115 protein-coding genes and 2 pseudogenes (2 of these 117 running past the window's edge) are annotated in these 115,343 nt (G+C 32.7%); 57 read left to right on the forward strand and 60 right to left on the reverse strand.

The annotated features are described in order from the left end of the window. Positions 1-1,486: the 5' portion of a Na+/H+ antiporter NhaC family protein gene (locus EW093_RS06040; protein WP_149567526.1), read on the reverse strand. 80 nt of this gene lie to the left of the window's left edge; the window shows 1,486 of its 1,566 coding nt (coding positions 1-1,486); its start codon is at positions 1,484-1,486; its stop codon lies off the left edge, out of view. Positions 1,487-1,685: 199 nt separating this feature from the next. Here EW093_RS06040 and EW093_RS06045 point away from each other — a divergent pair, with 199 nt between their 5' ends. Further along, the gene (locus EW093_RS06045) at positions 1,686-2,021 is read left to right on the forward strand and encodes a hypothetical protein (RefSeq protein ID WP_149567527.1); all 336 of its coding nucleotides are present in this window, start codon (positions 1,686-1,688) and stop codon (positions 2,019-2,021) included. Here EW093_RS06045 and EW093_RS06050 read toward each other — a convergent pair. From EW093_RS06050 to EW093_RS06070, 5 genes are all read right to left on the reverse strand, one after another. After that, on the reverse strand, positions 2,018-3,073 hold the full coding sequence (locus EW093_RS06050) for an endonuclease/exonuclease/phosphatase family protein (RefSeq protein WP_149567528.1): 1,056 nt from the start codon (positions 3,071-3,073) through the stop codon (positions 2,018-2,020). The two genes, EW093_RS06045 and EW093_RS06050, sit on opposite strands and share 4 nt — an antisense overlap. Before the next feature lie 106 nt (positions 3,074-3,179). Continuing rightward, positions 3,180-3,659 (reverse strand): MarR family winged helix-turn-helix transcriptional regulator, encoded by a 480-nt coding sequence (locus EW093_RS06055; protein WP_149567529.1) that lies wholly within the window; start codon positions 3,657-3,659, stop codon positions 3,180-3,182. Continuing rightward, a complete protein-coding gene (gene metH, locus EW093_RS06060) occupies positions 3,660-7,247 on the reverse strand; it encodes a methionine synthase (RefSeq protein ID WP_149567530.1) in 3,588 nt (1,195 codons plus the stop codon). Positions 7,248-7,290: 43 nt separating this feature from the next. Then, a complete protein-coding gene (locus EW093_RS06065) occupies positions 7,291-8,577 on the reverse strand; it encodes an anti-phage deoxyguanosine triphosphatase (protein ID WP_149567531.1) in 1,287 nt (428 codons plus the stop codon). A 31-nt stretch (positions 8,578-8,608) separates the two neighbouring features. Continuing rightward, a complete protein-coding gene (locus tag EW093_RS06070; protein WP_149567532.1) occupies positions 8,609-10,264 on the reverse strand; it encodes a GGDEF domain-containing protein in 1,656 nt (551 codons plus the stop codon). Between the two features lie 67 nt (positions 10,265-10,331). Between EW093_RS06070 and EW093_RS06075 the strand changes: the two genes are divergently transcribed. Further along, entirely contained in the window at positions 10,332-10,928 is a 597-nt protein-coding gene (locus tag EW093_RS06075; RefSeq protein WP_149567533.1) for an HAD family hydrolase, read from the forward strand. 44 nt (positions 10,929-10,972) lie between these two features. Here EW093_RS06075 and EW093_RS06080 read toward each other — a convergent pair whose 3' ends face one another. Further along, positions 10,973-12,298 (reverse strand): uracil-xanthine permease family protein, encoded by a 1,326-nt coding sequence (locus EW093_RS06080; protein WP_149567534.1) that lies wholly within the window; start codon positions 12,296-12,298, stop codon positions 10,973-10,975. A gap of 77 nt (positions 12,299-12,375) precedes the next feature. On the opposite strand from EW093_RS06080, the gene EW093_RS06085 reads away from it, so the two are divergent. Both EW093_RS06085 and EW093_RS06090 read left to right on the forward strand, forming a co-directional pair. Beyond that, entirely contained in the window at positions 12,376-12,933 is a 558-nt protein-coding gene (locus EW093_RS06085; protein ID WP_149567535.1) for a manganese efflux pump MntP, read from the forward strand. Positions 12,934-13,196: 263 nt separating this feature from the next. After that, complete coding sequence (locus tag EW093_RS06090) at positions 13,197-13,709, forward strand: MarR family winged helix-turn-helix transcriptional regulator (RefSeq protein WP_149567536.1); 513 nt, start codon at positions 13,197-13,199, stop codon at positions 13,707-13,709. 151 nt (positions 13,710-13,860) lie between these two features. Here EW093_RS06090 and EW093_RS06095 read toward each other — a convergent pair whose 3' ends face one another. Further along, a complete protein-coding gene (locus EW093_RS06095; protein ID WP_149567537.1) occupies positions 13,861-14,886 on the reverse strand; it encodes a threonine aldolase family protein in 1,026 nt (341 codons plus the stop codon). 199 nt (positions 14,887-15,085) lie between these two features. On the opposite strand from EW093_RS06095, the gene EW093_RS06100 reads away from it, so the two are divergent. The 6 genes from EW093_RS06100 to EW093_RS06125 all read left to right on the forward strand — a co-directional run bounded on the left by EW093_RS06100 (position 15,086) and on the right by EW093_RS06125 (position 23,134). After that, entirely contained in the window at positions 15,086-16,192 is a 1,107-nt protein-coding gene (locus tag EW093_RS06100; protein WP_149567538.1) for a GntR family transcriptional regulator, read from the forward strand. 122 nt (positions 16,193-16,314) lie between these two features. Continuing rightward, positions 16,315-18,285, forward strand: a complete 1,971-nt coding sequence (locus tag EW093_RS06105) for a DUF2264 domain-containing protein (RefSeq protein ID WP_149567539.1) — start codon at positions 16,315-16,317, stop codon at positions 18,283-18,285. Between the two features lie 291 nt (positions 18,286-18,576). Then, complete coding sequence (locus tag EW093_RS06110) at positions 18,577-19,515, forward strand: carbohydrate ABC transporter permease (RefSeq protein WP_149567540.1); 939 nt, start codon at positions 18,577-18,579, stop codon at positions 19,513-19,515. Positions 19,516-19,526: 11 nt separating this feature from the next. Next, entirely contained in the window at positions 19,527-20,366 is an 840-nt protein-coding gene (locus tag EW093_RS06115; protein ID WP_149567541.1) for a carbohydrate ABC transporter permease, read from the forward strand. 60 nt (positions 20,367-20,426) lie between these two features. After that, positions 20,427-21,866 carry an ABC transporter substrate-binding protein gene (locus EW093_RS06120; RefSeq protein ID WP_149567542.1) on the forward strand — a complete coding sequence of 480 codons (1,440 nt, stop codon included), beginning with the start codon at positions 20,427-20,429 and terminating at the stop codon, positions 21,864-21,866. 125 nt (positions 21,867-21,991) lie between these two features. Beyond that, entirely contained in the window at positions 21,992-23,134 is a 1,143-nt protein-coding gene (locus tag EW093_RS06125; protein ID WP_149567543.1) for a glycoside hydrolase family 88 protein, read from the forward strand. 68 nt (positions 23,135-23,202) lie between these two features. Here EW093_RS06125 and EW093_RS06130 read toward each other — a convergent pair whose 3' ends face one another. Together EW093_RS06130 and EW093_RS06135 are read right to left on the reverse strand one after the other, a co-directional pair. Next, the gene (locus EW093_RS06130) at positions 23,203-23,985 is read right to left on the reverse strand and encodes a DUF7402 domain-containing protein (RefSeq protein WP_149567544.1); all 783 of its coding nucleotides are present in this window, start codon (positions 23,983-23,985) and stop codon (positions 23,203-23,205) included. 154 nt (positions 23,986-24,139) lie between these two features. After that, positions 24,140-24,676 (reverse strand): hypothetical protein, encoded by a 537-nt coding sequence (locus tag EW093_RS06135; RefSeq protein ID WP_149567545.1) that lies wholly within the window; start codon positions 24,674-24,676, stop codon positions 24,140-24,142. 115 nt (positions 24,677-24,791) lie between these two features. On the opposite strand from EW093_RS06135, the gene EW093_RS06140 reads away from it, so the two are divergent. Then, positions 24,792-26,189, forward strand: coding sequence for a sensor histidine kinase (locus EW093_RS06140; RefSeq protein WP_149567546.1), 1,398 nt, complete (start codon positions 24,792-24,794; stop codon positions 26,187-26,189). On the opposite strand, the gene EW093_RS06145 is transcribed toward EW093_RS06140, so the two are convergent. The 3 genes from EW093_RS06145 to EW093_RS06155 are packed head-to-tail and all read right to left on the reverse strand — an operon-like array spanning position 26,164 to position 30,245. After that, positions 26,164-27,708, reverse strand: a complete 1,545-nt coding sequence (locus EW093_RS06145) for an alpha-amylase family protein (protein WP_149567547.1) — start codon at positions 27,706-27,708, stop codon at positions 26,164-26,166. The two genes, EW093_RS06140 and EW093_RS06145, sit on opposite strands and share 26 nt — an antisense overlap. Positions 27,709-27,711: 3 nt before the next feature. Next, positions 27,712-28,572 (reverse strand): adenylyl-sulfate kinase, encoded by an 861-nt coding sequence (locus EW093_RS06150; RefSeq protein ID WP_223111655.1) that lies wholly within the window; start codon positions 28,570-28,572, stop codon positions 27,712-27,714. A 14-nt stretch (positions 28,573-28,586) separates the two neighbouring features. Beyond that, positions 28,587-30,245 carry an alpha-glucosidase gene (locus EW093_RS06155; protein ID WP_149567548.1) on the reverse strand — a complete coding sequence of 553 codons (1,659 nt, stop codon included), beginning with the start codon at positions 30,243-30,245 and terminating at the stop codon, positions 28,587-28,589. 103 nt (positions 30,246-30,348) lie between these two features. On the opposite strand from EW093_RS06155, the gene EW093_RS06160 reads away from it, so the two are divergent. Beyond that, positions 30,349-31,305, forward strand: a complete 957-nt coding sequence (locus EW093_RS06160) for a LacI family DNA-binding transcriptional regulator (protein ID WP_149567549.1) — start codon at positions 30,349-30,351, stop codon at positions 31,303-31,305. Between the two features lie 130 nt (positions 31,306-31,435). Here the strand turns inward: EW093_RS06160 and EW093_RS06165 are convergent, their stop codons facing one another. From EW093_RS06165 to EW093_RS06185, 5 genes are all read right to left on the reverse strand, one after another. Beyond that, positions 31,436-31,582, reverse strand: coding sequence for a FeoB-associated Cys-rich membrane protein (locus tag EW093_RS06165; RefSeq protein WP_149567550.1), 147 nt, complete (start codon positions 31,580-31,582; stop codon positions 31,436-31,438). A 9-nt stretch (positions 31,583-31,591) separates the two neighbouring features. Continuing rightward, entirely contained in the window at positions 31,592-33,592 is a 2,001-nt protein-coding gene (gene feoB, locus EW093_RS06170) for a ferrous iron transport protein B (RefSeq protein WP_149567551.1), read from the reverse strand. 55 nt (positions 33,593-33,647) lie between these two features. Continuing rightward, positions 33,648-33,887 (reverse strand): FeoA family protein, encoded by a 240-nt coding sequence (locus tag EW093_RS06175; protein WP_149567552.1) that lies wholly within the window; start codon positions 33,885-33,887, stop codon positions 33,648-33,650. A gap of 17 nt (positions 33,888-33,904) precedes the next feature. Next, complete coding sequence (locus EW093_RS06180; RefSeq protein ID WP_223111656.1) at positions 33,905-34,291, reverse strand: metal-dependent transcriptional regulator; 387 nt, start codon at positions 34,289-34,291, stop codon at positions 33,905-33,907. 93 nt (positions 34,292-34,384) lie between these two features. Beyond that, entirely contained in the window at positions 34,385-36,103 is a 1,719-nt protein-coding gene (locus EW093_RS06185; protein ID WP_149567553.1) for an HD-GYP domain-containing protein, read from the reverse strand. Between the two features lie 105 nt (positions 36,104-36,208). Between EW093_RS06185 and EW093_RS06190 the strand changes: the two genes are divergently transcribed. The 3 genes from EW093_RS06190 to EW093_RS06200 are packed head-to-tail and all read left to right on the forward strand — an operon-like array spanning position 36,209 to position 39,344. Beyond that, on the forward strand, positions 36,209-38,251 hold the full coding sequence (locus EW093_RS06190) for a diguanylate cyclase (RefSeq protein ID WP_149567554.1): 2,043 nt from the start codon (positions 36,209-36,211) through the stop codon (positions 38,249-38,251). A gap of 5 nt (positions 38,252-38,256) precedes the next feature. Continuing rightward, the gene (locus EW093_RS06195) at positions 38,257-38,820 is read left to right on the forward strand and encodes a chromate transporter (protein WP_149567555.1); all 564 of its coding nucleotides are present in this window, start codon (positions 38,257-38,259) and stop codon (positions 38,818-38,820) included. Beyond that, positions 38,814-39,344: a chromate transporter gene (locus tag EW093_RS06200; RefSeq protein ID WP_149567556.1), complete on the forward strand. Its 531-nt coding sequence runs from the start codon at positions 38,814-38,816 to the stop codon at positions 39,342-39,344. Before EW093_RS06195 ends, EW093_RS06200 begins: the two co-directional genes overlap by 7 nt. Here the strand turns inward: EW093_RS06200 and EW093_RS06205 are convergent. From EW093_RS06205 to EW093_RS06220, 4 genes are read right to left on the reverse strand one after another with little or no spacing between them, the layout of a single operon-like run. Then, positions 39,331-40,320: a LacI family DNA-binding transcriptional regulator gene (locus EW093_RS06205; RefSeq protein ID WP_149567557.1), complete on the reverse strand. Its 990-nt coding sequence runs from the start codon at positions 40,318-40,320 to the stop codon at positions 39,331-39,333. The genes EW093_RS06200 and EW093_RS06205 overlap by 14 nt on opposite strands. Before the next feature lie 2 nt (positions 40,321-40,322). Continuing rightward, on the reverse strand, positions 40,323-41,735 hold the full coding sequence (gene uxaC, locus EW093_RS06210) for a glucuronate isomerase (RefSeq protein WP_149567558.1): 1,413 nt from the start codon (positions 41,733-41,735) through the stop codon (positions 40,323-40,325). A 16-nt stretch (positions 41,736-41,751) separates the two neighbouring features. Further along, positions 41,752-43,215 carry a UxaA family hydrolase gene (locus tag EW093_RS06215; protein WP_149567559.1) on the reverse strand — a complete coding sequence of 488 codons (1,464 nt, stop codon included), beginning with the start codon at positions 43,213-43,215 and terminating at the stop codon, positions 41,752-41,754. After that, positions 43,215-44,657, reverse strand: coding sequence for a tagaturonate reductase (locus EW093_RS06220; protein WP_187759856.1), 1,443 nt, complete (start codon positions 44,655-44,657; stop codon positions 43,215-43,217). The genes EW093_RS06215 and EW093_RS06220 overlap by 1 nt, the downstream gene beginning before the upstream one ends. A gap of 169 nt (positions 44,658-44,826) precedes the next feature. On the opposite strand from EW093_RS06220, the gene EW093_RS06225 reads away from it, so the two are divergent. Continuing rightward, a complete protein-coding gene (locus EW093_RS06225) occupies positions 44,827-45,570 on the forward strand; it encodes an SGNH/GDSL hydrolase family protein (protein ID WP_149567561.1) in 744 nt (247 codons plus the stop codon). Continuing rightward, positions 45,545-46,510, forward strand: coding sequence for an alpha/beta hydrolase (locus EW093_RS06230; protein ID WP_149567562.1), 966 nt, complete (start codon positions 45,545-45,547; stop codon positions 46,508-46,510). The genes EW093_RS06225 and EW093_RS06230 overlap by 26 nt, the downstream gene beginning before the upstream one ends. Here EW093_RS06230 and EW093_RS06235 read toward each other — a convergent pair. The 7 genes from EW093_RS06235 to EW093_RS06265 are packed head-to-tail and all read right to left on the reverse strand — an operon-like array spanning position 46,465 to position 53,885. Next, positions 46,465-47,289, reverse strand: coding sequence for an alpha/beta hydrolase (locus EW093_RS06235; RefSeq protein WP_149567563.1), 825 nt, complete (start codon positions 47,287-47,289; stop codon positions 46,465-46,467). The genes EW093_RS06230 and EW093_RS06235 overlap by 46 nt on opposite strands. A 3-nt stretch (positions 47,290-47,292) precedes the next feature. Continuing rightward, positions 47,293-48,396: a glycoside hydrolase family 88/105 protein gene (locus EW093_RS06240; protein ID WP_149567564.1), complete on the reverse strand. Its 1,104-nt coding sequence runs from the start codon at positions 48,394-48,396 to the stop codon at positions 47,293-47,295. After that, positions 48,393-49,238, reverse strand: coding sequence for a sugar phosphate isomerase/epimerase family protein (locus EW093_RS06245; RefSeq protein ID WP_149567565.1), 846 nt, complete (start codon positions 49,236-49,238; stop codon positions 48,393-48,395). Before EW093_RS06245 ends, EW093_RS06240 begins: the two co-directional genes overlap by 4 nt. After that, a complete protein-coding gene (locus tag EW093_RS06250; protein WP_149567566.1) occupies positions 49,232-50,560 on the reverse strand; it encodes a glycoside hydrolase family 28 protein in 1,329 nt (442 codons plus the stop codon). The genes EW093_RS06245 and EW093_RS06250 overlap by 7 nt, the downstream gene beginning before the upstream one ends. A gap of 43 nt (positions 50,561-50,603) precedes the next feature. After that, entirely contained in the window at positions 50,604-52,034 is a 1,431-nt protein-coding gene (locus EW093_RS06255; RefSeq protein ID WP_246745076.1) for a type 2 periplasmic-binding domain-containing protein, read from the reverse strand. A gap of 52 nt (positions 52,035-52,086) precedes the next feature. Beyond that, complete coding sequence (locus EW093_RS06260) at positions 52,087-52,944, reverse strand: carbohydrate ABC transporter permease (RefSeq protein ID WP_149567568.1); 858 nt, start codon at positions 52,942-52,944, stop codon at positions 52,087-52,089. Positions 52,945-52,967: 23 nt separating this feature from the next. Further along, positions 52,968-53,885: an ABC transporter permease gene (locus EW093_RS06265; protein WP_149567569.1), complete on the reverse strand. Its 918-nt coding sequence runs from the start codon at positions 53,883-53,885 to the stop codon at positions 52,968-52,970. A gap of 189 nt (positions 53,886-54,074) precedes the next feature. Here EW093_RS06265 and EW093_RS06270 point away from each other — a divergent pair, with 189 nt between their 5' ends. Beyond that, the gene (locus tag EW093_RS06270; protein WP_149567570.1) at positions 54,075-56,363 is read left to right on the forward strand and encodes a helix-turn-helix domain-containing protein; all 2,289 of its coding nucleotides are present in this window, start codon (positions 54,075-54,077) and stop codon (positions 56,361-56,363) included. On the opposite strand, the gene EW093_RS06275 is transcribed toward EW093_RS06270, so the two are convergent. From EW093_RS06275 to EW093_RS06285, 3 genes are read right to left on the reverse strand one after another with little or no spacing between them, the layout of a single operon-like run. After that, a complete protein-coding gene (locus EW093_RS06275) occupies positions 56,353-57,369 on the reverse strand; it encodes an extracellular solute-binding protein (protein WP_149567571.1) in 1,017 nt (338 codons plus the stop codon). The two genes, EW093_RS06270 and EW093_RS06275, sit on opposite strands and share 11 nt — an antisense overlap. Continuing rightward, positions 57,309-57,776, reverse strand: coding sequence for an extracellular solute-binding protein (locus tag EW093_RS17825; RefSeq protein WP_149567572.1), 468 nt, complete (start codon positions 57,774-57,776; stop codon positions 57,309-57,311). Before EW093_RS17825 ends, EW093_RS06275 begins: the two co-directional genes overlap by 61 nt. Positions 57,777-57,821: 45 nt before the next feature. After that, positions 57,822-59,156 (reverse strand): MATE family efflux transporter, encoded by a 1,335-nt coding sequence (locus EW093_RS06285; RefSeq protein WP_149567573.1) that lies wholly within the window; start codon positions 59,154-59,156, stop codon positions 57,822-57,824. A 73-nt stretch (positions 59,157-59,229) separates the two neighbouring features. Here EW093_RS06285 and EW093_RS06290 point away from each other — a divergent pair, with 73 nt between their 5' ends. From EW093_RS06290 to kduD, 4 genes are read left to right on the forward strand one after another with little or no spacing between them, the layout of a single operon-like run. After that, positions 59,230-60,015: a helix-turn-helix domain-containing protein gene (locus EW093_RS06290; protein ID WP_149567574.1), complete on the forward strand. Its 786-nt coding sequence runs from the start codon at positions 59,230-59,232 to the stop codon at positions 60,013-60,015. A gap of 50 nt (positions 60,016-60,065) precedes the next feature. Then, a complete protein-coding gene (locus EW093_RS06295; RefSeq protein ID WP_149567575.1) occupies positions 60,066-60,839 on the forward strand; it encodes an IclR family transcriptional regulator in 774 nt (257 codons plus the stop codon). After that, complete coding sequence (kduI, locus tag EW093_RS06300; protein WP_149567576.1) at positions 60,836-61,672, forward strand: 5-dehydro-4-deoxy-D-glucuronate isomerase; 837 nt, start codon at positions 60,836-60,838, stop codon at positions 61,670-61,672. The genes EW093_RS06295 and kduI overlap by 4 nt, the downstream gene beginning before the upstream one ends. Before the next feature lies 1 nt (position 61,673). Continuing rightward, entirely contained in the window at positions 61,674-62,435 is a 762-nt protein-coding gene (gene kduD, locus EW093_RS06305) for a 2-dehydro-3-deoxy-D-gluconate 5-dehydrogenase KduD (RefSeq protein WP_149567577.1), read from the forward strand. 41 nt (positions 62,436-62,476) lie between these two features. On the opposite strand, the gene EW093_RS06310 is transcribed toward kduD, so the two are convergent. The 4 genes from EW093_RS06310 to EW093_RS06325 form a co-directional block, all read right to left on the reverse strand. Next, complete coding sequence (locus EW093_RS06310; protein WP_149567578.1) at positions 62,477-63,145, reverse strand: DUF6320 domain-containing protein; 669 nt, start codon at positions 63,143-63,145, stop codon at positions 62,477-62,479. Continuing rightward, positions 63,138-64,418 (reverse strand): alcohol acetyltransferase, encoded by a 1,281-nt coding sequence (locus EW093_RS06315; RefSeq protein ID WP_149567579.1) that lies wholly within the window; start codon positions 64,416-64,418, stop codon positions 63,138-63,140. Before EW093_RS06315 ends, EW093_RS06310 begins: the two co-directional genes overlap by 8 nt. A 63-nt stretch (positions 64,419-64,481) precedes the next feature. After that, complete coding sequence (locus EW093_RS06320) at positions 64,482-67,022, reverse strand: sensor domain-containing protein (RefSeq protein WP_149567580.1); 2,541 nt, start codon at positions 67,020-67,022, stop codon at positions 64,482-64,484. Positions 67,023-67,053: 31 nt separating this feature from the next. Next, positions 67,054-67,524, reverse strand: a complete 471-nt coding sequence (locus EW093_RS06325) for a DUF2798 domain-containing protein (RefSeq protein WP_149567581.1) — start codon at positions 67,522-67,524, stop codon at positions 67,054-67,056. Positions 67,525-67,617: 93 nt separating this feature from the next. Here EW093_RS06325 and EW093_RS06330 point away from each other — a divergent pair, with 93 nt between their 5' ends. After that, positions 67,618-68,049, forward strand: a complete 432-nt coding sequence (locus EW093_RS06330; RefSeq protein ID WP_149567582.1) for a MarR family winged helix-turn-helix transcriptional regulator — start codon at positions 67,618-67,620, stop codon at positions 68,047-68,049. A 1-nt stretch (position 68,050) separates the two neighbouring features. Here EW093_RS06330 and EW093_RS18070 read toward each other — a convergent pair whose 3' ends face one another. Continuing rightward, entirely contained in the window at positions 68,051-68,248 is a 198-nt protein-coding gene (locus EW093_RS18070) for a transporter substrate-binding domain-containing protein (protein WP_149567583.1), read from the reverse strand. A 33-nt stretch (positions 68,249-68,281) separates the two neighbouring features. Next, the gene (locus EW093_RS06340; RefSeq protein WP_149567584.1) at positions 68,282-68,770 is read right to left on the reverse strand and encodes a transporter substrate-binding domain-containing protein; all 489 of its coding nucleotides are present in this window, start codon (positions 68,768-68,770) and stop codon (positions 68,282-68,284) included. Between the two features lie 124 nt (positions 68,771-68,894). Here EW093_RS06340 and EW093_RS06345 point away from each other — a divergent pair, with 124 nt between their 5' ends. Next, positions 68,895-70,577 carry a glycoside hydrolase family 13 protein gene (locus EW093_RS06345; RefSeq protein WP_149567585.1) on the forward strand — a complete coding sequence of 561 codons (1,683 nt, stop codon included), beginning with the start codon at positions 68,895-68,897 and terminating at the stop codon, positions 70,575-70,577. A gap of 46 nt (positions 70,578-70,623) precedes the next feature. On the opposite strand, the gene EW093_RS06350 is transcribed toward EW093_RS06345, so the two are convergent. The 6 genes from EW093_RS06350 to EW093_RS06375 form a co-directional block, all read right to left on the reverse strand. Next, positions 70,624-72,279: an AMP-binding protein gene (locus EW093_RS06350; protein WP_149567586.1), complete on the reverse strand. Its 1,656-nt coding sequence runs from the start codon at positions 72,277-72,279 to the stop codon at positions 70,624-70,626. Between the two features lie 63 nt (positions 72,280-72,342). After that, positions 72,343-73,098, reverse strand: a complete 756-nt coding sequence (locus EW093_RS06355; RefSeq protein ID WP_149567587.1) for an MBL fold metallo-hydrolase — start codon at positions 73,096-73,098, stop codon at positions 72,343-72,345. A 48-nt stretch (positions 73,099-73,146) separates the two neighbouring features. Then, entirely contained in the window at positions 73,147-73,527 is a 381-nt protein-coding gene (locus EW093_RS06360; protein WP_149567588.1) for a MerR family transcriptional regulator, read from the reverse strand. Positions 73,528-73,594: 67 nt separating this feature from the next. After that, complete coding sequence (locus EW093_RS06365) at positions 73,595-74,257, reverse strand: helix-turn-helix transcriptional regulator (RefSeq protein ID WP_149567589.1); 663 nt, start codon at positions 74,255-74,257, stop codon at positions 73,595-73,597. A gap of 2 nt (positions 74,258-74,259) precedes the next feature. Further along, a complete protein-coding gene (locus EW093_RS06370; protein ID WP_149567590.1) occupies positions 74,260-74,610 on the reverse strand; it encodes a hypothetical protein in 351 nt (116 codons plus the stop codon). A 196-nt stretch (positions 74,611-74,806) separates the two neighbouring features. Beyond that, positions 74,807-76,036 carry an MFS transporter gene (locus EW093_RS06375; RefSeq protein WP_149567591.1) on the reverse strand — a complete coding sequence of 410 codons (1,230 nt, stop codon included), beginning with the start codon at positions 76,034-76,036 and terminating at the stop codon, positions 74,807-74,809. Positions 76,037-76,599: 563 nt separating this feature from the next. On the opposite strand from EW093_RS06375, the gene EW093_RS06380 reads away from it, so the two are divergent. The 13 genes and pseudogenes from EW093_RS06380 (at position 76,600) to EW093_RS06430 (ending at position 81,973) form a co-directional block, all read left to right on the forward strand. After that, on the forward strand, positions 76,600-77,439 hold the full coding sequence (locus tag EW093_RS06380; RefSeq protein WP_149567592.1) for a tyrosine-type recombinase/integrase: 840 nt from the start codon (positions 76,600-76,602) through the stop codon (positions 77,437-77,439). Further along, positions 77,423-77,656, forward strand: coding sequence for a transposase zinc-binding domain-containing protein (locus EW093_RS18075; protein ID WP_425473399.1), 234 nt, complete (start codon positions 77,423-77,425; stop codon positions 77,654-77,656). The genes EW093_RS06380 and EW093_RS18075 overlap by 17 nt, the downstream gene beginning before the upstream one ends. Continuing rightward, positions 77,626-78,591: an IS91 family transposase gene (locus EW093_RS06390; RefSeq protein WP_187759857.1), complete on the forward strand. Its 966-nt coding sequence runs from the start codon at positions 77,626-77,628 to the stop codon at positions 78,589-78,591. The genes EW093_RS18075 and EW093_RS06390 overlap by 31 nt, the downstream gene beginning before the upstream one ends. Before the next feature lie 333 nt (positions 78,592-78,924). Next, a complete protein-coding gene (locus tag EW093_RS17280; protein ID WP_187759858.1) occupies positions 78,925-79,164 on the forward strand; it encodes a hypothetical protein in 240 nt (79 codons plus the stop codon). A 217-nt stretch (positions 79,165-79,381) separates the two neighbouring features. Beyond that, complete coding sequence (locus EW093_RS06395; RefSeq protein ID WP_342781925.1) at positions 79,382-79,564, forward strand: BrnT family toxin; 183 nt, start codon at positions 79,382-79,384, stop codon at positions 79,562-79,564. Further along, the gene (locus EW093_RS17940; protein ID WP_342781926.1) at positions 79,531-79,659 is read left to right on the forward strand and encodes a BrnT family toxin; all 129 of its coding nucleotides are present in this window, start codon (positions 79,531-79,533) and stop codon (positions 79,657-79,659) included. Before EW093_RS06395 ends, EW093_RS17940 begins: the two co-directional genes overlap by 34 nt. 4 nt (positions 79,660-79,663) lie before the next feature. Further along, positions 79,664-79,879 (forward strand): CopG family antitoxin, encoded by a 216-nt coding sequence (locus EW093_RS06400; protein ID WP_149567595.1) that lies wholly within the window; start codon positions 79,664-79,666, stop codon positions 79,877-79,879. A gap of 130 nt (positions 79,880-80,009) precedes the next feature. After that, positions 80,010-80,195 carry a hypothetical protein gene (locus tag EW093_RS06405; RefSeq protein WP_149567596.1) on the forward strand — a complete coding sequence of 62 codons (186 nt, stop codon included), beginning with the start codon at positions 80,010-80,012 and terminating at the stop codon, positions 80,193-80,195. Then, on the forward strand, positions 80,183-80,473 hold the full coding sequence (locus tag EW093_RS06410; protein ID WP_149567597.1) for a type II toxin-antitoxin system RelE/ParE family toxin: 291 nt from the start codon (positions 80,183-80,185) through the stop codon (positions 80,471-80,473). The genes EW093_RS06405 and EW093_RS06410 overlap by 13 nt, the downstream gene beginning before the upstream one ends. Positions 80,474-80,623: 150 nt before the next feature. Next, the gene (locus tag EW093_RS06415) at positions 80,624-80,872 is read left to right on the forward strand and encodes an AbrB/MazE/SpoVT family DNA-binding domain-containing protein (RefSeq protein ID WP_149567598.1); all 249 of its coding nucleotides are present in this window, start codon (positions 80,624-80,626) and stop codon (positions 80,870-80,872) included. Then, positions 80,860-81,189, forward strand: a complete 330-nt coding sequence (locus EW093_RS06420; RefSeq protein ID WP_223111657.1) for a type II toxin-antitoxin system PemK/MazF family toxin — start codon at positions 80,860-80,862, stop codon at positions 81,187-81,189. The genes EW093_RS06415 and EW093_RS06420 overlap by 13 nt, the downstream gene beginning before the upstream one ends. 292 nt (positions 81,190-81,481) lie before the next feature. Further along, positions 81,482-81,664 (forward strand): annotated as a pseudogene (locus EW093_RS17945) (type II toxin-antitoxin system RelE/ParE family toxin); the annotation flags it as partial. A 9-nt stretch (positions 81,665-81,673) separates the two neighbouring features. After that, positions 81,674-81,973, forward strand: coding sequence for a HigA family addiction module antitoxin (locus EW093_RS06430; protein WP_149567599.1), 300 nt, complete (start codon positions 81,674-81,676; stop codon positions 81,971-81,973). Between the two features lie 148 nt (positions 81,974-82,121). Here EW093_RS06430 and EW093_RS06435 read toward each other — a convergent pair whose 3' ends face one another. Next, positions 82,122-83,279: an IS4 family transposase gene (locus tag EW093_RS06435; protein WP_149567600.1), complete on the reverse strand. Its 1,158-nt coding sequence runs from the start codon at positions 83,277-83,279 to the stop codon at positions 82,122-82,124. A gap of 132 nt (positions 83,280-83,411) precedes the next feature. On the opposite strand from EW093_RS06435, the gene EW093_RS06440 reads away from it, so the two are divergent. From EW093_RS06440 to EW093_RS06480, 11 genes and pseudogenes are all read left to right on the forward strand, one after another. After that, positions 83,412-83,729 (forward strand): outer membrane protein assembly factor BamE, encoded by a 318-nt coding sequence (locus tag EW093_RS06440; protein ID WP_149567601.1) that lies wholly within the window; start codon positions 83,412-83,414, stop codon positions 83,727-83,729. A 218-nt stretch (positions 83,730-83,947) separates the two neighbouring features. Further along, positions 83,948-84,202 carry a type II toxin-antitoxin system Phd/YefM family antitoxin gene (locus EW093_RS06445; protein ID WP_149567602.1) on the forward strand — a complete coding sequence of 85 codons (255 nt, stop codon included), beginning with the start codon at positions 83,948-83,950 and terminating at the stop codon, positions 84,200-84,202. Then, positions 84,199-84,453, forward strand: coding sequence for a Txe/YoeB family addiction module toxin (locus tag EW093_RS06450; RefSeq protein ID WP_149567603.1), 255 nt, complete (start codon positions 84,199-84,201; stop codon positions 84,451-84,453). Before EW093_RS06445 ends, EW093_RS06450 begins: the two co-directional genes overlap by 4 nt. 209 nt (positions 84,454-84,662) lie before the next feature. Next, entirely contained in the window at positions 84,663-84,836 is a 174-nt protein-coding gene (locus EW093_RS17285) for a hypothetical protein (protein WP_187759859.1), read from the forward strand. 38 nt (positions 84,837-84,874) lie between these two features. Continuing rightward, positions 84,875-85,126: pseudogene (locus EW093_RS06455) on the forward strand (type II toxin-antitoxin system RelE/ParE family toxin); the annotation flags it as partial. Between the two features lie 124 nt (positions 85,127-85,250). Further along, complete coding sequence (locus EW093_RS17290; RefSeq protein ID WP_187759860.1) at positions 85,251-85,427, forward strand: hypothetical protein; 177 nt, start codon at positions 85,251-85,253, stop codon at positions 85,425-85,427. Continuing rightward, on the forward strand, positions 85,421-85,702 hold the full coding sequence (locus EW093_RS06460) for a type II toxin-antitoxin system RelE/ParE family toxin (RefSeq protein WP_149567604.1): 282 nt from the start codon (positions 85,421-85,423) through the stop codon (positions 85,700-85,702). The genes EW093_RS17290 and EW093_RS06460 overlap by 7 nt, the downstream gene beginning before the upstream one ends. 137 nt (positions 85,703-85,839) lie before the next feature. Continuing rightward, a complete protein-coding gene (locus tag EW093_RS06465) occupies positions 85,840-86,688 on the forward strand; it encodes a DUF6544 family protein (protein WP_149567605.1) in 849 nt (282 codons plus the stop codon). 352 nt (positions 86,689-87,040) lie between these two features. Further along, entirely contained in the window at positions 87,041-87,334 is a 294-nt protein-coding gene (locus tag EW093_RS06470; protein ID WP_149567606.1) for a hypothetical protein, read from the forward strand. Positions 87,335-87,369: 35 nt separating this feature from the next. Next, the gene (locus tag EW093_RS06475) at positions 87,370-87,699 is read left to right on the forward strand and encodes a type II toxin-antitoxin system PemK/MazF family toxin (RefSeq protein ID WP_149567607.1); all 330 of its coding nucleotides are present in this window, start codon (positions 87,370-87,372) and stop codon (positions 87,697-87,699) included. 427 nt (positions 87,700-88,126) lie between these two features. After that, positions 88,127-89,650 carry a TrkH family potassium uptake protein gene (locus tag EW093_RS06480; protein WP_149567608.1) on the forward strand — a complete coding sequence of 508 codons (1,524 nt, stop codon included), beginning with the start codon at positions 88,127-88,129 and terminating at the stop codon, positions 89,648-89,650. A gap of 214 nt (positions 89,651-89,864) precedes the next feature. Here EW093_RS06480 and EW093_RS06485 read toward each other — a convergent pair whose 3' ends face one another. The 3 genes from EW093_RS06485 to EW093_RS06495 form a co-directional block, all read right to left on the reverse strand. Further along, positions 89,865-90,221: an Hsp20/alpha crystallin family protein gene (locus tag EW093_RS06485; RefSeq protein ID WP_149567609.1), complete on the reverse strand. Its 357-nt coding sequence runs from the start codon at positions 90,219-90,221 to the stop codon at positions 89,865-89,867. A gap of 12 nt (positions 90,222-90,233) precedes the next feature. Then, on the reverse strand, positions 90,234-90,692 hold the full coding sequence (locus tag EW093_RS06490; protein WP_149567610.1) for an Hsp20/alpha crystallin family protein: 459 nt from the start codon (positions 90,690-90,692) through the stop codon (positions 90,234-90,236). A gap of 199 nt (positions 90,693-90,891) precedes the next feature. Beyond that, entirely contained in the window at positions 90,892-91,572 is a 681-nt protein-coding gene (locus EW093_RS06495) for a hypothetical protein (RefSeq protein WP_149567611.1), read from the reverse strand. Positions 91,573-91,644: 72 nt separating this feature from the next. Here EW093_RS06495 and EW093_RS06500 point away from each other — a divergent pair, with 72 nt between their 5' ends. The 4 genes from EW093_RS06500 to EW093_RS06515 all read left to right on the forward strand — a co-directional run bounded on the left by EW093_RS06500 (position 91,645) and on the right by EW093_RS06515 (position 93,877). Then, positions 91,645-92,046, forward strand: coding sequence for a hypothetical protein (locus tag EW093_RS06500; protein ID WP_149567612.1), 402 nt, complete (start codon positions 91,645-91,647; stop codon positions 92,044-92,046). A gap of 80 nt (positions 92,047-92,126) precedes the next feature. After that, complete coding sequence (locus EW093_RS06505; RefSeq protein ID WP_149567613.1) at positions 92,127-92,378, forward strand: hypothetical protein; 252 nt, start codon at positions 92,127-92,129, stop codon at positions 92,376-92,378. Between the two features lie 15 nt (positions 92,379-92,393). Continuing rightward, the gene (locus EW093_RS06510) at positions 92,394-92,867 is read left to right on the forward strand and encodes a flavodoxin family protein (RefSeq protein ID WP_149567614.1); all 474 of its coding nucleotides are present in this window, start codon (positions 92,394-92,396) and stop codon (positions 92,865-92,867) included. Positions 92,868-92,929: 62 nt separating this feature from the next. Further along, on the forward strand, positions 92,930-93,877 hold the full coding sequence (locus tag EW093_RS06515; protein ID WP_149567615.1) for a ribose-phosphate diphosphokinase: 948 nt from the start codon (positions 92,930-92,932) through the stop codon (positions 93,875-93,877). Here the strand turns inward: EW093_RS06515 and EW093_RS06520 are convergent. The 11 genes from EW093_RS06520 to EW093_RS06570 form a co-directional block, all read right to left on the reverse strand. Next, on the reverse strand, positions 93,860-96,097 hold the full coding sequence (locus EW093_RS06520) for a glycoside hydrolase family 95 protein (protein ID WP_149567616.1): 2,238 nt from the start codon (positions 96,095-96,097) through the stop codon (positions 93,860-93,862). The two genes, EW093_RS06515 and EW093_RS06520, sit on opposite strands and share 18 nt — an antisense overlap. Further along, positions 96,087-98,108, reverse strand: coding sequence for a beta-galactosidase (locus EW093_RS06525; protein ID WP_223111658.1), 2,022 nt, complete (start codon positions 98,106-98,108; stop codon positions 96,087-96,089). Before EW093_RS06525 ends, EW093_RS06520 begins: the two co-directional genes overlap by 11 nt. Positions 98,109-98,166: 58 nt before the next feature. Continuing rightward, complete coding sequence (locus EW093_RS06530) at positions 98,167-99,822, reverse strand: ABC transporter substrate-binding protein (RefSeq protein WP_149567617.1); 1,656 nt, start codon at positions 99,820-99,822, stop codon at positions 98,167-98,169. Between the two features lie 41 nt (positions 99,823-99,863). Beyond that, on the reverse strand, positions 99,864-100,526 hold the full coding sequence (locus tag EW093_RS06535) for a carbohydrate ABC transporter permease (protein ID WP_246745078.1): 663 nt from the start codon (positions 100,524-100,526) through the stop codon (positions 99,864-99,866). 77 nt (positions 100,527-100,603) lie between these two features. Next, positions 100,604-100,753 (reverse strand): hypothetical protein, encoded by a 150-nt coding sequence (locus tag EW093_RS17640; RefSeq protein WP_246745079.1) that lies wholly within the window; start codon positions 100,751-100,753, stop codon positions 100,604-100,606. Positions 100,754-100,767: 14 nt separating this feature from the next. After that, the gene (locus EW093_RS06540; protein ID WP_223111659.1) at positions 100,768-101,691 is read right to left on the reverse strand and encodes an ABC transporter permease; all 924 of its coding nucleotides are present in this window, start codon (positions 101,689-101,691) and stop codon (positions 100,768-100,770) included. Between the two features lie 97 nt (positions 101,692-101,788). Beyond that, positions 101,789-102,766: a helix-turn-helix transcriptional regulator gene (locus EW093_RS06545; RefSeq protein ID WP_149567618.1), complete on the reverse strand. Its 978-nt coding sequence runs from the start codon at positions 102,764-102,766 to the stop codon at positions 101,789-101,791. 459 nt (positions 102,767-103,225) lie between these two features. Continuing rightward, positions 103,226-104,809 (reverse strand): IS1182 family transposase, encoded by a 1,584-nt coding sequence (locus EW093_RS06555; protein WP_149567619.1) that lies wholly within the window; start codon positions 104,807-104,809, stop codon positions 103,226-103,228. A gap of 120 nt (positions 104,810-104,929) precedes the next feature. Then, positions 104,930-105,172: a response regulator gene (locus EW093_RS06560; protein ID WP_149567620.1), complete on the reverse strand. Its 243-nt coding sequence runs from the start codon at positions 105,170-105,172 to the stop codon at positions 104,930-104,932. After that, the gene (locus tag EW093_RS06565) at positions 105,169-105,402 is read right to left on the reverse strand and encodes a sensor histidine kinase (RefSeq protein ID WP_149567621.1); all 234 of its coding nucleotides are present in this window, start codon (positions 105,400-105,402) and stop codon (positions 105,169-105,171) included. Before EW093_RS06565 ends, EW093_RS06560 begins: the two co-directional genes overlap by 4 nt. Before the next feature lie 14 nt (positions 105,403-105,416). Beyond that, positions 105,417-106,979 (reverse strand): sensor histidine kinase, encoded by a 1,563-nt coding sequence (locus tag EW093_RS06570; protein ID WP_149567622.1) that lies wholly within the window; start codon positions 106,977-106,979, stop codon positions 105,417-105,419. A gap of 97 nt (positions 106,980-107,076) precedes the next feature. Here EW093_RS06570 and EW093_RS06575 point away from each other — a divergent pair, with 97 nt between their 5' ends. Further along, positions 107,077-109,473, forward strand: coding sequence for a beta-glucosidase (locus EW093_RS06575; protein ID WP_149567623.1), 2,397 nt, complete (start codon positions 107,077-107,079; stop codon positions 109,471-109,473). Positions 109,474-109,487: 14 nt separating this feature from the next. Here EW093_RS06575 and EW093_RS06580 read toward each other — a convergent pair whose 3' ends face one another. Next, positions 109,488-110,369 carry an AraC family transcriptional regulator gene (locus tag EW093_RS06580; RefSeq protein WP_149567624.1) on the reverse strand — a complete coding sequence of 294 codons (882 nt, stop codon included), beginning with the start codon at positions 110,367-110,369 and terminating at the stop codon, positions 109,488-109,490. Between the two features lie 172 nt (positions 110,370-110,541). Between EW093_RS06580 and EW093_RS06585 the strand changes: the two genes are divergently transcribed. From EW093_RS06585 to EW093_RS06600, 4 genes are all read left to right on the forward strand, one after another. After that, positions 110,542-112,944: a WD40/YVTN/BNR-like repeat-containing protein gene (locus tag EW093_RS06585; RefSeq protein WP_149567625.1), complete on the forward strand. Its 2,403-nt coding sequence runs from the start codon at positions 110,542-110,544 to the stop codon at positions 112,942-112,944. Positions 112,945-112,990: 46 nt separating this feature from the next. Next, entirely contained in the window at positions 112,991-113,608 is a 618-nt protein-coding gene (locus EW093_RS06590; protein WP_149567626.1) for a hypothetical protein, read from the forward strand. Between the two features lie 79 nt (positions 113,609-113,687). Then, entirely contained in the window at positions 113,688-115,094 is a 1,407-nt protein-coding gene (locus tag EW093_RS06595; protein WP_149567627.1) for a hypothetical protein, read from the forward strand. A 9-nt stretch (positions 115,095-115,103) separates the two neighbouring features. Next, positions 115,104-115,343: the 5' end (the start) of a hypothetical protein gene (locus EW093_RS06600; protein WP_149567628.1), read on the forward strand. It continues 1,221 nt past the right edge of the window; 240 of the gene's 1,461 nt are visible here — the first part of the coding sequence; its start codon is at positions 115,104-115,106; its stop codon lies off the right edge, out of view.

Below are 115,343 nucleotides of genomic sequence, written 5' to 3' on the forward strand. Positions count from 1 at the left end.
TTAAGGATATCCAAGGAGATAAACCAAAACCTGCTGGTATAAAACCAAAAATTATCGCAAATACTGCTGCTGTTATAGCATAAGGCATCTGAGTTCTAACATGGTCAATATGGTCTGAACCAGAAGCAGAGGATGATAAAATAGTTGTATCAGAAATTGGAGAACAGTGGTCACCAAAAACAGCTCCTGTTAAAACACTACCCATACACGCTAACATTAAAGGTGTTACTGCTCCAGTTGCATTAGAAACCTGTGCAGCTATAGGAATTACAATTGGCATTAAAATACCATTAGTACCCCAGGAAGAACCTATGGCAAATGCCATAAACATAGATGCAGCAAAAACAATTAAGGGAAGGAAACCCTCATTTAAACTATCCTTAGCAATCTCCCCAAGCCATACATCTAAGCCCATCTCGGAAATTACGCCCTTTAGAGCAAAGGCTAAAGTTAGAATAATTACCGCTGTGAACATAGATTTAGCTCCAGAGACCCATGAATCCATAGCTCCAGAGAGGTTAAATCTCTTCTTTATTACACCTATAGAACCTGCAACAATAGATCCAATAAATGCAGCCCATGTTAATACAACTGATGCATCAGAGTTTCCAATACTATCCTTAAAGTTTTTTCCTTCCTCATATCCGTTATACCAAAGACCAAAAACAGTAACTAATAAAAAAATAGTTATTGGAATGATAACATCCCATATAGAACCATCTACACCATCATCCGGTAGTAAGTTCTTATCTTCAGCAATTAACGGATTAGCACCATCGGCATAAACTTTCCCTGTTTTTCTAGCTCTAATCTCAGCCTTCAACATAGTCGAATAATCTTTTCTCTGAATTATAAGGTTAAATAGTAATACTAGAGCAAATAGGGAGTAGAATCTATACGGAATAGTCTGGAAGAATACTGTCATTGCATCTCCAGAGAGACCAACATCAGCTAAACCTGCAGCAATTAATCCTAGCTCCATTGCTATCCAAGTTGATATTGGGGCCATAGATGACACAGGGGCAGCAGAAGAGTCAACAATATATGCTAGCTTCTCCCTTGAAATATTTTGTGCATCTGTAATTGGTCTCATAGTATTACCAACAACTATTGAGTTTGCATAGTCGTCAAAAAATATAGCTATACCCATTAATGCGGTTGCTAACTGAGTAGATCTAACATCTGTAGCTTTTTTAGCAATTGCTGTAGCTATCGCCTTTGTTCCACCCATTTTTCCAATAACACCAATCATACCACCTACTGCAAGTAAGAAAACTATAATCCCAATATTCCAAGAGTCTGCTAAGGATTTTTCTACAATATAAACTGAAAATGTATCTAAAAGACCCTTTAATGGGTTCCATCCAGCAATTATTGTAGCTCCAGTAAAAACCCCAACTAGAAGGGATAAAATAACCTGTCTTTTCCATAATGCAAAACCTATTGCTATTATAGGTGGCAGCAGTGCTAACCATTCATAATCCATCTTTTTCTCCAAAAAAAATAATATTTTCAAAACAATTTAAAATTTGCTATATAATACAAAGTATAGGCTGAATATTCTGATAAATTTCTACTATATATATCAAAAAATGTGTAGGCATAAAATATATCATATTAATACAATGTTGTAAATTTTCTTGTGACAGTTGATTATTCATGTTAAATAAACTTATAATACAAGTATGATAGTAAATGAATTAGCAAAGTTTATAGGTGGACAGGTATTAACTGGAGATGGAGAACATAGGGTAAAAACCGCATTTGCCTCGGATCTTATGAGTGATGTATTAACCATGGATGAAGAGGATTTAGTATTAATTACCGGTTTATGTACTCAACAAGTTATCCGTACAGCCGAGATGTCAGACATTGAGACAGTAATTTTTGCTAGGGGAAAAAGTGTGACCCAGGATATAATTGATCTTGCAGTTGAACATGAGATCACTCTAATTTCAAGTGACCTCTCGGTTTTTAAACTGTGTGGATTACTATATGGTAAACTAGAATCAGTTTACTAATTTAATATAAGTGATAATTTTATAGGATTGTGATCTGAGAATTTAAATCCTAGATCTTCTGTTTTTATACTTTTTATCCCAATATTAGGAGATAGAAGGAATCCATCAATAACACACTCAAAATTCTCTCCCTTTACATATGGGGTTTTTAAAGATCTACTTGATGGAGTCTTTCTATCAACAGCCCAATTCCAGCCTTTCATTTTCCACTCTTTAGGTAAACCCTGATTATAAATACTAGGACCCTCTTCCGATTTGAAAGTTTCACCATCTGTACCAGGCATATAGCTGTTCCAGTCTCCTCCAATAACTACATAGTTTCCTTTATCATACTCTGTTTCTGCAAAACTCTTTATAAATTCAAGTTGCATTTTTTTAATAAACCCTCCCTGATCATAGGCTGAATTATGGGTATTTATTAAAACTATAGAGTTTTTATCCCCTCTATTAATGCGACTTACTATCATGCATCTATCTAAAAAAAGTGTACTTCTAGGCCAAGAGTACCCCCCAGGAAGTGAAAGCCGACTTGATTCATCCATTCTGTATTTAGAAAACATAACAAGACCAGCCTCAACCCTTCCATAGGATTCTTTAAAAAGAGCTGGTGGAGGAATATACCCTACCTTATAATTGGTTCCAAATACACTTCCATAGTCTGGTAATATATTAGATATAATATCTAATTGATTATCATAATATGAACGCTTACTATCTATATCAACTTCTTGGAAAAAGAGTATATCAGCTTCACTATCCTTAATAGTATCCAATATTCCATTCATATAACCTCTATACTCAGATTCTGGGGTTATTATAGTTTCACCACCATCAAAAAAGAAGTCTGTCCCCTGGCCTAATGCTCCATATCCAATATTCCAATTAAAGATAGTTATTTCATCTGGTAACTGGGTATTACGATTATTTTCCACAGTTAGTTTTTCTACATCATTTGGCTTATAATCTGTAATAGTTAACCAAGTTAAGAGACCTACAGTTAAAAGAACTACAAAACCAATCAAAGCTAATGCTACTTTTATTCCGATTTTCATAGAATTTATTCCTCCATATACTGTTTATAAGAGTAAAACAAACTCCAACATTATTAACAGTACACAATATAATAAACCAGGTATACTAAATCGGCAATAAATATATTTACTCTTTATCAATCTTATCCTTAGAAATATCCGTAATGGATCTGTCTGCGGCTCTAAAAAAGGATAAAAAATCATCTACATATTTCTCATCTCTATCATCAAACATTGTATAGATATCCTTAAAAAGGTTTTCATATATATATTGTTGATAGTTATTATACACCACCTCTCCAAGCTCTGTTACCAGGACTAATATCTCCTTATTATTAGAAAGGAGTTTATACCTGCTAATATATTTTTTACTCTCAAGTTTTTTCATAGTCTTGGTAATTGCAGCTTTTGTTACTCCTAACTCCTTAGAAAGCTTGGTCATATTAGCATCCTTATGTCTTAGAATCTCTTCAATAACCTGTGCTTCGGAAAAGGATAAGGTGTGATCTTTATAAAAACATAACTGTTTTTTATGTATAGATGAGTATTTATTCATGACCTTTATAACAAGCTCACTAATCTCTTTATACTGTCTCATCCACTCCATTTAATTAATATTTCCAGATAACCACTTATACTGTTCATCTTCCTTCTCTTCCCTCTCTTTTGCATAGAGAGAAGTTTGATCTTGTCCAATAGTCCCAATTGAAAAATATTCACTTTCAGGGTGGGAAAAGTAGTACCCACATGTAGATGATACAGGTTTCATCATATAACTCTCAGTTAACTCAATATCATCTATTCCTAGAATCTCAAATATGAGTTTTTTCTCCCTGTGATCAGGACAACAACCATAACCCGGTGCTGGTCGTATAGTGTCATAACGCCCTTTAAGGAGATCTTTAATAGGTATATTTTCCTTTGGACTATAACCCCATGTCTGGGTTCTAACAACCCGATGTAGATACTCACTTAAAGCTTCAGCAAGCCTGTAGGATAGGGTTTTTATTAACATCAAATTGTAATCATCATCCCTATACTCATCTAAAATATCATCTAAACCAATGCCTGGAGTTCCAGCAAATAGACCTATATAGTCCTGTTTATCAATCTCATCTGTTAAAATATAGTCACTAAGACTAAGACAGTGACCGTTTCTATTTTTTTCTTGTTGTCTTAAAGTTGGATACTTTGCCACAGTTCCATCATTAAGGGTTATGTAGATAGTATTACCCTTAGTAACTGCTGGGAAAAAACCTACATAAGCTGATACAGAGAGTCGATGCAACATCTTATCCAGCATAGCTTTACCCTCTGCTAATAACTTTTTAGACTCTGGATTACTCTTTTTCATCCCCCAGGCATAATAGAAGAAGGTCCAATCTATAAAATCCACAAGGCTTTCTGGTTTTATATCCGTATAGTGCTTAACTCCTATATAAGATGGTTTTATAGGTGTATAATTGGGTTCTATTTTAAATTTTGCCCTGTTTGCCTCTTCTAGGGATAGGATTTCTCGTTTTTTATTTCTTATCTCCCGCTGTTCCCTTAAAACCTGATACTCTAAGGAGATTTTTTCCCCATAGGCACGACCAGTATCCTTGTTTAAAATGGAGTTTAAAACTCCTATAGTTCTAGATGCATCTGGAACATAGACTACAGGGTTAGTAGTAGCTGGTGCTATTTTAACAGCAGTATGAATCTTACTTGTTGTAGCTCCACCAATAAATACTGGAATCTTCATACCACTTTTTTCAAGTTCTGTAGCAACGTATACCATTTCATCTAATGATGGGGTAATTAGTCCACTTAAACCTATTAAATCAACATTTTCTTCTTTTGCTACATCTAATATTTTTTTACAGGGAACCATAACACCAAGATCAATAACCTCATAGTTATTACACTGTAAAACAACACCAACAATATTTTTCCCAATATCATGAACATCACCCTTAACTGTAGCCATTAAAACCTTGCCCTTAGAAGTAGATGTTCCAACTTTTTCAGCCTCAATAAATGGCATCAAGATGGCCACCGCCTGCTTCATAACCCTTGCGCTTTTAACTACCTGGGGCAGAAACATCTTCCCGGAACCAAAAAGATCCCCAACTCGATCCATTCCAGCCATTAAAGGTCCCTCTATAACATCGATGGCCTTATCCATCTTAAGCCGAACTTCTTCTACATCTGTATCAAGAAAGTTTGTAATTCCCTTTACTAGGGAGTGAATAAGTCTACTCTCAACTGGTTCTTCTCGCCAGGATAAATCCTCTACTACAGCCTTACCTGATGACTGGAAGTTTGCTGCAGCATCTATTAATCTATCTGTAGCCTCACTATTTCTATTTAAAACAACGTCTTCTACAAGGGTTAGAAGATGTTTAGGGATTTCATCATACACACCTAACTGTCCAGCGTTAACAATTCCCATATCCATTCCATTTTTTATGGCATGATATAAAAAGACAGTATGGATAGCCTCTCTAACTGGATTATTTCCTCTAAAGGAGAAGGATACATTACTAACTCCTCCACTAATTCGAGTATATGGGAGGCTCTTTTTTATTCTGCCTACTGCGTTAATAAAGTCTACTGCGTAGTTATTATGCTCTTCGATACCTGTGGCAATAGCTAATATATTTGGATCAAATATAATATCCTCTGGGGGGAAGTTTAGTTTCTCCCTTAAAAGGTTATAACTTCTAGTACATATCTCAACTTTTCTATCAGCTGTATCAGCTTGTCCAACCTCATCAAAGGCCATAACAATTGTAGCAGCACCGTAATTTCTTATTTTTTTTGCAAGTTCAAGGAATCTCTCTTCCCCTTCCTTTAAACTTATAGAGTTTACAATAGCCTTACCCTGGACACATTTAAGCCCCTGCTCTATAACTTCCCATTTAGATGAATCTATCATTAGTGGAACCCTTGAGATATCAGGTTCAGATGCGATAAGATTTAAAAAGATCTTCATCTCCTCCTTGGAGTCTAACATCGCTTCATCTAGATTTATATCAATTATATCAGCACCGTTTTCAACCTGACTTCTGGATATCTCAAGTGCCTCTTCATATTTTTTCTCTCTAATAAGCCGTGCGAATTTTCTAGAACCTGTTACATTATTCCGCTCCCCTACATTTTGAAATAGGGAATTTTCATTTAAAACTAAGGGTTCTAACCCTGTATAAAAACTATTATGAGGGTTCTCTTTAATAACTCTTGGTTTATATTTTTTTACGGATTTAGCTATTGCTTCAATATGTATAGGAGTAGTTCCACAACAACCTCCTACAATATTTACTAAGCCTTCCTTAGCAAAATCCTCTAAAATATTTGCCATAAATTCAGGACTTTGATCATACTCCCCAAACTCATTTGGTAGTCCTGCGTTAGGGTGGGTGGAAATTCCTGTCCAAGCTATGTTACTTACATCCTCTAGGTGAGGTTTTAGATCTTCGGCACCTAGGGCACAGTTAAAACCAACAGAAACAGGATTAATATGGGTGACTGAGTAGAAAAAAGCCTTTGCTGTTTGCCCGGATAGGGTTCTACCACTTGCATCTGTTATTGTTCCAGAGATCATAACAGGGATATCTTTTCCACACTCATCAAAATAAGAAGCTACAGCGTACATACAAGCCTTAGCATTTAATGTATCAAAAACTGTTTCAAGCAGGATTATATCAGCCCCTCCCTCAACAAGAGCCTTAACTGCAACAAAATAGTCATCCTTTAAGGTATCAAAATCCATGTTTCTATATCCTGGATTGTTTACATCAGGACTTAGGGATAAGGTTCTACTTGTAGGGCCTATAGAACCTGCTACAAATCGTGGTTTATCACTAAACTCGTTACAAACCTCTTTTGCAATTTTTGCTCCATTATAATTAAGCTCATATACTAAGTCCTGGGTTCCATAATCCTCCTGGGATACCTTAGTTGAGTTAAAAGTATTAGTAGAAACTATATCTGCACCTGCATTAAGGAAATCCCTATGGATCTCCTTAATAATATCTGGTTGGGTTAATATTAGAAGGTCATTATTCCCCTGTAACGGGCTTGGATGATTTTTAAATCTTTCCGATCTAAAATCATCTTCACTTAGCTTCCTCTCCTGGATCATAGTACCCATAGCACCATCTAAAATAAGGATTCTTTCCTTCATTAGTTTAATAAACTCTTCTTTATTCATATACTCTCCAGGTTATTCTTGTAGGGTTATTTTACATATTTTATTATAGCAAGTCAAAAGCTGTTCCACTTCCTGGAATAAATAGACGACTATAAATTTTACCTGCGTAGGCATCGGACATACCAGAAATATAATCACATATAACCCGCATACTATCACTTTTAGTCTCTTGGTTTTTATAAACAGTTACAAAGTCCTTAGGCATTAACATCTCTGGATCAGAAGAGAACGCTTCGAATAACTTTGTTACAACGTGTCTCCCCTTAAACTCAATGGTCTGCCCCGCCTGGGACTTTATTATATACATAGTAGTTATCTCTTTTAAAACATCAAGTAGCTTCTTTGCATTAGGAGTTAATGTTGCTTTATATGAGAAGATTGGGGATTCAAATCCAGGAACATCCTCAATATAAGAGGATATTATTAAAGCGTGCACAAGACCTCCAATTGCACTCTTTCTTAAGTGGTGGGCATTTATATCCCTACTAAACAGATCATTTTTAATATTGTCTAACCCCATCTTTTTCATCCAAGTAGTGTCAACCCTATCTTCAACGTCCTTCCAGACATCAGAATGTATCAATTTTAAGGCTACTCCATCCTCAAAGTCATGGACCGCGTAGGATATATCATCGGCTAACTCCATAATAGATGTATCTAAAGAGTGGTATATAGTTTTCCCAACCTTACTCTCTGTTGGGTGAATATAGGTAGTAAATAGATCAATATCACTTTTAGGTAGAGGGGAGAAGATCCAATCTGTAACATCTAATTCCGAGTCATGATAACATTTAGGGGGGTGAATTTTATTTGATGAATACCCCTTTGTATCTTTTTTTAATAACAAGGAGTAGTTTACAGGATACTTTATAACCCCTAATAGGGTTCTTCTTGTTAAGTTTAGTCCAAACCCTGGAGTGTGTGCTTCAAGTTTAGACAGAAGTCTTAACGTCTGACCATTACCTTCAAATCCACCCCACTCTTCCATCATTGTATTTAAAGCCAACTCTCCACCATGGCCAAAGGGAGGGTGTCCAATATCATGGGCTAAACTAATAGCCTCAATTAAATCAACTGGAGGTAAATATCTGTTTTTTCCCTCTAAGTGAGTTACAATTCCTTTACCAATTTGGGCAACTTCCATGGAGTGGGTTAACCTTGTCCTGTGGAAATCTCCATCAGAGACACCTAGAACCTGTGTTTTAGACTGGAGTCTTCTAAAAGCTGCAGAATGAATAATTCTTGCCCGATCTCGTTCGTAGGAGTCCCTATTATTTTCTGGTCTATCTACTAGACCTCCACTTCTTCTATCTTGCCAAAACTTTTTCATAAAATCCTTCCTTCTTTTAGATTAAGGTTTACTAGGAAAATTTGAAAGTTCCTTTTGATTTATTTTTGACTTTATATAGGTTCACGTCAGCTCTTTTTAGAGATGTTTCAAAATCCTCACCACTTGGAGATAGAATACCACCAGCACTTACACTGTATTTGAAACTTTTATCTTCCACACAGACCAAATTATTACTTATCTCATTCCATATGTTTTTCATAAGGATCTCTCCTCTTGTTATAGAACAACCAATAAGCATAATTATAAATTCGTCACCTCCTAGCCGGATAATGTAGTCTGTCTCTCTTACATATTTTTTTACTAATAGAGTAAAACGGATTAAAACCTCATCACCTGCAGCATGTCCATATATATCATTTATATCTTTAAAATCATCTAAATCACAAATAATAATTAAATAGTCATTACTTTCAAATTGTACATAACTTAAGATGTTTCTATTATTCACATTAGTTAAAGGGTCAATTACAGATTTATTGTAATAGTGATCAGCCCTTCGTTTCTCGCTAACAATACTGTTATTTTTATCTACATAATCACAAATAAAATATATGAAAATAAAAAGCAGATATATAAATAGACCAAGATGAATCATACTAGTATAAGGCTTGCCTATAAGACTAAAAACAAAGTATCTAATTCCAAAGAATGAAGTAGACACAATACCAATGGAGATAATATCAAATCTACTACTGTTACTATTTAAAATTTTTGGACTTAAAAGCACAAAAAATAAGAATACAAAATTTATAAAGTTGACAATTATCCTGCCCTGAGTAAAGCCATTATATGTTGATGGAAAAATTAAAAAAAACAGAGAAATAGAGGTAGATAGGAATATCAATACTCTATGTTTCTTTGAAATATAACCATTTATAGCATGCATAACAACCCCGTAATTGAGATAGAACCCAAGGATAAAACAGGAAATAAGTATTTTTCTGTAAAGTAAGCTAGATATCATTAATCTTTCTATGGATATAAAATCTAGGAAAAATATACCCCATAGAATAAATGCAATCCCTAAAAAGAAATGTTTTTTATCTGTTCCCTTGTTAATAAATCCTAGTGATATAAAAAGAACTCCAATAGTTACCGTTAACCCCATCATAAAAAAAATAATATTCTCATTAAGCAGTTTAATAAGCATAAATTTTTTAAGGTGTTTAGTTAAGTTAATAATATAAGGAGAATTTGCTAGAGATACTTCATCCATGGCATAGAGTTCAATTGTTATATTATGAGTCCCCTTATTTAGTGTATAAGGAATAGGGAAGATTCCTGACTCCTTCCAAATATTAGCCAAACCATGTTCAAGATCCCCCTTTTGAATTATATATTTTTTATCTATCCATACTCTAAAACCGTAATTGGGTTGTTGGGTTATTACTAAGTATCCATTAGAAATCTCCTTATCTACATAGAATTTGCTACTTATTCTATATAAGCCTTCACTATAGTTAGGACTCTTTTCAATATTCAAAACAAATGTATTAGTAATCTCTTCAGATGCTGTAAATCCTGGAGTTACTAACTGCCATGGGTCATTAATTACAATTGCATCTGATGGAATTGAAAAGACATATTCCACCCCTATAGATATTAAATATGATGCTAGTAAGATAGTAAATAATAGAAATACTCTTCTTATAACTGAAAACTTCATAAATTAATTATAGTCAATTTTAACAAGTTTATACAAAAGATTTCTTTTTTACGGTAGAGTATTATCTATGAATATAATTTTTGATCTAGGTGGGGTTGTTTTTAACTGGGACCCAAATAACTTAATAAAACGTCTAAATTTTGAAAAAGAAGAGGAAAAATTATTAAAACAATTTCTTTTTAATAGTGAGGATTGGATAAAACTAGATCAAGGTATTATCTATAGAGATGAAGTAGTAAAAAAATGCTCAATAATGTCGGGTCTAAGTGCTACTACAATTAATAGGGTTTTTGATGCCGTTCCAACTGAATTAACAGTAAAAAAAGAGATGGTTCAGTTAATACAGGAGTTAAAGAGCAAAAATTACAGCCTCTATGTCCTCTCTAATATGCATAAAGAGTTTGCTGAATACTTAATAAAAAACTACTCATTTTGGGATAATTTTACTCAAATAACATTTTCCTGTGATGTAAAAATGGTAAAACCTAATATAGATATCTATAAGAGCCTATTGGAAGTTAACAAAATAAATGCTTCTGACTCAATTTTTATTGATGATACGGTTGTTAATATTGAAGCGGCCAACTCTCTTGGTTTAGATGGAATACTTTTTTCATCTGTTGATCAGATTAGAGATGAGTTAAAAATAAGAGGAGTGAAGTAGTTCACCCCTCTATATAAATGCATGCATGCATGCATGCAACCACACTATTTATCGATCTCGTGTTGGATCATTTCCTCTGCTGTCTCCTCTTCAATATCATTTAAAGATTTTGGAAGAATCAGATTTAGAATAATACCAATAAATGCAGCAAGAGCAACTCCACCTAACTCAAAGGAGACACTCTCTGATATTGGCGCGATAATAGTTCCTCCACCAATACCAACAACAAGAATTACAGAACTAATAGTTAAGTTCCGCTTCTCTCCATAATTAACACCACTTTCAGATATAGTTCTAATACCTGCTGAAGCAATTATTCCAAACAACATAGCAGAAACTCCCCCCATAACAGGTGCTGGGATTGTTTGGATAAATGCCCCTACTGGTGGGATAAAAGATAAAAGAATAGCAACAACAGCAGCACCACCAGTTACCCAAACAGAATGAACTCCAGTAATAGCCATAACCCCAACATTCTCACCGTAAGTTGTATTTGGAGGTCCACCAAATAGAGCAGCAATAGATGTAGCAATACCGTCACCTGCTAAAGTTCTATGTATACCTGGATCTTTATAAAAATCCTTTTTACAAACCTTTCCTAATACCATAGTATCACCTAAGTGTTCAGCTATAGTTGCTAAAGCTACCAACATAAAAGTAATAATTGGAATTATTGCAAATTTAGGAAAAACAAACGTAGGAACTGAGAATGGTGCAGCGTTGGAGATAACTGTAAAATCAATTAAATGGTAAGCTGGAATAAAACTTCCCATAATAAAAGTAAAAAGATACCCACCAACAATACCAACTAAAATAGGTATAACGTTAAAGAAACCCTTTAATACAATGGATGAAATTACAGCGATAGCTAGTGTAACTCCAGCAATAGATAGGTGAACTAGACTATATCCGTCGGCACCACCTGAAGTATTCATGGCCATACCCATTGCAACTGGGGCTAAAGTTAGACCAATAACTATAATTATAGAACCTACAACAACAGGAGGTAGTAATCTATCAACCCATCCCTTACCAAATTGTCTAATAATAAGTGCTATTAATGTATAGAAGATACCTACACAAAAAGCAGCACCAAAAGCATATGCTACCCCAAATTTACCTGAAACAAGTATGATTGGAGCTATAAAAGCAAAGGATGATCCTAAATATGCAGGAACCCTTCCCTTGGTTATTAGGATATAGATTAATGTACCTATTCCAGATGTAAATAGTGCTGTAGTTGGACTTAGTCCAGTTAATGCAGGAACTAAAACTGTCGAACCAAACATAGCAAATACATGTTGGATACTAAGAGGTATCCACTTGCCTATAGGTGGGCGTTCATTAGTTCCAATAATTTTTTCACTCATTATTGCTCCTTAAAAATAAAATTTAATATATAATATTACTATATAGTAATTATTAAAAGGAGTATTTGAAATCTTATATGAGTTCATTAGAGATAATTTTAATTGGTATAATATTAGCACTAGATGCCTTTGCGGTATCAATATCCTGTGGTTTAAGTAAAAAAGAGGTTACTTTAAAAGAGAAATTAAAGGTTAGTTTTTTCTTTGGGGGCTTTCAAGCAATAATGCCTATTATTGGTTATTATGTAGGAAACATCCTACCTTTTAATATTGACTCCCTTGATCACTGGATAGCATTTAGTCTTCTAACTTTAATAGGAATACACATGATAAAAGAGTCCGTAGACTCAACAAAACAGTGTAAGATAAATATGTTTAGAACCAAAACACTACTTTTAGCAGCAATAGCAACTAGTATTGATGCTCTTGCTGCAGGGTTCTCAATATATCTTTTAGATGCAAATATAGAACTTCTTATAATATCTACAGGGTTAATAACCTTTGTTTTAAGTTATTTAGGAGTACAGTTAGGTAAAAGGTTAGGACATATATCAGGTATAAAGGTTGATCTATATAGTGGTGTAATTTTAATATTAATTGGTATAAAAATTGTTATTGAACACTCTTTTGGGTAAAAAAAAGATACCCACTTTGGGTATCTTTGAATATTGTCAGGAATACACTGGCTTAATGTATAACTTAATATCTCATATATTATTTTTTATGTCAATAATTAGGCAGTCCTAATTTAATAAGTCTTATATTTATAGGTATAAATAATTAAAGATTTCTATCTAGTTTGATCTAAGTCATTAAATAACATTTAGTACTATAAATATGTGTATACAAAACAATATTATCCCTTACTTTATTTTTTTTTTTAATGTATCTTAAAAATATGGGAAGTACAGAAAACACAGATCTTGTCGTTTCTACATTACGGCAAATAATAAGAGTTATTGATCTACAATCGAAAAAATTAGTGAAATCCTACGGTTTAACTGGTCCTCAGCTATTAGTGTTAAAAGAGATCAAGAAGAATAAAAACCAGCAAATCTCAGTAATTGCTAAAAATGTAAGCCTATCCCAGGCTACAGTTACAAGCATACTAGACAGATTAGAGCAACAGAATTTTGCTAAAAGAGTAAGATCCTTAGATGATAAAAGAAAGGTAAATATCGTTTTAACAGATAAGAGTTATGAAGTATTAAAAGAGAATCCATCATTACTACAAGAGGAGTTTACAAGTAAACTAGAACAACTTGAAGAGTGGGAAAGAAATATGATTCTATCAAATTTACAAAGATTAGCATCTATGATGAATGCAAACGAGATAAACTCGCCACCAGTACTAGTTAGTGGTTCAATAGATGCAACCTCTAATGTTGTAAATGCCTATCTAAAGGATTAAACCTATTTAGTCTATTAGTAATAAAATAGACTAATAATATAAAGATAGAATAGCCTAACAGGGAGATATATACTAGATTGCTAAGTTCCAATTAATCTCCCTGTAGAATCCAATATATTAGAAATTTAGACTACAGAGGGGGGGAGTTCACTTAGATAATAGCCCTTAAATCCTTTAAAAATGAATCAACGTATTTCTCTTCTGTATTCCAGGAGCAGACAAGTCTTATTACTGTTAAATCATCATCTAAAGTCTCCCACCTATAGAACTGATACTTCTCTTCTAATATTAGTAAAACTTTTTCTGGTAAAATTGGAAAAATCTGGTTTGTATAGGATTCGAACTGTAGAAAATAACCATGTTCTACAATTCCATCCTGTAATTTTTTTGCCATTTCATTCCCATGTCTACTAAGTTCATAGAAAAGACCCTCTTCGAATAGGGTTAAAAACTGTAAGCCAAGGACTCTCCCCTTTGCTAACATAGCTCCCCTCTGCTTTATATAGTATCTAAAGTCTTCTTTTAATGATGAGTTACAAATTACTAATGCTTCCCCTAACATTGCCCCATTTTTAGTTCCTCCAATATAAAAAGCATCAGAGTATGTTGCTATATCACAAAGTGTTAGATCGTTTAATGAAGATGTTAGTGCAGAACCAAGCCTAGCACCATCTATATATAGTAGAAGGTTTTTACTATCGCAAACTGCCCTTAACTCTTTTATCTCTTTTTTGCTGTATATGGTTCCTATCTCGGTAGATTGGGATATATATATTAACTTAGGTTTTACCATGTGTTCAAAGTGGTGATCTTCTAAAACCCGAAGAATACTCTTTGGATCTAATTTTCCATTTTTAGACTCTATTGGAATAACTTTATGCCCGGTAGCCTCTATAGCACCTGTTTCATGTACATAAATATGTCCTGAAAAAGCAGATATAACCGCCTCATGAGGTTTTAAGAAGGATGATATTGCTAATAAGTTGGTTAAAGTTCCACCAGAAATAAAGTGGATATCAATATTATGATAACCTATCACACTTTTTAGTAACTCTTTAGCTTTTTGGCTATAAATATCCTCTCCATAACCATCTTCCTGGCTATTATAGGTATCTAAAAGATTTTTTAATATTTGAGGATGCCCCCCATCTAGATAGTCATTTTTAAAGCTATACATATATACTCCTAGTGTAAGTATATAAATTTATAATTGGAAAATCTATATACATTGTTGTACCCTGGCCCTTTTAGAATTTTATCATCTAAACTATAGTAATATCTCTCTATAGAAACTTCTTTCGAGATTTCTTATTTTACTATACAGTTGACAATTGTATACTTCTTAGATGATAATTAACCCATTGTAAGGAGGTGACATGGAATTTAAGAGTTACCAGAAAATATCCGAACACATTCAACAGGAAATTATAAGTGGAAAATATGTATTAGGGGCTTCGTTGCCTTCTGTAAGGGATTTAGCCATAGTTTATGGAGTAAGTCCACAAACAATTTCTAAATCAATAGCCCTTCTAGCTGAAAAAGGGTATGTAAAGACAAGAAGAGGTTCAGGAAGTATTGTAATTTTTGAGAAAATACCAAAAGCAGAGAAATCAGTCTGTATGCTTGTTGATAATGAAAGAAATCTAGTTCTAAATGACAATGAAAATATAGCAGCTTACCATAGTAAGGATATATACCTTTCCTTTCTGCTTCAAATGAACAATCTCTCTTTAAAGAGTCAAATCCTCATGTATGAAAAGGATACACAAAAATGTAATCCAGAATTATGCCTAGAGCTTGAAGCTGCAGGGGCTGTTTTTGTTCAAGGGACTCTACCTGAATGCTACTTTCTCTTTCTAGAAAATATTAAAAAACCTGTAGTTCTTATAAATAGAGAAATCCCCAATTATATTAAAAGTGGTTATTGGGGCTCTGTTCGAATTGGTAACAAAGGCTTAGTAGAGGGAATTAATTATTTGAAAAGTTTAGGACATATAAACATTCTGTTTCCTTGTCCTAGTTATGTAAGTGATATGACCGTTTTTAAAGAGAGATATGATAAGACCCATAAAGCTATTCAATCTACCTTTGGGAAAAAGCCCTTTTCTTTAGAGATTTTTAATTTTACTGACAGTCTACATAAAAACATAGAAAAGCTAGAGAGTTATATAAAACAAGGATATACTGCCTCCTTCGGTTTTAATGATATAGCAGCTCTTGAGATGTCTCAGTTATTAGATATGTTAGGATTAAAAATTCCTGAGGACTTCAGTTTAGTTGGATTTGATGATATTTTTGCTGCACAACTAAGTACCCCACCCCTAACGACTATAAAAGTTCCTAGAAGTAGTATGATAGGAGAGGCTTTTAAAATTCTTGATAAGTTACATGAGGCTCAAAAAGAGAATTATGATATCTTAAGAATTACAGAGAAAATAGAGAGTACTTTTGTTATCCGTGGTTCATCATTTATGAGAAGTTAATGCACAAACAAAGCTTACCTTGACAATTGTCATCACTATGCTATTATTGTAAATAAACAAGTAATATTTATATATAAACTAATACTTAAAAGTTGCCTGTTATATAGTAGGGAGGATTTGTCATGAAGCAAATGGAATTCACAACACCGCTGGATCATTCTAATTCCAGGTATACAGGTTGGACTAGAGGACATTGGGAAGAAGCTTTTAAACAGATGTTCACCTCTATTTACGATAGTGCATCCCTACACGGTGCTAGACAAAGGATACCGGGGCCTCGTAGTCATCATGGTCTACTAGCAGATGAACTTGAAGGTTTTACTCGTTCGTTTATATTAGCTGGTCCCTGGTTAATGAATCACTCCACGGGTGTTTTTAAACTTAATGAAACCACCTACGACGTAGGAGCATTTTATAAAAAAGGAATTCTAAACGGAACCAATCCAAAACATCCAGAATACTGGGGAGATATCTATGACTATGCTCAGCACCTTGTGGAAATGGCCTCCTTAGCATGGAGTCTATATCAAGGGAAACAGCATATATGGGACAACTATAGTGACTTAGAAAAAAAACAGGTCGCCAGTTATCTCAACTCAGTTAATAATGTTAAATATCACCAGAACAACTGGTTATTATTCAATGTAATTACAAACACTGTGCTAAAGAAACTCAAGATGCCATATTCAGAAGAGAATCTACAAAAAAACCTAACAGCTTGTGAATCTATGTATATAGGGGAAGGCTGGTATAGGGATGGGAATATAAATCGGATTGATTATTATAATTCCTGGGCTTTTCACTACTACTATTTGATATGGGTCTATCTAGATGGGGATTCAAACCCAGAACTTGCTGAAAAACACAAGTCCCGGGCTAATGAGTTTATAAATGACTTCAGATATTTTTTTGATAAAGACGGCTCTGTTCCATGCTTTGGAAGATCTATGATTTATCGATTTTCCTATTTGTCATCTGTAGCACTAGCAGTAAAACTTGGAGCATGGAAAGGGTCGTTAGGAGAGGTAAAAAGTATGCTGAATCTGGGGATAAAATTTTATATAGATCAGCCTATTTTTTCTGATTCCGGACATCTGAGTTTGGGATTTATTAAACCTTCAAATACAATTCTAGAGCACTACAATTGTGGAGGATCACCCTATTGGGCAGCAAAAGCTTTTAATGTTCTAATGATACCGGAAGATCACGAACTATGGAGATGTAAAGAGGAACCTTTACCTATACATAAAAGTGATTTCAATTGTAATCTTGGGAAAGCTGGGCTTATTCTACTTGGGGATAGTCGATCTGGACATATACAACTTATCAATCAAAAATCCTATCATGATAAATGGGAATACAACCGCAAGTATACTAACTTTGCCTATTCAAGCCGATTCTCCTATGAATCAGGACTTTCATGGGGAAATACAAGTTGTGATAACTCACTTCAATATAGTGAAGACGGTATTAATTATTATCAGAGATGGAAGTTTAGCTCTCTTTATATTGGAGAACGTTTCTCCGTTAGCCATGCTCCCACCAGGGTTAATATTGGGAACAATAATTATTATGGTGTTGAATCAGAAGGTGGTATAACAACAGTAATTTTAGTTAAAGATAACCAGTATTTTACATTTCATCAAATAGACTCACCTATTAAACTCACCTTTCGTGAGGGAGGGTATCCCTTAGGTTATGATTACGGTTGTGCTAGTTTATTTTGTGGAAGTGATTATTCATCAGCTAGAATAGGAGCATCCCATTCATTTATACGAATACTATATGGTTGGGAAAAAGCTTGTTTACCTGAGTCGTTAAATAATGATATACAGGGTAGTAATAGTCGATATTCCTTTTCTAAAGTTCCTCGCCTCGAAATGTCATCAGGTAGTTCTAAAAAGCTGTTTCTTGCTGCTCAAATATCAGCTTCAATAAACCAGGTTTCTGATAAGCAATTAATTAATTTTGTAAAATCTTTTAATAAATCAGGTGACGAATACATTCTAGAATTTTATGATGGAGAGACTTTTATTCTGAATTTAAATGGAACTAAACCTTCTCTCTATTGCAAAAAGGCTATTCTTACATAGCGATTATATATAATAACAATATTATTACCTCCCGCCACCAATCTAAACTACTAGGTCTATTAATTAAATATCTAAAAAACAATTTAAATAATTTTTTTATAAACTTCTTAAAATAAAGATTGACAATTGTACATTTGGCTTTACAATTGTATTAGAAGTTCTTAACTAACTGTTTTAGGATTAAGGAACAGAGCGCATCTAATGCAAAGAAAATATATTACTGATAATTGTGTCTTATCTTTGCGATGTAGGCAGTAGTTTAGGTAATTTAATTAATAACGAGGTGTATAAATGAAGAAACAGTATTTAGCTAAACGCTTATCTGTAAGAAGAAGTAATGATGAAAAAGTGTGGATTTTACTTTTTCTATTACCTACTCTAGTTTTTTACGGACTATTTGTTGTCTGGCCACTTTTAGCCAGCCTATATTATTCCTTTTTTCAATGGGATGGATTTACTCCTAAACCGAGCTATTTTATAGGCTTTAGGAATTATATTGATGTACTACAAGATGAGTATTTCTGGAATGCTGGGAAAAACACCCTTGTCTTTGTTTTAGGAAACAATCTTGTAAAACTTCCTTTAACTTTAGTTATAGCTTTTGTGCTAAACAACGTTTTAAAGAGGGGTTCTAACGTATATCGTGCACTATTTTTCCTACCTGTTGTATCTTCTACAGCAATAATCGGAGTAGTAATGCAGTTTATCTTAAACCCTACCTTCGGACCAGTTAATAATATTCTATCAATGTTGAACATAACATCTTCACCAATAGATTTTCTAGGACTAAAAAAGGTTGTACTACCAGCAATTATGTCAGTTGAGATTTGGCATTATACTGGACAATACATTGTTTATTGGATGGCCGGACTACAGACTGTTCCTGCATCCTTGTATGAAGCTGCTGATATAGATGGTGCCAGTGGTTTTCAAAAGTTTACAAAAATCACAGTTCCTGTAATGAAACCATTTATTGTAATTATATCCTTTATTGGTATCGTTATGTCACTACGTGTTTTTGATATTGTCAAAACAATGACCAATGGAGGTCCAAACTTCGCGTCAGAAGTTATAGGTACATTTATATACAAAAATTCTTTTGGTGCAATTACACCAAAATATGGTTATTCATCAGCAGTAGCTATTATATTTGGGATACTTTTGATTGTAGTAGGAATGCTACAGGCTAAAGCTTATAGCAAGTCTAGCGATGAACGAAAAAGCTATTAGGAGAAAATATAATGATTAAAATTAAAGGAAAAAGCATTCATCAAATAATTATACATATAGTATTACTTATTATCTGTGCTGTTCATCTATATCCCATGTTATGGATCGGAGGAGCTTCATTAAAAACCAATACGGAGATTTGGGATAATAGCGCAGGAATATTACCAGAAGTTCCCCAGTTTAATAACTATGTTCGTGCATTTCAACAGGCGAATTTTGTATCATATTTTGGTAATACAATTCTATTTGCAGCTGGTGTAGTTATCATTATGTTAATTTTAGCCTCAACTAGTGGTTATGTATTATCCAGATTCGAGTTCCCACTTAAAAAGTTTCTTATGGGAATTATTATGTTTACAATGCTAATTCCAAGGGCAACGACTATTATACCTCTCTTTACTTTAGTTAGAGATTTAGGGCTAATGAATACCAGACTAGGTTACATTTTAGCTTTTACAAGTAAAAGTATAACACTAGCAGTTATTCTTTTTATGGGATTTTATACAGGGATCCCTAAGGAGATGGAAGAGTCAGGGAAGATTAATGGTTGCTCCTTTATTCAGCAGTTTGTATATATTATTTTCCCTTTAACAAAACCTATTATTGCATCTGTAGCTATATTAAATACAATCGGGGCATGGAAAGAGTTTTTCATTCCCTTAGTTTTCACACTAACAAAGCCTGAATTACGAACACTATCCGTTGGGATGTATGCCTTTGTTGGAGAACATAGTACAGATTGGGCAGGAATGACTGCTGCTGCATCTATATCAATTTTACCAATGGTTGTGGTATTTCTAGCTTTTCAACGTTATTTCATTGATGGTTTAGCCGGTTCTGTAAAGGGTTAAATATTTATTATTAGTTAATAAAACCATAGATTGGTTTTATATATATTATGGAGGAAAAAGATGAACAAAAAAAATGTAATTTTATTACTGTTGTCTGTTTTTATGTGTGGAGCAATTTTTGCAAATGGTCAAAATGAATCTTCAGAATCTACAGGTAAATCAACTGTTACTATTTGGCATTGGGATGGTGCAGGAATTGAAAAATTTTACAAACCTATGGCTGAGAAATTTGAAATGGCAAATCCTGACATTGATGTTGAGTTTGTAGCAGTAGCTCAAGATCAGTATGGACAAAGTTTAGCTCTATCTATTACAAGTGGTGCTGGACCAGACCTTTTTTGGTATCAACCGGAGAATGACCCTAGAGTTTTAGTTGATCAAAATCAGGTTCTTCCAATAGATGACTATGTGGATGCCGACTTTTTAAGCCAGTTTGATCAACGATTATTAGTTGAAGGAGCTATGAAGTATGACGGTAAGTTATATTCACTACCTTATGAAAACAGATTTCTTAAACTTCATGGAATGATGTTCTATAACAAAGCAGTATTAGCAAAAGCTGGATACAGCGAAGATGATATACCTAAAACTTTCTCAGAACTTCTAGAAGTAGCTACGGACATTAGTAAAAAAGGAAATGGTGAATACTATGGTATAGCTATGCCAGGAAACCCTTCTGCTGATTTCCACCGTATCCTTAATGGTCTACTTACTACAGCAGCACCAGCTTCTGGAGATATTCGTTATGGAACAGTTGGTTTTGATGAGAAAAGTGGTAAATTCAAGCTTGATAGTGAAGGCCATAAAATGGTAGCACAGTTATTAATTGACTTATCTAAAAATGGTGCACTTGCTCCAGGTTGGGCTTCAATGAAGACAACTGCTGCTAGAGCTCTATTTGGTCAGGACCAAGCTGCTTTCTACTTTGGAGGAACATGGATTCCACGTGTAGTTGGTGGAGAGTATCCAAGCTTAGACTTAGGTGTTGCAGAAGCTCCAGTTCCTGATTCAGGAAGAAAAGCATATAGATATATGAGTCTTTATAATGGATCAGTATATATGAATGCAAATACTAAAAATGCAGCAGCTTCTGCAAAAGTATTTAAATGGCTTCACTCAAAAGAATTTGCAACAGCATATTTTAATGAAGTTGGAGAATTCCCTGGAAATCAAGCTGCAGAATTAACTTCTGCAACTAAGTTACAGAAAGATTTTATGCAGATAGCAAAAGATTATGTTAAAACTTACCCTGATCCGAAGGTTGAAAATCCAGCAGTTGGTCTTGTTGCATGGCCTGAAGTTAACCCTACAAGATGGGACGTTTTTGCAGGGGCTTTAATAGAAGAAGATATTAATGCTTTTGATAAATTAGCAAAACAATGGAATGAAAAAATGCAAGAAGCATTAGAAAGAAATATCGAGAAAGCTAATTCCGAAGGAGATAATGTAACTTTAGATGACTACAAGTTCCCTTCTTGGGATTATATGAGTGATTATTAAACCTATTTAGCTTTAGAAAATAGAGTTTATATGTCCTTCCTTATACTATTAGGAAGGACTTTCTTAATTAAAACAATACTTAAAACAAGATACCCGGTAGTTTTTGTATGCAAAGGAGTACTTAGATGAAACTAAAACAAGAAGATATTCATTGGATAGATGATGTCTATAGCCGTATAGAGAAAAAGGTAGAGTGGTCAAGTAATAGTATTGACTGCACCTTTCCTTTTGTCTCTGTAAATGGGAAATATCAAGACTTTAATGGTGATAGATTTCTTCCTGCATGGTGGACAAACTCTTTTTGGACTGGTCTTTTATGGCAAATGTATCGTAAAACAGATAATAAAAATTACCGAGAATTAGCAGAAATACAAGAGGAGAAACTAGACCCTGCATTTCAGGAGTATGACACTCTACACCACGATGTAGGTTTTTTATGGACATTATCTAGTGTAGCATCCTATAAAATTACAGGAAATGAACAATCTAGACGAAGAGCAATGTTAGCTGCGAGTACATTATTCTCTCGTTTTAATTTAAAAGGTAATTTTATTCGAGCATGGAATGGAAATAAAAATGGTTGGGTAATAATTGACAGCTTAATGAATCTTTCACTTCTTTATTGGGCATCAGAACAGGCAAAAGATCCTAGGTTTAAAGAAATTGCTATGGCCCATGCTGATACTGCAATTAATTATTTACAAAGACCTGATGGTTCTGTTAATCATATAATTTCATTTAATGATAAAACCGGTGAATTTATAGAAGCTGTTGACGGGCAAGGTTTTTCTCCAGACTCATCATGGTCTAGAGGCCAGGGCTGGGCAGTATATGGCTTTGCTCTTAGTTACCGTCATACAGGCGAAACTAGATACTTACATGCTGCTAAAAATGCTGCTAATTATGTTATAGCAAATATATGTGATGATTGGATTCCGCGAGTAGATTTTAGATCACCAATCTTAGAAGGGAATGACAAGGATAGTAGTGCCGGAGCTATAATTGCTGCTGGTTTATTAGAGATAGCTTCCCATCTACCTGAGTATGAAAAAGATATATACAATAATGCTGCAGTTAAAATTCTTAAAGCCTTAGACAAAAATGTTAGCTCTTGGGGAACTGAAGAAGAGGGAATCCTATTACACGGAACCCAAGCATATCATCATAAACCGACACTTTATCCAAATGATACACCAATAATTTATGGAGATTACTTTTTTATAGAGGCAATCTTACGTTTAAAAGGCGAAGAAGAGCTTTTCTGGTAAATCAAACAGTTACCAGTCACAAATATTATAAGCATTTATGATATTTGTGACTGGTAAGTAAATCAAATTTATACTTCGTTACCAAATACTTCAATTTGAGTTAAGGCTGAAAAAGCAGCAGAAATTTCACGTTTTAAGTGATGTAGTTTAATCCAAGTAACTTTTCTAGGCTCAAAAGTTATACAGTCAGCTTCTTTTGTACCAGTCATTTTAACACTCATTTCATGGCCGTCAGAAAATTCTAACACTCCAGATTCCCAGTGGATATCATGATTATCTTTAAAGTCAGCTCTAAGGTAGAGCCTAATTTCATCAATTACCACTGTACGTCCAAACTCTAGTGTAAATTCTAAGTCCTCCCTTAAACCTCCTCCCCATGAGTGGTAAGGATAAACTCCATGTCCATCTTGATTGATAACACCATCAATAGCATTTTTTGCTTCAAACCAAGGTTCGTCTCTAGTAACAACATTTGCACTAGCATGGGGGAAATATCCTGTATCCCACCTCTTATCCAGACTATTAAAAGCCAAATTCCTTCTTGAGTTTATGAAATTATTTGAAGGTATTGAAACCTTAATAGCGATATCTTCTTGAGTAAATGCATCAGGATGGTAGGCTTTTAGCTTCCAGTTAACAGGAATCACATATTTAATGTTACCTGATATAGTATATATGGTTGCAGGTTTAATATACTTATCTAACTCTATAGTAACAAAAGATTTTGGTGTTGTTTTTATATGGATCTCATCCTCAAACCCAAAAGGGCTGTTTAATGTTAATAAAGCCTCAGTATTACCTGATACTTCTTTCCTAAGCATTCCAAGTCGGTCTGTTAATTTTATGTTCAAAATATTATTCCTTTATTGTTAATAAAATATAAAGATATTATATCAGAACTATTATTTATTTACAATTTTTTTTAGACAATTGTATTGTACAATTGTAGCACACAGTTAAACAATTACTATGTTGTGACAGGGGGAAGGGGAAGGAGAATAATAATTATTCGATTATTTTTCTTTTATTGTTCGCTAATTTATATGCCTTCGAATAAGCTTTAATAATAGAATTAAAGATTATAACAGTATTTATAATTAAAATGATTGAAAATATGAAACTTGTCCAGAATTCTGAGAAAATTAGTTTTATGCCATTCATATCTCCTCCACCAACAAACCTATATCCAAAACCTAAATATAATGGATCGATTATTAAAAAGGCGATTGTAGTATAAAAGCTTATTGCTCGTAACCAATTACTTTTAATTTTCAAAAATATGTTTTTTGCATATACTAAAACATATGCAGTGATTATTGTGGCAACAGGACCTAAAAAACAGAATATTCCTAATTGGTAATCTGATATTTTATCACGTGATATATCAACCTGTATTCCTATACCTACAAAATTTATTTGTTTAAATGTATTAGTTAATATTGCATATATGAGATGTGCACCTTCATGGATAAAAAAATATAAAATTATAGATATAAATAATGCAGTCCATTTTCTAAAATTTTCTTCAAGCTTTATTTTCATAGTTCTGCACCTCATTTTATTTACTAAGAAATCATAATACTTACCTTACACCCTTATCCAATAATATACCACAAGATATACCCTACTGTTTATATCTGTGGTATATTATTGAATCATGATTAGATCCATAAGAGTTAAATTTGTAACTATTTTTTCAGTATTAATACTACTTCCACTTTTAATTGTGGGAATAGTTTTTACAAATTTATACAAAAGTCAAATAGAGTACAAAGCTGTAGATGATCAAAAAAATTATCTACTCTCTATAAAAAATCATATAGAGAGAAGAGCAGAAAATGAAACATTTGATATTGTAGAAACTAGAATAAAAAGTGTTAAGTATACTCTAATTGTAGTAACAGATAAGTGTTATCCCATTAACTTAATAAATCCCCAAATAACACTAAATAAAATCGACTATAATAAAATTATAGAGTCAGATAAAGGTATAATAACATTGGAAGGAAAGAGATATTTCTCATCATGGTTACATATACCGTCTTTAAACTTAGATCTTATAAGTCTACTACCATATAGGAACGTTGCCACTGAAATTATACCTATACAATTAATAACTGCTATTGTTATAATTATTGCACTTATCTTAGCAGTGTTTGCAGGCCTATATATATCTAAAAATATAGTCTCAAAAATAGAGAGTGTAAATAAACATGTTTTTAGAATAGCTAGTGGAGACTACTCCAAAGAGAGTAGTAAAAATAGTCATGATGAGTTTGAGACATTAAATAGCAGCCTTAATGTTTTAGCAGATAATTTTCTGATAAAAATTAGGGAGCTTGAACATTTAAACAGTGAACTAGATAGTGTCATTGAGCTTAGAACATTAATAATAAATCTTTTAAGCAAAAAATCTACAAACCCAATAACATACCTATACAATACATCATTTGATATGTTGCAGCAAAACTGGGAAAACCCTGACTTTAAACTTTTGTATAACTCCTCTAGAGATCTTAAATCTTTAAATGAAAATATGATGGCACTTTTAAAATTAGATGAAGGGTTAAAACCAGAAAATAATATGGATATAAACTTAGTAGAGTTGACTCGTTTAATAATATTAAATTTTGAAGTATACTCCCATGATAAAAATATAGAGTTAGTTGATGAGTTTTCACCTATAGAGAAAGTAAATAGTGACAATGAATTATTAAAAATAATATTATCTAATCTTATTGGAAACGCAATTAAATTCTCAGAGATGAACTCCAATATATATATTAAGACTTATATGGATAGTAAAAATATATATTGGGAAATGATTGATTCAGGTCCAGGTTTTTCTAAGGATGACTTAAAAGATATATTCAAAAAGTTTAAAATTCTATCTGCTAAACCAACAGGAGGAGAAGACACTGTTGGACTTGGCCTTTATTTAGTAAAAAAGTTATGTGATCAATTAAATATAACAATTACAGCACCAACAAATAGTATTAGTGGTGGTGCTGTTTTTAAAATTAGCTTTCCTAGAAGAGAACCCAATCTTTATTAGGTTCCTTTGATTCTATAACAAAACTATTTTCTTCTAAATCTATTGTTAATTTAGCCTTAAACTCTCCGTTAGACCATTTAAATATTGGCCTTTTAACATTGGATGTTTCAACATCCAATAGTGGAGAGTTTTTAAATGCTCTGTTTGTATTTCTAAAATTTAATATCCTTAACTGCTCTAATACAACTCTATCTTGTAATTTGTCTTCAATCTCTCTAGTGGTTAGATTTGTTCTATTAATGTCCTTATGGCCAATGTTATCCGCAGCCCAAATATCATTTTTCCCTGCAAAAAGATCTAAGTACCAAACTATAGGTGTCCCTGGCATAAAAATTTGAATAGCTCTGGCTAACAATAATTTATTTTCCTCTTCTCCAAGAGCACTGAAAAAAGTTGCATTAATTTGGTAATATGATATTTTTTTCCCATCTGGTCCAAAAAGATCTTTAACTCGCCCTCCCCTCTCTTTGACTATACTCATTAACTGATCAATTCTCTGATCATTTAGTAGGCCTTTTACATCTAAAAGAGGAATTCCGTCGTGACAACCAAGCATATTAAATGTTGTAAGCCCCTCTGTTACAATCTCATCAACCCAACTTAAAAGGTGTTCTGAATTCTTTGATTCAATCATATCTATGACTAGACCAGGGAAGAAAAAGTCATAAATAGGATACCCCTTCTCTGCAAGTTTTAGGTGTAACTTATCCTCATACTTAGAGTGTATCTCTGGTAAGAGAACAAGATTATATCTATCAGCGATCTCCTTAATCCTTGAGAGATAGTCCCATGTTCCAGGTTCATTAAAAAAGTTACTATAACCAATCTCTTTATGAAGATACGCAAAAGCATCAAGTCTTACTATTTTAGCCCCATAATTACTTAACTTCTTAAATGTATCTTCATAGAACTCCCAAACTCCTGGGGATTTAGCATTTAAGTCCATCTGACCAAGATATTTAGTTTTCTCACCCTCTAATGTCGGCTCGATAACACTTTGATAAAAGGTATTCCAATAAAATCTAAAGCTACCATCTGGGAATGGAACTTTTAAAATTGGAAAGCCTGGTTTTCTCATAAATAGTTTAGATAGATACTTCTCATGGGGGATAATATACCCTTCAGATCCTAACTCACCATTTCCATCCCAAAATTTATTCCAATCTAAAAAAAGGTCTACATACTGGGATTTATCCCCCTTTTCTAAAATATCTCTAAATTGGGGAGACTGAACAGAGAGATGATTTAAAACAAAATCTAGTTTTAGATTAATATCCATGGATTTTAACTCTTCAAGATCCTCTGGTTCTACAATATCCTCATTTAAATTGTAACTCTTAACAGAAAAGCCACGATCTAGATCCGATTCAAACAGTGTAGGAAGTATATAAAATGATGAAAAGACACCCTTTAACTCCTCTCTTTTAAGAACTCTGTTTATATTAGCTAAATTTCCACCTAAACTATCGGGATAGGCATTTAACATTACTCCATTTGGTATATCTAACTTACTTCCCATAATCTACTCCATAGACCTTAATTTAAAATCTTCTAAACTTAATAGTTCCCCACTCTTAGAAATTATCAAGCTTGCTCTATCTGCTTGGCTATTCAATTTCTCCTGCTCAAGGGATAGAACCAGATTAGTAAATGGGGAATCAACCCCCTTATCCCGTCCACGGCTGAGCCTGTGCTCTAAGGTCTCTTTAGGTGTGCTAAATAAAAAGATTGGGATATCTACCCCGTTAAGAAGATTATTATTCCCATGGGTCCACTCAATAATTAGAACCTTTATATTTTTAAAATCGACCTTCTCAAACCATAAATCGTCTATTTCTCGCCCCATCCTCTTAAGGGGAATTGAAGTTTCATTATTTAAAAATCTACTAATAATAGAGTTTATAAGTCTAAAATTTATCTCTTTTTCGGTACCTAAATACTCCCTTAAAGCACTCTCTCCCGCTTCGAAGTAAATATTATAGAATTCATCATTTAACTCTACCCCACTTTCCCAACTCTCTTTTAACCTGGAACTCCAACTATCTTCAAAGTCCTTCTCAAGGGATAGAGCCACTAATCCAGCCTCTCTAAACCGGTTCTCACGCTCTCGGTCATTCTCTTTAGGAATTCTGTGGGGGTAATTATCCCCGGATAAAAGATAAGTCTCCAAACCTTCCTCCCTTAAATAGTGGGAAAGAAGACTTCCAATCTCAGATTTGCCAACTCCAGAGCCCCCATAAACAGAGATTACAACTTTGTCCCGATTTAGTTTATTAATATTTTCTAATAAGTGGGGGAATAGAACTTCAGCTCTATTTATATGTGTATTATTAATCTCAACCTTATCCCCAGGCATATCTCCTGGTATTATTTTTTCTTCCAACTTAAAAAACCTCCCTATTTAGCTATATAAACAACTGTTTCGTAAGCTCGTAACCTATTAAACTGTAATAAAATATCCCAAGTCTCATAGTTACTAACAACTACCTTATCAATACCACAATCAGGATTATATGGGACTTCCTTATCCGAAAAATTACATATAAAAATTAGGTATTTATTTTTATACTCCCGTTTAAATGATATAAGATTCTGGGAGTTCTGCAATAGAGGAATAAATTTTCCATAGATTATTAGGTCCCGATACTCACTACTTTTTCTTAATTTTATTAAAGATCGATAAAAGTGCAGTAAGGATTTACTATTAATAAGTTGATCTTCCACATTTATATATGTATAGTTCTCATTAATCTCAATCCAGGGTTTTATCTTTGAAAAACCAGCATTGATTTCCCTACTCCACTGCATAGGAGTGCGGCTATTATCTCGACTTCTATTCCACAAAACCTTAAGTGCATCATTTTTTGTAAAACCACTAAGAATGCACTCATTATACTGATTGACCGATGCAATATCCTTATATTTTTCTATTGAATCATACTTTACATTTGTCATTCCAATCTCTTGGCCTTGATATATAAAAGGTGTCCCTTTTTGGAAAAAAAGTAACATCGCTAATAATTTTTTTGTGTAAATACTTATACTTTTTTCTGGAAAATACTTATTTATGGATCTTGGTTGATCATGGTTCTCGAAATAGAGGGCAGGCCAGCCACTATTATCTAACAGCTTTTGGGTAGAAAATAGAGCTTTCCGTAGTTCTTTAATACCCCAATTTTTAGGATCGTTCCATAACCCTCCATCTTTAAGATCTAGATCTACGTGATCAAATGTAAAAATCATACTAAAAAAGCCACTACTTCCTGTATATTTTAATAGGTTATCTCCTTGAACCCCTGGGGCTTCTGCTACTGTCATAACTTCCCCATTTTCAAATCCAAACAACTTTAACTCATTTAACCATTTATCAATTCCATTTTGATTTAAGCAGACATCGTTACAATGAATATCATTAGTATTAGAGGGATTAAAAATACGATCGCTCTTTTTTATATACGTTATAGCGTCAACCCTAAAACCACTTATTCCTAAATCTAACCACCAATTAATCATTTTATATAACTGGGTCCGAACTTCCCTATTGTTCCAATTTAAACAGGGCTGTTTCTTAGAAAACACATGGAAATAGTATTGTTTAGTTTTTTCATCAAACTCCCAGGATGATCCACCAAAGATAGATTTTATATTTGAAGGGGGGTCTCCATTTTTATCAGGATCAGCCCAGATATACCACTCTCTTTTACTACTTAAAAGGGATGACTTAGACTCAAGGAACCAACTATGCTCATCGCTTGTATGATTTATTACAAGATCCATTATTATTTTTAGGCCCCTTTTACCCGCCTCATATATAAGTTTCTTCATATCTTCAAGGGTTCCAAATTCCTTGGCAATATTGTAATAGTCTGAGATATCGTATCCATTATCATCCATAGGAGAATCATAAACAGGACAGATCCAAAGGATATCAACTCCAAGATTTTCTAAATAGTCTAATTTAGAAATTATACCTTGAATATCCCCTATACCATCACTATTACTATCTAAAAAACTTCTAGGATAAATTTGATAAACCACAGAATTCTTCCAATACAACTATATCTCCTTTTTATGAAACATGTTCCATACTCTATTTATACAGCCCATCTAAATACCTGTCAATATTGATTTTTTAATATTCATAGTAATATAATGGTTTATGGCAAATATTCGAGATGTAGCTAAAAAGGCTGGTGTTGCAGCAAGTACTGTTTCACGATATATAAATAAAAGTGGTTATGTTTCAGAAACCTCTAAAGAGAAAATAGATAGGGCTATATCAGAGCTAGAGTATGTTCCCTACGACCTAAATAGAAGTATTATTAGAACTAAAATTATTGCCATGGTAGTTCCAGATATTTCCCACCCTTTTTTCTCAACCCTAATTAAACATATAGAAGAGAATTTAGTTATTAATCAGTTCTCATTAATGGTTTTTAGTACAAATAAGAGTAACAGCTTTATATCAACTTTAAACTCAAACTTAGTTGATGGTGTTATAATTGCCGATGCCAATATAGACTCTAAAGAGATTAAAAGAATAAAAAAACCTATAATTCATTTAGATAGGTTTATACAAGGTGTGCCTACAGTATCTTCAGACCACAAAAGAGGGGGAGCACTAGCAGGAGAAGAGCTAGTAAAAGCTGGGTGTAAAAGTGTAATACAGATATGTGGAGAGAAATCTACAGATATTCCCTCCTATTTAAGCCATACAGAGTTTGAAAGAGTTATTAAAGAGAACGGAATAGATATTGAAACAATTGAGATAGAGTGGAGTGACTTTAACTTTGAGAAGTTTAAACAAGTTGCACGGGATATATTAGACAAGAATCCAAGAACTGATGGTGTATTTGGAGCAGATATGATTGCAATCGCTTTTATTAGGGCAGCGCAGGATAAGGGTCTAAAAATACCTAGGGATTTAAAAGTAATATCCTACGATGGTAGTTTTACTAGCCAAAGAAACTCTATAAAGGTTACAACAGTGGTTCAAGACCTAGTAGAGATAGGTAAAAAAAGTGTTGAAACAGTAATTAATTTAATAAATGGTATAGAAACAGTTAATAAATATGATAAAATAGATGTAACTTTGGAACTAGGTGAGACTACCTAATTGGAAAAAACTTGAAAATCAAATCTAAAATACTTTTAACCATTGATTCACCACAACTGAGCTTAAGCTTATCTTTCCTAAAAAAGTAAAATAGTTTGGTAGGTTTTTTACCTACCAAACTTAGTCCCATTTATGAACAACTACAACCACTACCCTTAGCTGTACCACTTAATGGACAACCAACACACTTGTTACCCCGCTTCTTCTCTCTAATTACCTTAGATAGGGATATCCCAATTATTAAGACTATTATTCCGAATACAATTAAATTAGTCATTTAAACCTCCTAGGCCACTTTTACATTTTTATTTAAGCTTACCTTATCTCCCTTATTTATTAGGTAGATAACAGCTGAAACCATAGCTAATACAACAATTAATCCGTATATAAAACCACTACCAAAACTTCCTGTTAAAATTAGTGTACCTACTTGATATGTTAAAAAAGAAACTGCGTACCCCATGCCAAATTGAAAACCTATCCCAGCCCATAACCACTTAGAATTCTCCATTTCAGAATTCATTGCTCCTATTGCAGCAAAACATGGAGGTGTAAAAAGATTAAAGATTAAATATGACAGTGCAGCAATTGATGATAAGCCCATAATTGAAGCAACATCCTGACTACCAGAAATTAAAACTAACTCATCTGTATCTATAAAATTAGAGATACTATAAACAACTGCAAGAGTACCAACAACATTCTCTTTTGCAATAAAACCTGTAATCGCAGCTGCTGCTAGTTGCCATACACCAAAACCTAGAGGGATTAAAATAAAGGCAAAAGGGGAAGCAATAGAGGCTAATATACTTGTATTCTCAGCGCCCTCTGCTACAACTTGTAATTGCCAATTGAATGTTTGCATTATTTGTATAGTAGCGTTACATAACAAAATTATGGTTCCAGCTTTTATGATAAAAGACTTCGCCCTTGATAAAGTTGATATAGAAGCCCGTTTAAAACTAGGTAATCTATACTCTGGAAGTTCCATAATAAAGAATGATCTTGCATTCTTCTCTCCTGTTATTCTTACAATAATCAAAGCACCAAGAATGATAATACCAATTGCTAGAAAATACATTGAAGTACCAACCCATGCCGCATCATCAAAAAATACTCCGGCAAAAAGAGCTATAACAGGCAACTTAGCACCACAAGGCATAAATGGAGTTAACATAGCTGTTGTTCTTCTTTGTCTCTGGTTTTTAATTGTTCTAGTTGCCATTATTCCTGGGATTGCACAACCTGTACCTATAACCATAGGAATTATTGATTTTCCAGAGAGACCAACTCTTTTAAAAAACCTATCCATAACAACTGCAACCCTAGCCATATAGCCACAATCTTCTAAAAGGGCTAACAGGAAAAAAAGAACCATTATTAGTGGTAAAAATCCAACTACAGCGCCAACACCTCCAATAATTCCATCTAGAAGAATTGCTTCTAAGACAGGAGAGACATCACTACCTAAAATAGATCCTACAAAAGTATAAAAACTATCAATACCTCCAACAAGGAAATCAGCAATAAACGGCCCTAGATGTGTTTGAGAAATTGAAAATACACCCCACATTATTAAAGCGAATATAGGTATACCCAACCATCTATTGGCAACTACTTTATCTATACCATCCTGATAGTTATGAAGACTACTTTTATAACTTCTATTTTCAGCTCTTTCTACTAAATCTTTAATAAAATCAAAACGTTTAATATCGGACTTTTCTACAGAGTTAATGTTACTCAGATCAACATCAACAGGAATAAAAGGAGGTTCCTGTTTACTGCCAGAGACTTCTATAACCTTATTAATTAAATTGCTTAGACCATTTCTACCACTTTTTGTTGAAACTGTTTCAACAATAGGGCAACCTAAAACGTCCTCTAACATTTTTATATCTATATCAGTTCTCTTTTTCTTTAAAAGATCACTTTTATTTAGAGCAATAACCACAGGGATATCTAATTCTAAAAGTTGCGATGTAAAAAAAAGACTTCTATTTAAATTTGTAGCATCAACAATATTAACAATTACATCTGGGTTTTCTAACTCTACAAAATCCCTAGTAATACTCTCTTCTGAAGTAAATGGTGACATAGAATAGGCTCCAGGTAGATCAACAGCAATTATATCCTGACCAGACCTATTAAGTGTTTTTTTAATCTTAGCCTCTTTTTTTGCTACTGTTACACCAGCCCAATTCCCTACATGCTCAATTTTTCCAGTAATAGAATTAAATAGGGTTGTTTTTCCACTATTTGGATTACCTGTTAATGCAATTTTCATTATTTATCTCCTAAAAACCTAAAGTTAACCTTGGCTAACTTTTAAGGTAAAAATTTTAAAGTTTTATCGCTTTTGCAAGATCTAGGTCTATACTGTACCTTGCATCTTTAACACTTATTACAAAGTTATGTTTAAAATCAGATATTACGGTTACATTTTCCCCCGGATAACACCCTAACGTAAACAGGAAGTTTTTTAACTCAACATCTTCAGATTCTACACCTTTAATAATATACTCCCGATTAATATCGGCCTTTGATAGGTTATTAAGTTCGGTTTCAACAAAGCTACTCATAAAATCTCCTTTTAAAACTAAAAACTAGTCTTTATATTATTACTATTTAGATATCTGCATATAGCGTCAAATAATTCATCAGTTAAAACATGTTCTAACCTACATGCATTCTCCTCAGCCACTTTAGTAGTCACTTTTAATGTGTGCTCTAAATAGAGTGTAATTATCTTGTGTTTCTTATATATGGATTTAGATAATTCTCGCCCTTTCTTGGTTAGGTTTATGCTCCCATAGGGTTCCTTAATTATATACCCATCCTCTTTAAGATGTTTTGTTGCCTTTGTAACACTAGCCTTAGTAACTCCTAACTCCTTCCCAATATCAACACTGTGGGCGTGCCCATTAGACTTTTCCAATAGATAAATTGTTTCTAAGTACATCTCCATTGATTCATTACTACTCACACACTCTCCCATTTTAGTACAACTTACCAAGTTAGCCTTGGCTAACTTTAATATAATGTTACATCTTATATTTTTTGTCAACAATTTAGCTTATTAAATCTCTTTTAAATCATTATATACAGATCTTATATCATCTAAACAGTCTAAAAACGACTCAACAACCTTAGGGTCAAAGGACGTTCCAGAAAGTGAAGTAACAATTTCAACACCCTTTTCAAACGGGAAAGCTTCTTTATACACTCTTTTACTACATAAAGCATCAAAAACATCTGCAACGCTAACAACTCTAGCTTCAATTGGAATTAATACACCCTTTAAACTGTTAGGATATCCTGTACCGTCCCATTTTTCATGATGACATAATGATATATTTATAGCAGAACTAAAAAAATTATGCTCGTACCTTCTTAAATTTTTCTCAAATAGTATTAAAACTCTAGAACCTATCTCTGAGTGACGCTTCATAACATCCATCTCTTCTGGAGTCAATCTTCCTGGTTTTAATAGGACCTTATCTGGAATACCAACCTTACCAATATCATGGAGAGGAGCATATTTATATATATCTTCAACCTTATTTATATCGATCTCATTTGGATAGATACCCTTATTTAGCATATCCATAGCAATAATTCTTGAGTATTTTTGCATTCTCTCTAAATGACTCCCTGTCTCAGGATCCTTATCCTCTACTAACTTAACAAAACCTAGTGCAGCATTTGATACTAAATCGTCTATTAACATATTTTTTGAAAATATTGAACTTAAAATGTCAGATATTGAGAGAACCTTATATTTATCATTTTCTACGTAGTTATTCTTTTTTCTTGAAGAGAAGAATAGAAACCCAGCTATATTCCCATTTGGATCTGTAATAGGGGCTGTTAAGCTAGACTTATACCCATCCTTTATTAAAAGTTCAGTGGACATAGAGTGGGGTTTTTCCAAAAAGTATTGGTCTAAATCATTTATAATCCTAAGATCTGTTTTACTCTTTATTTTTGATAGGGATGACTCCTCTAATAGAATATTAAAGCCCTGTTTAAAGTGTATCTCTTTATTATCAGAGAAGCTAAAACTAGCAATTATTCTATCCTTATTAATTGTAGCAAAACCAATCCGGTCAAAACTTATATACCTTTTAAAATTTATGTTTGTAAAAATTTCACTAAGGGTCTCTTTTATACCATAGCCCTTTAATGTTCCACTAATAGCTTCATCTATCGCCTTTAGGTTTAAGCGAAGGTAGTCAATCTTGCTATAGATATCAGAGGAGAATGGAAGGGAGCTACGCCTTATTTTAAAGTCATAATCTTTAACTTCTATTTTTTTTAAATACTTTGTAATATCACTACTAAATCTGGTATAGGATATAAATTCAATAAACACAATTAATACTATAATTATTACAGTTAAAAAGAGAGTATTATCCCTCTCTTTCTTTAATTTAGAAACAGTAGAAATAAGTGATTTTTTACTCTTAGAGGTCTCATCCTTTAACCTGCTAACTTCTAAACGTAGGTCCTCAAAATCCTTTTTCCTAAGATCATTATAATGGTCTATTTCAGCAGCAGCCATATGTGCATATATACCATTTATCTTCTCAAAAAAGATTTCGTTTGGAAGATAATCTTGGTACTCATATAGACTCTCTATATCTGTTAGTACCTCAGTAAGATCATTCTCACACTTACTAGTAATCAATACTTCCTGATTTACTATTTTCATCTTATTACTTGCTACAATATAAAAAAAAGTTGAGATAACTATAAATAAAATCATAATTATATACTTTGCCCATTTATAATTCATACTTAAATTAAAATAAATTAAACAGTTTTTGTAAAGATTAAATTATTTTAATCGATTTTTTTGTTCATTGACTTTTAATATCTAGGAGATACATACTTAAAATGTATGTTTAAAGGTTTTATAAAAAGAGGACTACTAATTATATTTACAATCACACTACTTTTTTCTATTACAATAAGGTCTTTGTATAAACAGAAACTCCTTGAAAAACAGGATAATTTAAAAAACACCCTATTATCTATAAGGTCAACACTAAATAGATCTATAAACAGTAATTTTAACATAATATATGTGTACTCTTCCCATATATCTGTACATAGTGATATATCAGAGGAGGAGTTTACTGAACTTTCAAGAGAGTTATTTAAACAGTATAAGGGGTTAAAAAATATAACAATTGCTCCTAATAACATTATTACAAATGTCTATCCAATTGAGGGGAATGAGGAAGTTTTAGGTCTAGACTACAGGGATATACCATCCCAGTATAAGCAGATTAAAAAGGCACAAGAACTAGGGTTAATGATTTTAGATGGCCCTATAGATTTAGTTCAGGGAGGGGTTGGACTTATTGCAAGGGTTCCAGTATTTAATAGTAGGTCAAAGATTTTTTGGGGAATGGTATCATCAGTTATTAACTTTAAAGATCTAATGCTTCCAGTTGTTGAAACACTAACCAAAGAGAATTTAAAATTAGTTATAACAAATGAGTCTTCTAAAAAAAAGGATGTTATATATGGGGAGAAATATCTATTACAAAAGCAAAAAAGCATATATTCAGACTTACCTCTACACGATAGGGTTTGGGGTCTCTATCTCTTTGATAGTAGACGAGTATTTTCTTTATTAGACTACTCCATAATAATCTTATTATATCTGCTAGCTTTAACATCATCTTTATTAGTTACTTATTCTCTGCACAAAAAAACTAAATTAATAGAGTATAATATTTCAAGGATGATGGACTTCTCCAGAACTTCCCAAAACTGGGTATGGGAGACAGATAGTAATTTTAATATTACATACACAGCAGGGAGTCTTAGTCAAATAACCTGGGGAAGTCCTCAATTTATTTTAGGTAAAAACTTTAGGGATATATTCAAAGAGAATAACGATATGGAGGAGTCCATAGAGGCTAGAGCACCAATATCGGAGAAGCAGTGGTGGGTTGAAAATATCAAATATGAGAAAAGATGTTTCTCTGTAAGTGCTGTACCCTACTATAAAGAAAATATCTACCAAGGTTATAGAGGACTATGTACCGATATAACGGATAAGATACTCTATGAGAAGGAGCGGGCAGACTACCTTAAACTTGTTGATGAGTATATTCCTATATCCCAAACAGATTTAGAAGGAAATATAACTAAATCAAATAGTGCATACTGTAGACTGTCAGGTTACAAAGAGAGTGAATTAATTGGAAATACTCATAAAATAATGAGACACCCATCTACTCCATCAGCAGTATTTAAGCAGATGTGGGAAACTATAGAGCAGGGGAAAACTTGGAATGGAGAGGTAAGAAATTTAAGGAGAGATGGATCCTGCTACTGGTTTAATGCCTCTATCTCCCCCTTAGTAGATCAATTTAATAGGCACTATGGTTATATGGCTGTTAGACAGGATATAACTGCAGAGAAGAGATTATTAGAAATTTCAGAGACGGACCAGTTAACAGGAATATATAATCGTAGAAAGTTAGACTCCTCCTTAAAAATGATAAGTTCCCAATATACTAGGAGTAAATCTGATTTTTCTATTATTATGTTAGATATAGACTTTTTTAAAAGTTGTAATGATAATTTTGGCCACTTAGTTGGAGATGATGTTTTAAAAAAACTTTCTCAGATCCTGCTTAAGAATATTAGGAAGACGGATATTCTAGGTAGATGGGGTGGTGAAGAATTTCTAATAATAGCACCTAATACCCAGGAGGATGGAGCTATTAAGTTAGCTGAATTTTTGAGAAAAACTGTTGAAAAAACATTCTTCGAAGGTGTAAAGAGTATAACTTGCAGCTTTGGAGTCTCATCAACAACCAATAGCAGCTTAGATAAAATTACGGAGTTCGCAGATAAGGCACTCTATTTAGCAAAATATTCTGGTAGAAACTGTGTAAAGTTTTACGATAACACTTTAAAATAGTGCTGATGAAAAATAATATTAAAATTAGTAGGGTAGATCTATTTTTTAGATTCTTTAAAATTAGCATTTTAACTTTTGGTGGTGGATACGCCATGATGCCAATGGTTGAGAAAGAGCTAATTAATCGGGATGGTCTATTAAAAGAGGATGAGATTATAGATGATTATGCTATGGGTCAAAGTATTCCTGGAATTATAGGAGTTAATGCTTCAGCATTAATGGGGTATAGAATTGCAGGAAGAGTTGGTTTATCCATTGCAATTTTAGGCTTTATAACACCTTCGATAATAATTATATCCCTAATTTCATCCCTACTGTTAGATATAGAAAACAATATATATATTGTCAAAGCCTTTACAGGTCTACGGGCTGGGGTTGTTGCACTAATGCTAAACGCTCTACTTAATATAGGGAAAAAATCCTTAAAATCTTTATGGGCCTATGGCCTTCTTGTGATAGCAGTTGTTGGAATTCTATTTTTCAAATTCCATCCTATATATTTAATACTGTTTGGTGGTTTTATTGGTTTTGTTATTGGAGAGACTAAAGAAAGGAGGGGAAAATGTTAACCCTTCTCTATGTATTTTCTATAATTGCCATTACCACAGTTGGTGGTGGTTATGCTATGATTCCACTAATACAGCAGGAAGCAATAACTATTCACAGGTGGATAACAGAGACTGAATTTGTAAATATACTGGCTGTTTCTCAAGTGACTCCTGGGGCTATTGCGATAAATTCTGCTACTTTTATCGGGTTTAAAAACTATCATATTTTAGGGGCAATAATCGCCTCGGTAGGTTTTGTTCTTCCATCTTTTATAATAATTTTTCTTATTGCCCCTATACTAAAAAAGTATGAAAAAAACAGGATTCGTATTAATATATTTAATGGAATAAGACCTATAGTTACAGGGTTAATTGGGGCAGCAATAATAGTATTAGCTAAAAATATCTTTATTATAGATAGCAACATAAGTTATATTTCTATTTTTATAACTACTATTTCCTTTGTTATACTTAGGTTTTTTAAGATAAAGCCAGTTTATACCCTTCTTTTATGTGCAATTTCTGGTGTTATTATACTCCCCTAGTATTAACCGAAGAGCTTTCTCTAATTATTAGTTTTGTATTTATTGTACTAAGAGTTGGTACATTACGCTTTTCTAAAATATCTAGGGCTAATCTAGCTGCAGATAACCCCATAGCACTACTTTTACTATCAATAGTTGTTATTAGAGGGTTAGAGCATTGGGAGAAGATAAGGTTATTAAATCCAGTAACAGTAAAATCTATTGGAATAGAAAATCCCCTTTTGGTTAGTTGCTGAATTATACCCAGGGCTGTAATATCCTCATCGCATACTATTGCTGATGGTCTTATCTCCAAGTCTAATATTTTATTGGCTAAAACAGCTGTTGAGTCTAAGCTATTTTCACCAATTAATATTGCACTATTATCTGTACTATTTCGAAACCCTTTTACCTTTCTTTTTGCACTGTAACTATCACTTGTTTTAATATATACAAACTCTCTGTGCCCTAACTCTTTTAGGTATAAAACTAATTTCTCTATACCTTCACCCTCATTGGAAACTATAGAGTAGATATTATCCCCTTCTACACTCTCGTTAACAATTATAACAGGGACCTTTATTGATACACTTTTAATAACCTCTTTTAGTTCATCATATTTAAAAACTGAACCTACTAATATTAAAATATCAATTTTTTTTTGCATAAGTAGGGAGATATAATTACGTTGAGTATCTGACTCACCCCCTGTATTACAAAGTATAACATTATATTTATGTAGGCTTAACTCCTGTTCTAAAGAGTGGATAACAGAGGCGAAATATTGGTCCCTTATATCTATAGTTAAGATACCTATACTCTTAACAGAACTACCAGAGAGTCCCCTAGCAAAGGCACTAGGGATGTAGTTCTCCTCTTCCATTAATTTATTTATTTTAGCCCTGGTCTTTTCGCTAACTTTTGGACTGTTATTTATTACTCTTGATACAGTTGCTGTTGAAACTCCAGCCTTTTTGGCTATCTCATAAATATTCATTTTTATCCTGGGAAATTAAAGTATTTTAGACTGTTATTGTAACTTATGTTTGTAACAATTTCACCTAGTAGATCTAAATCCTTTGGAGCTTCACCATTTTCCACCCATGTACCAATTTTATTACACAGTATTCTTCTAAAATACTCGTGGCGTGTATAGGAGAGGAAACTTCGCGAATCTGTTAACATTCCTACAAATTGGGATAAAACACCCATATTTGCTAAAGACTCCATCTGTTTCTCCATTCCAGTTTTTTGATCATTAAACCACCACCCGGAACCAAACTGTATTTTCCCTGCTATAGAACCATCTTGAAAGTTTCCAATCATTGTTCCTACAATATCGTTATCTGCTGAATTTAATACATAGATTATTGTTTTAGGTAGTTGATCTTCTATATCTAGAGAGTTTAATAACCTAGACAGAGGAAGGGCGATGTCCCCACCACCAATAGAGTCAAAACCAGTATCTGGCCCTAGTTTATTAAACATTCTTGTATTGTTATTTCTAATAGCACCTATATGGAGCTGCATAGTCCAATTTTTAGCCTTATTTAATCTACCATAGAGTTGTAAAAGAGCAGTATTTAACTGGGCAGACTCTTTTTCTGAGACCTTTTTTCCATCTAGAAGAGTAGATATAGTAGCATCTAGATCTTGTTGTGTGTAACTCTCATATTCTGGTATTCTTATTGCATGATCTGATATTCGGCACCCAAGGCTGTGAAAATAGTTATGCCTAGACTCTAATGCCCTAGATAATGAAGTAAAATCTACAACATCAACTCCAGAAACTCTAGAGAGCTGCTCTATATAATCTCTATACAGGTAAGGATCTTCAACAGCACCTGCCTTATCTGGCCTAAATGTGGGATACATTTTAAAATCTAAATGGGACTTCTCCTGTAAGGCACTATGGTACTCTAGACTATCTATAGGGTCGTCTGTTGTACATAATACTTTAACATCCATCTGCTTAATAATACCCCATGGGGAAAACTCTGGTTGTTTTAATTTCTCATTAACCTCATTCCATATAGACTCTGCAGTTTGGCTATTTAAAACCCTATCCTTAATTCCAAAGGGTCTTCGTAGTTCTAAATGAGTCCAGTGATAAAGGGGATTTCCAATTAACATTGGAACACACTTTGCCCAGGCTAGAAACTTCTCGTAGTCTGTTCCATCCCCAGTAATATATTTTTCATCCACACCTAGGCTTCTCATTGCCCTCCACTTATAGTGGTCTCCCTTTAACCATACCTCTGTTAAATTTTTAAACTGTCTATTCTCTGCAACATCCCTAGGTTGTAAATGACAGTGATAGTCTATTATTGGTTGTTTTTTTGCGTAATCGTGGTATAGAGTTTTTGCTGTATCACTAAGTAGCAAGAAGTCCTCTGTTAAAAAAGTACTCATTTAATTATCTCCTTATTTATAGGGTAACTCCATCCTTAAATATTGAAATTTCCCTGTAATTGTTTATCTCGTTTAAAGTTTGTTTTCCTGAAGCAACTTCTAAAATATACTCTAAAAAATCTTCTGACAGTTTATCAATATTACCATTATCAACTAATGTTCCAGCATTATAATCGATCCAATGCCCCTTTTTTTTGGCAAGTAAGTTATTAGTAGATATCTTAACCGTTGGTACAGGTCCCCCTAAAGGTGTTCCTCGTCCAGTTGTAAATAGTATCAAGTGGGCTCCTGCTGCAGATAAGTTAGTTACAGCAACAATATCATTACCAGGACCATTTAATAGGTTTAAACCAGACTCTGTTGCTATCTCTCCATAGTTTAACACAGCTTGAACCTCCCTCTCTCCACCTTTTTGAATACAACCTAGAGATTTCTCCTCTAAAGTAGTAATTCCGCCATCCTTATTCCCGGGGGATGGATTTTCATATACAACTTGGTTATATCTTTTAAAATACTCTTTAAAATTATTAACTAAACTTACGGTTTTATTATAGATCTCTTTACTTTTAGCACGATTCATTAAAATGGTCTCTGCTCCAAACATCTCTGGAACTTCTGTCAAAATAGAAATTCCACCCATATCAATTAGTTTATTTGAAAGTTTACCAACTAGAGGATTCGCTGTAATTCCAGATAGACCGTCGGACCCACCACACTTTAGACCTATTTTCAATTTTGAAACAGGGAATCTCTCCCTCTTATCCTTAAGAGTTATATTCTTTAGTTCTGCAATAATTTTTAATGCTTCATCTAGCTCGTCCTCTACAGTCTGAGTCTCTAAAAACCTTACCCTACTCTCATCATAACTACCTAAAACCTTCTTAAACTCTGTGATATTATTATTTTCACAACCTAAACCTAGAACTAAAACTCCACCAGCATTAGGATGTTTAACTAAATTCTTTAATATTAATTGTGTATTTTTATGATCACTTCCTAACTGGCTACACCCATATGGATGAACAAATGTATATACTCCTTCGCCAGAATTTTTAACAATATTCTCAGCTGTCCTATTAATACAGCCTACAGTATTTATAATCCAAATATCATTTCTAATACCAACTTGTCCATCTGACCTTAAAAAACCCATAAAGTATTTATCCTCTGCATAAATACTATATTGTGGCTCTTCTTTGTTATAATTATACTCTAAAATTCCGTCTAGATTAGTTTTTATATTATGGGAATGAACAAACTCCCCTTGTTTTATATCCTTAATAGCATGGGCTATTGGGGAAGCGTACTTAATAATCATATCCCCATTTTTTATATCCATAAGTGCAAACTTATGGGCTTGGCCTATATCTTCTAAAAGTTTAATCTCAACATCATTAACAACAACTATGTCACCTTTATATAGAGGCTCAAGAGCTACAGCAACACTATCTTTAGGATTGATTTGTATAACTTTTTTCATTAAAGACTCTCCATTACAGACTTAATACCTTTAGACTCTATTTCATTAAAGTAGTGTGTTACCTTCTTATAAAATAATTTGATTAAAGCCAAATCTTGTCCCCAAAAATCTAAGTTAGACATTATATTTTTAGTAAAAATCTCCCCTGACTCCTTGGTTCCATTAAAATCTTTGTAAGCACGATTAAAATACTCCAAAACTTCAGAACTATCCTTACCATGTTCTTTATAAAAATGCATTAGGGATGCCAGTGAGAATGAGAGTAGTTCAGGGGCTTTTTTATTAAGTTCTATATATTCTAGAACTGTAGGTAAAACCCTAGCCTTATATTTAGAGACAGAGTTTAATGAGATACTTAAAAGTTCATGTTTAATAAATGGATTTGCAAATCTCTCCATAACATCCTTTGCAAACTCAGTTAACTCTTTTTTATCAAAATTAATACTTGGTATAATTTCTGTTTCTACAGCTTTATCAATAAATCTTCTAACAGTTTTATTCTCTAGACACTCTCCAACTGTTTCAACACCGTATAGATAAGCAGGGAGACACATCATTGTATGTATTCCATTTAATATCCGGACCTTTCTTGTTCTATATGGAGTCATGTCCTCTGTCCAGATAACATTACACCCATCTGTTTCTGCAAGAGGTAGTTCAGCGGAATACTTTTTATCCCCTTCTATAACCCAAAGATTGAAAACTTCAGAGCTATCTAGAAGATTATCTTTGTATCCTAACTCCTTTGTCAAATCTTCTACCTCATTTCTTGGATATCCAGTTACTATTCTATCTACTAGAGTATTAAAAAATGCACAGGAATTATCTAACCATTGGATAAACTCTTTATCAAGAATCCACTCATTTGCTAATCTATATACTATTTTTTTAAGATTATCTCCATTTCTATCAATAAGTTCACACGGAATAATTATTAATCCCTTATCTATTGATTTATTGAAGGTTTTAAACCTTCTATATAAAAAAGCAGTTAATTTTCCGGGGTATGATATCTGAGGTTTATCATCTATAGATTCCCCCCCTCTATATACTATTCCAGCCTCGGTTGTATTTGACACAACAAACCTTAACTCTGGTAAATCTGCAGATTGTATAAAATCATCATATTCAGTGTATGGGTTAATTCCCCTTTCTATTGAAGTTATAATCTCATTATCATTAATAACTTCACCTTTAAAAAGTCCCCTTCTAATAAGCGTATATAGTCCATTTTGATCATTAAGCATAGTAATTAATCCATTCTCTAATGGTTGGACAACTCTGACACTTCCATTAAACAGCCCTTTTTGATTTGTTCTATGTATCATCCAATCAACAAAACCTCTTAAAAAATTACCTTCTCCAAACTGTAATACCTTAACTGGGTATTCATCTTTTTCTCTACCTATAATAGTTCCTAGATTTTTTTTATTTAGTTCCATTTCCATTCCTTATTTCCTAGATAATGTAAGCGGTTACACTAGTAATTTAAAATAGAATAACACTAGAGTATAAAAAAGCGCAACTCAAAAAGATATAAATGTATTCGGTTTCACTAATATTCTTATATACGAATTGACCATATAACAATAAGGAGGCTAATGTCTTATTATGCGAGGCAGAAGCACTCTATATATTGTGGGAGACTCAACTCTTTGTAGTTTTGAGGATAAAGATTATTTTATTCCTAGATCGGGGTATGGAACAAAAATTCACAAATATGCTGATTCTGATAACTTAGAAATAGTTAATTTAGCTCTTTCTGGTAGGAGTAGCAAAAGTTTTATCAATGAAGAGAACTACATAACCCTATTAAAAAATATTAAAAAGGGAGACTACTTACTTATTGACTTCTCTCATAATGATGAAAAGCCAGATATTACAAGGTATACAGATCCGACCCTTCCAATTACCCATAATGGTAGTTTTAAAAATATTTTAGATAAGTATTATATAAATATAGCCTTAAATAGTAAGGCGTTCCCAATTCTAGTTACACCTATTGTTAGACGGGGGGAACTAAATAGTCATATATCAAAGGGAACAAGTCAATTCAGGGGAGGAGACTACCCAAAGGCAATTAGAGAACTTGGACATATGTTAAATATTCCTGTAATTGATATGACAAAAATTACCAAAAATCTATACGACTGTCTAGGAGATGCTGAAACATATAATCTACATGCAAATAAGTATAATAATCCAGAGAGTATAGATAATACACATATAAACAGTAAGGGTGCAGACGTAATTGCTTATCTTCTATGTAAATCGATAAAAGAGAACTATCCTCCCCTTGGTCAATATTTATTGGAGAAAGAGGTGGTTGATGGATTGGATAGGGAAATATTTTAAAAATAAATGGGATTTAAACCACAATAGTGGTAAAAAAAAACCAGATATCTCAGAAATACTAAAATTATCTAGGCTAACTAAGGTGCCTCATAAAGCGAAACTTCTAAGTAGATTAGATATGGATGACTATATAAGAGAAGATTATTATTTGGATTCTGAAGAGTTTTATAAAATTCCATTAACAGTTTTAATACCTAAAAGAAATATAAAGAAAACTCCAATAATCTCTCTTCATGGTCATGGAGGTGGTGGTCGATTAGGAGTAATAGGAGATAGAACAGATAGTGATGTTGCAGCAGCTATAGATAAGTATAACTATGACTATGGCCTTAAACTAGTAAAAAGGGGATATACTGTATTCTGCCCAGACAGTAGGGGTTTTGGGGATAGTAGAAGTAAAGAATACTCTAATGCTATAACATCCTGTAGCTGTAGGGAGCTATCAAATTTAGCCTTATCCCTTGGTCTTTCCCTTACAGGTATGATGGTTTTTGACGTAATAACACTTATAGATTATATAAAAGATTACTTTTTAATGGATATAACAGAACTATCCTGTATTGGTTTTTCAGGTGGCGGAGCCTTGACCCTATACAGCTCTATTATAGACCCTCGAATCAAGAATATTATAATTAGTGGATATATGTACGGCTTTAAAGAGTCTCTTTTAGAGCTACATGGGAATTGTTCATGCAACTATATTCCAAATATGTGGCTATATTATGATATGAAAGATCTGGCCTCATTAATACTAGCAAAAAATATATTTATTGAAAGTGGTGACAGGGATCATCTAAATGGTAAGTCTCAAATAAAAAACGTATTAAGTCAGGTAGAAAATATTAAAAGCCCGTCAAACTTTGTACATAAAATATATTCAGGGCCCCATAAATTTTACGGTTTAGACTGTTTTGATTGGTTAAGCCAACTTAGACATTGATCCATCCACCTAGAAACGTGGGAATTTATCTGGCACTCTTCATCAGATGTTAACGGGATTGCTAAAGAGAGACCATGACCACCGTATGGATATATGTGAAACTCAAAAGGAATATTAAAACTACGTAATTTATGTACAAAAAAGAGGGAGTTTTCCATAGGAACTGCCCCATCTTCTAAAGTGTGCCAAATAAATGTTTCAGGAGTGTTATGATCTACTTGATTTTCCAAGGAGAGTAGTTCTAATTCATCTCTTTTTGGAAATTCTCCTAATAAATTTTTAAAAGACCCTCTATGGGAAAACTCTCCAGATGTAATTACAGGATAAGCTAAGATAAGCTTATTAGGTTTAATTAGCTTTGTATCTATTCCAGATACCCCTATAAACAAGTTACTACTCCATAAAACACCAATAGAAGCAGCCAAATGTCCTCCAGCAGAAAATCCACAAACAATAATATTATCAATATCGATGTTCCAAGTTTCACTATTTTGGCGGATTATAGTTAGGGATCGTGCTAAATCCAATATAGGCTGAGGGTGTGTATATGGAGCAACAGAGTATTCAAGAACAAAAGCATTATACCCTGCATTATTAAAACTTATAGCTATAGGTTCCCCCTCTCTTTTTGACCTATATTGGTAACCTCCACCAGGGCAAATTATAACCGTAGGAACTTTTTTATTAGAGTTTAATATATAACTAGTTAATTTGGGTCTTTCTTCAGAAATCTGGTTAAAATCTAGACCATCCCATAAATCAATTTCAATATTTAGCAAAAACTACTCCTGTAGATAGGCAAGTAAAAATGGTGCAATACCCTTAGCTTCATTCTCAACAACAGGTTCAGACATATAGTAGTCAAAACTACCATCCCTATTATCCTTACCTCCAAGACCTGCAACTAAGCATATTCCACCTAAGTTCATCTCTCCATCTCTTTCAAATAGATACTTATTACAGATACCATTAAATGCCTTTTCACCAAAGGGTTTAAACTCTTTGGAAATAATACCTAATCTTACAGCCTTTAATATAGCATATGATATTATACTTGAACCACTTGTTTCTAAATAGTTCCTTGGTTCATCTATTTTATCAACAACCTGAAACCACATACCACTTATATCTTGATATTTTATAAGTGCTTCTATTAAATCTAATAGAGTTTTGGAAACAAAAGAGTATAACTCCTCTTTTTTATCTTCTACTATTTCTAAAATGTCAACTAAAGCCATAAGAAACCAACCTTCAGCCCTTAACCAATAGTTCTGTGATAGCCCTGTCTCTTCATTACTCCAGGAACTATCCCTAGAAGAGTCATAGGCGTGATAGTATAATCCTGTCTCTTTATTCTTCATTAGCTTAACAACATTCTTTATCTGGTTTAAAATATCTATATAGTTCTTTTTATTGTTAAATCTTTTTTCATACTCAAGATAAAAAGGCTGAGCCATATACAGACCATCTAACCAAATCTGATTAGGATAGATCCCTTTATGCCAAAAATTACCCTCCTTTGTTCTAGGTTGTAGTTGTAGCTGAATATAAAGGTTTTCAATCGCTTTTCTATATTTTTTTTTACCTGTATAATCATGAAGTTTATAGAGTGCTCGCCCCTCATTTATATTATCTAAATTATAGGTTTCGATATCAAAACTTTTAATACTACCATTATCTTCTATAAAATAATCTATAAAATTATCTACAAAATCTAGATATTTTTTATCAAAACTCTTCTCATATAAGGTTAAAAATGCAGTCATCATACAGCCATCTATATAGTTCCAGTGTGGCTTTTTATTTCCTATAATCATCTCCTGATTCCACAAAGGCCTTTGGGGAGAACTATCTAATAACAATCTATCTATATAACGGTCTATCATAATCGAACTCCTAACTTCTTAATAAAGTTGAAACTATCTTCTATTGTATCTGGCCCATTATTCTCTAAAAGAGTATGAATATAAGGTTTATGTTTATTTATTAGAGAAAACAGTAGTTCATAATTTAGTCGGCCCTTGCCGGAAGGGATTGTTCCATCTTTTACCCCATTCTTAATAACATAATCTTTTGCGTGAATTGCGACCATTTTATGGGAGAAAAGTTGGAAAGCCTCTATCATTAATTCATCAGATTTATCCAACTTATCATTAGGAAGAAAATTCACAGGATCGTAGATTATCCCTAAATTTGGAGATGGTATCAGCTCTAAAACCCGCATCATCCTCTCGTGGCTAAATATAGTATGTTTATCTGCAACACCCTCTATTGCCACAGTTACTCCAAATTTCTCACCAGCTTCAACTAATACCTTTAAAGATTCTATAAAGTCTATAAAAGTAGACTCCTTGTATATATCCTGGGTAAAACCACAATTTGGCAGAGTTGATCCTGTCTCTGTCCCAACTATTGAGCAACCAAAACTACTAGCAAATCTAATATGCTCTACAAAGCTATCAAGGTGTCTTTTACGTATGTCCATATTTGGATGAACAGGATTAATATAACAACCTAACACACTAATATTTATACCATTTTTATAAAATTTATCCCTTATATAGTTTCCCATACCTGGACTTAAAATACCATTAACATCATCAATTCCATCAATTGCCTTTTTTAATGCTAATTGTATGCTATTAAATCCATATTTTGATATTCTATCTGAAAGATCAGAAACGCTTAATTTCCCAAAATCATGGGCTCTTACACCGATATTTAACATAACTCTCCATCTATAACTATATTTTTTATATAAAGATTCTCTACATTATTCATAACAATTTTATAATCTTCTGGTTGAGAATCAAAAAAGTCCATTGCTGGTTGCATTATCTTTGAATTCCTATCTGTTGTAACAATAAAATTCTCTACATTTAGGTTTTTAATTGGACTCTCTGGGATTCCATAAAAAAATGCAGCCGATGACTTAATATTATGAGCTTCTATATTTCTAATTATTATATTCTCAATGACAGGGGTAGAAATAGGATCAAAGGTTTTTGTATCTAAAGAACTTAATAGACCAATACTATCTTCTGTAGCTCCACACCTGTAATACATATTAACAACAATAGGAGATATCACTCCTTCCATTTTTAGGTCATTTATATTTATATTTTTAATATCCCCCCCACGCCCCCTACGAGTCTTTATTCTTATTCCTCTATCAGTTCCAGACATAGTACAGTTTTTTATCTTTATATTGTTTATTCCACCTGCTGTCTCAGAACCAAAAACAATTCCACCATGTCCTTTATTCATGCTACAGTTAGATATATAGATATTATTACAACTAATCCCAACTCTCTGACCATCCTCATCCATACCTGATTTAAGACAGAGGCAATCATCCCCAACATTAAAGTTACAACCTTTGACATCTACAAAGCAACTAGAATCAATATCAAGTCCATCTGTATTTGGTGCATCTGGGGGATTAATAAAAAATAGATTTTCTAATTCAATATTTTTACTATATAAAATATGGGTATTCCAAAAAGCTGAGTCTTTTAGTGTTAAACCAGATATTTTCACATTATGACAATTTTTAAACTGAACTAAAGAAGGCCTTAAAAAATTAGTCTCTATGCCACCACCTCCTGATCCAAACTTTAAATTTCTATTTAATAGCCTTAACTTTTCTTGAACATTTTTTACTGAATCAGAGACTATACCAGACCTTAGTTTCTGGTATGAACTCCACCATTTTTGGCCTAAACCGTCTAAAACCCCAGGTCCCTCAAGTATAATATTCTCACAATCACCTGCAAATAACATAGATCTCAAAGCGTAACACTCTGTACCCTCCCACCTTGTAAATTGAGGATTATAATGGGAAAAATCATCACTAAACTGGATGATAACCCCCTGTAAAAATGTTATTTTTAAATTAGATATAAGCTCAATTGGTTTTGACCTATACAATCCAGGATTTAATACAATCTCACCTCCGCCTTTTTTTGAGAGGGAGTTTATTACATCCTGAATTTTACTATCAAATTCTCGATTTGTTGATGGGTATATAACAACTCTCTCTGATGACATTAAAATTCCTCTTATTTAAAGCCGGGAAAACCCGGCTATATTTTTATCTATTTAATTCTGCTATAATTTCGTCAATTCCAAGTGCTTTAGCCTTAGTTTTGTAAATAGCTATAGCCTCTGCTGGTGTATATGCTCCAATAATTGTTTCAGCAAAGATCTCTTGTTTTAAAGTTAAGATTTCACTATTTCGTTTTAAGAATACATCTCCACCCTGGGGTAAACCTAATTGTCTTGCATTTGAATCATGGTTTTTAGCAGAAAGTCTAATTAACTCAGGAACTTCAATTAAAGCTTCCATTCCATTAGGTGCTAAGTTAGGATCACAATACGCCTTAGTTAATAACTTATCAGGGTTTGAAGGTTCAGCTAACATCTCTATTCCATTAGCTGTTGTTTTATAGTGTAAACCCTCTACCCCATAGATAAACAGTTTCTGACCTTCAGCTTTATCAATCATTAAGTTCATAAACTTATCAAATACCATTTTTGGATCTGCTGCTTTTGAAGTTATAGAGAACGCTGGAACAACTCTGTTTATATAGTATGCATTTTCGATAGCAGGCATAGAAACAACACTTGCTTTAGGATTAATATTTTTAGCACTATCATCAAATCTTGTTGCCCAAGAACCGATCCAATACTCCATTACACCCGCTTGACCTTCAAATATTTTTGATCTAGCAGTAGAAGTTTTATTTGTGAAAAACTCATTATCAAGAATTCCCTCTTTATATAATAAAGAAAATCTCTCTAATGCTTTAATCATCTCTGGTTGTTGGAAACCATCAACCCATTTACCATTTTTCTGATCATAACCAAAGTATGCATCCTGCATAATCATACGATTATAATAGTCAAACTCATATCCTGTTTGGAATGGTAGAGTTATACCAACTGTATCCTTAACCCCATTACCATCTGGGTCGTCATAGGTAAAAGCTTTTAAAACTTTATAATACTCATCCCAATTTGTTGGCATATCTAGACCAAGATTATCTAACCAATCCTGTCTAATATAAGTAACACAACCATCAGCATTAGTTGAAGGTACACCGTATATATGTCCATCTTTTAACCTATAAGCTTCTATTAAATCTTTAGAAACATCCTTAAATTGCTCTGATTCAGCTATATAATCTTCAAGAGGAACTAAATGACCTGAATTTGCGAATGTTAGGTAGTCATTTGTCTGTATCTCTAATACATCAGGGTAGTCTCCAGAGGCAAAGATTGTAGATAATATTTGAGAATACTGGTTATGAGCAGGTTTTGTTATACTTAATTTCAATCCAGAAATTTCGCTATACTTCTCACCCCACTCTTTTAAACCGTTCTCTTCAGTTAAACATCTGTCAAATACTGCAGAAATTTTTGTTACTGAATCTGTTCCATTTGCTTCACCATTTCCATTTGCAAAAATACCTGCTGGTAGCAGAGATATTGCAAATACTAAAACACACATTTTAGATTTCATAAAATCCTCCATTTTTTTTATTAAAGGTCTACGACCCTTTTTTAATTATTATTTAACCCTTAACTCCACCTAGATTAATTCCTTTAACAAAATGTTTTTGTACAAAAGGATATAGGATAAGTACAGGTATAATTGAAACTGTTATTGCTGCATTTTTAAGTGATTGAGTTGCAAAGGAGAAACCTTCGAAACCTTGAGTATCTGTTTCAATAACAAGACTTCTTAAAAATACTTGAAAGTTGTGTAAGTGGGGCTTTGTCTGAATATATAGAATATAGTCAAAGAATTGATTCCAGAAGAATACTATATAAAATAGACCTATAGCTGCTAAACCCGGTTTCGATAGGGGTAGAACAACCCTTACAAAAGTTTGAAACGGAGTACACCCATCAATCTCAGCCGCATCAAAGATTGAAGAGGGAATACCCTCAAAAAAGTTTTTAAGTAGAATTAAATAGTAAGCATCCATTGCATGTACTAAAAATATTGGAAAAATTGTATTCAATAAACCTAATTGATTTACCACTAAAAAGAGAGGAATCATACCAGCTCTAAATACCATTGTAACAAGCGCAATTCCCATAAAAAACTTTCTACCAGGAAGATCCTTTTTAGATAACCCGTAGGCGTATAACGATGTAATTGTCATAGCCACAGCTGATCCAATAATTGTTACGACAACACTTATAATTAGAGGTCTAAAAATAACAGGCCTGCTAATAATTACCTTATATGCATCGAGTGTAAAACTCTCTGGAAAAAACCTAAAAACTGTTTCAGATGCCTTTCCATCAAAAGAGTCAATTATGATTTTTAAAAGAGGAATCATAACTGTAACAATTATAAGACACATAAATAGTGTATTTAAAACTTTAAACGTAGTGTAAGATGCTGAATCTCTGTGCAGCACACTTTTTTCTTCATTATCATCTCCTATAATACCGATTCGCCACGTAGACGTTTTACAATTTGGTTTGTACCCATAACAAGAACAAATGCTATTACAGACCTTGTTAGACCTACAGCGGTACCATAACCAAACCTAAACTCTGTTACACCTGTCCTATATGTATAGGTCTGAATAACATCTGAAACCTTATATACCAGTGGGTTATAGAGAACAAAAACTGATTCAAAAAGATTAAATATTTTTGCTAGATTCATTATAAGAACAATAATTATAGTAGGTATAAGATGGGGGAAGGTTATATGAACCATCTGCTTCCATCGATTAGCACCATCCATTTTCGCTGCTTCATATAGTTGAGGGTCAATACCTGAAAGTGCTGCTAAAAATATAACAGTACCCCATCCTATCTCTCTCCAGCTCAAGATAAACAGAAAAGTCTGTCTCCATAGGGATTGATCTCCTAAGAAGTGCTTAGCTTCTCCTCCAAACGTTGTAACTACCTCATTAACCAAACCACCCTGACGTGATAAAAGAAGATTAAAAACAGCACCAACTACAACCCATGATAAAAAGTGGGGTAGATATATTACTGTCTGAACAACTTTCTTAAAAAACTGATTTTTTATCTCATTTAATAATAAAGAGATAGAGACTATTAGAGTCATCTGTATAACGATATTTAATGAACTTAAGATTAGTGTATTTTTAAAAGCTCTAATAAAATTATCACTTGTAAATGCATCTCTAAAGTGAGAAAAACCAATAAAGTCTCCTAAACCTCTTAAATCGAAATCATAAAAAGCATAACGAAGCCCTAACATAGGCACGTATCTAAATACAATTAAAAATAGAAACCCAGGGAGCATTAATAGATAAAACATTTTAAATCTATTAAGTTTACTTAAAAGATTCCCCTTATTATTAGCAAGACTTTGCCCCATAAAAACAATACCTCCAAAAAATTGAATAATTATTATCTGAACGGTTTTCATAATCTGCATAGAGGGCAATAATTATATTTTGTCCCAAATCTTAAGAATCCATAGGGACAATTCTTTGGATATAGGCCAATTTCTTAGAATAAGCTTTTAAAATTTACTTCTTGGGCTTCTAATAGTAGAATAATTTTAATGAAACATATAAATAGAATTTTTATAACTTTTTTAATTGCCTACTTGATATTAATTTTAATCCCCCTACTCACTGGGATTTCAATGAATAGAGCAATTGTTTTAGAGTATGAGCAGCATGTAAAGAAGTCACACCTCTCAAACTTACAAAAAACCCAAGAGATTTTGGAAGGATTTATTGATGATATAAAGTGGTCGACATACCAGCTAGCAGGAAATACTAAGCTTCTAAGATTGATATCTGATGATAAGAACCAGATAACAAATATGGAAAAAAGCCAGTTAATTCGGGATATTATGATTGAGCTACGCCACTCTATTTTATATAACACATCCAATAACTCTATTTTTTATATCTATCTAAAAAATCAAGACATTATAATAACTCCCTACTCTGTATACCGCCATAGTGACTTTAATACTTCTATTAACTTTTTTAATATGGATGGTATTAGTTCTAAGGATTGGCACAATCTAATTACAACCAAAATACAGCACGGAAAAATATTCCCTGTTAGGTCTACAATAATTGAGGATTTTAAAAATAAACCAATGATCCCTTATGTTCAAAGTATTCCACTTAACTCATCTAAAAAATTATCATCAATCCAAGGGGCTATCGTCTACTTGATAGGAGAAGCTGACCTTGTAAAATTTTTAGACTACCAAAATCTACCACTAGGAGGATACTCGTACATATCTGACGATACTAATAAAATAATTAGTTATGTTTCAAACTCTGTTAAAAATATAGAACCAATTGAACTTGTTGGTAATGAGGGGATGATAGAATTAAATATAGATGGAGAGAAGAAATTTATTATTTACACCACTAGTAGTAGAAACAGCTGGAAATATGTTTCTGTATTACCAACGGAATGGGTACTAAAAAATGTTAGGTTTTACCATATATTATCTATAACTGTTATGCTCTTAACCCTAATTATTTGCCTTTTTGTTGCATATAAAATATCTAAAAGGTGGTCGAAGCCAATAGAAACAACATTTGAATCAATTGAGGAGTTTTTAAAAACAGATAATATAAAAAAAGAGTCTTTCCAGTCATTAAACATAAGTGTTAATGAATTAATAGATAGGGGAGAAGTGATGCAAGATGAACTTTTAAATCAGAAGTTTTTTTTGCATAATGCATTTGTAAATAGGGTAATAAATGGCTTTTTCAACGATGAAAAAAGCCTTGAGAAATACCTCTCCCATTTAGGATTTGAGCTAAATGAGAACCAATTTAGTGTAGTAATCCTCTCCCAATGCTGTGATAAAAACATAGGTTCAACAGAGTCCTTTGATGAGCTAAATAGATTAAAAAATATAGTAAAAAACAGACTACAAAAAAACTTTGTTTATAGAATAATGATTTCTGAACAAGATAACAGTGATATTATATTAATTGTTTTATCAAATAATATTGATAATCATGTAGAGGTTTTGAAAAATGAACTTATTTCTTTTCTTCCAAACCTGCCACCACTATATAAAGAGAACCTTGTAATAGGACTAGGCTACTCAGTAGACTCTCTAATGCATATACACAAGTCCTATCTTGAAGCAAAGGAGATAGTATCTTCTAGTTCTGAGGGAATTAAACCCCTTATATTAGATATTAGTGATATAGATAAAAAATTAGACCACTACTACTATCCATTAGAAATAGAGTCACGCCTAATAAACTCAATTAAGGCAGGGAATAGCGATGGCATGGAGAGTATATTAACAATTTTATCCCATGAAAATCTTAAAAAGAGAACCCTTGATAAAAAAAGATTAGAATCCTTTATTTCCAACCTTCTAACATCAGTTTATAGAGTAAAAAGTCATCTATGCTCAGAAAATAGAGATCTTATCGATGAGTATTATAAAACAGGAGTTATAGATTTTGCCAATATAAAAGAGTTATATAACCAACTATGCTCCAATCAAAACAAGAATAAAAAGAGCCACAATAATACACTTATTGAGGAGATTGAGGAGTATTTAAAAAATAATTTTAATGATAAAAACCTCTCCTTAAATGCTGTAGGTGACTATTTTTCTATAACAGAATCCTACCTATCTTTCTTTTTTAAAGAACAAACTGGTATTAACTTTTCAACTTATTTAGAGGAGATTAGAGTCGAAAATGCAAAGGAGCTATTACTTAACACAACAGATCCTATTCATTATATTGCAGGGGAAGTTGGTTATAATAGTGATAAAACATTTAGAAGAGTATTTCAAAAAACCCTAAATATTAGCCCAAGTAAATTTAGGAGGGAGAATACTACTCATTAAGCTCTTCTAAGACCTTATCAAGGAAGAGGGTTTTAGTTAGTTTTTTATATAACTCAAGCCCATCTTCTATAGAGATTTCATTGTTAATTATTCTATTCATTATATCTGGTTTAGTCTCTTTTTCTATCTCTAGGTAGTATTGACTAAAGTATTCTCCACCAATTAACAACCTATCTTGAGTTGAATAGTTATTAATAATATCAATAGAAGGTTTTACTGCTTTATCTAATACCATAGGTTGATCCCAATCATTTAATATTGAAACAGGGGGAACAAATGCTTTAGTAAAGGGTACTGTATATGGATCATTTTTATTTATCTTAAAGAGAGTCTCTCCATCTACAACCTCCCAATGATACCCCTCAACTCCATAGGTGAATAGGGATTGAATTCTACCTTTATCATACTGTCTATCAATAAAGTTTGAGAAGACAATCTCTGGATAAGAAGCTTTATCTGTTATAACCAGAAGAGGAGCTACCCTCTTAATATATCTACTTCCTTCTAAAGGGGGAATTGGAACTATCTCCGCTTGAACTCCTGATATAGCATGGGTTCTCTCCTTTAAATTCCTTGCCCAGTGGTTTGCCCAATATGTTATTACCCCAACATCCCCATTAATAAACCTATTTCTAGCTGTAAATGTAGTATTATTAATTATGTTTAAGTCGGTTAACCCCTCCTGATATATTTTTTTTAATCTTCCAAGGGCATCTACCATTTGAGGCTCTGTAAAACCATCGATCCACTTACCATTTTTATAGTAAATTTCAACCCGTGCATTTAACATTACAGCTCTATTATACCAATCCTGACTAGCTCCATTAATATCAGTATATCCCCTTGTATCATCTTCCCCATTCCCATCAGGGTCATTAAATGTAAATTGATATAGAACATTATAAAACTCATCCCAAGTAGTTGGAATAGAGAGACCTAAGTTATCTAACCAGTCTTTTCTAATATAGGTAACACAGCCCCCCCATCCCTTGTAGGAAAACCATATAGTTCTCCACTAGATGTTCTGTAACTCTCCAGGAACTCCTCGTTAAAGGATTTTATATAAGAAGAATTTTTTATAAATGGGTTTAAATCAATTATGCTTTTATTTGAAATAAATAGGGATAGATACTCTGGAAGTATCTCACAAACATCTGGCGCATTAGGTTCCGAAAAACTAACAATAAGTTTATCCATATACTGTTGATGGGGTGGTTGCACAATTGTTAAATCTGTTTCCGTAAGTCTATTAAACTCCTTAATAAACTCTTTCTGCCCCTCCCAGTCTTGGATTATAGTATCTAAATATGCTGTAATTCTGACTTTGGACATATTTTCAGTTGGATCTTTACTACATGATACTAAAATAGTGATTGAGAGTAATATTAGGAGATATTTTTTAAAATTATTCATATTTGAATTATTATATGGTCCAATTTGTTATGGTGCAAGTTAATATTATATAATCTCCCGATCCCTCCATTTCCCCTTGCGAAAAGCAAATCGTAATATGATTAAACTTATATATTTCTCAATAACAGTGGCAATCCATGCACCATAAAGGCCAAGATTAAATACTTTAATAAATAAATACACCAGTGGAAGTCTAATAAATATTAAACCTATCAAAGATGTTAATAGAGGCCACCTTGTCTCTCCTGCACCCTTAAGAGCTCCACTTAAAACAAGAAGACTATTTTGTGCAGGATTAATAATTGCTAGAATAATAATAACAGGAACAAGTAGCTCTATAACATCGGTATCATCTGTATAAAAGCTAGCAATAGCCTGGCCTTTAAATAGAAAAAAAAGACTTATTATACCCGAAATCCCTAAACCTATTAAAATTAATTTGACAATATACTCTATAGTTAACTTTTTCTCTTTTGCCCCTAAAAGTCGTCCTGTAAATGAAGTAGATGCCATACCTAAGGCGTGTCCAAAATTTGTAGATAAATTAGAAATATTAAGACAGACCTGATGGGCAGCAAATGCTATAGTTCCAAGATTAGCAATAGTCTTAGTATAAAGAAAAAAACCAACTCTTAATATAATCTGCTCAGCAGCAGATGCCGAACCAATATTAATTATTTTACCTATGATTTTTTTATCAAACCCTAAACTAATATTTTGATCCAGTCTAATATCTAGCTTAGTTACAAAAAGTAGAATAATAGCTATAACAGTCTGGACAACCTTTGCTGATGTAGCGGCAATACCCGCACCTAAAATACCTAAACGAGGAAACCCTAAGTTACCAAATATTAACAAATAACCAAGAATTACATTTATCAAGTTTGCAACAATATTAATTATCATAGGATTTTTAGAATCACCTGCTCCCCTAAACAGAGAGGAGATGGCAAGGGGAATTATCTGAAAAAGAATACCAATTGCCATAAATTTCATATATATTGTGGCTCCTTCTATGGAGTCCTTATTAGCACCCATAAAGAGTACAATTTGCCTTGCAAAAACAAAAACGGGAATTGTTAGTGTTACACCCATTAAAATTGAGATTTGTAAAGTCTGAATAATAACACTTTTAGCTTTTATATAATTCTTAGCCCCAACATATCGAGCAATTAATGCTGTTGCACCAATATTGAAAGATTGAAATACAGCTAGACTAATGTTAATTGGCTGGCTAGTTAACCCTACAGCACTAATGGCCTGGGGTCCTAGCCTACCAACCATTATTAAGTTAACAACAGAAATCATCGAGAATAACATAAGCTCTGTAATGCATGGAATTGTAAAACGTCCTATCTCTTTATACTGTATACTTATCATGAATATATTCTACTACTATACATAATCATAAAATGAACATATATTGATAAATAGGACTTATATTGTGCAAAATATGACAACCAACAAAGATTTTAGATTTATAACAGATAACAAATCTCTCTCTTTAGGATATAAAAAGTGGATAAAAGGTTCCCAAAACAGGCACCTCCACGATGGGTACGAGATTCTATATGTGGTAAATGGAAGTAGGGATATGTTTGTTGGGAATCAAACATTTAAAATGGAGGCAGGGGACCTTCTTTTTATCCCTCCAAACATACTTCATAAGTCTTTTAATAACCATAAAGGCTCAGAAATTTACTCCTTACACCTATACAGAAATTATAACCATAATTTAGAAGAACCGTTTATTCTTAAATCAAATAGAGTTATTAACCTTATAATAAGGATCCGTGATGAATTTGTTAGAAAACAGAGTGGCTATCAAGATTTAGTAGAAGCCTTTGCTCTAGAAATTTTTATATATATTGTTAGAAATAGATTCAATAATATAGATAGTATTATTGATAATATAGATGGACAAAATAGTAAAATAATGAGCATTGTTAATTACATAAACATAAATTTCACTATGGATTTATCCCTATCCAATATTTCAGAAAAATTTGATATTAGTAATGAGCACCTAAGTAGATCATTCTCAAAGAATACAGGATTTTCTATAATCGACTATATAAACCATGTAAGAATTCAATACGCAAAAAAAATGTTATTAAATAAAAAACTCTCCATTGTGGATATTTGTTATAAATCTGGATTTGGAAGTGTAACGAACTTTGGTAGAGTTTTTAAAAAACTAAATGGACTAACCCCCAGGGATTATAGAAAAACTCTATAGTGTTTGTATATACGAATTGACTTTCGAAGTATCGAGAATATAATGAAATCATGCAAAACAGAAGTTTAGTTCGTAGTATTCAAATATTAACTTTGATATCACAATCAAAAAATGGTCTATCTTTAAACCAGATAGTAGAAGCAACTTCTATACCTAAAACAACAGTTTACGAGATTTTACTAATGTTAATAGAGACTGATATGGTACAAACCCTAGAGGGAAAAGCAAGACTTTATCAAATTGGTCTTAAGGCATTTGTTATTGGGAACAGATATATACAAAATATGGATCTAGTATCTGAATCAAAACCCATTGTTAAAAGAGTTTCCCAAGAGCTGGATAAAACTATTTTTATTGCGATTTTGGATGGTAACCAAATAATATACTTACATAAACATGAACCAGAAAATGTCCCTATTTATACTGCAAACGTAACAAATAGAGAGGATGCATACTGCACATCCCTTGGTAAGGCTATGTTAGCCTTCTTACCTAATGACAAGTTAGAAGATTTAATAGATTCAATGAATTTTAAGCAGAGAACAGAGAGAACTATTCTTAATAAAAAAAGTCTTATTAAAGAGTTAGAAATAACTAAAAAACGGGGTTATGCAATTGATGATAGGGAGATTATAGATTTTGTCCAGTGCCTAGGTGCTCCAATTTTTAATCACCGAGGAGAAGTTGTAGCAGGAATAAGCACTGCAGGTTTATACAGTGAAGAACGGGATATAAAAAAAGAGGGAGAAGTCTTAGTATGCGCAGCTAAAGAGATCTCTACTCGTTTAGGATATATAAAACAGACACTAAGGAGCTATATATGAATTTAAATGTTCGGTATGCAAATCATCCAGATGATGCAAAAAAATACACAACTGAGGAGAATAGAAAACACTACTTAATTGATGATCTATTTTCAGATAATGAAATGAATTTCACCTACTCCCATGTGGATAGAATTATTACTGGTGGTGTTAAACCAGTAGAGAAAGAGTTAGTTTTAGAAGCTGGAAAGGAGATGGGTGTAGACTACTTCTTAGAGCGAAGAGAGATGGGAGTAATTAACATTGGTGGTTCAGGTGTAATAACTTTAGATGACAAAGAGTTTAAAGTTAATAACAGAGAGGGTGCCTATATTGGGATGGGAGTAAAGGATGTAACTTTTAAAAGTGATGATGCTAAAAATCCAGCTAAGTTCTATATAAATAGCTGCCCAGCACATAAAGCCTACCCAACTGTAATAATTGACCTTTCAAAGGCAAAAAAAGTTAGCCTTGGATCAGATGAAAACTTAAATAAAAGGGTAATACACCAGTTTGTACACCCTGCTGTTTGTGATAGCTGTCAATTAGTAATGGGAATGACAATCTTAGAGCCAGGTAGTGTGTGGAATACAATGCCTTGCCATACCCATGAGAGAAGAATGGAGGTATATTTCTACTTCGATATGGCAGAAGATACAAAAGTCTTCCACCTAATGGGTCAACCTAATGAAACACGACATATTGTAATGGCAAATGAGCAGGCTGTAATATCCCCTAGTTGGTCAATACATTCAGGAGTAGGAACAAGTAACTACACTTTTATATGGGGTATGTGTGGTGAAAACCAAACATTCGATGATATGGATTTTGTAGAGATGAAGGATCTTAAATAAAATGATATTAAATAGTTTTAACTTAGAAGGAAAAGTTGCAATTGTAACTGGTGCATCTAGAGGTTTAGGACAGGGGGTTGCGTTATCCCTTGCAGAAGCTGGATGTAATATTGTTGGTGTAAGTACAAAAAACTCTGCAGAGACAAAAAAACTAGTTGAAGATATGGGTAGAAAATACCTAGATATATCCTGTGACCTAACAAAGCAGGATAAGATTCCAGATGTTGTAAAACAGAGTGTTGAGACATTTGGTAAAATTGATATATTAGTTAATAATTCAGGTATTATTAGAAGAGAAGATGCAATTAACTTTACAGAACAGGATTGGGATGATGTTATGAATGTAAACTTAAAAAGCGCTTTTTTCTTCTGTCAGAATGTGGCTAAACAGTTTATGTCCCAGGGGAATGGAGGCAAAATTATTAATATCGCATCTCTATTATCCTACCAGGGAGGAATCCGAGTCCCTTCATATACTTCAAGTAAGGGTGGTATTAAAGGTTTAACTATGGCCCTAGCAAATGAGTGGGCTAGCCATAATATCAATGTAAATGGGATTGCTCCAGGTTATATGGCTACAGATAATACCCAAGCTTTACGGGATGATGAGAAGAGAAGTGGAGAAATCCTAGGTCGAATTCCAGCTGGACGATGGGGTAAACCATCGGATATTGGTGGCACGGCTGTTTTTCTAGCCTCACAAGCTGCAGACTATATTAATGGTTTTACAATAGCAGTTGATGGTGGTTGGTTAGGTAGATAACAATATTTACCGGAAGTTTTTAACTTCCGGTATATTTATACTTATAGATGAAATATCTTAAGAATTTCCCTACTGAATTTTTTAAAAGAGAACATTAAAAAACCTAAAAAAGTTAACAGAGTATAGATAGCCGAAGTAATACTAGGCCAAAAAACATGGGTAAACCCTAACCAATACAGAATTATAGGAATAAAACCGATTGATATTAATATAATTAAATATACTGAGTAATCCCTCCACTTAATTCTTTGGTGGATAATTCTAATTGTAAGCAGAAGATTACATATAATGATAAATATTGGTATAACATAGTCTACAGACCAACTTAAACCGGTATTTACAATATCAATTATAAAAATTAGAAGGGATAGTCCAACTAACTGTATAATAATTTTTGTTCCAAAATGAGATCTACTTACTACTAGGTTTTTAATTAACACCCAAACATATCCTAGGGATGAGAGCACTAATAGAAACCAGGGGAAACCTCTCCATAGCAGGAGATTAACTATTGTAGATATAATTGAGATGGATAAAAATACAAATGATAGTATATGTAACCCAAAATGTTGTATCGATTTATCAGACTTATTGTAGCTTGGATACTCTCTACTATTTGTAGACTCAAAAGTATTAACAGATTTAAAACAGAGGGGACAAATTTTAGAGTCTCCACAAATATTAACACCACAGGATTTACATCTATTCATAATTAACATCCCAGTGGTTTGAAAATATAGAGACTTCTAGTCCCTCTCTTTGTGATAGGTGGGTAAAAAAGTCCTTTATTATACTAGGCTCTAAAATAGTTCTAGAAAAAGTTATGGATAACCTGTTATTAAAAGAACAAATAGCACAATTAATTCTGTTTTCCCTAGATGAGTAGAGTACAGCTTCCACATGATCCACATGGGGATCCATACCCTTTGGTAGGTTTACTACACCTAAATTACTTACAGATGCTGTCTGATTTTTAGTCCCCCTATTAAAAGCTATTCTAAGTATTAGATTTTTAATAAAAAGAGGAGCTACTCTAATTAAAAGAAGTTTTTCACTTCTAAAGTTGGCACTTATGTCGTTATCTAAAACTCTACTATTTATCTTGACTTTAAATTGTGCCACAACTTCTTTTTCAATATCCTTTAATTCCATACCCTCTTTTGGTGTAATAGTTATTGGGATTACAGAGAAAAAGTTTCTTAATGTTCTAGATGGGAAAAAAGATCTTAAGTTTACGGGAACAACAATGTTTATATCTTTTTTAAAATCTCCACTCTTTGACTGTTCTAAAAATATTGAGTATATAAAGAGGGATATTATATATTGGGTTATCGTAACCCCATCCCTATTGCAAACCTCTTTTAGCTCAGAAATATTAATAATTCCCTTTACAACATTATTACCAAAATTATTAAAATTAGACCCCTTTAACTTATAGGCTGGCCTTACTTTAATCTTCTCTCCCTTTTTATTTTTAAAATAAGTTCTAAAACTATCCTCTGTCTCATAGGGGGAGGCTTCATCGTGGATGGAGAGGGTTTCCCCACTGTTATCTATTTTATTGCCATCTAATTTTAGATACTCTAGAGCTAAAAGTTTTAATAATTCTAATGCCCCTACCCCATCTGTTATAGAGTGAAAACACTCTATTGATATCTTCTTATTATAATATAAAACTCTTATTTGATACTCATTATTTTTAAACTTATCAATCTTCCCACAGGGAGTATCCTCCTCTTCTTGTATTAGCAGTTTTTCATCATTTGACTCAAGGAAATACCAGAAAAGACCACGTCTTATTCTAACTGCAAACATTGGGAATCTAGTAATAACAAGGTCTAAGGCATTTTGTAGAAGATCTGGTTTTATTTCACGTTTTAATATAATAGAGACTCTAAAAGTTGAACTGTTTCGCCCAGTGGTTACGGCGGGAAATAGTTTAGCAACATTATCAAGTTTATACCAATTATTTAAACTATTCATATATAGATAATAATCACTAATATGCAAAAGTTAAACAAAAAAATATCTAAATTATTATGAAGTTTAATTAGTAGAGACAAATTCGAAGTCAAACTGAGGTTCAGGGTTTGGTTTACCTATAAAATAACCCTGGGCATAATCAACACTCATTCCTTCCAAAATATTCATAATAGTATCACTTTCTACAAACTCAGCTATGGTCTGTATATCAAAACCTTTAGCAACTGCTGTCATTGCCTTTACTATAGCTTGATCATACTTGTTTTCGTAAACTTGCTTAACAAAGGCACCATCTATCTTTATATAATCCACATCCAGATCTCTTAAATAGCTAAAAGAGGTAAATCCTACTCCAAAATCATCTAAGGAGAATGAACACCCCATATTTTTAAGCTCTTTTATAAAAACTATTGCCCTATTAATATCCTTTATTGCAGCAGTCTCTGTTATCTCGAATATTAGACTTTTAGGAAGAACACCTATTCTTCCTATTAAACTTTTAATCTCCTCCAGTTGGTCTAAATCCTCAATCTCTTTACCGGATAAATTTAGTGCAAAAGTTACATTATACCCATTATCATTTAGAATTTTTAACTTTTTCATAGCCTTTTCTGCAATAACTTTATCTATCTTCCCAATTAGATTTAAGGATTCTGCTGCAGATATAAAAGCACCAGGAAGAACGATTGCCCCCTCTTCATTCCTCATCCTAGCAAGGATTTCAAAGTGATGGATCTTTCCTTCTTTAAAGTTGTAAATAGGTTGATACCAAGGTTCAAACCTATCCTCTTTTAATGCCTTTAATATCCGCTCCCTCTGGTTATACTGCATAGAACGTTCAGAAAGATTCTGATCTCTATTCTCGTATAAATAACATCGGTTTTTACCCTTACTCTTAGCGATAAAAAGGCTATCATCTAGGGCATTTAATAACTGATCAATATTTTTACCATTATCTGGAGATGAGACTATACCTGCACTAATAGATATATGTATTCCAATAGATTCAAAATTAAGTTTAAAAAAATCATCTCTTAAATTATTGGCAAATAGCTTTGCCTCCTGGGGAAATACTTCATCTAAAAATATAATAAACTTATTCTCTCCAAATCGAGCCAATACATATCTTTTATTATAATCTTTATCTAGGGAATTTTTAAAAAAACCAGCACTTCTTTGTAGAACAACATCCCCAGTATTATTTCCATAATTTTCATTTATAAAGTTAAAATTATCGATGTCAAAAACTATTAAAGATGCGTTTATATTACTAAAAAGGTGTTTTTCTATTTTTTCTATTGCATACTTTCGATTATAGAGGTGGGTTAGATGGTCATGGGTATTTAAGTATTTATAATTTTTCTTAGCTAAATACTTGGTTGAGATATCCTCTTGAATAGCCATAAACTTAATAATTTTACCAGTCTCATCTTTAATAGGAAGTATGGTGCATCTAACCCAAAAGTTCTCCCCCTGTTTATTTCTATTTTGAAACTCACCATTCCATATCTTTCCAGAAGTTATACTATCCCACAAATCCTCATATCTTATTTGAGATGCACTTCCTGATGAAAATATCCTAGGATTTTGGTTGATTACCTCATGTTTTAAGTATCCAGTTACTGTTTCAAACGCCTTATTTACATAAATTATAGATCCTGACAAGTTAGTAATAAAAATAATATTCATACTCTCATCTATAGCACTCGACAACATCTTAATCTCAGATTCTATACGTTTTTTATCAGTAATATCCTGTACTATACCAAATAATCGAACTGCTTTCCCATTTTTATTGGTTTCAACTTTCCCCTTACCAAAAACAAACTTAATACTACCATCAGTTAATAGCACCCTATGTTCTACTGTATAAGGATTAAGTGTTGCTAACGATTGTTGGACCTTTTCCCCAAGCATTTTTTGGTCATCAGGGTGAACAAAGGACATATAATTATCCAATGTAGCATTAAAGCTCTCTGGATCAACACCAAATATTTTATATACTTCATTGGACCAAACTATTTTGTCCTCTATGATATCCCACTCCCAACTTCCCATCTGCCCTATTTTTTGAGCTTCAAGTAGGTGAAGGCGACTCTTTCTAAGTTCACTGTTAATATCTAAAAGCTCTTTAGTTCTCTCTGATATTTTACTCTCAAGGGTTGAGTTAAGAGCTTCTAGCTCCTCCTCAGCTTTTTTCCTATCTGTAATATCTATAACAAATGTTACTTTTTTGGGGCTGTTATCTTTACCAAGAATAAAGGCAGCATCAGCCAAAATATTAACTATATCTCCAGACTTATTTAATACTTCCCACTCCCCCCTAATCTCAATTTTGTCTTTTAAAAACTTATCATGAAGATTTATAAGAGTTTCTTTGTTCTCATCCGGAACAACTATAGTAAAGTGTTTACCTATTAAGTCCTCTTTATTATATCCGTAAATTTTACAATAAGAAGCATTTACATACTCATAAACCCCATCCTCATTTGTAATACAGACTCCAGCTGGGGTTTTTTTTATTATTTCATCAAACCTCTCTTCGCTTTGATCTAATAAAAGATCTATATCATCTGTCATCTTCTTAATTGTATAATCAGCCATAGGATTAATTATAGCCACATTTTATATGGATTCAACTTATTTTTATTATCGCTTCCGGAAATATTTTTATAAATAACATACGAACTCCAGGGGAAACAATAAGTAGATTAAGGGGTAGTGCTACAATAAAGTTCATAAACACTGTTCTAGGATAAACGTCTATTGCAGATAGAGTAAAACCTTGGGACATTATTGAACCAAAAATGGACATTAAAAGAACCATACAAACTACCATTGAACAGGATATTCCCAGTATGACATATATTTTTTTTGTATATTTATTAGTCACTTTAGACACTATTTTTTTAACAAATGGACCTACAATAAACAAGTCTAATAATAATGCGATAATAAAAACTAACCATAACTCTTTAAATAGTAGAACTATCAAATTAGAATTAAATCCACTATGTAGTATAATATTGTAAATTGTCATCCCTAAAACCATTCCTAAGCACATTAACATTGTAAAAATCTTTTTTTGTACTGCTGTTTCTCCCATATAAAACTCCTATTATTTATGTATAATAGAGAAGATATATATTTTACCTATTATTGTCAATAAAGTTGACAATAATAGGATTGGAGTTACATATTGAATAAATTAAATAGAGAAAATTTAACTATAATTGACCTTATAAGTGAACAACACTTGGTTTTACGTAAATTAGTAGAGGATAGATGGATGGAAATATCAAACATTGAGTTCTCACATACAGAATGGTTTCTATTAAGTAAGACCGAACAGGAGAGTTTAACTATTTCTAAAGCTGCAACTCTAATAGGGATATCAAGGCAAGCTATGCAAAAATGTGCAAAAAAGCTTGAGGAGAGAGGATATATTAATTTTTTCTATAAAAAAGATAATAAGAGGGATAAATATATAGTATTGACCGAAACAGGTAGAGATTGTTGTAATAAAAACAACAATTTAAAAAAAAGAATTGAAAATGAAATTATAGAGAACATAGGTAATGTTAAAGTAAAAGATTTTAAGGAGCTCTTAAAAAAGGATTGGCTTAAATAGTTTAAAACCACTTATTATATATTTTATCAATCTCACCATCCAGTATTAACTCATCAAGTGCTATATTTACTTTTTTTATCATATCATAATTACCCTTTGGAACAGCGACACATACAGGTGAGCCGGGGTCTGGAGCGTATAGAACTTTTACTTCAAGCCCCATCTCTTTAGCTAAATACAAACCAACAACCTTAGGCATAATAACACCTTCAACACTCTTTTCTTTTAATAACTACATAGAATCAGATTTTGATTCTGTCTGCCTAATCCTAAACTTATTAATTATACCCTCTTCTATCCAATCTAGTTCAATATATGAGTGTCTGTCCCCAGTAATAATTTTATTTGTTAAATCATCTAGGGTTTTAATCTCCGTATTATCCGCCCGGACAAATAGAACATCTTCTCTTGTATAGTAGGCTTTAGAGAATTCAAAATAGATTCTCCTAATTTCATTGTTTTCGATACCAACAATTGCATCTATTGTCCCTGCCCTTAACATATTAAAAACTCTATCCCACTCGTCTTGAACAAAAATAATATCTATACCCATCTTAAAAAATAGTAGATTAGCAACATCAACATCGAAACCTGTTACTTTACCTTCAACATTGAACTGATAGGGGGGGAATTCAGATGCTACCCCAATAAAGATTGCATCACTATATAAAATATTTATACTGAATAAAAATATAAATGCAGCTGAAATATAACGTCTCATACCTGCATTATAGTATTAATAAAGTTAACATTCATCCTTGTTACAATAAAACTTTAATCCCTTATTACAGTCATTTTTTGGATATGATTAATTCCTTCTAATATCTGTAATTATTAATTGACTTATGCAAGCGCTTTTATTAGTATATGGAATTATGGAATGGTGGAAAGAGAGCGTAATTTATCAGATATACCCTAGATCATTTGCCGATGGCAATGGAGATGGAATGGGTGATTTAAAAGGAATAATCAATAGACTTGATTATTTAAAAGATTTAGGAATTGGTGGTATATGGCTAAGTCCCCACTACCCTTCTCCTTTTCTAGATTGTGGTTATGATGTTTCGGATTATTGTAAAGTCGGGGCAGAGTATGGAGATATGGATGATTTTAAAGAGTTTTTAGAAGAGTCCCATAATAGGGGAATAAAGGTAATCCTAGATTTAGTTATGAACCATACATCAGATCAGCATCCATGGTTTTTAGAATCTAAGTCATCTAAAGATAATCCTAAAAGAGACTGGTATGTATGGAAACCTAATAATGGGAACCTACCTAATGATTGGCAAAGTTGTTTTAAAGGACCTGCATGGACCTTAGATGAGGAGACAAATGAGTACTATTATCACTTCTTTTTAAAAGAACAACCGGACCTTAACTGGAGAAACCCAGAGGTTAAAAAAGCGATGTTTGACTCTATGCGTTTTTGGCTTGATATGGGTGTTGATGGTTTTAGAATAGATGCTATAACTTCAATTTTTGAGGATGAGAATTTAACAAACCAGGGCTGGACCCATGAAGAGTTTGAAAAAGAGATAAGTAAAAACAGTAAAGATTCTGAATTTACACCTGGTGATACATGGGATCACTATATGCGATACCAGACAAAACAGCCAGAGCTCCATACTCTTTTACAAGAGATGCGAGATTTAGTTGATAGCTACCCAGATGATAAACTTTTAGTTGGAGAGTTATCAGATACAGAGTATCTTGGTAATGGAACAGATGAATTGCACATGGTATTTAACTTCCCCTTAATGGCAGCAGGAATTACAAAAGAGATTGTAAGTCAAAACCAGAAAGAGAGACTGCCTCTACATCCAAAAGGGTCCTGGCAGGGAAATACCTTAAGTAACCATGATGTTTCTAGAATTAGAAGTAAATATGGGAAAGATTTAATAACAGACCAATCATTAAAGCACTCCGCTTTCCTTATGGCTACACTTAAAGGAACTCCCTTTATCTATTATGGTGAAGAGATTGGAATGAAAAACTTCGACCTTGATAACATCGAAGATTTTATGGATTTAAAATCGGTTAATCTTTACAATAAAGAGATCCAAAGAGGTTTAACTAAGGATGAGGCTCTAAAAGTAGCTCAACTAGATACAAGGGATCGATGTAGAACTCCAATGCCATGGGCTAACTCACCAAATGGAGGGTTCTCTCCAGAAGGTATTAAAACCTGGTTACCTGTAGACCCTGAGTATAAAGAGGGTATTAATGTTGCAGATGAATTAGTTGATAAGAATTCAATATTAAATTTTTATAAGGACATTATTAACTTTAGAAACTCTAGTGATATCTTAAAATTTGGGGATTATAAAGAGATAATAACTAATAATAAAGAGTTATTAATATTTAGAAGGACATATAAAGATAAATCCTTATATGTTGTAATTAACTATTCTAATAATAAAATAGAGATAGAAAAGTTAATTCCCCAAGGTTTAAAAACTATGTGGCCAAAGAGTAGTAACTATATAGATGGAATCTTAAATAGTGGAGAAGTGATAATATTAGGATAAAAAGATATTGTATGGGACCTATTACTAGGTCTCATACTAGCTATTATTAATCCTTCTTCTTATTTCTAATCTCAACCCGTCTAACCTTACCACTTATTGTTTTAGGTAAGTTTTCAACAAACTCTATTACCCTAGGGTATTTATATGGAGCAGTTGCAGACTTAACATGGTCTTGAATCTCTTTTTTTAGTTTATCCAAGCTGGTAGCAACACCCTTAACAAGGACTATTGTAGCCTTAACTATCTGTCCCCTTAAATCATCGGAAACTCCTGTAACAGCACACTCTAAAACTGCAGGATGTGTCATTAGTGCACTCTCAACTTCAAAGGGACCTATTCTATACCCAGAACTTTTTATAATATCATCGGACCTACCTACAAACCAGTAATATCCATCCTGATCCATATAAGCTGTATCCCCAGTTAAGTAGTATTTATCTGTTCGTACTTCATCTGTTTTGGCCTTATCCCTATAGTACTCAATAAACATTCCTATAGGTTTAGAGATATCTAAACGAAGAGCTATTTGACCTACATCCCCTTCCTTACATAGATTTCCATCCTTATCTATAATTTCAATAACATACCCAGGAGCTGCCTTACCCATAGATCCTGGCTTTGGAATCATTCCAGTAAAGTTACCTATTGTTACAGTTAACTCAGTCTGTCCATAGGCCTCCATAAGTTTAAGCCCTGTTAAATCATAAAAGGTATTAAAAACCTTTGGACTTAATGGCTCTCCAGCTGTGGTACAATAGGAGAGAGAACTAAGATCATATTTAGAAAAATCCTCTTTTATCATAAACCTGTAAACGGTAGGAGGAGCACAAAATGTTGTGACCTTATATTTACTTAATATTGAGAGCATCTCTTGGGCATTAAATCGATCGTAGTCATAAACCATAACAGCACTACCACAAATCCACTGTCCGTATATTTTCCCCCAAACAGCCTTAGCCCATCCAGTATCAGCAACTGTTAAATGTAGTCCATCATCTACCACATTGTGCCAATATTTTGCAGTTACAATATGCCCTAAAGGGTAGTCGAAATTATGGCTAACCATTTTAGGATTTCCAGTTGTTCCAGATGTAAAATATAGCAGGGAGATATCAGTACTTGTTAAATCCTTAACATCATCTGAAGGGTTAAAAATATCAGAAGCCTTATCTACCTCAGAATCAAAATTAAGCCAACCATCTCTAGAACCTCCAACAACAACTTTTTTTGTAAGATATTGTGAATCTTTTTGAGAAGCATCAATATTATCTAAAATTTGATCATCATTTACTGTAACTATCATCTTTACATCTGCTGCGTTATTTCTATATATATAATCCTTTTTTGTCAAAAGATGGGTAGCTGGAATACAAATAGCTCCTAACTTATGAAGAGCTAAAATAGTAAACCAAAATTCATACCGCCTTTTAAGAACAACCATAACAACATCACCCTTGCCTATGCCCTGCTCTCTTAACATATTTGCAGTTTTATCACTATAAAACTTTATATCTTTAAATGAGAACTCCCTCTCACTTCCTTTATCATCACACCAAGCTATAGCCCTCTTATTTGGTGAAATCTCAGCCCACTTATCAACAACATCGTAGGCAAAATTAAATGAACTCTTAGTGTTAATTTTGAAATTATGATACAAGTTCTCATAGTTTCCTTGTTTAAACTTAGTAAAATTTTCTAGCATATTTACTCCTAGTTTTTAATTATGACACAATTTAAAAAAACGTCAATATACTACAAGGTGATGTTATTTTTTATTGTTAATAAATGATATCTTTTCACCATCTAATGGAACAACTAAGTTACCTCTACTACACTGTTTAAATAGTTTAACTCTTGTATCAAAACAGTGATTGATAGAATCCATATGTACTACAATAATTTTACAATTATTATTTAACCTTGCAAGTTTATCTATATCCTTATTATTCATAGTTACTTTTCCTAACATTTTAATTTTAGCTCCTCCCCCATTGGCTATAATGTAGTTAGGTTTAATTTTTTTAAGATTCTGTATTACTGATATAGTTAGTAGAGTATCTCCTGTAAGATAAATCTTAGATTGGGTGGATGTTAATAGATAGGATGAACTTACTCCTAATTTTTTATTAAAGATATGTCCGCCATGTGTTCCTATAAATCTTTGAACTTTAATACCTAGCCATATAGTCTTTTCTTTTACCAGTGTAAGGTTTACAAAACCTAACTTTTTAAAGTTTAAATAATCCTCTTCTTGACACAAAATAGGAACATCCCTAGCTAATATCTTTTTTGCAACTATATCAAAATGATCATTGTGATTATGGGTTATAATTATACCGTCAACATCTAATATATCCTCTATTTCTGCAGGTAGATTTACCAATGGATTTTTTCTGGGATTTTTACTGTTAGTAATTGCTGGATAAACCCCTTTATCACCTAAAACAGGATCAATTAGTATTCTCTTATTATCGATTTCTATAACTGATGTAGCGTGTCTGTAGTGTTTGATTGTTTTCATATTAATGCTCCTTTATATAAAACATAAAGGTTGTACTATAGTACAAGGTCAATATTTATTTAGATAATTTGAAAATTTTTTGCATCTCTCCCTATCCTCTTTATCCCTGAATATAGTCAATGATTGTTTTAGACTATTTAATGATTCAATTTTTTTATCAATATCAGATATCTTACTGTTTAAATAAGTATTAAACCTTTTTGGATCTTCTTTTGACCGGTATATTAACTCAAAAAACAGTTTAATCTCTTTTAAAGTGAAACCTAAGGTTTTAAAAGAGATTATCAGCTCGAGTTTCTCAAATAGCTCTTCATTATAATAACGATAACTATTTTCTAGAATCATAGGGGTTATTAACCCTACTTTCTCATAGTATCTAATTGTTTCTGGATTAACTTTTAGTTTATTGGCTATTTGTCCTCGAGTCATATTAGATAATATTATATTTGATAGAGAGAATTTTATAGGGTTAATGTGTAGAAGAGATTTAAATATGTTATTTTTTTATATAGTAAATGATATTGTTCTTATTCCTAACCTCTATAATAGGGCTACTATGTTTATATTTTAGTTCTAGATATTTGATAAAATTACTATCTTCTAAATCTACTTCAAAGGATAAATATACTCCCTTTGGCAGTAGTTTATAGGTGTAATAGGGGTCCTGGACAAGTTTTGACTGCTCTCCTCTAAAATCTAACTCTCTAATATAGATATTACCCCTATCAGACTTAGATAAAACTAGTTCTGGCAACTTAACCACTCTTTTAACTATATCTGCCCTATTTTCAGAGAACCAGAGATCTTCACTTTTTATTACATCCAGTCCACTCCAGTTCTTATCTACTATTAGTTCTCCCGGAACTTTATTAAAATACTTTTTACAATTTCTAATAAAAACTTCATGGGAATTAAATCCGTACTCAAAGGCTATATCTACAATATTTCCAGGGGATTTTTTATACTCTCTAATCCCCTCTGTTATCTTCCTCATTTTAATATAATCTAAAACGGTTATACCCACGGTACTATTAAAAATTCTATTTATATAGTTTTTAGAGTAACCTAAGTAGTTTGATACATACTCAATAGACGTAAGGCTTTTTATTTCTCTCTCTATAACTTTTATTGTCTCATTTATTATTTCTAGCCGATCCATTATTATCCCTTTATAGGGTAATAAACTGTAACTAACAACTTACTATACTCAATTATCTCATTAAGATCATATTCAATAATAAAGTAGTTTTCTAAATCCTTATTATTATGGAGTTCATTTTCAAACTCTTTGGAGGTCATATACTCCTCCATGGTAAGGGTTATAGCCTTATATTTTTTTTTAGGAAATCTCATCCCAGTAAAATTAGGAGGCATAACATTTAGATCTTTTACCATAAGACCTACTATGTTATATGATGGGGTATCCTCGTTTATATCCTCTCCAAACTTTATGATTTCATATTTTTTATCTTTATTTACTAAATTCCCAGACTCTTTTAAAAGTAAATGCATGTTCTGCTTTAGTAAGTTATGGGTAGGATATAACTCTTCCCAGTTTATCTCCCTATGAGCCTCGATACTGTGATCTTCACCACAATAGGGGCATATATTATCCCCTATATTCCCCCATGAACTATATTCAATATCTCCATCACCTTGACTTCTATTACCCTTAAAAACAAAATCTATAAATCCTATTATTTTAAACTCATCTAATAGGACATCTTAAAATTTCATATTTTGCCTCCTTATGACTACTATAAGACATTCTAGAATAGAATATTATTGATATTACACCAAATATGCTAAATAGTGCTATTGAGTATCTAATACCTATAAAGTCTGTAACTAAGCCTATAAATAATCCTGCAACAGCACCAACAACGGAGTACATCATACTCATAACAGATCCAATTGTAGCACGATTTTTAGAGTCTATTTGACTCTGTATAAATGTTGAAGTTAAAGGGGACTCAAATGAGCTTAATGAAGCTAAAATAATAAACAGTATTACACCTAACATAACAGTACTGTTATTTATAAAGAGTGCAGAGATTAAAATAAGAACTCTGAGTATTGTGGTGAAAATTAGAGCTCTTTTAATGGATAGTACACTTTTACTTAACCATGGTAAAAATATAATAAAGATGGATGTAATAGCAGCAATAATACTTAGACTACTTTGCGGAACCCCATTTTCTGTTAAAAAGATATTCCATAGATCCCTTTGTACAAACATAACTGTTAAAATAGTAGAACCTATTAAGTAGTTTAAAAAAGTTTTATTGCTCCTAATAAAATTAAATGAGGATTTAACAGGGGATATTATTTTTTTAAAATATGAGCTTTTATCACTATGTGGGACAAAACCAAACTCCTTAATAAATAGTAATAAAATAGCAGAAAAGAGATACCCACCACCCCAAATATACCATAGAGGTTTAATTCCATACATCTTTACAATAAGAGAGCCTATAAGAAATGCTACAACAGTGCCTAGCCCCATAAATGATGACATTTTTATATAGTACTCTTTTATTAAGTCCTCCCTTTTATGAAATTTTAGATTATCCACAATCAGAGCATCCTCCGCTCCACTTATAAATGTTATTCCTAACCCAATAAAGATATAGCTAATAAGTATTATAAAATAGTTGTTACTTAAACTAATAATTATGGGAGCGACTCCAGTTATTAAAAGCCCTATAAACACAGACTTTTTTCTTCCGTAGAGATCCGCAACAATACCTGTTGGAACTTCAAAAATAAAAAGTGATATCATCATTGCCGATGTAAATGAAGCTATTTGAGTAAAGGTAAAACCTAACTCTCTAAAGTATATATAGGTATAGGGCTGAATCATAAGTGAAAATGTCCAGAATAGTAGATAGATATAAAAATTCCACAATAGCTTTAGTTCGTCATTTTTAAAAATCATAATATAAACCTCCTAAGGTATATTAAGAATACCCTTATTCAGTTAGAGGCTCTTGACCTTTAAAACACTGGTTTGTAAGAAAAAGACCTATAATTGATGTTTTTAATCTTAACTATCAAACTTCACATTGCCCTCTGCCCCATAATCTACTAAGAAAATAATTGACAAGAAAGGAAGTTACGCAGTATTTCTAAGCCAAATAACAAACTTATAGATATTTTTGTAGTCTAATTGAAAGATAACATAACAAATATAATATTATTTACATTACTGAATTATAAAATATCCATTTATAATTATTAAATTCTACACTAAAAATGTGGATAGAATGCAACATTGGTTTCTTAAAAAAAATTAAGACAGTTATTATCTCAATATCAAATTTAAAACATTAAAAAGTATTTTACCAAGCAATAAATTTAGGATAATGTAGAAGTGAAGCAAAAACGCAATATGACGTCATTGCTTGAGTTGAACAAAACCGCCTGACGGCGATGACTTTTTTACTTAACTTATAAATATTAAAGAGAACTTTAAGATAATTATTCTTAAGGAGCTTTAATATGCAAAATATAATAACACGTTTTCAGAGGGATTTAAATCTTCGGGGTTATAGTCCTAAAACCTGCCAGGTGTATACTTCACAAATAGTACAATTTCTACAACATACGAATCTTTCGGAAAAAATTCCCAAAGCAGAAGAACTAAAAGATTACCTCTACCACCTGGTATCCGAACATCATTTATCTAACTCAAGTTTAAAACAGACAAGTAGTGCTATAAAATATCTTTATACTCAAACACTAGGGCTATCTTGGGAATCTCTAAATATTCCTAATATCAAAGTAAAAAGAAAACTTCCTGTGTGGTATACGGCAAATGAAGTCCATTCTATTTTAGATAATGCCAAAAACCTTAAACATAAAACTATTTTAACATTAATCTATTCATCTGGGTTACGGCTTAGTGAATCTGTAAACATAAAAATAAGTGATGTGTATAGGAATCAAAAACGTCTACTTGTTAGGCAGGGGAAAGGAGGAAAAGATCGTTATACTATTCTATCAGATAGAGCTTTAAAACTCTTAGAACAATACTGGCTTGCCTACAAACCGACAACATATTTCTTTCAAGGCCGAGATGGTAAACCATATTCCCCGCGTTCATGTCAGCAAGCGTTTTATTTAGCAAAGGAAAGAGCAGGAGTTACAAGAGATGGAGGGATTCATGGACTAAGACATTCTTTTGCAACCCATTATTTAGAAAATGGAGGTGGAATATTTCAACTTCAAAAATTTCTTGGCCATAAAAACCTTACAACAACTTTAGTATATGCCCATGTTTTAGAAGAAAAAAATGAGATTATTAGCCCTTTGGATTATTACTATGAAAACAGTAAATGATATCTTGCGTAAATATGGTAATGATTATCGTAAAGAAAATCCATTTTTAACTATCCACGAAAAGAAAGTAATGAGAGCAATTGAAATATGTAGAACAGAGGAACTTGGGGGGCGAATAGAAACTTGTGATAAATGTGGGCATACTAAGAAAGTCTTTCATTCCTGTAGAAATAGACATTGCCCCCAGTGTCAGTTTATGAAAAAGAGGCATGGATAACAAAAAAGAAGGAAGAAATATTTCCTTATCAATATTTTCATGTTGTTTTTACTCTCCCTTCAGAACTTGATGCAATCGTTCTGCGGAATAAAAAAACTATGTATAATCTTCTTTTTAGTAGTGCTAAACAGGCTTTACTTAGCATGGCAGGAGAATCAAAATATCTAGGAGCAGATATTGGGTTTTTTAGTATTCTTCATACATGGGGACAAAAATTAAATCTTCATCCACATTTACATTGCGTTGTTCCTGGAGGCGGATATTCTAAAGAGAAAAGAAAGTGGATAAAGTGTAGTAAAAATTATCTTATTCCGGTAGAACCTTTAAAGCAAAGGTTTAGATCAATATTCCTTAAAGAATTAAAAATATTATATAAAAATGATGAACTGTTCTTAGGAGGATGTTTGTATGCTGATAGAATAAAATTTCAGAAACTGATAGATCAACTATTTTCTAAAAACTGGGTTGTTTATCTAAAAGAATCATTTAATAATTCATCTACAGTAATAGAGTATCTGGCAAGGTATACCCACAGAATTGCAATTAGTAATTACCGTATTATTAATGTGGATAATGATAATGTCTCTTTTTTATATAAAGATTACAAAGAAGGTAATAAGAAAAAGCTTTATATAATGAATGTTATGGATTTTATATCCTCCTTTATGCTTCATATCGTTCCTTCAAGATTTGTTAGGATTAGATATTATGGACTAATGTCAAACAGAAATAAAAAGTCTAATCTTCAGCTGTGCCGTGAATATTATGATGTAAAAATTAAACCAATGATCCCAAATGATACATGGGATAAAATACTTTTAGATGTAACAGGAATTGATATACATAAATGCCCTAATTGTAATGAAGGTCAGCTTGTTTTGACAAACTTTATCCCATCGATAAGGTATAGACCCCCACCAACAAAGACAGCATAAGGACATTTTCTGGACATATATCTCACTTTATATCTATAACAATTGAGGTTTGTTTAAATAATTTTAAAATTACCTTATAAACTGTATTAAATTATCAGCATGGAAAAAAATAAGTATTTTTGCTTTCTTTTTTATATATTTAAAGGATAATATTATAAAACAGTTAGGGAATTTATTTTTTTAAGAAGTTTAGAGTTTTATTGAAACTCCATGAAGGATATTCGCTAAGTAGCAGTTCGGTTTCGTCCAACTTGAAGTCAATATTCCCTCATGCTTCGGGAGAGATTGACTCCTAACCGTTATGTGCAATATTTACAAAGGAATAATTGAGTAATGAAGAATAAAACTATTTTAAAAAAGAGCTTAATAGAGTCTCTTAAATTTATGCTAGTAGCTTTTCTTGCACAGGCAATATCAACATTATGGGATAATGACTTCAAATTTAGCTCTATCTTTAATTTGAATTGGCTTCAAGGTGAATTATTAGTCTCAGTCATTATTTTCCCTATTCTTTATATTATAGTTTTTATTGTTTTATTTATATATTTTAAACGTAAAGGTAAAGGTAAATAAAGCACCTAACACAGCCTAAACGTTGCGCTTCGCTTAGCCTTCGGCCAATTTTTTGTGAGGTACACAGGGATGTATTTGAGGTAATATAAATTGAGTTAGATTATTCTGCAAATTTTTGAGTTATAGGTAACTTTCAAAAAGCTGCGTCTGGGCTCGGAAACGTTATAGGAAATTGTAATAATTTGACTTATAACCAAAATATAATTATCATATAATTATGATTTCTTTTGAATGGGACAAAAATAAAGCAGAAATTAACTACAATAAGCATGGGGTGTCTTTTGAAGAAGCACAATCAGTTTTTTATGATGAAAATGCTAAAGAGTTTTTTACAATTCTCATTCTCAAGAAGAAGATCGATTCATTATGCTTGGATTTAGTAACCAAATTCGACTTTTAGTGGTATGCCATTGTATTAGGACGCGTGGTTCTAAGATTAGGATTATATCAGCTAGAAAAGCAACAAAAAATGAATCAAAACATTATAAGGGGTGATGTTATGAGAGATGAGTATGACTTTTCAACTATGAAATCTAGAAAGAATCCGTATGCAAAAAAACTTAAAAAACAAATAACAATTAGATTGGCAGTAGAGACCATAGATTACTTCAAGGAGTTATCTCAGGATTCAGGACTTCCGTATCAAAATTTAATTGATTTATATCTTGAGGATTGTGCTAGAAATCATAAAAAATTGGAAGTTCAGTGGAGTTAGAAATTATTTAAACTTCCTATAACAGACAATATTTTCCTATGTTTATTAGGCAATAAAATATTATTGGTAAAACCCAATAATTTTATTGACTTATCAAGTTAGAAAAAATAATATTAAATAGGTGGAATAAATGTATAGTATAAAAGAATCCTCTATAAAGTTGATAATGCAGCTTCCTGACGATTGTACGATAGAAGATATTCAGTATGAATTATATTCAAAAGCTAAAATAGAATTAGGTTTAAAGGATATCGAGACGGGAAATATCATTTCTGAAAATGAAATGGACTATGAAATTAATTCATGGCTTCAATAATTTGGACAACATTAGCAAAAAGTGATTTAAAAGAAATATTTAAGTATATTGCTAGAGATTCTCTTTATTACGGAGAATCATTTGTAAAAAAGATACAATATGAAACAAAAAAATTGAAAGATTTTCCTAAAATGGGAAGAATAGTCCCAGAATTTAATGATGAAAATCTTCGTGAAATCATATTTCAGAATTATAGAATAATTTATAAAATTAGAGATGAAGAGGTAGCAATCCTTACAATATTTCATCTTGCTAGAATTATTAAATTTATAAAATAAAATATTAAACGGAAAATACTGCCTATAACAGCGGGTATAGAAAATGGCTTCGCCACTTCCCATACCCGCAGAACGTTATACAACATTTCTAACTATTCTATCTTTGCAAATCTAATGTTATTACTATATAATTACATTAAGAGGTGTGAGATGCAGATATCAGTAATACCAATAGGTAACTCAAAAGGTATAAGAATCCCTAAAAATATACTTACTCAATTACACATAGAAGATTCTGTAGAACTTGAAGTTCATAACAAAGAGATATTAATAAAACCTATTCATAAGAATGTAAGAGAAGGTTGGACAACAGCATTTAAAAGCATGTCAGTAAATAATGAAGATGATTTATTAATTCCAGATAATATGGATTTAGAGGAATCTGAGTGGGAATGGTAATAAATCAATATGATATTTTACTTGTAAACCTAGATCATACAGTAGGTCATGAAATTCAAAAAACACGTCCATGTGTTGTAATTTCACCGGATGAAATGAATCATTCTATAAAAACAGTCATAATTTCACCAATGACAACTAAATCTCATAATTACCCTACACGGATATCCATAACTTTTGAGAAAAAAGATGGTTGGGTTGTTTTAGATCAAATTAGAACGATTGATAAAAAAAGAGTTATTAAAAAAATTGGAAAGTTAAAAAAGAGTGATATTGTAAGCATTAAAAGTGTTTTAAACGAGATGTTGATAGAATAATTAGAAACGTCGTATAACAGACAATATACGTTCCGCTTCGCTTCAGCCTTCGGCATATTTAAATAGTCCTGTTTCTTGCAGAGCAAGAATCTAGTCCAATTGAAACATCGTACATCGTTGGAACGTTATCTAAAATTTAAAAACGACGATACTGATAATTGACGTTACTAACGCTAAGAGTTATTATTAAATTATGATTAAAGATTTTACATCGAAAGAGACTGAAAAAATATGGAAAGGTGTAAAATCCCGTAAACTACCACAGGATATTTAAAATACTGCACGTAGAAAACTTAGAATGCTGAATAATGCCCAAGAACTTAACGACTTGAGAATACCACCAAATAATAGACTTGAAGCATTAAAAGGTAATAGAAAAGGTTTGTACAGTATTAGAATAAATAATCAATGGAGAATTTGCTTCTCTTGGCATAATGGAGATTGTGCTGATGTCGAAATAGTAGATTATCATTAGGAGATTTTTATGAATGATAGATTGGATAATATTCATCCTGGAGAAATTCTACAAGAAGAGTTTCTTTTACCAATGGGAATTAGTGCATATAAGCTTTCGAAAGATTTACATATCCCACAAACAAGAATTTCTCAGATAGTTAAAGGTAATAGGCGTATTACAGCAGATACAGCACTAAGATTATCTGCATACTTTGGAACTTCTCCTCAGTTCTGGTTAGGGCTACAAGATGATTATGATCTTGAAGAACAAGAATTTATTTTGGAAGATGAGTTAAAAACTATACATAAAGAACAGCGTAGCTTTTAAACATCAGATAACAGACAGTATATGCTCCGCTCCGCTTCGCTGCGGTCTTCGACAAATCTATCATTGCGTGCTAGACTTCATATATTGCTGAAACGTTAGGTGAAATAATTTAGTATTATATATAAAATATCATAGCTGTCCAATACAATCAAAACAACTCCTTTTGTAGCAGATAACTTTTCTGTGGAGCTTGTTTATCAGGCGGAACTGTTAACCAATCAAATAAATTAAGATTTGCAAATAATATAGTTGATAATATTGCCATTATTGAAGATACAGTCCAACCTAAAGTAGATTGAAATTCCATATATTTCAATAACAGAAACGAAATCGTAACGATCCAAACTTGAGTTAGAACAGCATTTCGGCTTGTTCCTAAAAAGCTTTTAATTTTTAGGTTTTGCTTAATTGTTTTAAAGAAAATCTCAATCTGCCATCTATCTTTATATATTGCTGAAATAGTTCTGGGAGACCATGAAAAGTTATTTGTAATTAGTGTTATACTTTTCTTCAAATCAGGATCATAACTTTCAACAAGCCGCAGTTTTAGAGGCTTTCCTTTCTTAGATATTATTTTATCAAAAACTATGATTTTTTCAGACAGTATATTTTCATACTTTGAAACGTCTTTATCATCAAGCACAGAATATTTGGCATTTTTCTTCAATCTTGTAACAAAATAGATACCTTCTTCACTTAAATCTGAATAATATTGGTAATCGGTATACCCTCTATCAAATACAATAACATCATCTTTTTTAAAAGGAACATTTTTAATTTCATTAGATTCATGTACTTTTGCATCCGTAACAGTAACAAAAGATGGAATATAACTGGAATGATCCAAAGTAACATGGAGTTTAATTCCACCCTTCTTTTTCCTAAAATGAGCCCAATCAAACATGTTCAGGCAGAGATCAATAGTACTCGCATCTACGCTATAAAGTGGGTTTTTAAATCTAAATTTATGATTTTTATGTTTACTATGAAGCTTTGATAATAAAGAGTAAAATAGTTTTTCATAGATCTCATTTGGACGAATATTATTTGCATAAGAGAGCGTTGAGCGTTTAGTTTTGGATATCCCTAAATGATACAGCTTTTTACTTTGAAGCTCTAAACCGTTCTCAATTCCCCTTAGACCTGTTTGTCCGCTTAATTGAGCAAATAGCATTGCTGAAAACTGGTTCCAACAGGAAAATCCTTTATTCGCGAAGTCTCCTTTTTCTGATTTTACAATTTTTTCAAATTCATATCTCGGAATTAATTGTAGTATTTGTCGAAAAATAGTATCATGAAAACTCATAGTAATCTCCTTGTGTGTGCTTTGTGTGGTACTTAGATTATACCTTGGAGATTACTTTTATAAAATACTTAAATTGTAGTTTTTTTGTTTTGGACAGCTATGATAAAATATTTAAAATTTTAGGAGAATTAAATGAAAAATAAGATAATTTTGATTTTAATAAGTATATTTTTTATATCTTGTAATCTGTTTAATAATAATAGAGCATTTAGCAAGGAGTCTTGGGAAAATGACCCAGATCATAGATATGAAATGATTGATGATTTAAAAAATAGCTACTTAAAAATTGGAATGAATAAAGATGATGTTATTGATTTACTAGGAGAACCTGAGAGTGAAAGCTCAGTCTATTATTTAGGAAATTCTAGCAATTATAATCCAAACCCAGAGTTTTTAGATATAAAATACAGCAACAATAAAGTTTTGTCCTTTGGGGTTTTTGAAGGATAATTTACTTCACCTAACACAGCCTAAACGTTGCGCTTCGCTTAGCCTTCTACCAATTTTTTTATAGGACAATGGATTGCAATTAGGTTAATATAAATTAAAGAGTTTATTCTGCAAATTAGAGTGTTTTAGCAACCGTTCAAAAAACTGCGTCTATGCCCCGAACGTTAGATGAAATATCAAATATTGATTTTATTTAGAACGTACAATATAATGTACTTATGAATGCAGTTAATTACACCGATTTACGCCAGAATTTAAAATCTCACATGGACAGCGTCTATCAAGATCATGAACCTCTTATTGTTACTAGAAAAGACAACCAGAATGTTGTTTTAATTTCTTTAGAAGATTATAACAGTTTAACTGAAACTCAGTATTTATTATCTTCTCAAAACAACGCAAACAGATTGTTAAGATCATTATCTGATGCAAGAAATGGAAATACTTTTACAAAAGAACTTATTGAAGAATGAACATAACATTTACATCTGATTCTTGGGATGATTATCTTTACTGGCAAAAAAATGATAAGAAAATAATAAAAAGAATTAATGAACTTATTAAAGAAATTAAAAGATGTCCTTTTGAGGGGATTGGAAAACCAGAACCTTTAAAATTCCAACTCCAGGGCTGTTGGTCAAGAAGAATTGATCAAGAGCACAGAATAGTTTACGAAGTAGCTGATAAATCGATTTTAATTATTGGTTGTAGGTTCCATTACTAATCAATATTTGATACATCATCTAACAGACAATATATGCTCCGCTGTGCTGCAGTCTTAGACAAATCTATCACTGCGTTATAGACTTTATATATCTCGGAACGTTTGTCAATATTTTCCTATGTTTATTAGGCAATAAATTATTATAGGTAAAACCCAATAATTTTATTGACTTATCAAGTTAGAAAAAAAATATTAAATAGGAGGAATAAATGTATAGTATAAAAGAATCCTCAATAAAGTTGATAATGCAGCTTCCTGACGATTGTACGATAGAAGATATTCAGTATGAATTATATTCAAAAGCTAAAATAAAATTAGGTTTAAAGGATATCGAGACGGGAAATATCATTTCTGAAAATGAAATGGACTATGAAATTAATTAATGGCTTCAATAATTTAGACAAAATAAGCAAAAAGTGATTTAAAAGAAATATTTAAGTATATTGCTAGAGATTCTGTTTATTATGGAGAATCATTTGTAAAAAAGATACAATATGAAACAAAGAAATTGAAAGATTTTCCTAAAATGGGAAGAATAGTCCCAGAATTTAATGATGAAAATCTTCGTGAAATCATATTTCAGAATTATAGAATAATTTATAAAATTAGAGATGAAGAGGTAGCAATCCTTACAATATTTCATCTTGCTAGAATTATTAAATTTATAAAATAAAATATTAGACGGAAAATACTGACTATAACAGCGGTTATACTAAATGGCTTCGCCACTTCGCATACCCGCGGAACGTTAGACTCAATATGGTTAAATATGATATAATAATACCAGAGAGGGACATATGACTAATAAGCAAAAAGCAATTAAAGTCATTTCTAATCTTCCTGAAACTGTAAACTTTGAAGAAATAATGTACAAACTTTATGTTTTAGAACAAATTCATCGAGGTCAAGAGGAAGTTGAAGCAGGAAATATAACTGCTATTACAGACTTAGAGCAGGAAGCTGCGAATTGGTAGCATGGACAGATAAGGCAAAATCTTCACTAAGAAATATCTTTAACTATATAAAAGAAGATTCTCCTTTTTATGCAAAAGAAGTTAAAAAGAAATTTATTTTTGAATCAAAGAAATTATCAGATTTTTTGAAATTAGGAAGAATTGTTCCAGAAGTTGAAGATGATAATATCAGAGAGTTATTCATATATTCCTATAGGATGATATACCAAATCGTCGATAATAATGTTTTTATACTTACTATAATTCATTCTATACAGGAATTCTCTAACCTTTAATTTAACCATACTGCGTCTAGCGTTCCGACAATATATGCTCCGCTATCGCTCCGAAAACGATTTAATATAAATTGAACAACAAGCAAGAGAAATACTTATATAATGGAAATAGCTTTTATCTTAGAAGGGGTAGACTTATGAAAAAAATAATTATCGTAGCAACAATAGTAACCATCGCACTAATTTTTATATTAATAATCACTTTTTTGATAGGAGCGTGGCGATTTAATAAGCAAGTTACAAAAAAAGAAAATCAAATTTTGGAGTACACTAATCAGTTAGGAAAAACTGTAACGGAAGAGGATATTAACGTTTTCCCGAATCCGGTTCGAAATTGGTTAAAAAGTTCTGGTATAGTTGGGCAAAAAAAGGTTAGCACTGGTTCGCTTAAACAAAAAGGTGAAATGAAATTGAATGCTGACGATGAAGATTGGATGAAAGCTGAAGCGAAACAAGTTTTCAGTATAGATGAGCCTGCATTTGTTTGGTCTATAAAAACTAGTAAATCTGGCATTCCTGTCTATGGAGAAGATCTTTATATAAACGGTAAAGGTTCAATGGTTATGAAACTAGCTGCTTTATTTCCGGTTGTAAATATTGAAGATAATGAAAAGATTAACAAAGCCGCTTTACAAAGATACTTAGCAGAAATGATTTGGTTTCCTAGTGCTTTTGTTGATAACGAATACATAACCTGGAAAGTAATTGATAACTTGTCTGCTACAGCCACAATGAACTATCAAGGAATAAAAGGAGATATGACCTTTTATTTCAAAGAATCGGGTAAAATTGAACGAGTTGAAGCTATGCGTTATAAAGGCGTCGAATATGGTGATAAAGAAGAAAAATGGATTGGCTATATCAGGAAGAACAACAAAGTTGATGGTATCGTCATTCCTACAGAAGTTGATATAGCTTGGCATTCGCAAGATGAAGAAGAGTTTATTTGGTATAAATTTGAAGTTTATGATATGGTTTTTCATTAAGAAGTTTTGAAAAATACGCAAGGCACGTTGCACTCTCACTCCGCAAAACATCGCATATACTGAAACGTTATGTGAAATATATTTTTAAAGGACTAAATAAAATGAATATTAAATTAATTGAAAAAAGGGATTTAAAACGCTTTCTCTTTAAAACTATACATCACATACACAGCCTAAACGTAGCGCTTCACCTATCCTTCGGCCAATTTTTTATAGGGGACACAGGATAATATTTGGGTTAATATAAATTCAAAGAGTTTATTCAGTAAATTTGAGGGTTCTAGGTAACTTTCAAAAAAACTGCGTACAGGCTCTCGGAAACGTTATACAAAATTTAATAAAGGATATAATAGTGAAAAAGTATTTAATTTTATTAGCTGCCCTATTGTTACTAGGTTGTCAGGATAACTCGTTTACAGAACATATAATAAATCGAAGAGATAATAAAATAATTTCCGAATACATTGAAAGAGAGAATATTCAAATAATAATTAATTATTACAATGATGGAAGTATAGCTAACTTCCAGGTATCTGATAGAAATTATAGTATCGCAGGTGTTTTGTCTTTAGATGGAAAACCTAAAGTATCGATAACCGATAAATTAGAACCAAGTAAAATAGAGCAATTCCCATCAGAGAATTAAAAATCTACATATAACAAACCTTATAGCTACAATGGATAACTCGGGTAATAAATCAATATGATATTTTACTTGTTAACTTAGACCCTACAGTTGGACATGAAATACAAAAAACACGTCCATGCGTAGTTATTTCGCCGGATGAAATGAATCATGGGATAAAAACTGCAATAATAGCCCCAATGACAACTAATTCTCATAATTACTTAACACGTATATCTTTAACATTTGAAAAAAATGATGGTTGGGTTGTTTTAGATCAAATTAGAACCATTAATAAAAAAAGAATTATAAAAAAACTTGGGAAGTTAAAAAAGAGTGATATACTTAATATTAAATGTGCATTAAACGAGATGTTGATAGAATAATCAGTAATGTCGTATAAAAGCATCTATATCTTCCATATTATATTTTGACATCAAACTAGTTCGCGCAATTAAAAGTGTAGAAATACAGGGAATAGAGGGTTATTAGGTAGATTATTTGGAACATTTATGAAGTGAGCAAGGCCTAAGGATTTATATATTCCTGGAAAAACTAAAATTCTAACAACTTACCACGATTCCCCAGATATTACAGAGGAAGAGAAACTAAAGACAGGGTAAGTGTATGTATAACATTACCTCAAAGCACAAATGCGGAGGGAATGTAATCCTACTGAATCAATAAAGTAATGATGTCAGTTTAGAATTATTAATTATGTTACTTTATCTATTTTGACGGATACTATGAAACCATGCACAAATTTGGTATATTTATTAAAAGTACCGTCCGTAACGACTAAAGGAGGATAATATGAAGCAGAATTTATTACTATTTAAAAGCAACCGACCAGAAACATCTTTAGTTTGGGGATATTTGAGTTATGCCATAATCGGCGTTATTCTTTTATCACTTCCTTGGTTCAGAAATGTCGGGATCACATTTATCGACAATTTATTTATTACTATTTCGGCAATTTCGACAACAGGACTTGCCACTGTTAGCGTACCTGACAGCTATTCTATTATTGGGCAGGTTGTTATTTTATTATTGATTCAGCTTGGAGGTATTGGTTATATGACCTTTGGATCGTTTGTCGTTTTATCGACAAGTCAGTCATTATCCGACAGCCGATTAAATGTTCATCGAACGGCTTTTAGCCTTCCAAAAGATTTCAGTATCAAGAAATTTGTGAAAAGTGTTGTTATTTATACAGCAATAATTGAATTCATTGGTGCCATTCTTCTTACATTTGTTTTTTGGAATGATGATCGTGCAAACCCGGTTTGGAGTGGTATTTTTCACAGTATTTCTTCTTTTTGTACCGCAGGTTTCAGTCTTTATAACAACAGTTTTGAAAGTTATACTAATAATTATCAACTAAATATAATTGTATCAATTCTCAGTTTTTTGGGTGCAATTGGCTATATTGTCATGGTTGATATTTGGCTTCTATTCAAGGGGAAAAAGACTTCAATAACTTTTACAAGCAAGATTATACTAGGAACAACTTTTGTCTTATTTACTTTAGGTGCCAGTTTATTGTTGCTGGAGAACTACTTAAAAAGTAATTCTGACTCTAATAATTTTATTCAGTCCTGTTTCCAGGCTATGACTGCATTAACTACTGTAGGTTTTAATACTATTCCAATTGGAGAACTACGATCTTTTTCATTATTCGTGTTACTAATTCTCATGATTATAGGCGCGTCTCCTTCTGGAACAGGTGGTGGAATAAAGTCCACTACAATCAGCAGTATTGTAGGAATTATTAATAGCGTATTTTCGAGTCATAAAGAATATATTAATTATAGTTTATCGGTACAAGATCAAAATATAATTCCAGAAACTGATACTAAAAAATCTGCATTAAGTCATTTTGTTCATATTTTTTCAAAGAAACAGAAAGCCAAACCAAATCAACCATTATCATCAGATATTTCTGAAAGTAATTCTGATAAAGTCAATAACGAATTGACAAAAATTCTGGGGGATATTTTTAAGGTAAAACTATTAGGAAGAACAATTCCTTTTGACCGAATCATACATGCAATTGCAACATTTGCCTTTTATTTCATTATTTTGTTTATAGGTGTTTTGCTTTTATTAATGAGTGAATCGTTTAGTTTTGAACAAGTCTTTTTCGAAGCTGCTTCTGGTTTAGGAACTGTTGGATTGAGTGCTGGAATTACCAGTCAACTAACAGTTTTCGGTAAAATAATTATTACAATCTTAATGTTTATTGGACGGTTGGGACCAATTACATTTGGAGTATTTTTGTTTAGCAAAAAAACAATAAAAAAACCGATAGAAGAGCATGAAGACTTAGTAATATAACATGGCATTATAATGGGATCTCCCACTTCGTGGGAGACTTCATATTTCGGGGCAAACCCTTCACCATGTTGGTGGAAATGCAGCAAAAGAAATAAAAAAAGATTTTCTGAAGTTGTAATAAAAAAGCTATTAGAATTAAAATGGTGGAATTTGGATATTGAATATTAAAAAAGACTGTTACAGTTTTTTACTTCTGTAACAGCCCTTATTTCTTTTAAGATGTTGTAATTTTAATTGTTCTAGGTTTTGCAGACTCTTTTATACCTAGAGTTAGTGTTACAACACCATTTTTAATAGTAGCATCAATATTTTCTCTATCAATAGTGTTATCTATTGTATACTCCTGGTGATAGTCATAATCTTTTATCTCTTTTACTAAGTACTCACCATCCTCTGGATATAAATCTCTCTTCCCATGAATTATTAATAAGTCTTTATCTACTTTTATATCAAGATTCTCTTTTGTTACACCAGGCATCTCTAAGCTCATTATTATAGAATTTTCATCATGGTAAATATTGCAAAATGCTGCCATTGTTTTTCTTGTATCTAATTCCTTTTTATCTTTCATACTGTTACCCCCTTATTGAACATTAATAGTTATCTGTTTTGGTTTTGCCTCTTCTCTCTTAGGAACAGAGATTGAAAGAAAACCATTATCTAGTTGAGCCACAATTTTTTCACTATCTACATCGGTAGGAAGAGAGAGTGTTCTTTGAAATGAACCTTCCCAAATCTCTTTTCTGTAGAACTTACCTTTATCACTAACCTTATCCTTCTGTTTTGTTCCCTTAATAGTAAGAACATTGGATACTATTGATAATTCAATATCACTTTGCTCCATTCCAGGTAATTCACAGGTTATTTTATATTCACTTTTACTATCAGAGACATTAACTGCAGGAGTAAAATTTCTATCAAATAACCCTGAGTGTTTTGGGATACGATCATTGTTAAAAAGTTCATTTATTTCACTTTGCAATCTTGTGAAATCTTCCCAAGGATCATAGATGTTTCTGTTTTTTAATTTTACGATAGCCATATTAGCACCTCCAAAATTTGATTTCACTAATAGATATGCATTTTATGTGCCAACTTTATTGATGTTGGATATCAATGTTTGTAGGTTTTATAGGGTTAAACTCTGTTTTTATTCCAATATTTAGATATTTTTTGACACATAACAGCAGGAGCTGTCACAATAACTCTGTCATAGTGACTCTATTATATTTAATTAAATCCTAAATATGTGTATTTTTTACACGATTTAAGGTATTTATATATGGGAGGTTTTTAATATGACTCTCAACACTTTTAGTAACTGGGATTTTAAAAACATATCTCTTTTTTACTTTTAACCTCTTCTCTTTAATAACTAGAAGCTTAGTTGGATTCATTAATAAAAATCTTAATAAAAAGTTTAACTCCTTAATTTCTATAGTTGTATTAAAACTATATGGAAGAAAATTATAATCATAATACCCCTGAATTATTTTATTTAAGTCAAACCACACAATTTTTAATCCAACTATCCTATTTGCTATAAATGTAATTTTATCATTATTAAAGTATAGAGTTCCTGGGAGTTCATCTCCAAAATACTTTCTAATTACTGGGACAGAGAAGATAAACTCCTTATCAAAACGTTTAGCATCCTTATTATCTTCGATTCGACTATTTAGATTCCTTAGATTGTTATGTTTACGATCATATATATAACCTATAATAAATATCATTAAGCTTAGTACTAAAATGGATAGATCCTTTAAATAACTTATTAATGAAAAGTTAGCTAAATTTATAAACAACAAAATTACTCCTATTAATATTATAAGAATAAGTATTCTTGAAGGTTGTAACTTTAGTGAATCTTGGAGATACTTCTCATAATCTTGTTGGTCAATTAACTCTTTATTTAACATATATATAATCCTTGTATAAAAATCACAATAAAACTAAGATTAATGATAGAGGGAGAGAGAATTAATTAACAGATGAAACAAAGAAAAATTCTAATACTTATATATATTTTATTAAACTTCCAACTCTTCTCACAAAACACCCTAGATATTCCAGAACTATTAAGTTTTATATTTCCTCCCTTTACCGATGGTATGGGAAACGGAATTACAGAAAAGTACCTTATCGATGTATTTAAGAGCCAAGATTTAGAACTAAAAATAAATAAGTATCCTTTTACTAGAGCTTTTTCATATTTGAAAGATAAGGGAAATTACAACAAGATAATGATAATGGGGAAACTGTATGATTCATATAATCTTGAAGAAGATTTTGAAAAAATTATTTTATCCATTAATTATAGTACTTATATATTTAATAAGGATATTCACCCTACATGGGTGGAACATAAACCTAATTTAGAAGGAAAAAAATAGGGGTTCTTAGGGGGACTATTTTAAATGATGAAAGCTTAATAAACACTGCACAAATAGTAGAAGTAAATAGTATTGATAATGTGGATAAACTTTTAGCAAGCAATAGAATTGATATTTTCCAGACCTTGTACGGTACAGCACTATCTTACATTCAAGAAAATATTGAGGATAGGAAAGATCTTGAAATAGCTATGTGGTATAGAAATAAAATAGTAATTAATTTAGTAATACCTAAAAAAAATAAAAAGCTAATTAGTAGTATTAGACAAGGTATTTTAGATGTAGGATCGTATAATACATATAAAGAAAGAGTAGATATTTCACCGGATTAGAGCTATATTGAAAATATGACACAACTGATTATTTACTACTCTTATGAGGGAAATACCGAATTTATGGCAACAAAAATGGCTCAAAGTGTTGGAGCAGATTTAATGAAACTAAAGCCACTTAATGAGAAAAAGTTTACAGGTTTTATGAAATATGTATGGGGCGGAAGAGCTGCTGTGATGAGACAAAAACCTAAGCTAGGGGACCTAAGCCATAATATTGAAGAGTACAATAGAATAATTTTATGTACACCTGTATGGGCTGGGACATTCACACCTCCATTTAATACTCTTTTGCACAGTTATGATTTAAAAAACAGAGAGATCGGGCTATTTTGCTGTAATGCAGGAGGGATGGGAAAGGTTTTTACTAATTTTAAGAGGTTACTTTCTGGTAGTAAGATAATAGGGGAACTTGGAATCCTTGATCCCCTCAAATCAGATAGAGAGAAGAAGGTAGAACAAGCAGTTAACTGGGTTAAGAGTCTATAATACGGGTTGAAAAATTATCCTAACTCATAGATATTTATAGGTGAATAATTTAGGAGTGATTAATGTTTGGAGACTTAAAAATCTTTTCAGGGAATGCCAATAGACCTTTAGCAGAGGAAATATGTAGACATGCAGGTGTAAAGCTTGGGGATTGTAAAATAATAAAGTTTAGTAACGACAATATAAAAGTCGCATATAAGGAGAGCCTACGTGGTAAGGATGTTTACCTTGTACAACCATCCTGTATCCCTGTAAATGAAGGTCTTATGGAACTTTTAATCATGATTGATGCAGCAAAACATGCCAATGCAAGTAGAGTAACTGCTGTTATTCCATATTTCCCCTATGTAAGATCTGATAAAAAAGATCAACCTAGGATTTCTATTACTGCTAAATTAGTAGCGGACCTACTACAAACTGCTGGTGCAGATAGGGTAATGACAATGAATCTACACTCAGCCCAGATCCAAGGCTTCTTTAATATTCCTATTGACCACCTAATGGCTGGAAAGATACTAACAGAACACTGTAAAAATGATGGAATCGAAAACTCTGTTGTAGTAGCACCGGATGCTGGTAGTGCTAAACACGCAGGTCACCACGCAAAGAGACTAGGCCTTCCACTAGCCATATTAGATAAGAGACGATCAGATGATAGCGAGTCCCCTGTTATGGAAAATATAATTGGGGATGTTAAGGGAAAAAAAGCTCTAATCTTTGACGATGAAGTTGCATCAGCGGGCTCCTTAGTAGAGGCTGCAGAGGTTTTAGAGAAGTTTGGTGCTAGGGAGATAGTAGCATTTTGTGTACACGGTGTTTTATCCGGTAAGGCCATTGATAGAATTAATAGTTCAAACATTAAAAAACTTGTTGTAACTGATAGTGTTTTTATATCTAAAGAGAAGAGATGCAAGAAACTTGAAATTGTCTCTGTTGCAGAGCTCTTCGCTAAAGTAATTACCTATACCCACAATGGGCAACCTATAAGTGATCTATACAGCAGGCATTAAAATATAATCTTTCCCCTTTTCTGTAACCATATCACATAATATTAAATTGTCTGGTAGTATAACTTTTAATTTATTACCAGATATAGATTTAACACTAAGGCTATTTATCTCACAATCCTTCCAGCGAAAATCTAATATAAAGCCGCCTCTTACATGTAGCCCCTTGATCTCACCTCTACTTACCTCATTGGGAAGAGCAGGAAGTAAATGAATAGCACTACTACTACTTTGCACTATCATCTCAAGAATACCACTGGCTCCTCCTATATTTCCATCAAGTTGAAACGGAGGGTGATTATCAAAAAGGTTAGTTAGTGTAGAGTTTTCAATTAGTGCATTCATATTTTCCCACACCTTATCTCCACACTTTAATCTTGCCCATAGATTAATAATCCAAGCACGACTCCAACCTGTATGTCCTCCCCCACTCTCAAGTCTCTTATTCAAGGTGACTTTAGCAGCATCTAGATATTTCTGATTATTTTGAAACTGGAATCCAGGATATACACCATAGACATGGGATATATGCCTATGGCCAGGGTCTACCTCTGTAAACTCCATATCCCACTCCATAATTCTTCCGTCAGAACCTATAACACTCTCCTTTAAATTATTAAAAGCCTCTTTTATTTGGATTTTATACTCTTCATCCTTGTTGAGAATTTTAAGTGCCCTTAGATAGTTATAAAAGGTCTCCCACACTATCTGTTGAGCCATAGTAGAGCCTAGTGTGATATTACAAATTTCACTGGTTTTAGGGTCATAAAACATATTTTCAGGGGAACTAGCTGGTCCAAAAATAAGCTCTCCATTTTTATCATCTGTTAAATAATCCAGGAAAAAGAGACTAGCTTCTCTTAAGTACGGCAGAGCCCTTTTTAAAAGAAAATCCCTATCTCCTGTATAGTCATAATGCTCCATAAAGTGTCTACTGTTCCAACCTGAAGCTAGAGGCCACATACCATACTCAACCTCTCCAAAAGGTGCTGTAAATAACCAGACATCACTACAGTGATGACTTACACTACCTCTACAGTTGTAAACATTTTTAGCAGTTTCTCTTCCATTTGGAACTAAAGCTTCCACATAATCAAAAAATGGATTGTGACACTCAGGCAAACCAACAGCTTCACATAACCAGTAGATCATCTGAATATTAACATTTAAATGGTAATCACTATTCCATGGTGCTTCCATATCCTTACACCAAATTCCCTGTAGGTTAGAACAGAGGGTATTCTCTCTAGATGATGAGATTGTTAAATATCTTGCAAAGTTAAAATATAGGCTTAAGAAGGATAAGCTCCGATTTTTTTTATAATTAGTTAACCTAAGGTCTGTAGGTTCCAAGTCATAATCCTGTATGGATCCTAGGTTTAATGACATTCTATTATAGAGCTCTCTATGGTTTATTATATGCTGATCTTTAATGCTGTTATATTGATTTAAAACTTCAACATTTTCTGCATCATATGTTATTTTAGGAGAAGATGGATCTTTAAAGTTATAGTCTGTATTACATGTTATAACTATAATAAATGAGTTAGCGTTTTTTATAATAATTTTATCTTCATCTTTGACACAACTTCCTCCATTGACCTCAATAGAAACAATAGATTTAAACTTAACCCCCTTATGGGTACCACTATGTTCTGCTTGGCCTAAAATAGAAATTTTATTAAAAGATGATGCTACAATTTCCACATCACCCTCCCTTTCAAATTCTATCTCCCCACTTAAACTGCCAGGTAAGGATGAGACTGTTCTAGAGATTACACACTGCTCCTTCACAGGTATAAATGTTTCCCTAGTATAGTCTATTCCATCCTTTACCCATGTTATAGTTCCAATGGCCTTTGAAAGATCTAACTCTCTTTTATAATTAGAAAACCCCTCCATACTCTTTAAGGAGACTAAAAGATTACCAAGGGGTTGATAACTTCTTGGAGATATTCTATCGTCCATTACTCTCTCTTGAATTAGCTTTTGAGACTCAAGATACTTACCCTTTTTAAGCATTTTAACTGCTTTTTTTATATACTTATTGGCTCCAGATCTATTTTCTGGAACAGGAGGTCCAGCCCATATTGACTCATGGTTAAGCTGTAAAACCTCTTTTTCTACTCCTCCATAAAACATACAACCAAGGGTGCCATTTCCTAAGGGGAGCGCTTCATTCCACTCTGAAGCAGCTTGCAGATAATATAACTTAGAATTCATTTTTATTCCTTAACAGTATTTTTATACCCTTAGGTTCTAATTCTATAAAACCATTTACGTTTTTTTGGGATGTTAAATCTATATAATTAACTTGATCCCAAGTTATATGGCGATGTTCTCCTGTATGGTTTAAAAAGAAGTGTAACTCCTTATTTTCATCTTCCCTCTTAGAGTACTCAACATTACTTGGAATATTAAAGACATGTTTTTTCAAACCTATGGATAGTTCTACAACATTATCTATTCCATCCTGTTCAAGGGAGGATCCAACATAAAGAGCTCTCCCGGAACCAAAACGATTCTCAGTAATAACTGGTGTATTCTGATAATAGTCACTACCATATTTTGCTAATACCTTTGCACCTTCTAGGTGTATCACATCAAAAATAAGATCACATTTTACTTCTTTTTTAAATGATGGATCTACAGGTATAGCGGAATTGTAAACACCCATTGGTAGGGAATCTGTCTCTTCGACCCAGATTCCTAGTAGCTTTCTAAGTGGCCCAGGATATCCCCCGGGATGAACCGTATCACTCTCATCAACAATTCCACTTTGGAATGTTGTCAATAGTGTTCCACCTTCCTTAACATAGGTAATAATATTTAATGCATTTTCATTTGATAAAAGGTATAGGGTTGGAGCTATTATGGTTTTATATTCACCTAGTTTAGAGTCTGGAGTTATAAAATCCACTCCAATACTACTTTTAAATAGTGCATAATAATACTTCTCCATCTCTTTAAGATACTCCAACTGTGTTGATGGTCCACTTGAGTACTCTAAAGCCCACCAGTTTTCCCAATCAAATAAAATTGCTACATCATTTTTTTGTATTGTCCCTGTAATACTATCTCCAATATTATTTAATAATTTTCCTAGTTCGGCACACTCCTTAAAAACCCTAGTATTCCCATGACCAACATGATCAATTAATCCACTATGGAACTTTTCACATGCACCAATCGAACGTCTTAATTGAAAAAACATGACTGAATCTGATCCATGGGCAACTGCTTGAAAACTCTGTAAAGCCATATCTCCTGGGCGTTTTTGGCTATTAAACTGGGACCAATTTGTTTGGGATGGTGTCTGCTCCATTAATAAAAAGGGTCTATCTTTTTTAAGACTCCTCATTAAGTCGTGTCTCATTGATGTTAAATATGCGGGATCATTTACTCCAGGATATGAGTCCCATGATATAATATCTATATAAGGGGCCCATTTAAAATAGTTTATAGGTTTGAAAAAACCCATAAAGTTTGTAGTGATAGGAATATTGGGATAAGCTTTTTTAATAATATCATATTCAGCTTTATAACAGTTAAAAATTGATTCAGACATAAATCTTGCGTAGTCTAGACTTATGGATTGGAATGTAGTTCTAATTCGTCCATTGTCATTCCACATCTCTGTTAATCCAGAAGGGGCAACTATATCATCCCAGGAGTAGAGTGTATGCCCCCAAAAAGACGTATACCAGGCTCTATTTAGATTATCTACAGTTTTATACCTTTTTTTTAGAAATAATTTAAAATCATTTTCACACTTCTCGCAATAACACCAGTTATCATATTCATTCCCAATATGCCAAAATTTTATATTTTTATTATCCCCGTATCTCTCTACTAACTGTTCAACTAGTTTTGTAGAAAATTTATTATATTCTTTACTATTAGGGCAGAATTTCACTCTTCCCCCAAACTTACGTCTATTTCCTTGAAAGTCTACAGGAAGAATATTTGGATACTTTCTAGACATCCAAGCTGGTTGTACCGCTGTAGATGTGGCAAAACATATACTTAGTCCAGCATCAGTTATTCTATCAATAATTTTGTCAAACCACTGAAAGTGATAACTTGTTTCATCGGACTGAAATTTAGCCCAGCTAAAGACTGGAAGGGTTACAATATTTACCCCTGCTTCCTTAAATAATTTCATATCCTCTTCAATAATCTCTTCTGACCATTGGTCAGGATTATAGTCTCCACCGTAATAAAATGGTTTCACAATGTTCTCCTATGCTTATTTTATAAGTAAAAAAGCCGGCTTTTACACCGGCTAATAATTAGTCGTTCCAAAGTTGGATTCGTTTTTTAATGTATTTAGAGTACTCTTTCTCCATTTCTGTAGCGTTAATAGCTTCTAACTCTTCAAGAAGTTGATCGTACACTTCATCAAACTCTGCTGGAGTTGCTAAAATAGCCTCTGGGATCAACCTTCTTACAATATCCTGCTCTTTTTGTTGGAAAACTGTAATTGGAGAGTCATTTGGGATTGGAATATTCCACGCTGCACCCCAAGGTTTAACAGGGAACTCATCCTCTTTAGGGAATAGGTCTTTCCAGAATGTAGCTCCATAACCTGCTAAAACTTCTTTTTCTAAATCTGAGTAATCCTTTAAAATCATCTCTGGGTTATTAGTAGTAAAGTAGTTTCCTGTAGAGTCCTTGTTTCCATCACCATATCTTGCAGATAGAAGATAGTTTCCAATTCCTGTCTCCATTTTAAACTTGTTATTATCATTTACTTTCATATCCATAACATCATCTGGTATTACCCTTTTACCATTTTCATCATAGTTATAATGTATTCCCTCAAGACCCCAGTTAACAACGATCTGACCCTCTTCAGATGCAAGGTAGTCTAAAAACTTAATAGCTTTTACTGGATCTTTACAAGATGTAGTAATTGCAAGTCCCCAACCACCAGAGAACCCAGTTTGTTGAAATACTGGAATTTTATAATCTTTATTTAACGTAACAGGGAATCGCCCATAGATTCTATTATATTTACCCTCTGATTTCAGAGAGTTAACAGCTTGGGATATTTCCCAATCCTGATCAATTGCAGCTAAAACTCTACCTGAAGCTATTTTTGCAATATATTGGTCATACTTTTGAACAAAGCTCTCTTGGTCTAATAACCCTATATCATTCATATGGTTTAACCATCTAAAATACTCTCTCTCTGCAGGTCTTTTATAGTGAATTTGAGCATCAAAAGTCTCTGGGTCTATTGTAAACTCACCATCATCTGGAGCTCCTGTTGCAAAAAAAGCTGGATTGGTAGTAGAGATCATTATTCTCCAGTCATCAGCTAGTAGCGAAAGCCCTATGGTTTTTTGGCCATCAATTGTAGGATATTTATTAACATAGGCTTGAATTGCAGCCTCATACTGTTCTAAAGTTCTAATTTCTGGATAACCTAACTCTTTTACAACGTCTAATTGTAAGTTAAAAGGTCCTCCTACTCTGTAGTAGTACTGGTTTAAGGCATCACTAGGGATAAAGTAGATACTTTTGTCATCATTACTATATCGAAGACGCTTCATTTGATCCCCTAATACAGCCTTAATATTAGGAGCGTGTTGATCAATTAATTCTGTAAGATCTAATAGAGCACCCGCTTCGATTAAAGCACCTGACGCACCCTTTGGACTAATTAAGTCAGGGTAAACACCAGAAGCGGCAATTAAGTTTATTTTTTGTTCCGGATCTCCAACTGCCATTTCAACATCTAGTTTAACACCAGTTTTTTCCATTATATACTTCCCTGTATCACTCTCCATGTTATCCCAGTTAGGGTTAGGGTCTGAGAAAAAACCTGTAAATGTTACAGTTCCATCTTCTGATTGCACCTCTTGATTACCATTTGAATAGACTGGTAAAACAAGGGAAACAACTAGTGCCAATAAAACACTAATTTTTGTTAGTTTTGACATATAATCTCCTTTTTTGTTTATTATATATATAAAGAGCTTTGTTAACTCTTTACTGCACCAATTGTCATTCCTTTAACAAAATATCTTTGTAGGAATGGATAAACCATTAAAATTGGAACTACTGTAACAATTGTAATAGCCATTTTTATACTCTCAGGAGTTATTGATTTCATCACCTCTAAAGTGGAATTATTTCTAGCTTGATCCGCACCGGTTTGTGTACTTTGTAAAATCTTCATTAGCTCAAATTGTAATGTAGTTAAAATATCGCTAGAACCGTTGTATAGATATGTATCAAACCATGAGTTCCACTGCCCAACAGCTATAAAAAGGGCTATTGTCGCTATAACAGGGGTACATAGAGGAAGCACTATTTTAAAGAAAATCTTTATATCATTGGCTCCATCTATAAATGCAGACTCCTGTAGTTCAAAGGGTAGACCATCCATATATGTTCTAATCATAAAGATGTAGAAGGCATTAACCATTGAAGGAAATATATAGACCCAGAAGTTATTCATTAAATGAAGGTCCCTTATTAATATAAAACCAGGAATTAGCCCTCCGGAAACATATAAGGTCAAGGCTAGGAATACGGAAAAAGGTCCCCTTGCCTGGAAGTCCTTTCTACTAAGAGTAAAGGCAACCATAGTACATGCTGTTAACCCTGTAATTGTTCCTACAACCGTCCTTAGTGTGGACATAATAAATGCGTTTAACAGGTTCTCGTATGTAAATATTATTTTATAATTATCAAGGGTAAATTTTCTTGGAAATATGGTTAATCCCCCTTAACCGAATCCAAAGACTCATTTAAAGAGATAGCTAAAACGTTTAAAAATGGATATAGGGTAACAACCCCTACTATTATCATAATAATAATGTTTGTTAAATCAAAAATATTATCACCAGTAATCTTCTTTTTTCTCATCAACTTCTTCTCCATTACATTACACTCTCATCGCTATACCGTTTAAATAGACCATTAGCGGTTAATAGAAGCCCAACACTAACAAGTGAGCTAACCATTCCTATGGCAGTACCAAAGGAGAACCGGTTTAATCCTAGACCATATTTAAGAGCATAAAGATCTAAAACTTCAGAATAGTCGTACACAAGTGAGTTTGCTAATAACATCTGCTTCTCGAAACCTATTCTAATCAGGTTTCCTATGGATAAAATAAGTAAAACAGTAATAACACTTCTTATACCAGGAAGGGTAATATGCCATATTTGCTTAAATCTTCCACAACCATCCACTTTGGCTGCATCGTACAATTCAGGGCTTATAGCAGATATGGATGCTATAAAAATAATGGAGTTCCAGCCCATCTCTTTCCATAAATCCGCAATAGTAACTATCCACCAGAATAGTTTTCCCTTAGCCATAAACTGTATTGGTTGGTTAATAAAGCCCAATTTAACTAGAACATCGTTAACGACCCCACCATCAACTGATAATATTTTATAGAAAATACCTGCTACAACTACCCAAGAGACAAAATGGGGAAGATAAGATATTGTTTGTATAGCCTTTTTGAAAGGACCATTTTTTACTTCATTAATTGATACTGCAAATATTACCGGGATTGTAAAACCACCAATAAGTCCCATAATACTCATCGCTAATGTATTTCTTAATACTTTATAGAAAAGTGGATCAGCAAATATTTCAATAAAATTGGCAAAACCAACCCATTCCTGTTCAAAAAAAGATCTTCCCAATCGAAATTTCTGAAAAGCCATTGTCCACCCCCATATAGGGATATAGTTAAAGACAAGGACTAATAATAAAAATGGAACGGACATTAAATATAGATATTTTTGCTGTCTCATTTTCTTAAAAAAAGGCTTAAGCTTTTCTGCCACAAATTAACTCCTTTACTAAATAATAACTTATTGTAGTAGAGGATTTTTTAATCAAATACCCACAAATTCAAGATAGATATCATATAGAAATTAGATACTAACTCTCTAACTTTCGGTATTCTAGAGGTGACATTCCTGCATATTTTTTAAATTTAGTATGAAAATAATCTACATATGAGTATCCTACTTTCTCCGCAACTTGGTAGACTTTATAACCTTGGGATAGATATTTTTTTGACATTTCAACCCTATATTTATCTAGATAGACGCTAAAACTCTCACCAACTTCCGCTTTAAAAACCTTTCCAAGGTAGGCACTGTTATAGTTTAGAACTTGGGAAAGGTCCTTTAGTTTAAGATTATCCATATAGTGATTCTCCACTATAAATTTCATATTTTTGACAAGAGTTTTACTAGACTGAATATCCTGTTTATCTATAGCGTTGTATAAAATACCTGTTATCTTATCCTCCAGTTCATATAATCTAGTGCAGCGCTGAATTTCCATTATAATATCACTATTACCTGGAAGATTTGCTCTAGATAGTTTATTAGCCTCTACCACAGCAGTTAACGCCCCAAGGGTTAATCTACAAAACCAATCCTTTACCATACTCTCTGAAAAACTTTGATTTATCATTTGATGGGAGAAATTATCTAACTCTATTTTTATTCGATGTTCGTTTCCAACCTCTATTAGCTTTTGCATAACATCTATAGTATCCTCTAGGCTAGGTTCTAATCCAATTAGAGTTGGGTATACTCTAAAAAACATCTTGGAAGTAATGCCCTTATATGTGGAGAAAAATCGATTATCCATTAGATCTTCTAAATCGTCCAAGGAGTTTGGTAAGTCTTCAATATTGTGAACAACCCTGCCGATACAACCATCATAGTTTTGTCCTTTTAGAAATTTTGTAAATAATTTGTTTATTGTTTTTATTCCTGCTGCTCTTAAGTAGTAATTTTTTAATAAAACTATATTTGGGCTTCCAATAATTAAAACAACACCTAAGTCCTCTTTTTTTATCCAATCTTCAAATCTTTCCTCTTGATCTTTTGGGATATTAACCATTAGTAGCTGATAACTACTCCAGTTTATCTCCCTTGGCTCAATATTTGGGATTTTTTCTGTAGATAGCCCTAGATAGGATCTAAAATAACTTTTAATTTTTCTATCCTGAGTTACAGGATTATTAGACTTCTCAGCTTCTATTATTTTTGCAACACTATTTAGACTCTCTATTAGCTCCTCCTCATCAATAGGTTTTAACAGATAGTTATCAGCATGATAGTTAAGAGCCTGCTTAATATAGCCAAAGTCCCTATGGCCTGTAAGTATTATAAAATGGGGGCTGTTGCAAAAGTAATATTTTGTAACAGTCTTTTTTGTTTATAAACATAAAGAATATAAATTATGATAAAAATTGTATAAAAACGGAAGAAAATCCTCTTCTAACAGCTTTTTAATTTAAAGTTAGATTGTAATACCAAATAAAATGAGACGACTTATAATAGTTATCAACTCTAAAGTCTAAGCGGAATTTTCAAGGGTATGGTAAAATGGGATACCAAGTTCATTTCTTGCTAGTCTATAACCCAAGTGAATAATATTCATAGACATACACATCAGATTCCAATCTGTATGTATACCTTTAATCCCTTTTCTTAAGAACCTTTTAAATGACCAGTTATTTTTTATCTGTGCAAAAGCTCCTTCAGCTTGAATACTTCTGTTAACCCTTATCTCTTTACCTAAGGGACTAGAAATCCTTTCAGTAGATTTTCTCTGAAACTCTGCAAGAGTATGATTTATCTGTACCTGTTTATATTTTGCTTTACTTTTTTTCATACAGGCAGATTTTACAAGGCAACTTTTACACCCTCGTTTACATCTGTATACATGCGTAACTTGCTCATTACCATACTTATCCTTCTTAACTTTCAGATGTTTTAGAACTAACTTTTTACCTCTAGAACAGATGAAACAATCATTGTCCTTATCATAGGTCATATTATCCTTTAGCCCAATGTCTGATTTTACTTTCCTCTTTTTTGAGTGTTCATATTTCATTGGCTTTATATATGACTCAATGTCCCTTTTTTCCAATGCCTCATGGTTGTGCTGACAATCATACCCACTATCAGCACAATATTTTTTATACTTCCAATCTATTCTTTCATGCATGTGGTCGATAGCTGGAATCATTGTTGCATAATCAGTTCTGTCTGAACTAGCGTAGTTTCCAACAATATAACCTCCATCAACTAGAACCTGAAGATTATATGCAGGTTTCAATTGTCCATTCCGCATATGGTCCTCTTTCATCCTCATAAAAGTAGCATCGGGATCAGTTTTACTCATACTATTTCGCTCGGGCATAGCATCTAGTTGACTCTTATAATCCTCTAATTTCTTTAAATATATGTTAGTATCTCTAAATATTCTCTGTTCCGCTGTAATCCGATGACCACGTCCTGTTTTATTTGGCTTCAGGTTATCAGTAGTTCCCATTAAATACTCTATTATACTTTTTAGAGCATCTTCGGGAGAACTATTCTCTAATTCTATTGGATATAAGTTTACAGATTCATGTATTATTTCTTCTATATGATTTATTAGTTTAGGAAGGTTCTTTTTAATAGATTTTTTCCAAATAAATGTATATCTGTTAGCTTTGGACTCAATTTTGGTTCCATCTTGGAAAACTATATTTTTTGTTAATTCTCCCAAAGATCCGAGACGATTAATTTGCTGATAAAAAAGGTTGTCTATTGCATCTGAGTGCTGTTGTATGAATCTATCTATGGTTGAATGGTCAGGAGCTTTTTTACCATCAAGAACTTTTAATAGAAAGAGATCTCTCTTGCATAACTTCTCGGTATCACGAGAGCTATACTTTCCCTGTGTTCGAGCATATAGAAGTATCAGCATCATTGTATAACTATCCACAGCAGGAGGTCGTCCAGACTTTTTCTTAGGTTTTTCAAATTTACTATAATCTAGACCCTGTAACATAAGCATTAGTGCCGCTTCATGATCTGTTACTTTTAATGGAATAGAAATATTTAAGTCTAAATATGATTGTTTATGATTGGAAAAGTCTGTAATATACATTTACGTGCTCCTTTTTGATGTCAACAACCAAATTTTAGCACGTTGGGACTACTTTGTGGTCCCTTTTATTTTGAAAACTACTGAAAATCACGTTTATAAATAAAAAAAGGCTGTTGAAAGTCATAATGACTTTTGCAACAGCCCCATAGATCTAACCTCTTTAATAACTTCAAGACCACTTTTACCCGGCATTCGTATATCAATAATACAGACTTCTGGCTTAAGGGTATTTAACTTTTCTAAACACTCTTCTCCATCCCTAGCATCTGCAACGATCTCAAAACCAAGACTTTTCCAATTTATTATGGTTTTTAACCCCTCACGGATTAATCTCTCATCATCAGCAATTATCAGTTTAATCATAATACTCTCTCTTTTGGAATTACAAATTCGATTTTAACACCACCTCCATTTGGTTCGGAGATACGTAGTCCATACTCCTCTCCAAATGAGAGTCTTAACCTCTCGTTAACATTTCTTATACCAATCCTTGTTCCATTATTTTTAGGAATTGTAAAAAGATGTTTTAATTTTTCTTCAGAAATACCTGGCCCATTATCTTCAATGCATATGGCCATATCTTCACTCTGCATTTTTATTTTTAATTTTAATTCCCCTCCCCGGGTTTCTTCTCTATTCCATGAATAAGGGCATTTTCAATTAGTGGCTGTATTAGTAAAGGGGGCATCATTACTTCTAAACATTCATCTTCCACATCTATATAATAGTCAAAATTACTGTCTAATCTAAATTTTTCTATTTCTAAAAAACTCTTTATTATTTCAAGTTCATTTTTAAGGGAGAACCAAGAACCTTCTACTTCTAAAACCCTTCGCATTAGACGGCCTAACTGCTTAACTATGTTGGCAATCTCTGGTTGGCTGTCCATATGTGCCTTCATTCTAATTGCCTCTAAAGAGTTAAAGAGAAAGTGTGGATTTATCTGACTTGCGAGCATTTGAAGCTTTATCTCGTTTTGGTGATTCTCTAAGGCCCTTTTTTGTCTATTTGTAATATCTATTTGGGTAACAAGCCTATTAATATTTTTAACCATGTTATTAAAGTGGTGTGCTAACTTCCCTATCTCATCCTTCCCATCTATCTCAATGAATGAGTGAAAATGTCCATTGGCTACAATATCCATAGACTCCTGAACCCTTATTAATCTTCGAACTAGTATTGAATATAGAATATAGAGGGCTAAACTAGCTATTATAACAAGCAGTATTATAGAACGAAAACCAAATAACCATACCTCATTAGCCTCCTCTATAATTGAAGAGACAGAAAAAATAGAGAAGATCTTTACCCCATTACTAGAGTTTTCTGTGGTAATATCATCTACAATCATATGGTACTTCTTATTATCAATCAAAATATTATACTGACCTTTAGCCTCTCTCAAATTCGGAAATTCCTCCTCAAATTCATAATAACTATTACTCTTTCTTCCAGCATTATTTGTGGAAATGATTTTTCCATACTCATCAACTATAAATGTTTCATATGACTCTTTTGAGAAAAGATTATTTAGTCTTTTTGTATCTATATCAATAACTAACACAGCATAATTTCCATGCTCTTTAAAGTATAAAGTTCTAACTAAACTTAGGTTTGTATTATTTTTTTTAGTAATATCGCTAAAGGATAGCCATGTGTTTTGTCCGTTAGAGCCTAAAGCTCTTTTATACCAAGCTCTATTAATAATTTCATTGTTTACAGGTATAAACTCCCAGTTATTTAACATTGTATTATTATCTACATAGATTTTTATAGCAGTAATTTCAGGATAATCATTTATATACTCTCGAAAAGTAGTAAATTCTCTATATGTCTTAAAAACCTCTAAACTACTTTGATACTCTCTATTTACAATATCTCCTATAGTGTACATTAAAGAAACTTTATCAGATATGGTTAAAGCCCTCTGTAGAGCCTCAGTTGTACTAGATTTTGATCTAACCATATTCTCAAGGGATTGATTATAAGCTTTATCAATCATAATATCCCTAAAGTGTTGAACCATAAATGAAGTAATAAATGTAAATGGTAGTATAATTAATATAAGAAAGCTAATAACCATCTTTCCCCTAAGGCCTAAATCGTTAAAAGTTCTAAGTAGTCTATTTTGCATATAATTATATTTACATAGGTTTCTTATTTTATCCAACAAATAAGTATCAAAATATAAAATCTCTAATTTTTAGGGTATTTTTAGTCTATTTTATTCCGTATACAACTTCTACCTCATCCCTAAAAATATAGTCATGATTGATGGACATTTAAAAAGGGTTAAACCCTTAGTTGAAAGACTAACACTAGAGAATAAGATAAACTTAATGTGCCAGTACCAGGAAGATATACCTGAATTGGGAATTGGTAAATATAAACATGGAACAGAAGCGGCCCATGGTATATCCTGGCTAGGGAAAGCAACTATGTTCCCTCAACCTATCGGTTTGGCAGGTACTTGGGATAAAGAACTTTTAAAAAAAGTTGGTGAAGTTATAGGGATTGAAGCTAGAGGATTTTATGCTAGGGACCCAGAAGTAAACGGACTAACACTATGGGCTCCAACAATTGACTTAAATAGAGACCCAAGATGGGGAAGGACAGATGAGGGGTATGGAGAAGACCCTATATTAGTGGCAAATATGGCGTCCGCCCTTATTAATGGGATCCAAGGTGATGACCCTAAGTATCTAAGAGCTGCAGCAACTTTAAAACATTTTTATGGTAATAATAACGAGATTGATAGAGGATTCTGCTCCACTAATATATCTGAGAGGATAAAACGTGAGTACTACCTAAAAGTTTTTAAGCTTGTTATTGATAAAACCCAGGTTATGTCTATGATGACTGCTTATAACTCTGTAAATGGAGTCCCCGCAAATATACACCCTGACCTACACAACATTGTAAGAGACGAATGGGGATGGCCGGGGTTTGTAGTTAGTGATGCAGGAGATGTTTTATCATTAATAAGTGAACATAAATATGTTGAAAATACTGTTGATGCAGTATCTTTATCCATTAAAGCTGGTATTGACAGTATAACTGATGACCACGATATTAGTAAAAAAGCTCTTAGAGAAGCCTTAGATTGTGGAAAACTAGTGGAAGAAGACTTAGATAAAGCCATAACCAGGGCTCTTTTAGTTAGGTCTATGATAGGAGAATTTAATAAAAACAACCCCTATTCCAATATTACAGAGGATATTATAGGAGCCGAGGAACATGGGAAAGTAGCTCATGAAGCATCTAAAAAGAGTATTGTATTACTAAAAAATAGTAATAAGATACTACCTCTGACTTCAAAGGATACTGGAATATCTCTATTGGGTAACATGGCGGATAGAATTTATAGAGATTGGTATAGTGGAGAATTTCTGTATGAAGTAACTGCTGATAAAGCTTTTAAAAACAATTATGCTAGAGTCTCTGTATGTGATGGTAACGATAGAGTTACAATACAGGATAATACTTCCGGCCTATATCTTTCTCATGATGGATCTTTTACAAAGGAACCAACAATTTTTGAAATGGAAGAGTGGGGATGGGGGGCTACAACCTTTAGATACCCAGAGACAAAAAAATATTTAACAAGTTTAGATAACTCAATATCCTGCGAAGCTGACTCTATCTTTGGGTGGTTCACTAAGGAAGTTTTTTATACCAAGCAGAGTGAATCAACACAGATCATTACATGGAATAATGTTGATACATATGTAGAAGATGCAAAGTTAGCTTTTAAACATAAAGGTGCAACTGATGGGGATATAGGGATTTCAGCATCAACACCCCTTAATCCTGTCTATGCAGGAGAAGGTAACTTTTCTATAAAACAAGTTTCAGATGGAATATCTAAAGCAGTAGAAATGGCTGAAAATACTAAGTACCCTATTGTTATAGTAGGGAATCACCCATTAATTAATGGTAAAGAGACAATTGATAGGCACGATTTAGTTCTAGCTAAGAGACAGATAGAATTGGCCAATAAAGTAATAGACATTAATAAAGATGCAATATTAGTTTTAATTGGTAGTTACCCATTTGCCCTAGGAGAATTAAAAGAAAAGTACAGCACTATCCTCTATGCATCACACCTTGGTCAGGAGTTTGGAAATGCAATAGTGGATGTTATATCCGGGAAAGAAAATCCAAGTGGTCGACTACCTCTAACCTGGTATAAATCATCTAAGGATTTAGGAGATATAATGGATTATGAGCTCCCAACTGGGGGAAAAACATACCTTTATTATAAAGGTGATGTGGAATATCCATTTGGTCACGGTTTAAACTACTCTAATATAGAGTATTCTGATTTAAAGGTTAATAATAAAACAATTAGGAGTAATGATAATATAGAGCTATCTTTTAAGATAAAAAACAGTGGCCCCTATGATGCTAGAGAAGTTGTTCAGATATATATTAAACATTATGGAAACAGAGTTATACGTCCAATACAACAACTTGTTGATTTTGAAAAGGTACTTATTAAAAATGGAGAGTCCAAGATTATTGAGTTTGTTGTAAGTGCATCTGAGTTTAACTACTGGGATGAAGATAGTAATAAATTTCAATGGGAGAAGGGTTATGGAGAGATATTTATTTCCAAATCATCTAGAAATAACATTTTAAAACAAAAATTAGAACTAGCTTAATTATATCTACTGGGCTAATTATTTTTAGTCCGGTAGACTTTAGGTGTTACTCCTGTCATTTTCTTAAAAATCTTAATAAAATAACTAATATTCTCAAATCCTACCTCCTCGCTTACAATTGAGATAGGTTTATCACTATCTTTTAGTAAGGATAGAGATGTATTTATCCTATAGAAGTTAAGATACTCAAAAACTGTTTTCCCTACAAGGGCTTTAAAAGTTCTACAGAAGTAGGCTTCACTCATCCCAGCAGCAGAGGAGATATCTCTTAAACTTAGACTCTTTTCATAGTTTTTATGCATAAATAGAAGAGCATCCTTAATATTCTGTTTTTTATTACTCTTTTTTTCTATAGGAATATTGGAAATGATCTCTTTACCTAAACTCTTAAATAATATTGAAAAAATCTTTAGTAGCTCAATTTTGATCTCTAACTCATACAAGGAACTCTTTTTTTTAGCTATTAAGTCAATTTCTTTAAGAATATTGATAATATATAGGTCATCCTCATTACTGCTTTTTAATATTTTTCCTTGCTGAGCTAGATAGTTCAAGACAGGGTCTATATATAATATATTAATTCTATCATTATTTGCGCCAGAGATAAGATTAGGGTTAACTACAACTGCTATAAAACTGCAACTTCGACCACTCTTTGTTTTAGCTCTATGTAGTGTTCCCCCATTTATTATCACTCCATCTCCCTCTTCTAGCTCTATTTCATTCTCATCTAAATAGAAGATTCCACACCCCTTAGTTACAATTAGAAACTCTAGTTCGGAGTGCCAATGTAGGTCTAAAACTATTGAGTCTTTAGGGTAGTTTAGGCTGTAGGTTGCAAGGGGGAAAAGAGTATCTCCGTGTCTTCTTTCCTCTAGGGTTGTTAATGATCTCATGGTTTTAATGTTAACATTTTATATAAAGAAATAACATATAATTTTTAGTTTATAGATATCACTAATTATTCTTGTACTTTTGATAAGTTTTATATGAAAAGATATCTATTTCTCACTGTATTCGATTCCTAAATTCACCATTTATCCTTAATTAATAACAAGGAGAATTATCATGAAGAACAGGATGAGGAACATATTTTTATTAATTGTTTCACTCACAATTATCACCGGTTGTACAACAACAACAAGAAGCTCATCAGAGAAAAAATTAAACAGCAATAAACTACCTCAATACACCCAAGAAGGGTGGAAAAATGTCCGAATAGTAGGCGGAGGTTACATTCCTGGCTTTGTTTTTAGTACAAAACAAAAAGATTTGATTTATGCAAGAACAGATATGGGAGGAGCCTATAGATGGAACCCTGAAAATAATTCATGGTTACCTCTTACTGATTTTGTAGGGGTTGAGGATTATGGGAGACTAGGAATAGCAAGCATCGCTACTGACCCAGTAGAACCTAATAGGCTAGTTATTGCCGCTGGAACCTATACAAATGATTGGGATCCAACAAATTCACAAATGCTTGTTTCGGAAGACTATGGAGATACATTTTTAAGGGTTGATATGCCATTTAAAATGGGAGGAAATATGCCAGGGCGTGGTGCTGGTGAAAGGTTAGCCATTGATCCGAACAGTAATAATATAATTTATTTTGGCTCTAATGATGCAGGTTTATGGAGAAGTGAAGATTATGGGCATACCTGGGCTGAAGTTACATCTTTCCCTACTCCTGGAAATATTTATGATGGAAACTTTGAAAAATTTGCAGGAGGATTTAGACACTTTTTTGGTATAGTTTGGGTTATGTTTGATCCAGCATCAAATAGTGAAGCCAATGGCTCTCAAAACATATACGCTGGAGTTATAGACACAGAATATACCATTCTTGAATCTAATGATGCAGGTAAAACCTGGCACCCACTAGAAGGGCAATTAGATAATATAAACCCCAATTTTAAACTTAATGAGGAAGGTGTTTATGCTCAATGGGATGAAAACCCTGATACAGGGAAGTACTACCCAATAAAGTCTACATACTCATCTGATGGGGCTATGATAATTTCATATAATGCTGGAATAGGACCATACAGTTCAAGTTTTCAGGGTGGAGCAATATGGAAATACACCTTTGCAACAAAAGAGTGGAAGGATATATCTCTACCTAAACATGACTTCGATCCAAGCTATGTAACAACTGACAGAGGGGTTGGTAGTGTATCGGTTCAATGGGATAACCCTAAAGTATTGGTTGCAACTACTTTAAATGAGTGGTGGCCGGATGAAATTATATATAGATCCACAGATGGAGGAGAGAACTGGGATCCTATTTGGTATATAGATAGTTATCCTGAGAGAATAAATAAATACTCTATGGATATTACAGAAGCACCATGGCTAGATTGGGGTGGAGAAAAGACGCTGCCAGAACAATCCCCTAAGCTTGGCTGGATGTTAACAGATATTGAGATTGATCCCTTTAATCCAAACAGAATGATGTATGGAACAGGGGCAAATGTTCATGGAACTAATAATTTAACAAATTGGGATAAAAATAAAAAGATAAAAATAGAAGTTATGGGACTAGGGATTGAAGAGACTGCAATATTAGATCTTGTAGCTTCTCCTTTAGAAGATGGACCTATTCTCTACAGTGGGATGGGGGACATAGGTGGATTTGTTCATTGGGATTTAAATAAGTCTCCCAATATGATAGTAAATCCACAAGTTAGTGCTATTAACAGTATTGATTATGCCGAACAAAAACCAACCTTTGTTGTAAGAATGGGTGATGGGAAACTTGGAATATCTGAAGATGCAGGTAGAACATGGAGAAACTCCGAGTCCATTATACCAGGGATAGAAAGTGGATGGAGTGGACAGATAGCAGTATCTTCAGATGCATCGACAATTTTATGGGCTCCCTCACAGGGAAAGGATGTCCACTACTCTCCAGATACTGGAAAAACATGGATTAAAAGCCAAGGAATACCAAGCAATGTGAAAATTGTTTCAGATCGGGTTAATCCTAATAAGTTTTACGCTATTTCAGACAGTATTTTTTATTCTAGTAATGATGGGGCAAGAACATTTGAAATAATAAATGACACTACTTTTGTAACAGAAAACAGTGACTTAAAAACAGCTTCTGACCTAACTTCAGTTGTAAACCACGAGGGCGATTTATGGTATGCAGGAGGGAAACAAGGACTCTTTCACTCTACAGATGGAGGTGTTACCTGGGATGCAATTCAATACATTGATGAGTGTCCAATAATTGGTTTAGGGAAAGAAGCACCAAATGCAAATTATCAAACTCTTTATACAAACTCAAAAATAGATGGCCAATGGGGTTTCTATCGATCAGAGGATATGGGATTAAGCTGGACAAGGATTAATGATGATGAACATCAATTTGGAGCAGCAAACTCTACAATTACTGGGGACCAAAGAGTTTATGGAAGAGTTTATATTGGAACAAATGGTCGAGGGATTCAATATAGAGATCTTAAATAATTTATTAAAACCCCTCATAGAGGGGAAAAAATAGAAGGAGTCAAAAATGACAAAAAAATTATTTGTAAAAATTATTGTAGTACTTTTTTCTTTAGTAGCTATAGTTGCATGTGGAAATCCCGCGGATACCAGCGTAAAAGATGATCAAAAAACTGATCCAGTATTAGTATCATTAGCTGGGACAGAGATTACGAATGCAACTTTGACAACAGAGATTATTAGTGAAAAAAGTAGTGGAGCTGAATTAACAACATTAGATGGTTCAGATGTCATTAAAGTGTCATCAGCTGCTATAGATGATGGATATGAGATTAGATGTGAAATTATTTTTGATCCGGCATTAGATCTAAGTACTGCAACAACAATTTCCTTTAAAACGCTAATGTCTTTCGATTACTCTTTTATTAGTATCAACACAGAAAATAGTGATACAACATTAGATGATTTAAATACAATGATTACAGACTGGCACGGAGCACAGGCTGAATTATATGAACACTCTTATACTTTAGCAGATCAACCGAGTCAAGACTGGGCAGGAACTCCATGGGCAAATACAACAAAAAAAGTTACTAAAATTGAGTTCTACTCAACTGTAACAGCGGAAAATTATTTATCACCAGACTTTGATACTGCTAACATAAGTGAAGTAGCATTTAACTAATATCATTTCTAAATAAAACCCATTACAAAGACTTTCTTTAATGGGTTTTGTCATAAAACAGAATTACAAAGGATACAAAATGAAAAAATCAGGAATTATTATCTTGGCTTTAATATCTTCGTCACTACTATTTGGTGAGACATTAAAAACAGGAGATACAGGAACTTTAGGAATAGAAACTTCAACTACTTTCAGTGCAGACTTAAATGATGGATCAACAGGATTAGAGACGAAGGCTGGTATTGAGGCGATTTTTAATCTATTCCCCAAAGAGGATCGGGGTCTAGCTCCTGAAGATAGTAGTACACCCGCTGTTAGAATTGAATTAATTGATTCATCATTTAATTGGTGGAATAAGTATAAAACTGTGGGGGGAAACCTTGAACAGGATGATTTTAATTCTTGGACATCACAACCCCTTGTACTCACATTTGAAAGTTTAACTACTGATGTAATTTGGAAAGATTATTACTTTAGAGTAGCAGGTTCTAAACCAGAAATGGTTCTAAACTCATCATCTTTAAAAACAATTTTTGATGATGTTATGGATGCATCAAAGAACAGATGGTATATAAGTAGAAAAAAAGCACTATATTATAGTGATAGATACAATAAGTTAAATCTTCCTCTTTTAGGTGATGAACTTAAAAGGGATCTTGTAAGTCTCGATTTTTCAGACGAAGTTACAGGACAACTAGGCTTTGGAATTGAGAAAGAGAACTTTAATCTAGATACTCTTATAGGTTCACTAGGCAATGGAGTTGATAACAATAATAATGCTTGGGTTTTTAGTATAGACACAGAAATAAATCCTACTGATAATTTAGAAATTTCCACAGATATATTACTAGGTTTAAACCTTGGCTTAGATAAAACAATAACTCCTAAGGCTTACCAAAACCCAATAGCAGTTGGCCTTGGAGCAAAATACTTAGTGAACCCAGAAAGTAATATAAAAGCTCTTCCATTTTTAGGTTTTGATGCAGTTTATGAAACAGATTCATCAGAATTTAACTGGGAATTTGGAGGAGGGTTATTTTTATACTTCTCGGATATAGAGAAATTCACTTCCCATAGATCAATAGATATGGATGAAGTTATTACCCAAGGTTTATCAATTTCTGTAAATTACGATAACAATAAGAAGTCAAATTTAGTATTTTCTTGTTTTGAAGACACTTCTAAAGGTTCACTTTTTGGAAATTTAGGAGGCTTTATCGAGTTTGAAGCTACAAATATACTTGAAGTATCAAATTTAATATGGGCAGTTGCGACCCAAGGAGAGTTCCTGATTAAAGATAAATATCTTCCATATTTAAGGGAAACAATAACTCCAAATTCTGGGAATACTCTTTACAACACTGTAGTGGGATTAAAAGCAACGCCATTAAAAAATCTAACTCTTGATATTAAGTATGAAAGAGAAGATACACACACAACAAATAGTAACGGATTAATTAGTTTTGAATTTAATATAAGCCTTTAGGAGAAAGAAATGGATAAAAAGATATTTTATATACTACTTATGCTGATTCCTACAATACTAATGGCTCAGATGACAACTGATTATCTAGGAGGCAACAACTTTAACATAGAAACATCAACTATTTTTTCCGGTGATTTAAATGATGGCTCAACAGGTTTAGAGACAGCTATGAGTATAGGATTATGGTTTGAGTTTATGGGTTACTCTGATAGAGGGATATTACCATTAAAAGATGAATTAAGTGTGTCT

This window comes from Thiospirochaeta perfilievii (genome assembly GCF_008329945.1).
GTDB classification, from domain to species: domain Bacteria; phylum Spirochaetota; class Spirochaetia; order DSM-2461; family DSM-2461; genus Thiospirochaeta; species Thiospirochaeta perfilievii.

Coding starts and splice junctions, on each gene's coding strand:
- EW093_RS06270 (WP_149567570.1), top strand. CDS start 54,075: ATGAAACATATAAATAGAATTTTTATAACTTTTTTAATTGCCTACTTG.
- EW093_RS06135 (WP_149567545.1), bottom strand. CDS start 24,676: ATGAAAATAAAGCTTGAAGAAAATTTTAGAAAATGGACTGCATTATTT.
- EW093_RS06295 (WP_149567575.1), top strand. CDS start 60,066: ATGCAAAACAGAAGTTTAGTTCGTAGTATTCAAATATTAACTTTGATA.
- EW093_RS06545 (WP_149567618.1), bottom strand. CDS start 102,766: ATGGTTAATATCCCAAAAGATCAAGAGGAAAGATTTGAAGATTGGATA.
- EW093_RS06445 (WP_149567602.1), top strand. CDS start 83,948: ATGAATGCAGTTAATTACACCGATTTACGCCAGAATTTAAAATCTCAC.
- EW093_RS17290 (WP_187759860.1), top strand. CDS start 85,251: ATGACTAATAAGCAAAAAGCAATTAAAGTCATTTCTAATCTTCCTGAA.
- EW093_RS06530 (WP_149567617.1), bottom strand. CDS start 99,822: ATGTCAAAACTAACAAAAATTAGTGTTTTATTGGCACTAGTTGTTTCC.
- EW093_RS06125 (WP_149567543.1), top strand. CDS start 21,992: ATGAAACTAAAACAAGAAGATATTCATTGGATAGATGATGTCTATAGC.
- EW093_RS06230 (WP_149567562.1), top strand. CDS start 45,545: ATGGATTGGATAGGGAAATATTTTAAAAATAAATGGGATTTAAACCAC.
- EW093_RS06215 (WP_149567559.1), bottom strand. CDS start 43,215: ATGAAAAAAGTTATACAAATCAATCCTAAAGATAGTGTTGCTGTAGCT.
- EW093_RS06350 (WP_149567586.1), bottom strand. CDS start 72,279: ATGCTAGAAAATTTTACTAAGTTTAAACAAGGAAACTATGAGAACTTG.
- EW093_RS06415 (WP_149567598.1), top strand. CDS start 80,624: ATGCAGATATCAGTAATACCAATAGGTAACTCAAAAGGTATAAGAATC.
- uxaC (WP_149567558.1), bottom strand. CDS start 41,735: ATGAGTACTTTTTTAACAGAGGACTTCTTGCTACTTAGTGATACAGCA.
- EW093_RS06195 (WP_149567555.1), top strand. CDS start 38,257: ATGAAAAATAATATTAAAATTAGTAGGGTAGATCTATTTTTTAGATTC.
- EW093_RS06375 (WP_149567591.1), bottom strand. CDS start 76,036: ATGATTTTTAAAAATGACGAACTAAAGCTATTGTGGAATTTTTATATC.
- kduI (WP_149567576.1), top strand. CDS start 60,836: ATGAATTTAAATGTTCGGTATGCAAATCATCCAGATGATGCAAAAAAA.
- EW093_RS06560 (WP_149567620.1), bottom strand. CDS start 105,172: ATGATTAAACTGATAATTGCTGATGATGAGAGATTAATCCGTGAGGGG.
- EW093_RS06585 (WP_149567625.1), top strand. CDS start 110,542: ATGAAGAACAGGATGAGGAACATATTTTTATTAATTGTTTCACTCACA.
- EW093_RS06430 (WP_149567599.1), top strand. CDS start 81,674: ATGAATGATAGATTGGATAATATTCATCCTGGAGAAATTCTACAAGAA.
- EW093_RS17640 (WP_246745079.1), bottom strand. CDS start 100,753: ATGAGAAAAAAGAAGATTACTGGTGATAATATTTTTGATTTAACAAAC.
- EW093_RS06115 (WP_149567541.1), top strand. CDS start 19,527: ATGATTAAAATTAAAGGAAAAAGCATTCATCAAATAATTATACATATA.
- EW093_RS06065 (WP_149567531.1), bottom strand. CDS start 8,577: ATGAAAAAGTTTTGGCAAGATAGAAGAAGTGGAGGTCTAGTAGATAGA.
- EW093_RS06480 (WP_149567608.1), top strand. CDS start 88,127: ATGAAGCAGAATTTATTACTATTTAAAAGCAACCGACCAGAAACATCT.
- EW093_RS06345 (WP_149567585.1), top strand. CDS start 68,895: ATGCAAGCGCTTTTATTAGTATATGGAATTATGGAATGGTGGAAAGAG.
- EW093_RS06110 (WP_149567540.1), top strand. CDS start 18,577: ATGAAGAAACAGTATTTAGCTAAACGCTTATCTGTAAGAAGAAGTAAT.
- EW093_RS06465 (WP_149567605.1), top strand. CDS start 85,840: ATGAAAAAAATAATTATCGTAGCAACAATAGTAACCATCGCACTAATT.
- EW093_RS06565 (WP_149567621.1), bottom strand. CDS start 105,402: ATGCAGAGTGAAGATATGGCCATATGCATTGAAGATAATGGGCCAGGT.
- EW093_RS06290 (WP_149567574.1), top strand. CDS start 59,230: ATGACAACCAACAAAGATTTTAGATTTATAACAGATAACAAATCTCTC.
- EW093_RS06320 (WP_149567580.1), bottom strand. CDS start 67,022: ATGGCTGATTATACAATTAAGAAGATGACAGATGATATAGATCTTTTA.
- EW093_RS06105 (WP_149567539.1), top strand. CDS start 16,315: ATGAAGCAAATGGAATTCACAACACCGCTGGATCATTCTAATTCCAGG.
- EW093_RS06315 (WP_149567579.1), bottom strand. CDS start 64,418: ATGAATAGTTTAAATAATTGGTATAAACTTGATAATGTTGCTAAACTA.
- EW093_RS06175 (WP_149567552.1), bottom strand. CDS start 33,887: ATGAGTAGCTTTGTTGAAACCGAACTTAATAACCTATCAAAGGCCGAT.
- EW093_RS06515 (WP_149567615.1), top strand. CDS start 92,930: ATGTTTGGAGACTTAAAAATCTTTTCAGGGAATGCCAATAGACCTTTA.
- EW093_RS06145 (WP_149567547.1), bottom strand. CDS start 27,708: ATGGGAAGTAAGTTAGATATACCAAATGGAGTAATGTTAAATGCCTAT.
- EW093_RS06165 (WP_149567550.1), bottom strand. CDS start 31,582: ATGACTAATTTAATTGTATTCGGAATAATAGTCTTAATAATTGGGATA.
- EW093_RS06490 (WP_149567610.1), bottom strand. CDS start 90,692: ATGGCTATCGTAAAATTAAAAAACAGAAACATCTATGATCCTTGGGAA.
- EW093_RS06310 (WP_149567578.1), bottom strand. CDS start 63,145: ATGAATAGATGTAAATCCTGTGGTGTTAATATTTGTGGAGACTCTAAA.
- EW093_RS06370 (WP_149567590.1), bottom strand. CDS start 74,610: ATGCATTTACTTTTAAAAGAGTCTGGGAATTTAGTAAATAAAGATAAA.
- EW093_RS06220 (WP_187759856.1), bottom strand. CDS start 44,657: ATGGAACTAAATAAAAAAAATCTAGGAACTATTATAGGTAGAGAAAAA.
- EW093_RS06190 (WP_149567554.1), top strand. CDS start 36,209: ATGTTTAAAGGTTTTATAAAAAGAGGACTACTAATTATATTTACAATC.
- EW093_RS06535 (WP_246745078.1), bottom strand. CDS start 100,526: ATGTCCACACTAAGGACGGTTGTAGGAACAATTACAGGGTTAACAGCA.
- EW093_RS18075 (WP_425473399.1), top strand. CDS start 77,423: ATGAAAACAGTAAATGATATCTTGCGTAAATATGGTAATGATTATCGT.
- EW093_RS06355 (WP_149567587.1), bottom strand. CDS start 73,098: ATGAAAACAATCAAACACTACAGACACGCTACATCAGTTATAGAAATC.
- EW093_RS06400 (WP_149567595.1), top strand. CDS start 79,664: ATGAGAGATGAGTATGACTTTTCAACTATGAAATCTAGAAAGAATCCG.
- EW093_RS06055 (WP_149567529.1), bottom strand. CDS start 3,659: ATGGAGTGGATGAGACAGTATAAAGAGATTAGTGAGCTTGTTATAAAG.
- EW093_RS06395 (WP_342781925.1), top strand. CDS start 79,382: ATGATTTCTTTTGAATGGGACAAAAATAAAGCAGAAATTAACTACAAT.
- EW093_RS06450 (WP_149567603.1), top strand. CDS start 84,199: ATGAACATAACATTTACATCTGATTCTTGGGATGATTATCTTTACTGG.
- metH (WP_149567530.1), bottom strand. CDS start 7,247: ATGAATAAAGAAGAGTTTATTAAACTAATGAAGGAAAGAATCCTTATT.
- EW093_RS06500 (WP_149567612.1), top strand. CDS start 91,645: ATGAAACAAAGAAAAATTCTAATACTTATATATATTTTATTAAACTTC.
- EW093_RS06360 (WP_149567588.1), bottom strand. CDS start 73,527: ATGACTCGAGGACAAATAGCCAATAAACTAAAAGTTAATCCAGAAACA.
- EW093_RS06440 (WP_149567601.1), top strand. CDS start 83,412: ATGAAAAATAAGATAATTTTGATTTTAATAAGTATATTTTTTATATCT.
- EW093_RS17940 (WP_342781926.1), top strand. CDS start 79,531: ATGCTTGGATTTAGTAACCAAATTCGACTTTTAGTGGTATGCCATTGT.
- EW093_RS06580 (WP_149567624.1), bottom strand. CDS start 110,369: ATGAGATCATTAACAACCCTAGAGGAAAGAAGACACGGAGATACTCTT.
- EW093_RS06555 (WP_149567619.1), bottom strand. CDS start 104,809: ATGTATATTACAGACTTTTCCAATCATAAACAATCATATTTAGACTTA.
- EW093_RS06185 (WP_149567553.1), bottom strand. CDS start 36,103: ATGAATTATAAATGGGCAAAGTATATAATTATGATTTTATTTATAGTT.
- EW093_RS06325 (WP_149567581.1), bottom strand. CDS start 67,524: ATGGGAGAAACAGCAGTACAAAAAAAGATTTTTACAATGTTAATGTGC.
- EW093_RS06495 (WP_149567611.1), bottom strand. CDS start 91,572: ATGTTAAATAAAGAGTTAATTGACCAACAAGATTATGAGAAGTATCTC.
- EW093_RS06245 (WP_149567565.1), bottom strand. CDS start 49,238: ATGTTAAATATCGGTGTAAGAGCCCATGATTTTGGGAAATTAAGCGTT.
- EW093_RS18070 (WP_149567583.1), bottom strand. CDS start 68,248: ATGCCTAAGGTTGTTGGTTTGTATTTAGCTAAAGAGATGGGGCTTGAA.
- EW093_RS06265 (WP_149567569.1), bottom strand. CDS start 53,885: ATGGGGCAAAGTCTTGCTAATAATAAGGGGAATCTTTTAAGTAAACTT.
- EW093_RS06100 (WP_149567538.1), top strand. CDS start 15,086: ATGGAATTTAAGAGTTACCAGAAAATATCCGAACACATTCAACAGGAA.
- EW093_RS06340 (WP_149567584.1), bottom strand. CDS start 68,770: ATGAGACGTTATATTTCAGCTGCATTTATATTTTTATTCAGTATAAAT.
- EW093_RS06250 (WP_149567566.1), bottom strand. CDS start 50,560: ATGTCATCAGAGAGAGTTGTTATATACCCATCAACAAATCGAGAATTT.
- EW093_RS06120 (WP_149567542.1), top strand. CDS start 20,427: ATGAACAAAAAAAATGTAATTTTATTACTGTTGTCTGTTTTTATGTGT.
- EW093_RS06200 (WP_149567556.1), top strand. CDS start 38,814: ATGTTAACCCTTCTCTATGTATTTTCTATAATTGCCATTACCACAGTT.
- feoB (WP_149567551.1), bottom strand. CDS start 33,592: ATGAAAATTGCATTAACAGGTAATCCAAATAGTGGAAAAACAACCCTA.
- EW093_RS17280 (WP_187759858.1), top strand. CDS start 78,925: ATGAAGAATAAAACTATTTTAAAAAAGAGCTTAATAGAGTCTCTTAAA.
- EW093_RS06075 (WP_149567533.1), top strand. CDS start 10,332: ATGAATATAATTTTTGATCTAGGTGGGGTTGTTTTTAACTGGGACCCA.
- EW093_RS06520 (WP_149567616.1), bottom strand. CDS start 96,097: ATGAATTCTAAGTTATATTATCTGCAAGCTGCTTCAGAGTGGAATGAA.
- EW093_RS06405 (WP_149567596.1), top strand. CDS start 80,010: ATGTATAGTATAAAAGAATCCTCTATAAAGTTGATAATGCAGCTTCCT.
- EW093_RS06285 (WP_149567573.1), bottom strand. CDS start 59,156: ATGATAAGTATACAGTATAAAGAGATAGGACGTTTTACAATTCCATGC.
- EW093_RS06070 (WP_149567532.1), bottom strand. CDS start 10,264: ATGAAGTTTTCAGTTATAAGAAGAGTATTTCTATTATTTACTATCTTA.
- EW093_RS06205 (WP_149567557.1), bottom strand. CDS start 40,320: ATGAATATTTATGAGATAGCCAAAAAGGCTGGAGTTTCAACAGCAACT.
- EW093_RS06255 (WP_246745076.1), bottom strand. CDS start 52,034: ATGAAATCTAAAATGTGTGTTTTAGTATTTGCAATATCTCTGCTACCA.
- EW093_RS06090 (WP_149567536.1), top strand. CDS start 13,197: ATGGGAAGTACAGAAAACACAGATCTTGTCGTTTCTACATTACGGCAA.
- EW093_RS06575 (WP_149567623.1), top strand. CDS start 107,077: ATGATTGATGGACATTTAAAAAGGGTTAAACCCTTAGTTGAAAGACTA.
- EW093_RS06140 (WP_149567546.1), top strand. CDS start 24,792: ATGATTAGATCCATAAGAGTTAAATTTGTAACTATTTTTTCAGTATTA.
- EW093_RS06225 (WP_149567561.1), top strand. CDS start 44,827: ATGCGAGGCAGAAGCACTCTATATATTGTGGGAGACTCAACTCTTTGT.
- EW093_RS06045 (WP_149567527.1), top strand. CDS start 1,686: ATGATAGTAAATGAATTAGCAAAGTTTATAGGTGGACAGGTATTAACT.
- EW093_RS17825 (WP_149567572.1), bottom strand. CDS start 57,776: ATGAATAATTTTAAAAAATATCTCCTAATATTACTCTCAATCACTATT.
- EW093_RS06240 (WP_149567564.1), bottom strand. CDS start 48,396: ATGATAGACCGTTATATAGATAGATTGTTATTAGATAGTTCTCCCCAA.
- EW093_RS06410 (WP_149567597.1), top strand. CDS start 80,183: ATGGCTTCAATAATTTGGACAACATTAGCAAAAAGTGATTTAAAAGAA.
- EW093_RS06050 (WP_149567528.1), bottom strand. CDS start 3,073: ATGAAAATCGGAATAAAAGTAGCATTAGCTTTGATTGGTTTTGTAGTT.
- EW093_RS06595 (WP_149567627.1), top strand. CDS start 113,688: ATGAAAAAATCAGGAATTATTATCTTGGCTTTAATATCTTCGTCACTA.
- EW093_RS06380 (WP_149567592.1), top strand. CDS start 76,600: ATGCAAAATATAATAACACGTTTTCAGAGGGATTTAAATCTTCGGGGT.
- EW093_RS06365 (WP_149567589.1), bottom strand. CDS start 74,257: ATGGATCGGCTAGAAATAATAAATGAGACAATAAAAGTTATAGAGAGA.
- EW093_RS06485 (WP_149567609.1), bottom strand. CDS start 90,221: ATGAAAGATAAAAAGGAATTAGATACAAGAAAAACAATGGCAGCATTT.
- EW093_RS06095 (WP_149567537.1), bottom strand. CDS start 14,886: ATGTATAGCTTTAAAAATGACTATCTAGATGGGGGGCATCCTCAAATA.
- kduD (WP_149567577.1), top strand. CDS start 61,674: ATGATATTAAATAGTTTTAACTTAGAAGGAAAAGTTGCAATTGTAACT.
- EW093_RS06510 (WP_149567614.1), top strand. CDS start 92,394: ATGACACAACTGATTATTTACTACTCTTATGAGGGAAATACCGAATTT.
- EW093_RS06085 (WP_149567535.1), top strand. CDS start 12,376: ATGAGTTCATTAGAGATAATTTTAATTGGTATAATATTAGCACTAGAT.
- EW093_RS06160 (WP_149567549.1), top strand. CDS start 30,349: ATGGCAAATATTCGAGATGTAGCTAAAAAGGCTGGTGTTGCAGCAAGT.
- EW093_RS06080 (WP_149567534.1), bottom strand. CDS start 12,298: ATGAGTGAAAAAATTATTGGAACTAATGAACGCCCACCTATAGGCAAG.
- EW093_RS17285 (WP_187759859.1), top strand. CDS start 84,663: ATGTATAGTATAAAAGAATCCTCAATAAAGTTGATAATGCAGCTTCCT.
- EW093_RS06435 (WP_149567600.1), bottom strand. CDS start 83,279: ATGAGTTTTCATGATACTATTTTTCGACAAATACTACAATTAATTCCG.
- EW093_RS06590 (WP_149567626.1), top strand. CDS start 112,991: ATGACAAAAAAATTATTTGTAAAAATTATTGTAGTACTTTTTTCTTTA.